Annotated in this window: 109 protein-coding genes and 4 tRNA genes (2 of these 113 running past the window's edge); 35 read left to right on the top strand and 78 right to left on the bottom strand. The window is 62.9% G+C overall.

What is annotated here, in order from left to right; genetic code table 11:
* From ABEA23_RS07545 to ABEA23_RS07490, 12 genes are all read right to left on the bottom strand, one after another.
* On the bottom strand, positions 1-538 hold the start of the coding sequence (locus ABEA23_RS07545; RefSeq protein WP_345478642.1) for a FliI/YscN family ATPase. Its footprint begins 830 nt before the window's first position; 538 of the gene's 1368 nt are visible here — the first part of the coding sequence; its start codon is at positions 536-538; its stop codon lies off the left edge, out of view.
* A gap of 8 nt (positions 539-546) precedes the next feature.
* Positions 547-1212 carry a FliH/SctL family protein gene (locus ABEA23_RS07540; protein ID WP_345477448.1) on the bottom strand — a complete coding sequence of 222 codons (666 nt, stop codon included), beginning with the start codon at positions 1210-1212 and terminating at the stop codon, positions 547-549.
* Positions 1202-2227: a flagellar motor switch protein FliG gene (gene fliG / locus ABEA23_RS07535; RefSeq protein WP_345477447.1), complete on the bottom strand. Its 1026-nt coding sequence runs from the start codon at positions 2225-2227 to the stop codon at positions 1202-1204. The genes ABEA23_RS07540 and fliG overlap by 11 nt, the downstream gene beginning before the upstream one ends.
* A complete protein-coding gene (fliF, locus tag ABEA23_RS07530) occupies positions 2224-3873 on the bottom strand; it encodes a flagellar basal-body MS-ring/collar protein FliF (protein WP_345477446.1) in 1650 nt (549 codons plus the stop codon). Before fliF ends, fliG begins: the two co-directional genes overlap by 4 nt.
* Before the next feature lie 2 nt (positions 3874-3875).
* Entirely contained in the window at positions 3876-4262 is a 387-nt protein-coding gene (fliE, locus tag ABEA23_RS07525; protein ID WP_345477445.1) for a flagellar hook-basal body complex protein FliE, read from the bottom strand.
* Positions 4259-4660, bottom strand: a complete 402-nt coding sequence (locus ABEA23_RS07520; RefSeq protein ID WP_345477444.1) for a flagellar basal body rod protein FlgC — start codon at positions 4658-4660, stop codon at positions 4259-4261. The genes fliE and ABEA23_RS07520 overlap by 4 nt, the downstream gene beginning before the upstream one ends.
* Position 4661: 1 nt before the next feature.
* The gene (locus ABEA23_RS07515) at positions 4662-5003 is read right to left on the bottom strand and encodes a flagellar basal body rod protein FlgB (RefSeq protein WP_345477443.1); all 342 of its coding nucleotides are present in this window, start codon (positions 5001-5003) and stop codon (positions 4662-4664) included.
* Between the two features lie 125 nt (positions 5004-5128).
* Positions 5129-5410 (bottom strand): hypothetical protein, encoded by a 282-nt coding sequence (locus tag ABEA23_RS07510; protein ID WP_345477442.1) that lies wholly within the window; start codon positions 5408-5410, stop codon positions 5129-5131.
* The gene (fliS, locus tag ABEA23_RS07505; protein WP_345477441.1) at positions 5410-5880 is read right to left on the bottom strand and encodes a flagellar export chaperone FliS; all 471 of its coding nucleotides are present in this window, start codon (positions 5878-5880) and stop codon (positions 5410-5412) included. Before fliS ends, ABEA23_RS07510 begins: the two co-directional genes overlap by 1 nt.
* 53 nt (positions 5881-5933) lie before the next feature.
* Positions 5934-7247: a flagellar filament capping protein FliD gene (gene fliD / locus ABEA23_RS07500; RefSeq protein WP_345477440.1), complete on the bottom strand. Its 1314-nt coding sequence runs from the start codon at positions 7245-7247 to the stop codon at positions 5934-5936.
* Positions 7248-7343: 96 nt separating this feature from the next.
* Entirely contained in the window at positions 7344-8168 is an 825-nt protein-coding gene (locus ABEA23_RS07495; protein WP_345477439.1) for a flagellin N-terminal helical domain-containing protein, read from the bottom strand.
* A gap of 116 nt (positions 8169-8284) precedes the next feature.
* Positions 8285-9115 carry a sigma-70 family RNA polymerase sigma factor gene (locus ABEA23_RS07490; RefSeq protein WP_345477438.1) on the bottom strand — a complete coding sequence of 277 codons (831 nt, stop codon included), beginning with the start codon at positions 9113-9115 and terminating at the stop codon, positions 8285-8287.
* Between the two features lie 373 nt (positions 9116-9488).
* Here ABEA23_RS07490 and ABEA23_RS07485 point away from each other — a divergent pair, with 373 nt between their 5' ends.
* Genes ABEA23_RS07485 through ABEA23_RS07470 form a run of 4 tightly spaced genes read left to right on the top strand, consistent with a single transcriptional unit; the run spans position 9489 to position 12685 of the window.
* The gene (locus ABEA23_RS07485) at positions 9489-9968 is read left to right on the top strand and encodes a flagellar protein FlgN (RefSeq protein WP_345477437.1); all 480 of its coding nucleotides are present in this window, start codon (positions 9489-9491) and stop codon (positions 9966-9968) included.
* Positions 9969-9981: 13 nt separating this feature from the next.
* Positions 9982-11397: a flagellar hook-associated protein FlgK gene (gene flgK / locus ABEA23_RS07480; RefSeq protein WP_345477436.1), complete on the top strand. Its 1416-nt coding sequence runs from the start codon at positions 9982-9984 to the stop codon at positions 11395-11397.
* A gap of 26 nt (positions 11398-11423) precedes the next feature.
* Positions 11424-12311, top strand: a complete 888-nt coding sequence (gene flgL, locus ABEA23_RS07475; RefSeq protein WP_345477435.1) for a flagellar hook-associated protein FlgL — start codon at positions 11424-11426, stop codon at positions 12309-12311.
* Complete coding sequence (locus ABEA23_RS07470) at positions 12308-12685, top strand: flagellar assembly protein FliW (RefSeq protein WP_345477434.1); 378 nt, start codon at positions 12308-12310, stop codon at positions 12683-12685. The genes flgL and ABEA23_RS07470 overlap by 4 nt, the downstream gene beginning before the upstream one ends.
* Before the next feature lie 16 nt (positions 12686-12701).
* On the opposite strand, the gene ABEA23_RS07465 is transcribed toward ABEA23_RS07470, so the two are convergent.
* Both ABEA23_RS07465 and ABEA23_RS07460 read right to left on the bottom strand, forming a co-directional pair.
* The gene (locus tag ABEA23_RS07465) at positions 12702-15647 is read right to left on the bottom strand and encodes a LuxR C-terminal-related transcriptional regulator (RefSeq protein WP_345477433.1); all 2946 of its coding nucleotides are present in this window, start codon (positions 15645-15647) and stop codon (positions 12702-12704) included.
* 234 nt (positions 15648-15881) lie between these two features.
* Entirely contained in the window at positions 15882-17171 is a 1290-nt protein-coding gene (locus tag ABEA23_RS07460) for an adenylosuccinate synthase (protein ID WP_345477432.1), read from the bottom strand.
* A 113-nt stretch (positions 17172-17284) separates the two neighbouring features.
* Between ABEA23_RS07460 and ABEA23_RS07455 the strand changes: the two genes are divergently transcribed.
* Entirely contained in the window at positions 17285-18367 is a 1083-nt protein-coding gene (locus tag ABEA23_RS07455; RefSeq protein WP_345477431.1) for an SDR family oxidoreductase, read from the top strand.
* Positions 18368-18431: 64 nt separating this feature from the next.
* Here the strand turns inward: ABEA23_RS07455 and ABEA23_RS07450 are convergent, their stop codons facing one another.
* The 13 genes from ABEA23_RS07450 to ABEA23_RS07390 form a co-directional block, all read right to left on the bottom strand.
* Positions 18432-18875 carry a hypothetical protein gene (locus tag ABEA23_RS07450; protein WP_345477430.1) on the bottom strand — a complete coding sequence of 148 codons (444 nt, stop codon included), beginning with the start codon at positions 18873-18875 and terminating at the stop codon, positions 18432-18434.
* Positions 18872-23827: a CshA/CshB family fibrillar adhesin-related protein gene (locus tag ABEA23_RS07445; RefSeq protein ID WP_345477429.1), complete on the bottom strand. Its 4956-nt coding sequence runs from the start codon at positions 23825-23827 to the stop codon at positions 18872-18874. Before ABEA23_RS07445 ends, ABEA23_RS07450 begins: the two co-directional genes overlap by 4 nt.
* Before the next feature lie 381 nt (positions 23828-24208).
* The gene (locus tag ABEA23_RS07440; protein WP_345477427.1) at positions 24209-24862 is read right to left on the bottom strand and encodes a thymidine kinase; all 654 of its coding nucleotides are present in this window, start codon (positions 24860-24862) and stop codon (positions 24209-24211) included.
* Positions 24863-24973: 111 nt separating this feature from the next.
* Positions 24974-25396 carry a DUF3151 domain-containing protein gene (locus tag ABEA23_RS07435; RefSeq protein ID WP_345477425.1) on the bottom strand — a complete coding sequence of 141 codons (423 nt, stop codon included), beginning with the start codon at positions 25394-25396 and terminating at the stop codon, positions 24974-24976.
* Positions 25397-25500: 104 nt separating this feature from the next.
* Positions 25501-26742, bottom strand: coding sequence for a phosphonate ABC transporter, permease protein PhnE (gene phnE, locus ABEA23_RS07430; protein ID WP_345477424.1), 1242 nt, complete (start codon positions 26740-26742; stop codon positions 25501-25503).
* On the bottom strand, positions 26739-27866 hold the full coding sequence (locus ABEA23_RS07425; protein WP_345477423.1) for a PhnE/PtxC family ABC transporter permease: 1128 nt from the start codon (positions 27864-27866) through the stop codon (positions 26739-26741). Before ABEA23_RS07425 ends, phnE begins: the two co-directional genes overlap by 4 nt.
* Positions 27814-28680 carry a phosphonate ABC transporter ATP-binding protein gene (phnC, locus tag ABEA23_RS07420; RefSeq protein WP_081652756.1) on the bottom strand — a complete coding sequence of 289 codons (867 nt, stop codon included), beginning with the start codon at positions 28678-28680 and terminating at the stop codon, positions 27814-27816. The genes ABEA23_RS07425 and phnC overlap by 53 nt, the downstream gene beginning before the upstream one ends.
* 112 nt (positions 28681-28792) lie before the next feature.
* The gene (phnD, locus tag ABEA23_RS07415) at positions 28793-29839 is read right to left on the bottom strand and encodes a phosphate/phosphite/phosphonate ABC transporter substrate-binding protein (RefSeq protein ID WP_345477422.1); all 1047 of its coding nucleotides are present in this window, start codon (positions 29837-29839) and stop codon (positions 28793-28795) included.
* Between the two features lie 245 nt (positions 29840-30084).
* Positions 30085-30912, bottom strand: a complete 828-nt coding sequence (locus ABEA23_RS07410; protein ID WP_345477421.1) for an HAD family hydrolase — start codon at positions 30910-30912, stop codon at positions 30085-30087.
* A 143-nt stretch (positions 30913-31055) separates the two neighbouring features.
* Entirely contained in the window at positions 31056-32078 is a 1023-nt protein-coding gene (fbaA, locus tag ABEA23_RS07405; protein ID WP_044496104.1) for a class II fructose-bisphosphate aldolase, read from the bottom strand.
* A gap of 135 nt (positions 32079-32213) precedes the next feature.
* Entirely contained in the window at positions 32214-33218 is a 1005-nt protein-coding gene (locus tag ABEA23_RS07400; protein WP_345477420.1) for a universal stress protein, read from the bottom strand.
* Positions 33219-33354: 136 nt separating this feature from the next.
* Positions 33355-34863 (bottom strand): sodium/proline symporter PutP, encoded by a 1509-nt coding sequence (putP, locus tag ABEA23_RS07395; RefSeq protein WP_345477419.1) that lies wholly within the window; start codon positions 34861-34863, stop codon positions 33355-33357.
* Between the two features lie 97 nt (positions 34864-34960).
* Positions 34961-35605, bottom strand: a complete 645-nt coding sequence (locus ABEA23_RS07390; protein WP_345477418.1) for a class I SAM-dependent methyltransferase — start codon at positions 35603-35605, stop codon at positions 34961-34963.
* Between the two features lie 221 nt (positions 35606-35826).
* Here ABEA23_RS07390 and idi point away from each other — a divergent pair, with 221 nt between their 5' ends.
* The 8 genes from idi to ABEA23_RS07350 all read left to right on the top strand — a co-directional run bounded on the left by idi (position 35827) and on the right by ABEA23_RS07350 (position 41234).
* Positions 35827-36384, top strand: coding sequence for an isopentenyl-diphosphate Delta-isomerase (idi, locus tag ABEA23_RS07385; RefSeq protein ID WP_345478641.1), 558 nt, complete (start codon positions 35827-35829; stop codon positions 36382-36384).
* A gap of 2 nt (positions 36385-36386) precedes the next feature.
* Positions 36387-37280 carry a phytoene/squalene synthase family protein gene (locus ABEA23_RS07380; protein WP_345477417.1) on the top strand — a complete coding sequence of 298 codons (894 nt, stop codon included), beginning with the start codon at positions 36387-36389 and terminating at the stop codon, positions 37278-37280.
* Positions 37277-38869: a phytoene desaturase family protein gene (crtI, locus tag ABEA23_RS07375; RefSeq protein WP_345477416.1), complete on the top strand. Its 1593-nt coding sequence runs from the start codon at positions 37277-37279 to the stop codon at positions 38867-38869. Before ABEA23_RS07380 ends, crtI begins: the two co-directional genes overlap by 4 nt.
* On the top strand, positions 38859-39197 hold the full coding sequence (locus ABEA23_RS07370) for a lycopene cyclase domain-containing protein (RefSeq protein WP_267878928.1): 339 nt from the start codon (positions 38859-38861) through the stop codon (positions 39195-39197). The genes crtI and ABEA23_RS07370 overlap by 11 nt, the downstream gene beginning before the upstream one ends.
* Positions 39194-39532, top strand: a complete 339-nt coding sequence (locus ABEA23_RS07365) for a lycopene cyclase domain-containing protein (RefSeq protein ID WP_345477415.1) — start codon at positions 39194-39196, stop codon at positions 39530-39532. The genes ABEA23_RS07370 and ABEA23_RS07365 overlap by 4 nt, the downstream gene beginning before the upstream one ends.
* Positions 39522-40382, top strand: a complete 861-nt coding sequence (locus ABEA23_RS07360; RefSeq protein ID WP_345477414.1) for a prenyltransferase — start codon at positions 39522-39524, stop codon at positions 40380-40382. The genes ABEA23_RS07365 and ABEA23_RS07360 overlap by 11 nt, the downstream gene beginning before the upstream one ends.
* A 10-nt stretch (positions 40383-40392) precedes the next feature.
* A complete protein-coding gene (locus tag ABEA23_RS07355; protein WP_345477413.1) occupies positions 40393-40839 on the top strand; it encodes a pyrimidine dimer DNA glycosylase/endonuclease V in 447 nt (148 codons plus the stop codon).
* A 101-nt stretch (positions 40840-40940) separates the two neighbouring features.
* Positions 40941-41234 carry an MGMT family protein gene (locus ABEA23_RS07350; protein WP_345477412.1) on the top strand — a complete coding sequence of 98 codons (294 nt, stop codon included), beginning with the start codon at positions 40941-40943 and terminating at the stop codon, positions 41232-41234.
* Positions 41235-41246: 12 nt separating this feature from the next.
* On the opposite strand, the gene ABEA23_RS07345 is transcribed toward ABEA23_RS07350, so the two are convergent.
* Genes ABEA23_RS07345 through ABEA23_RS07335 form a run of 3 tightly spaced genes read right to left on the bottom strand, consistent with a single transcriptional unit; the run spans position 41247 to position 43139 of the window.
* Entirely contained in the window at positions 41247-41945 is a 699-nt protein-coding gene (locus ABEA23_RS07345; RefSeq protein ID WP_345477411.1) for a TrmH family RNA methyltransferase, read from the bottom strand.
* Positions 41938-42219 carry an Lrp/AsnC family transcriptional regulator gene (locus ABEA23_RS07340; RefSeq protein ID WP_044496121.1) on the bottom strand — a complete coding sequence of 94 codons (282 nt, stop codon included), beginning with the start codon at positions 42217-42219 and terminating at the stop codon, positions 41938-41940. Before ABEA23_RS07340 ends, ABEA23_RS07345 begins: the two co-directional genes overlap by 8 nt.
* 47 nt (positions 42220-42266) lie before the next feature.
* Entirely contained in the window at positions 42267-43139 is an 873-nt protein-coding gene (locus ABEA23_RS07335; RefSeq protein WP_345477410.1) for a GAP family protein, read from the bottom strand.
* A gap of 119 nt (positions 43140-43258) precedes the next feature.
* On the opposite strand from ABEA23_RS07335, the gene ABEA23_RS07330 reads away from it, so the two are divergent.
* Together ABEA23_RS07330 and ABEA23_RS07325 are read left to right on the top strand one after the other, a co-directional pair.
* A complete protein-coding gene (locus ABEA23_RS07330; RefSeq protein WP_345477409.1) occupies positions 43259-44464 on the top strand; it encodes a sensor histidine kinase in 1206 nt (401 codons plus the stop codon).
* Positions 44457-45155: a response regulator gene (locus ABEA23_RS07325; protein WP_345477408.1), complete on the top strand. Its 699-nt coding sequence runs from the start codon at positions 44457-44459 to the stop codon at positions 45153-45155. The genes ABEA23_RS07330 and ABEA23_RS07325 overlap by 8 nt, the downstream gene beginning before the upstream one ends.
* 26 nt (positions 45156-45181) lie before the next feature.
* On the opposite strand, the gene ABEA23_RS07320 is transcribed toward ABEA23_RS07325, so the two are convergent.
* From ABEA23_RS07320 to pyrE, 3 genes are read right to left on the bottom strand one after another with little or no spacing between them, the layout of a single operon-like run.
* Positions 45182-46438: an MFS transporter gene (locus tag ABEA23_RS07320; RefSeq protein WP_345477407.1), complete on the bottom strand. Its 1257-nt coding sequence runs from the start codon at positions 46436-46438 to the stop codon at positions 45182-45184.
* Between the two features lie 38 nt (positions 46439-46476).
* Complete coding sequence (locus ABEA23_RS07315) at positions 46477-46926, bottom strand: HXXEE domain-containing protein (RefSeq protein WP_345477406.1); 450 nt, start codon at positions 46924-46926, stop codon at positions 46477-46479.
* A 17-nt stretch (positions 46927-46943) separates the two neighbouring features.
* Complete coding sequence (gene pyrE / locus ABEA23_RS07310) at positions 46944-47519, bottom strand: orotate phosphoribosyltransferase (protein WP_260072520.1); 576 nt, start codon at positions 47517-47519, stop codon at positions 46944-46946.
* A 95-nt stretch (positions 47520-47614) separates the two neighbouring features.
* On the opposite strand from pyrE, the gene nadE reads away from it, so the two are divergent.
* Both nadE and ABEA23_RS07300 read left to right on the top strand, forming a co-directional pair.
* Positions 47615-48439 (top strand): ammonia-dependent NAD(+) synthetase, encoded by an 825-nt coding sequence (gene nadE / locus ABEA23_RS07305; RefSeq protein WP_345477405.1) that lies wholly within the window; start codon positions 47615-47617, stop codon positions 48437-48439.
* Between the two features lie 62 nt (positions 48440-48501).
* Positions 48502-49305 (top strand): exodeoxyribonuclease III, encoded by an 804-nt coding sequence (locus tag ABEA23_RS07300; RefSeq protein WP_345477404.1) that lies wholly within the window; start codon positions 48502-48504, stop codon positions 49303-49305.
* Between the two features lie 729 nt (positions 49306-50034).
* Here ABEA23_RS07300 and ABEA23_RS07295 read toward each other — a convergent pair.
* The 3 genes from ABEA23_RS07295 to ABEA23_RS07285 form a co-directional block, all read right to left on the bottom strand.
* Positions 50035-50107: transfer RNA gene (locus ABEA23_RS07295), tRNA-Phe, on the bottom strand.
* A gap of 22 nt (positions 50108-50129) precedes the next feature.
* Positions 50130-50203 (bottom strand) — tRNA-Asp (locus ABEA23_RS07290).
* 90 nt (positions 50204-50293) lie between these two features.
* Positions 50294-50366, bottom strand: a tRNA-Glu gene (locus tag ABEA23_RS07285).
* 103 nt (positions 50367-50469) lie between these two features.
* Here ABEA23_RS07285 and ABEA23_RS07280 point away from each other — a divergent pair.
* On the top strand, positions 50470-50835 hold the full coding sequence (locus ABEA23_RS07280; protein WP_345477403.1) for a metallopeptidase family protein: 366 nt from the start codon (positions 50470-50472) through the stop codon (positions 50833-50835).
* 380 nt (positions 50836-51215) lie between these two features.
* On the top strand, positions 51216-53297 hold the full coding sequence (locus ABEA23_RS07275) for a C40 family peptidase (protein WP_345477402.1): 2082 nt from the start codon (positions 51216-51218) through the stop codon (positions 53295-53297).
* Positions 53298-53415: 118 nt separating this feature from the next.
* Here ABEA23_RS07275 and ABEA23_RS07270 read toward each other — a convergent pair whose 3' ends face one another.
* The 4 genes from ABEA23_RS07270 to ABEA23_RS07255 form a co-directional block, all read right to left on the bottom strand.
* Positions 53416-54504, bottom strand: coding sequence for a universal stress protein (locus tag ABEA23_RS07270; protein ID WP_345477401.1), 1089 nt, complete (start codon positions 54502-54504; stop codon positions 53416-53418).
* A 98-nt stretch (positions 54505-54602) separates the two neighbouring features.
* Positions 54603-55613, bottom strand: a complete 1011-nt coding sequence (locus tag ABEA23_RS07265) for a glycerophosphodiester phosphodiesterase (RefSeq protein ID WP_345477400.1) — start codon at positions 55611-55613, stop codon at positions 54603-54605.
* 103 nt (positions 55614-55716) lie between these two features.
* Positions 55717-56829 (bottom strand): hypothetical protein, encoded by a 1113-nt coding sequence (locus ABEA23_RS07260; RefSeq protein ID WP_345477399.1) that lies wholly within the window; start codon positions 56827-56829, stop codon positions 55717-55719.
* Positions 56830-56862: 33 nt separating this feature from the next.
* Positions 56863-58173 carry an endonuclease/exonuclease/phosphatase family protein gene (locus ABEA23_RS07255; RefSeq protein WP_345477398.1) on the bottom strand — a complete coding sequence of 437 codons (1311 nt, stop codon included), beginning with the start codon at positions 58171-58173 and terminating at the stop codon, positions 56863-56865.
* Between the two features lie 373 nt (positions 58174-58546).
* Here ABEA23_RS07255 and ABEA23_RS07250 point away from each other — a divergent pair, with 373 nt between their 5' ends.
* Entirely contained in the window at positions 58547-60628 is a 2082-nt protein-coding gene (locus tag ABEA23_RS07250) for a BCCT family transporter (RefSeq protein WP_345477396.1), read from the top strand.
* Between the two features lie 279 nt (positions 60629-60907).
* Here the strand turns inward: ABEA23_RS07250 and ABEA23_RS07245 are convergent, their stop codons facing one another.
* The 6 genes from ABEA23_RS07245 to ABEA23_RS07220 form a co-directional block, all read right to left on the bottom strand.
* Positions 60908-61741 carry an aldo/keto reductase gene (locus ABEA23_RS07245; RefSeq protein ID WP_345477395.1) on the bottom strand — a complete coding sequence of 278 codons (834 nt, stop codon included), beginning with the start codon at positions 61739-61741 and terminating at the stop codon, positions 60908-60910.
* A 119-nt stretch (positions 61742-61860) separates the two neighbouring features.
* A complete protein-coding gene (locus tag ABEA23_RS07240) occupies positions 61861-62757 on the bottom strand; it encodes a LytR/AlgR family response regulator transcription factor (RefSeq protein WP_345477394.1) in 897 nt (298 codons plus the stop codon).
* Positions 62758-62802: 45 nt separating this feature from the next.
* Complete coding sequence (locus ABEA23_RS07235) at positions 62803-64134, bottom strand: histidine kinase (RefSeq protein ID WP_345477393.1); 1332 nt, start codon at positions 64132-64134, stop codon at positions 62803-62805.
* Positions 64124-65821 carry a sodium/solute symporter gene (locus ABEA23_RS07230; RefSeq protein ID WP_345477392.1) on the bottom strand — a complete coding sequence of 566 codons (1698 nt, stop codon included), beginning with the start codon at positions 65819-65821 and terminating at the stop codon, positions 64124-64126. The genes ABEA23_RS07235 and ABEA23_RS07230 overlap by 11 nt, the downstream gene beginning before the upstream one ends.
* Entirely contained in the window at positions 65818-66207 is a 390-nt protein-coding gene (locus ABEA23_RS07225; RefSeq protein ID WP_345477391.1) for a DUF485 domain-containing protein, read from the bottom strand. The genes ABEA23_RS07230 and ABEA23_RS07225 overlap by 4 nt, the downstream gene beginning before the upstream one ends.
* A 24-nt stretch (positions 66208-66231) precedes the next feature.
* Positions 66232-66744 (bottom strand): hypothetical protein, encoded by a 513-nt coding sequence (locus ABEA23_RS07220; protein WP_345477390.1) that lies wholly within the window; start codon positions 66742-66744, stop codon positions 66232-66234.
* A gap of 291 nt (positions 66745-67035) precedes the next feature.
* Between ABEA23_RS07220 and ABEA23_RS07215 the strand changes: the two genes are divergently transcribed.
* Positions 67036-67356, top strand: a complete 321-nt coding sequence (locus ABEA23_RS07215) for a DUF4212 domain-containing protein (RefSeq protein ID WP_345477389.1) — start codon at positions 67036-67038, stop codon at positions 67354-67356.
* 5 nt (positions 67357-67361) lie between these two features.
* Complete coding sequence (locus tag ABEA23_RS07210; RefSeq protein WP_345478640.1) at positions 67362-69029, top strand: sodium:solute symporter family protein; 1668 nt, start codon at positions 67362-67364, stop codon at positions 69027-69029.
* Between the two features lie 96 nt (positions 69030-69125).
* Here ABEA23_RS07210 and cutA read toward each other — a convergent pair whose 3' ends face one another.
* From cutA to ABEA23_RS07165, 9 genes are all read right to left on the bottom strand, one after another.
* Positions 69126-69518, bottom strand: a complete 393-nt coding sequence (gene cutA, locus ABEA23_RS07205) for a divalent-cation tolerance protein CutA (protein ID WP_345477388.1) — start codon at positions 69516-69518, stop codon at positions 69126-69128.
* Between the two features lie 20 nt (positions 69519-69538).
* Entirely contained in the window at positions 69539-70825 is a 1287-nt protein-coding gene (locus ABEA23_RS07200) for an ABC transporter permease (RefSeq protein ID WP_345477387.1), read from the bottom strand.
* Positions 70822-72060 carry an ABC transporter permease gene (locus ABEA23_RS07195; RefSeq protein WP_345477386.1) on the bottom strand — a complete coding sequence of 413 codons (1239 nt, stop codon included), beginning with the start codon at positions 72058-72060 and terminating at the stop codon, positions 70822-70824. The genes ABEA23_RS07200 and ABEA23_RS07195 overlap by 4 nt, the downstream gene beginning before the upstream one ends.
* Complete coding sequence (locus tag ABEA23_RS07190) at positions 72057-73649, bottom strand: ABC transporter ATP-binding protein (protein ID WP_345477385.1); 1593 nt, start codon at positions 73647-73649, stop codon at positions 72057-72059. The genes ABEA23_RS07195 and ABEA23_RS07190 overlap by 4 nt, the downstream gene beginning before the upstream one ends.
* Before the next feature lie 38 nt (positions 73650-73687).
* A complete protein-coding gene (locus tag ABEA23_RS07185) occupies positions 73688-74773 on the bottom strand; it encodes a BMP family lipoprotein (RefSeq protein ID WP_345477384.1) in 1086 nt (361 codons plus the stop codon).
* Between the two features lie 155 nt (positions 74774-74928).
* Complete coding sequence (locus ABEA23_RS07180) at positions 74929-75735, bottom strand: spermidine synthase (RefSeq protein ID WP_345477383.1); 807 nt, start codon at positions 75733-75735, stop codon at positions 74929-74931.
* A complete protein-coding gene (locus tag ABEA23_RS07175; protein ID WP_345477382.1) occupies positions 75732-77294 on the bottom strand; it encodes a sodium:solute symporter family protein in 1563 nt (520 codons plus the stop codon). Before ABEA23_RS07175 ends, ABEA23_RS07180 begins: the two co-directional genes overlap by 4 nt.
* A 1-nt stretch (position 77295) precedes the next feature.
* Positions 77296-77535 carry a hypothetical protein gene (locus ABEA23_RS07170; RefSeq protein WP_345477381.1) on the bottom strand — a complete coding sequence of 80 codons (240 nt, stop codon included), beginning with the start codon at positions 77533-77535 and terminating at the stop codon, positions 77296-77298.
* 55 nt (positions 77536-77590) lie between these two features.
* Positions 77591-78232: a hypothetical protein gene (locus tag ABEA23_RS07165; protein ID WP_260072841.1), complete on the bottom strand. Its 642-nt coding sequence runs from the start codon at positions 78230-78232 to the stop codon at positions 77591-77593.
* Positions 78233-78588: 356 nt separating this feature from the next.
* On the opposite strand from ABEA23_RS07165, the gene ABEA23_RS07160 reads away from it, so the two are divergent.
* Positions 78589-78664: transfer RNA gene (locus ABEA23_RS07160), tRNA-Lys, on the top strand.
* 303 nt (positions 78665-78967) lie between these two features.
* Positions 78968-79183: a hypothetical protein gene (locus ABEA23_RS07155; protein ID WP_345477380.1), complete on the top strand. Its 216-nt coding sequence runs from the start codon at positions 78968-78970 to the stop codon at positions 79181-79183.
* 250 nt (positions 79184-79433) lie between these two features.
* Here the strand turns inward: ABEA23_RS07155 and ABEA23_RS07150 are convergent, their stop codons facing one another.
* Both ABEA23_RS07150 and ABEA23_RS07145 read right to left on the bottom strand, forming a co-directional pair.
* Positions 79434-80681: an ATP-binding protein gene (locus tag ABEA23_RS07150; RefSeq protein ID WP_345477379.1), complete on the bottom strand. Its 1248-nt coding sequence runs from the start codon at positions 80679-80681 to the stop codon at positions 79434-79436.
* A gap of 390 nt (positions 80682-81071) precedes the next feature.
* Entirely contained in the window at positions 81072-81605 is a 534-nt protein-coding gene (locus ABEA23_RS07145) for a DnaJ family domain-containing protein (protein ID WP_345477378.1), read from the bottom strand.
* Positions 81606-81670: 65 nt separating this feature from the next.
* Here ABEA23_RS07145 and ABEA23_RS07140 point away from each other — a divergent pair, with 65 nt between their 5' ends.
* The gene (locus ABEA23_RS07140; protein ID WP_345477377.1) at positions 81671-82288 is read left to right on the top strand and encodes a TetR/AcrR family transcriptional regulator; all 618 of its coding nucleotides are present in this window, start codon (positions 81671-81673) and stop codon (positions 82286-82288) included.
* Positions 82289-82362: 74 nt separating this feature from the next.
* On the opposite strand, the gene ABEA23_RS07135 is transcribed toward ABEA23_RS07140, so the two are convergent.
* Together ABEA23_RS07135 and ABEA23_RS07130 are read right to left on the bottom strand one after the other, a co-directional pair.
* On the bottom strand, positions 82363-82845 hold the full coding sequence (locus ABEA23_RS07135; RefSeq protein ID WP_345477376.1) for a DUF3995 domain-containing protein: 483 nt from the start codon (positions 82843-82845) through the stop codon (positions 82363-82365).
* Positions 82846-82950: 105 nt separating this feature from the next.
* On the bottom strand, positions 82951-83589 hold the full coding sequence (locus ABEA23_RS07130) for a TetR/AcrR family transcriptional regulator (RefSeq protein WP_345477375.1): 639 nt from the start codon (positions 83587-83589) through the stop codon (positions 82951-82953).
* An 83-nt stretch (positions 83590-83672) separates the two neighbouring features.
* Here ABEA23_RS07130 and ABEA23_RS07125 point away from each other — a divergent pair, with 83 nt between their 5' ends.
* A complete protein-coding gene (locus ABEA23_RS07125; protein ID WP_345477374.1) occupies positions 83673-84344 on the top strand; it encodes a hypothetical protein in 672 nt (223 codons plus the stop codon).
* Between the two features lies 1 nt (position 84345).
* Here the strand turns inward: ABEA23_RS07125 and ABEA23_RS07120 are convergent, their stop codons facing one another.
* The 7 genes from ABEA23_RS07120 to ABEA23_RS07090 form a co-directional block, all read right to left on the bottom strand.
* Positions 84346-84792 carry an SRPBCC family protein gene (locus ABEA23_RS07120; protein ID WP_345477373.1) on the bottom strand — a complete coding sequence of 149 codons (447 nt, stop codon included), beginning with the start codon at positions 84790-84792 and terminating at the stop codon, positions 84346-84348.
* Positions 84793-84802: 10 nt separating this feature from the next.
* Positions 84803-86689 (bottom strand): FtsX-like permease family protein, encoded by a 1887-nt coding sequence (locus ABEA23_RS07115; RefSeq protein WP_345477372.1) that lies wholly within the window; start codon positions 86687-86689, stop codon positions 84803-84805.
* On the bottom strand, positions 86686-87441 hold the full coding sequence (locus ABEA23_RS07110) for an ABC transporter ATP-binding protein (protein WP_345477371.1): 756 nt from the start codon (positions 87439-87441) through the stop codon (positions 86686-86688). Before ABEA23_RS07110 ends, ABEA23_RS07115 begins: the two co-directional genes overlap by 4 nt.
* 163 nt (positions 87442-87604) lie before the next feature.
* Positions 87605-88276, bottom strand: coding sequence for a response regulator (locus ABEA23_RS07105; protein WP_345477370.1), 672 nt, complete (start codon positions 88274-88276; stop codon positions 87605-87607).
* Positions 88273-89571, bottom strand: a complete 1299-nt coding sequence (locus ABEA23_RS07100) for a sensor histidine kinase (protein WP_345477369.1) — start codon at positions 89569-89571, stop codon at positions 88273-88275. The genes ABEA23_RS07105 and ABEA23_RS07100 overlap by 4 nt, the downstream gene beginning before the upstream one ends.
* Positions 89572-89605: 34 nt before the next feature.
* Positions 89606-89869: a glutaredoxin domain-containing protein gene (locus ABEA23_RS07095; RefSeq protein ID WP_345477368.1), complete on the bottom strand. Its 264-nt coding sequence runs from the start codon at positions 89867-89869 to the stop codon at positions 89606-89608.
* An 11-nt stretch (positions 89870-89880) separates the two neighbouring features.
* Entirely contained in the window at positions 89881-90519 is a 639-nt protein-coding gene (locus ABEA23_RS07090) for a DedA family protein (RefSeq protein ID WP_345477367.1), read from the bottom strand.
* A gap of 426 nt (positions 90520-90945) precedes the next feature.
* Here ABEA23_RS07090 and ABEA23_RS07085 point away from each other — a divergent pair, with 426 nt between their 5' ends.
* The 5 genes from ABEA23_RS07085 to ABEA23_RS07065 all read left to right on the top strand — a co-directional run bounded on the left by ABEA23_RS07085 (position 90946) and on the right by ABEA23_RS07065 (position 96210).
* Positions 90946-92160, top strand: a complete 1215-nt coding sequence (locus ABEA23_RS07085; protein WP_345477366.1) for a glycosyltransferase — start codon at positions 90946-90948, stop codon at positions 92158-92160.
* A 37-nt stretch (positions 92161-92197) separates the two neighbouring features.
* Positions 92198-93211 carry a DMT family transporter gene (locus tag ABEA23_RS07080; RefSeq protein ID WP_345477365.1) on the top strand — a complete coding sequence of 338 codons (1014 nt, stop codon included), beginning with the start codon at positions 92198-92200 and terminating at the stop codon, positions 93209-93211.
* Between the two features lie 86 nt (positions 93212-93297).
* Entirely contained in the window at positions 93298-94260 is a 963-nt protein-coding gene (locus ABEA23_RS07075) for an arsenic resistance protein (RefSeq protein WP_345477364.1), read from the top strand.
* A gap of 309 nt (positions 94261-94569) precedes the next feature.
* Positions 94570-95187, top strand: coding sequence for a DUF47 domain-containing protein (locus tag ABEA23_RS07070; RefSeq protein ID WP_345477363.1), 618 nt, complete (start codon positions 94570-94572; stop codon positions 95185-95187).
* A gap of 6 nt (positions 95188-95193) precedes the next feature.
* Positions 95194-96210, top strand: a complete 1017-nt coding sequence (locus tag ABEA23_RS07065; protein WP_345477362.1) for an inorganic phosphate transporter — start codon at positions 95194-95196, stop codon at positions 96208-96210.
* A 97-nt stretch (positions 96211-96307) separates the two neighbouring features.
* Here the strand turns inward: ABEA23_RS07065 and pstB are convergent, their stop codons facing one another.
* From pstB to ABEA23_RS07020, 9 genes are all read right to left on the bottom strand, one after another.
* Positions 96308-97087, bottom strand: coding sequence for a phosphate ABC transporter ATP-binding protein PstB (pstB, locus tag ABEA23_RS07060; protein WP_044495311.1), 780 nt, complete (start codon positions 97085-97087; stop codon positions 96308-96310).
* A gap of 40 nt (positions 97088-97127) precedes the next feature.
* Positions 97128-98357, bottom strand: a complete 1230-nt coding sequence (gene pstA / locus ABEA23_RS07055; RefSeq protein ID WP_345477361.1) for a phosphate ABC transporter permease PstA — start codon at positions 98355-98357, stop codon at positions 97128-97130.
* Complete coding sequence (pstC, locus tag ABEA23_RS07050; RefSeq protein ID WP_345478639.1) at positions 98357-99298, bottom strand: phosphate ABC transporter permease subunit PstC; 942 nt, start codon at positions 99296-99298, stop codon at positions 98357-98359. Before pstC ends, pstA begins: the two co-directional genes overlap by 1 nt.
* 295 nt (positions 99299-99593) lie before the next feature.
* Positions 99594-100772, bottom strand: coding sequence for a phosphate ABC transporter substrate-binding protein PstS (locus ABEA23_RS07045; protein WP_044495310.1), 1179 nt, complete (start codon positions 100770-100772; stop codon positions 99594-99596).
* A gap of 213 nt (positions 100773-100985) precedes the next feature.
* Entirely contained in the window at positions 100986-101525 is a 540-nt protein-coding gene (locus ABEA23_RS07040; RefSeq protein ID WP_345477360.1) for an amino-acid N-acetyltransferase, read from the bottom strand.
* Complete coding sequence (locus tag ABEA23_RS07035; RefSeq protein ID WP_345477359.1) at positions 101522-102166, bottom strand: hypothetical protein; 645 nt, start codon at positions 102164-102166, stop codon at positions 101522-101524. The genes ABEA23_RS07040 and ABEA23_RS07035 overlap by 4 nt, the downstream gene beginning before the upstream one ends.
* Positions 102167-102236: 70 nt before the next feature.
* Positions 102237-102551: a hypothetical protein gene (locus tag ABEA23_RS07030; RefSeq protein WP_345477358.1), complete on the bottom strand. Its 315-nt coding sequence runs from the start codon at positions 102549-102551 to the stop codon at positions 102237-102239.
* A gap of 137 nt (positions 102552-102688) precedes the next feature.
* Positions 102689-103807, bottom strand: coding sequence for a fatty acid desaturase family protein (locus tag ABEA23_RS07025; RefSeq protein ID WP_345477357.1), 1119 nt, complete (start codon positions 103805-103807; stop codon positions 102689-102691).
* Between the two features lie 61 nt (positions 103808-103868).
* Positions 103869-105782 carry a sensor histidine kinase gene (locus ABEA23_RS07020; protein ID WP_345477356.1) on the bottom strand — a complete coding sequence of 638 codons (1914 nt, stop codon included), beginning with the start codon at positions 105780-105782 and terminating at the stop codon, positions 103869-103871.
* Between the two features lie 147 nt (positions 105783-105929).
* Here ABEA23_RS07020 and ABEA23_RS07015 point away from each other — a divergent pair, with 147 nt between their 5' ends.
* Positions 105930-106637 (top strand): response regulator, encoded by a 708-nt coding sequence (locus ABEA23_RS07015; protein WP_345477355.1) that lies wholly within the window; start codon positions 105930-105932, stop codon positions 106635-106637.
* A 102-nt stretch (positions 106638-106739) separates the two neighbouring features.
* Complete coding sequence (locus ABEA23_RS07010) at positions 106740-109049, top strand: S9 family peptidase (RefSeq protein ID WP_345477354.1); 2310 nt, start codon at positions 106740-106742, stop codon at positions 109047-109049.
* Positions 109050-109127: 78 nt separating this feature from the next.
* Here the strand turns inward: ABEA23_RS07010 and ABEA23_RS07005 are convergent, their stop codons facing one another.
* Complete coding sequence (locus ABEA23_RS07005; RefSeq protein ID WP_345478638.1) at positions 109128-109607, bottom strand: inorganic diphosphatase; 480 nt, start codon at positions 109605-109607, stop codon at positions 109128-109130.
* Positions 109608-109860: 253 nt separating this feature from the next.
* Here ABEA23_RS07005 and ABEA23_RS07000 point away from each other — a divergent pair, with 253 nt between their 5' ends.
* Positions 109861-110916, top strand: a complete 1056-nt coding sequence (locus tag ABEA23_RS07000; RefSeq protein WP_345477353.1) for a hypothetical protein — start codon at positions 109861-109863, stop codon at positions 110914-110916.
* A 405-nt stretch (positions 110917-111321) separates the two neighbouring features.
* Here the strand turns inward: ABEA23_RS07000 and ABEA23_RS06995 are convergent, their stop codons facing one another.
* Positions 111322-111927 carry a GNAT family N-acetyltransferase gene (locus tag ABEA23_RS06995; RefSeq protein WP_345477352.1) on the bottom strand — a complete coding sequence of 202 codons (606 nt, stop codon included), beginning with the start codon at positions 111925-111927 and terminating at the stop codon, positions 111322-111324.
* 74 nt (positions 111928-112001) lie between these two features.
* Here ABEA23_RS06995 and ABEA23_RS06990 point away from each other — a divergent pair, with 74 nt between their 5' ends.
* A complete protein-coding gene (locus ABEA23_RS06990; RefSeq protein ID WP_345477351.1) occupies positions 112002-112550 on the top strand; it encodes a GNAT family N-acetyltransferase in 549 nt (182 codons plus the stop codon).
* On the opposite strand, the gene ABEA23_RS06985 is transcribed toward ABEA23_RS06990, so the two are convergent.
* Positions 112511-113607, bottom strand: the 3' portion of a protein-coding gene (locus ABEA23_RS06985; protein ID WP_345477350.1) for a DNA glycosylase AlkZ-like family protein. The gene runs 103 nt beyond the window's last position; the window shows 1097 of its 1200 coding nt (coding positions 104-1200); its start codon lies beyond the right edge, outside the window; its stop codon occupies positions 112511-112513. The two genes, ABEA23_RS06990 and ABEA23_RS06985, sit on opposite strands and share 40 nt — an antisense overlap.

Genomic DNA, 113607 nt, shown 5'->3' with positions numbered 1-113607 from the left:
CCACACCAGAACCGGCGAAAAGGCCGAGCCGCTGCCCTTGGCCCACAGCCGTGAGCGCATCGACGCTGCGAATGCCGAGCTGAAGCTGCTGGGCAATGCGCAGTCGACTCATCGGACGCGGCGGCGCCTGGTGAATGGGCACCAGATGGTGCTTCCCCAGGGGACGGGAGTTCGATGCTGGGCCGTCGGCGGGGCGGCCAAGGCCATCTAGTACTCGGCCGGTCAGTCCGGGCCCCACTGGCACCAGCGAGGGCCGACTGGCCAGCCGAACTTCATCACCTACGGCGGTGTGTTCCAACGGGGCCAACGGCATGCACCGCACCCGCTGACCGTGGGCGGCCACCACTTCCGCCGGCACCCGCTGCGGTCCGATTTCCACCACTGTGCCCAGCGGAACTGAGTACCCGGGGCCTAAACCGGCCTGACCCTGCAGCTCCATGTGCTGCTGCAGACCCCCGACTTCTACTCCCAGACCCAACAGCTCGGTGACTTCGCCAGCCCGGGCGGGTCTGCCGGCCTGCACAAGCGATGACAGCATCGGTGTGCTCACGCTGCGTCCCCGGAGCGAATCTTCAGTACTGCCTCCTGGCAGCGTTCCAGAGCAGCAGTAATCCGCGCATCCAGGAACCCTTCGGTCAAATCTGCCACGGCATCTCCAGGTGCCAGCCCCGGGTCGGCGTGGACGCGCACCCCAGCGTCATCCAGGGCGACCTTGTCCAGCCGCGCAGCGGTCTCCGGGTGCATCCGCACAGCGCGGATCTCTTCGGGCTCCACTTCTGCCAGTACCCGTTTCAGTGCGGCACGGGCCGCGTGGGCGCCGTCGCGAAGCTCCGTTCCCAGGATCGTCTCCGCCAGCTGAAGGACGGCTTCAATGACCTGCATCTCCAGGGTTTCCACTGCTGGCAGCGTGCGGGACTGCAGCGCGTCTGCTGCCGCGCGCAGACCCTGCAGCGCCCGCTGGTGCTCAGCGGCGTTGTCGCGTTGCTGCTGGTCAAAGCGATTCTGCAGCTGCTGCTGGTGCTGAGCTGCCTGCTGCGCGGCAGTTCGTGATCCGGCAGCGTAGCCCTCGGCGTATCCGCGGGTCCGGGCTTGAGCATGAATCCGGGCCAGCTCATGGGTGGGATCTGCGCTCAATGCAGTGAAGGCCAACGGCCGCAGAGCCGGCTGGGCTGCGCTGGAGTTGGAGGCGCTTGTCCCCCGCTCAGACCACAAGGTAGTCCTCCTCCAGGCGCTGGACGGTGATCTCGCCGCGGTTCTCCAGCTCACGGATGGACCGCACAATATCCGCGCGTGCTTCATCCACGGCCGACATCCGCACCGGCCCCAGGGATTTGAGCTCCTGGTCCAGGATGTCCCTGGTGCGCTCGGAGATGTTCTCCCGGATCGTGGTCTGCACAGATTCGCTGGCACCTTTGAGCGCCAATGCCAGGATGCCGGGATCAATGCCGCGCAGGATGAGCTGCACGTCGCGCTTCTCGAAGCGCACCAGATCGGTGAAGGTCAGCATCCGCGCCCGCACCTCCTCCGCAAGCTGTTCATCGCGCTCGGCCAGGGTCTCCAACAGTTCTTTCTCCACCGCCACCGGCGAGCGGTTGATGATGTCCACCAACTGCTGAATTCCCCCGACGGCGGCCAGCGGTTCGGTGGGAGCCACGTTGGCGCCAAGCCGCGATTTCAGCACTTCTGCCACGGTGCGCAGCGCCTCAGGGGAGGCCGGCCCCATAGTGGCCAGGCAGGCCGCGATTTCGGTCCGACGTTCGGCGTTGACTCCGGCCAGGACGGTGGAGGCGACTTCAGGTCGCAGATGCGCCAGCACCAGGGCCACGGTCTGCGGAAGTTCTTCTTCCAACAGCACCGCGATCTGCGGCGGATCCACGGTCTCGAGGAAGTCGAAGGACTTACCGGCCATCGAGGAGGCCAGCCGGTTCATCACGGTGGCGGCCTGCTCTGCACCGAAGGTGTCCTGCAGCAGACCCGCGGCGACGTCGCGTCCTCCGCGTGCTGCTGGCAGTCCAGTGGCGATGGCACCGTGGACCTCTTCCAGGACTTTCTCGATGGTCTTGCGATCGACCCGGCGCAGGCGGACGATCTCCGCGATGACCTCATCTGCTTCCAGCTCGCTGAAGTGCCGAAGCACGTCAGAGGCGTGCTGGCGGTCCATCTGCATCAGCACCAGGGCCACTTTCTGGGTGCCGGTCAGCTTTTTCGGCTCAGGGGCGGACGTCATACTGAAGCGGATTCCTCCTCCATGAGCGTACGGAGGTGTTCGGCCATCCGTTCCGGATCCTGAGCCGCCCAGGTGTTGATCTCATCGCGACGCCGCGTGGCTTCAGCTGCTGAGGAATCAGGATCGTCCTCCGGCTGCGGCGGATCAGCAGGTGCCAGCGCCGCCGGCGGAGGCAGCGGTGCGGTGATGTCAGCGGTGTGATCCGGTATAGGCAGCGCAGCAGTGTGCGTTGCCCCGGTTCCCAGCTCCGCCGCGGTCAGCGACTCCCCGAGGTCTTCGAGTTCATTTGTGCGCCTGCGCCGCCTGCGCATCAGGATGATCGCCATCACCAGAAGCAGCAGCAGGCCCAGGACCACGGCGGCGCCGATGGTCAGGATGCGCAGCAGTTCGGCTTCCTGTTCGGCGGCCGCCCGGGCTTCGGCCTCCGCCAGTGCGGCGGCTGCGGCATCGGCATCGGCTGAGCTGAATGGCACCATGGAGACGCTGACCTGGTCGCCACGGGCCTCATCCAGGCCGATGGCGGCACCGACCATCTGGGTCAGCTGCGGAACGTCAACTGCCCCTGCGGCGTCGGCGTTGACCACCACAGATACCGACTGGTTGACGAGTTCCCCGGAGGGGATGCTGCGTGTTTCGGTGATCTTGTTGACGGCGTTCTGCCGGTCGCTCTGCTCGGAGGTATAGCTGCCCTCTCCGCCGGTGCCTCCGGGGACCGCAATATTGTCGGGGCCGAGCACTCCTGCTGCACCACCGCCGGTTCCGGTGTATTCCTCGGTGATGGTGGATTCGGTCAGCGCCGTGGCTTCTTCTGGATTCTCGAAGGTCTCTTCAAGCCGTTCTGCGGACTCCATGCTCAGCTGGGCATTCACCGCCACAGTGGCGTTGCCACGGCCGACCACCTGGTCCAGCATGGTCTGAACCGACTGTGTCATCCGCTCTTCGTAGTCACTGGCCTGCCCGCTGCCGTTGGTCACTCCGAGACCCACGGCGGAGAGCAGTGTTCCCTCGGCATCGACTACTGCCACGTTTTCCGGACGCAGTCCGTCCACGGCAGCTGCTACCAGGTGGACCACGGACTGCACCTGGTTATCGGTGAAGGGCGTGCCGGAGGTGGTGCGGACGAAGATCGAGGCGGTGGGCTCTTCTTTGGTGTCTACGAACACCGTCTCTTCGGGGAGGGCCAGAGCCACTGAGGCGGCCTGGACCCCGTTGAGCGCCTCAATAGTGCCGGCCAGTTCGCCTTCGAGTGCACGCTTGTAGGTCACGGTCTGCTGGAAGTCACTGGAGGTCACCCCCATGTCATCCAGCAGGGAGTAGCCGCCGCGGTTGGCGGAGGGAAGCCCCGCTGAGGCTGCGCGGATGCGGGTCTCGTAGACCTGTTCCTCCGGCACCAGAACGGAGGTGCCACCGGCGGTGAGTTCATAGGGCACGCCGTCGGCACGCAGCTGCTCCACGATCTGGGAGGCATCCTGAGGGTCCAGGCCGGTATAGACCGGGGACATTCTCGGCTGGGACATGGCGGTGAAGAGCGCGAAGCCGCCGAGCACCAGCACCGCGATACCGATAATCGCCAGGGTGCGCTGAGCGATGCTGAATTCACTGATGCGTCCGCGCATCCGAGTCAACATGTTGGGTGCCGATGCCATGATCAGGCCTGCATCCGCATGATCTCGTTGAAGGCCTCGACCCCGCGGTTACGGAAGGTCGCGATGGTCTCCAGCGCCAGTGATGCCTGCGCGGAGGCCAGTGTGGCGTTGTGCAGATCGTTCAGGTCACCGGTAAGCGCCTGGACAGTGAGGTTCCGCGAAGTTGCTTGCAGGCCCTGGACCTCGTCCACAGCACCACCGAGAACCGAGGCGAAGCTGGTGCCCTGTGTCCCTGCTGCGCTCTGCGTCTCTGCGTTGCCCTGCGCCCCACTAATGCCCTGGGCCCCGCTAATGCCCAGTGCCCCTGGGATGGCCTGGGGCTGCTGCACATAGCCTGTCGCGGTGGTGGGCAGCACGGCGCCGATGCTGCTGATGCTGATGTCGCTCACTGCTGGGATCCGATCTGCAATGCGGCTTGGTATGTCTCGCGGGCTCGGTCGATCACGGCTGCATTCATCTGGTAGCCGCGCTGTGCCATGATCAGGCTGCCCATCTGCTCGGAGAGGTCGATATCCGGATAGCGGACATAACCGTCCTCATCGGCCAGCGGGTGGTTGGGTTCGTGCACGATCCGCCCCTCGGCATCGCCCCACTCTGTGCCAGCCACATAGACCCCGCCCTCGCCGCGCATATCGGCCTGTGCGGTGATGTAGCGGGCCTGAAATGCGGTTTCGTCTGTGGAGCGGACAGTGTTGACGTTGGCGAGGTTGTCGGAGACTGCATCTAGCCATTTGCGGTGGACCGTCAGCGCTGTGCCGGCGATTCCCAGGGCATCCATCATGGGCATATCAGGCGCTCCTCAGGGCGGTGCGGACGCTGGTGAACTGGCCGTTGAGAGCCTGCGCGGCGAACTGGTAGCGCAGCACGGTGTCTATATTCGACAGGGTCTCGGTGTCTAAGTTGACGTTGCTTCCGTTGAGCCGGGTTGGCTCCAGTGAGCGCGCCTCAGCTGGTGCGGCCGCGCCGTCGCCGGCCTGCACGGAGGCGCGCAGTGCATCTTCGAAGGACACCCTGCGGGCAGTGAAGCCCGGGGTGTTGACGTTTGCGATGTTGTCAGCGATGGCACGCTGGCGCATGGACAGACCGTCCAGGGCGCTCACAAGTGCGCGCGAAGTCACGGATTCAAACATGGCTCCCTCAAGGGCAGGGTGATGCAAGCCGGCCGATCCATGGCCTGATGTGAGGTGAGCAATCCGTGCTCACTCTGCACTGTCGGCAACAGATTCGACCCCGTTAGGAGTCCGGTACATCTTTTTCAGCCGGTGGTGTCCAGGTATCGCGAGTGGTCCGGGTCAAGTTCCGGCAGCCGGTTCAGTGCGCTGAGCTGCTGGCCGATGTCCTGCTGGGCTGCGCGGGTGCGTTCGGCGGCGTCCTCCAGCATCCCCAGCACGCGCTGGGCCTGGCTGGCTTTCTCCTGCGGCAGCGAGGTATCCGGGTGGTGCGGAAGTTGCAGATCAACCTCATGAACACCGCCGGTCTGTTCTGCCCAGTTCTGCAGTGTGGTCAGGTACGATTCCCAGTCCTGCTCGACCGACATCAGCCCACGCCCAGCAGTGAACCGGATCCAGCCGCATCGCCGGAGATGGCAGGGCTTCTCAACCCCGACGGCGGCATCGCTGCGGCAGCGTTCGGGTTTGTCTGCACCGGGGCTGCGGCTGCTTCATGCCAGGCCTGACGCAGCGGCTCCAGCAAGGTGGCGGCCTCAGCGGTGAGGGCCGCGTCATGCTCTGTATTGGCGCGGATGAGCAGACCGGTCACGAAGTTGTAGAGCGCCTGCAGCTGTTCTGCTCCGTTCCACACTTCAGGTTTTAAGGAGCTCTGCAGCTCGGTGATGATCGACTGGGCATGCAGCAGCTCCGCTGATGCGCTGGTCCAATCCTGCTGGTGCTGCGCGGCCTGTGCACGGCTGAGGTCCAGCATGAGCCGGTCATAGAGCATGGTCAGCAATCGCGCTGGGCTTGCTGCGAGGATCGCTTCACGCTGGTACTGGTTCAGGCTGTTATTCATCGATGCTCCTTTGCGGCTCTGTTGCCGTTGGTGGGCCAGATGCCGCTGCTGGTTCAGTTGTTATTGGCCCGGGGCGGCTGCGGCAGTGAGGCCAGCTGGGAGGTCAGGTACTCCATCTGGGAGTTCAGTGCCTGCATCTGCACTTCAAGGGCTGCATAAGTGCGCTCAAGGGTGGCCCGGCGGGCGGCCAGCCGGGTGTCCCATTGCAGGACCTGGTCCTCCAGCCGCCGGATGGTGGTCTCCTGGCCGGTGATTTTGCGGGTCAGGTCTCCGTCATAGCGGTCGGAGAGTCCGGTGGCCACATCGGCGACGCGAGTGGCCATGGCGGCGAACAGGTCCTGAGTGCCCTGCGGGTCCTCCTCCAGGGCTGCGGCGAATTTCTCCTCGTCAAAGGTGATCTCCCCGGTGCGGCTGATCTCAATGCCGATCTTTGACAGCGATTCACCACCCACCGGCATGATGACCGCATCGGTGATTCGGCTGCGAGCCATACGCACCGTGCTGTCGCCGGTGAGCACCGAGGCGGAGACCTCGTCGCCGTCCACATTGACTTCGCTCTGCCGCGCGATAAAGCCGAGCACGTTCTGCACATCGCTGATGAGCTTTTTTGCCTCAGCGGTACTGGCCTCGGTGTCCTGCTCCACGGTCAGAGTCACCGGCGCGGTGCTTGCCGCGCTGACGGTGACGTCCACTCCGGGCAGCAGATCGGTGAAGGTATTGGTGGAGGAGGTGATGCGGGTCTGCGCACCAGTTCCGGCCCAGAGCTCAACGACGGCGTCCTGGCCCTGTGAGGTGACAGTACTGCCGGACTGCGTGCCGGCAAGGCTGAATACACCGTCCGCGCCGGTCTCTGCAGCGCTGAGCTGCAACCGGTAGCTGCCCTCTCCCACGGCGATCTTGGCCGCAGTGACTCCACTCTCGGAGCCGTTGATCGCCGCAACGATGTCATCCAGGGAGGTAGAGGCCGCGACGATGTCTGTGGTGGTGCCATCGGCAGAGATGATCTGGAAGCTGCTGCTGTCCCATTCGGTCATGGGATCGGTGACTACCGCGTGCCGGATGGCGGTCTGCTCCACGGTAAAACTCAGACTGCCCGGGCTTGCCTGGTGGGTGGCCACTGCGGTGACCGTGTCGCTGCTGCTGAGCACTTTGTGGTGCTGCATGGCGGTGGCACCGGAGGCCGCTGTGGCAGTCTCAGCCAGTGCGGCGGTGCGGCTGTTGAGCTCCCGCAGCGCATCGGTGAAAGCGTTGGTGGTGTTGACCTGCTGAATCAGCAGCTGCTGAGGAACGGCCTCGACGCGCATGAGCTGGTCAACCAATGCAGCGGAGTCAAGACCGCTGGCCAGGCCGGGGAGTTTGATGGACATGAAGTGCTCCTGTGCGAAGGTGTCCTCACGCTCCCGACTGGGCGCGGAGCCAATGGGGGTTGGTGCCGCACCCAGTCGGTATCAGCGTGGTGGGGATCAGCCCAGCAGCTGCAGGACGCCCGAGGTGGACTGGTTGGCCTGAGCAAGCATGGCGGTGCCAGCCTGGGACAGGATGTTGGAGCGGGTGAAGTTCACCATCTCAGAAGCCATATCCACGTCGCGGATGCGGGACTCAGCAGCAGACAGGTTCTCGCGGGTGACGTTCAGGGAGTTGATGGCAGATTCCATGCGGTTCTGCTGTGCACCCAGGTCAGCGCGGGCGCCGGAAACTGCGGTGATCTGCGCGTCGATGCTACCGATGGCAGTCAGCGCGATAGCAGAATCGGTGATGTCCAGATCCTGAATGATGGTTGCCACATCAGTCAGGTTGGTCAGATCCACTGTGAGCTGGTCGTTCTCAGTGTTTCCTGCACCGATCTGGAAAGTCAGCGAAGCACTGGAGCCATCCAAAAGGTTGATGCCGTTGAAGTTGGTGTTGCCGGCGATCCGTGCGAGCTCATCGCCAAGAGCGCTGATCTCGGAGTTGATGGCCGCACGGGACTCCGCGTTGTTGGAATCGTTGCCGGCCTGGACTGCCAGGTCACGCACTCGCTGCAGGATGGAGTGAGCCTCGGTGAGCGCACCTTCGGTGGTCTGGATGACCGAGATGCCGTCCTGAGCGTTGCGAGCTGCCACTGCCATGCCGTTGACCTGGGAGCGCAGGCCCTCGGAGATGGAGAGACCGGCGGCGTCGTCGGCTGCACGGTTGATGCGCAGACCCGAGGACAGCTTCTCCAGCGAGCTGGAGAGGGCGTTCTGGGTGTTGGACAGGTTGCGGTGAGCGTTCAGTGCCGCAACGTTGGTGTTGATCTGCATGCTCATGTGAGCTTTCCTCCATGAATTTAAGGGGTATTACGCGGGTCCATCCGTGGACCTCACCCTCAGCTATCGGCACCGGAGGTCCGGTGCGTTAGCACATGGTGGAAAACTCAGCAGAATCAGCCAGCGGCTGCGATCCGCGGGTGCACTTCCGGCGGCGCAGCTGCGGCGCCGACCAGTCCTCCCCGGGCCTTCTCCCCCAGCGTGATGACGTACTGTTCGCGGCGCTTAGCCTTACTGCCCTGACCGGGTGCCGGTGCGGCTTCACTATCTCCGTAGTGCTGCTGCAGCCCGGCGCGCAGCAGCTTCATGGCCTCGGAGCGCTGCTGGGACACCGCCGAATGCGTAATGCCCAGCTCCTGAGCGATCTGGGTGACAGTGGCTCCTTCAAAGAACAGCCGGGTCACGATCATCCGCATGCGCTCCGGAAGAGCGTCCACGGCGGTGCGGAGCATCATCTGCTGCTCCTGCTCCATGAGCTCTTCTTCCGGGCACCGTCCCTCGGCCACCAGATAGTCAGACATCTCGGCTTCCAGGGCGACGACTTTGCGTCCGGCGTCCTGCAGGATCGCGGCGGCAGTTTTCTCTTCAACTCCCATGGCGGCGGCTACCTCAGCAGTTGTCGGCTGCCGTCCAAGGGCTGCGGCAAGAGTCTCTTCAGTGCTCTTGGCTTCACGAATACGTTGGCGCTGGCCGCGGCCGGCCCAGTCAGCTGAGCGCATATCGTCAGCAAAAGCTCCCATGATCCGCCGTCGGGCGTAGGCCCCGAAGGGGACGCCGTAGCTGGGATCATAGGAGTCAGCGGCAGTGATGAGCGCGATGGCGCCCACAGATGTCAGATCCTCGCGAGAGAGGTAACTGTTCCTGGCGCAGACATCAGAGACCAGGTACCCCACCAGCGGTAGGTTCTCCAGCACAAGCTGGTTCCTACTGTGCTTGTCCACAAGCATGACCCCCCAGTCATACGGGTCCCATCACGAGACCGCCATACCCAAGCCGTGCGGAAGTTGCTTCTGGCGCCTAGGCCCCCCAACAAGACAACCTGTACACGACCTTGGCGCAAGCTTATTCTTTTCTGACACTCTGGAGAGTAGACCCTTTGAGGAAAAAGTAAAAGAACCTTGTGTTGCGTGGAAGTAAACAGCGCTAACGATTCGCTGGACTGTGCCGACAGTCTTAGCTGACAGCAACAGCACTTGACGTAAGGCAGCCCGGGGAGAACGCCGCACACATAGCGCTGATTGATGACGCAGGGGCCCCACAGCCCTTATTCTCTCAACACCACTTTCAGCTCGAACCTCGCATGACCTAGGGGCCGCCGCCATGCCGATGACTTCACTCAATGCCCTGTTATGGCGTGAACGCGAAATGCTGGACCTCCTGGAGTTCAAGCTCGAAGAACAGCAGCTGCTGCTGGTGGGCGGAAAATCTCAGTGGCTCGACCGCGCCACTAAGGAAATCGATATTGTCCTGGAGAAGGTCAACGCCGCGTCGCTGGCACGCGCGGTGGAATCGGCCACAGTTGCCGCTGAACTGGGACTCGACGACGACGCCCCGTTGAGTCAGATCGTGGCAGCGACAAGCGAAGAAGCCTGGAGAGAAACGTTGGAGAGCCACCTGGGCGCTCTGCGCTCAGCCGCCGCCCGCATCGCCCAGCTGCGCGATACCAACAGCGCGTACCTGCGCAGCGCGCATCGGGCTACCCAGGAGACGCTTGCGGCACTCGACACCGACGCTTACGGCGGCCCAGGCAACTCATCATCCCCGGACGCTGACCCGCGAATACTGGACACCGAGATCTGAACGAGGACTACGCATGAGTACATTCAGCGGGCTCAATACCGCATGGACCGGCCTCACCGCCGCGAGGCGGGCCATGGAGACAGCGGGCCAGAACATGGCCAATGTCGGAACCGAAGGCTATACCCGGCAGCGTGTGGAGACCGCCGCAGCGGGAGCTCCAGCGGCGGTCGGGCGGCTTGGTGGAACACCGCAGCCCGGCCAGGGAGTGGTCCTGTTGGACGTCACTCGGCTCAGCAATCCCCAACTCGACGCCCGGGTTCGCGACACCGCGGCTCTGTCGAGTCAGACTCAGAGCATCACCGCCGGCCTGTCCGCCATCGAGGACATCTTCCGCGAACCAGGACCGGATGGTCTCTCAGCGCTGCTCGCCGAGTTCTGGTCCGGCTGGGAGGATGTCGCGTCAGCCCCCGGCAATGAAGCTCCGGCAGCAGTGCTCCTCAGTCAAGGGCAAGCCCTGGCTGACCGGCTGGCGCAGATGCACCAGGAACTGTCCTCCCAGTACCTGTCCCAGCATCAGAAGCTGGCAGAACAGGTCAATGAGGTCAACGCCACTGCTCTTGCCCTAGCTGACCTGAACCGGCAGGTCAGCACTGCCGCAGCTGCCGGAAGCAGCGTCAATGAGCTTCTGGATCAGCGCGACCGCATGACTGAGCGCTTGGCTGAGCTGACTGGAGCCGAGGTCCGCAACCAGCCTGATGGATCCGCTGAAGTGTTCATCGGCGGCACCCCCCTGGTCACCGGAGGAACTGCACGGGCCTTGCAGCTCAATGGTTCCGCAGTACTGGGCCAGGGCGGGGTGCAGCTGAGCTGGTCGCATCGGCCTGAAGGTGGAGCGGCCACTATTCAGGGCGGAGCGATCGCCAGCTCGCTGACCATGCTCGCCACGGCTGATGACGCTGGCTCCGGTGGGCCCATTGCGCAGACTGCTGCTGCCCTGGACGACCTCGCCACAGCGCTGGCTGACCAGGTCAACGCCGTGCACCGGGAAGGCCGTACCGTAGCCGGGGAACCCGGTGGCGATTTCTTCACGCTGGATCCGGATCGCCCGGCCGCAAGCCTCGCAGTGGCGATCAGCGGTGCCCGGGAGCTGGCTACCGGAGGTCCGGGCCACGGAAGTCTCGATGGTTCCAATGCCCTGAAGATCGCCGAGCTGGCCGCTTCCCCCGGCGGACCTGACGCCTTGTGGACTGCTCTGGTCACCAGCACCGGCACTGCAGTCCGCAACGCCGCCCAAGCTTCAGTCAACGCATCGGTCTCCTATGTCAGCAGCGTGGAGCAGCAGCGCAGCCATTCGGCGGTCTCGTTGGATGAGGAGAATATTTCACTGCTGACTCACCAGTACGCCTACCAGGGAGCAGCGCGAGTGATGACTGCCATAGACCAGATGCTTGATGTTCTGATTAACCGCACCGGCGTCGTCGGCCGCTAGTCTTAGGCGAGATAGGAGCCCTCACCATGCAGATCAACCGGATCCCCACTGTCTCGCTGATGTCCACCGCGGACCGCAATATCCAGGCTGCGCAGCAGCGACTGGCCGCCGCGCAGGATAAGGCCTCCAGCCTGAAGGAACTCACCCGCCCCAGCGATGACCCCACAGCCGCTGCAGAGGCCATGGCTGTCCGAGCTCAGCAGCGCGCCGCTGACCAGCACGGCCGCAATATCAATAACGCCAATGGCTGGCTCTCCACAGCTGATAATGCCCTCAGCGAGGCCACCTCGCTGATGCACCAGGCTCGCGACACCGTGCTGGCCGCTTCCAATCATGGTGCCCTGAACGAACAGGCCCGAGAGGCTTACGCCCTTCAGCTGGAGTCCATCCGGGATGGACTGCTCAGCGCCGCGAACACCCAGTTCGCCGGTCGCAGCGTCTTCGCCGGCACCTCCGATGCACCCTCAGCCTTCAGCCCGCAGGGCGAGTACCATGGAGTTGCCGGCGATACCGTCCAGCGCAACATCAGCCCCACCACCACCATCCGAGTGGATGCTGATGGTGAAGCGGCATTCGGCAGCGGCGAGAACAGTATCTTCGCTCTTCTGGATACCATCGCCGGCCAGTTGCGCGCTGGAGAGCCAGTCTCCGGTCACCTCGAACCCCTGCAGGAACGGATGGACAGCATCCTCTCCGTCCAGGCCGTGGTGGGCGCGAACCACGCCACTGCGTTGCGGACCCAGGAGTCACTGGTGAGCGAGAAAGTCGCCCTGGAAACTCGCCGCAGTGCCCTCGAAGATGCGGATCTGGCATCCGCGGCGTTGGAGCTGCAGACCCAGGAAGTTGCTTATCAGGCTGCTTTGGCATCCTCGGCAAGGATTCTGCAGACGTCACTGATGGACTACTTGCGATGACTGAACTTTCTTTCCCCGATTCGCTGCCCGGGCTGGCTCCACTGCGTACGTTCCGGCTCTCCGACGTACAAGGCGCGGTGGGACTCTACTCATTGGACTCTGCTGAGATGCCAGAAGTTCGACTGTTTCTGCTGGACCCGGGAGTGCATCTGCCCGATTACTCGCCACGGCTGGAGCGGCATCTGAAGGATCTCGGAGCCGGCGCCACGGAGGAACTGCGAACTCTGCTGGTGGTCAACAGCTCCGACGGCGCCATTCACGTCAACCTGCTGGCTCCGGTGCTGATCAATACAGTGACCAGCTCTGGAGCCCAGGTCATCCTTGAAGGGCAGGACTATCCGGTACGCCAGGAACTGGCTCTGCCCACAGCCTGAAGTCGGCGGGCCAGAATCAAGCCACCATGCCCGGGGCGGCGGAACGGATGATCTGGCGCACCTGCCGCCGGGATCCCAACCCGAGCTTGGTCAGCACATTACTGACGTGGTAATCAACGGTTCGGACCGAGACCCCGAGGCCGCGGGCGATCTCCTTATTCGTCTCGCCTGCGGCGATCCGCATGGCCACTTGGCGTTCGCGTTTGCTCAGCTCCCACAGCACAGGCCCGGTATCCGCCCTCGGGGACTCCCCGGCAGAGATGGAGACTGCGGAGGGCGGTGCCTCGTGAACCGTTGCACTGCCCTCGCGCTCCCCAGGCCGATCAGGCTCTCGACGTCGAGCGAGGGATTTCAGCTGGACCTCGGTCAACTCTGCCGCGTGAGATGCCCCTATGCTGCGATAAAGCACCAGAGCCCATTCAAGTTCGTTGACGGCGGTATCCAGATACTCACCTAGCATCTCCGGGTGGTAGGACAGCAGCATGGCTCGGTCAAGGGCCGCGTAGCCCCGCAGGACCCTGAAGCCGCCGCCGTCAGGTTGACCCGGCCTGATTCCCGGGAGGGTAGCGGTGGTATCCAGCACCTCTGTGAACGCGCTCCATGCGCGCAGGGGTTCTTGCATCGACCAATGTTCATAGGCGCATAGCCAGGCCGTCAGTAGCGCGGACATCTCTGGATCGGTGGGCACTTCTCCACGCTCGATCCGCTGGCGCAGCTGCGAAATAACTGTTCCGGCCCCGCTGTAGTGCGCCGCTCGCGCGTAGAGCAGGATCGGTTCAAGTCCGAGCTCCCAGCGACTCCCGGAAGAGTCACACATCCGTGCCAGCAGACGTAGGGCTTCTTCTTGATCTTGGGCCCAATCGGCTTTGCAGACCCGCGCCCAGTCGCTGGCGGAGCTCACTATTGCACCGTGGGCGACCTTCACCAAAGCGATCTCGTCAATCAGCGCGGCAATCCGGTCACCGAGACCTCGCTGCTGAAGGAGACTTGCGAAGGCGGCATAGAGCGTGAGAATACTCGAATCTTCTCTTCCCAGCAGTCCCCGTGACGCTGCATGCTCCATTACCTGCAGAGCTTCCTCCCAGTAGCCCGCAGCATGCAGAACCAGTGCACGCTGGAGGTCGGCATAGCGGGCAATGCCGTGTTCTGGCGGAAGTGCGTCGACCCGGCTCAGATCTGCGTAGGCAAGGTCTGCACGACCCGACTGGCGGTTTCTGCTGGCCCGGCCCACCCGCAGCTCCGCCTGAGCCAATTCAGTACCGGGGAGACCCTGAAGGCCCTCGAGCAGTTCGGTAATTCTTCCGACAGCTGCGCACATGCCCTCAGGTTCGCGGTTCTCCAGGATCTCCCACAGCCTGATTCGCGCATGGAGTCCGGCGAGCTGGCCGACGGTGACGTAATCCTCGTGAGCTGCGCTGGGCACCGCGGTCTGAGCGCCAATGTCCTGAAGGTGCGCTTGCCAGTCCTGAAGCATCTCCAGCACAACCTGCGGGGCGGTGGCCAGCCGTTGGTGATCTCCGCGCAGTCCCAGGCTCCTGCCGGCCTCGGCCACAGCCTCAGCGAAGAGCAGCGCCCCCGGAGTCCTGCGGTCAACCGCGCCGACGGCTTCTAGATGCATCACGCAGCTGTCGTAGTCGTTCTTGCCCAGAGCCAGGAACGCCAGTCCCGCTGCGCGCAGTGGGCCATCCGGGAGGTTACGAATCTGCAGTTCGAACTCCGCCAGGGCTATCAGCTGGCCCCGCGGAACGGCGGCAGTGAGAAGATCAGCCACGGCCGCTTCGTTACAGCGCAGCCGCGCCCGTGCCAGGAAGTGATCCAGGGCTTCACCGATCTCCCCGCGGCGCAGTGCATCACAGCCGGCCCGGGCACGCTCCGCGGTCAGACTTTCGACTTCATCCTCCTCAGGCATGAGCCGCACGATCTCGGTCCGGTGGAACAGGGATTCATAGGGTGCGACGACCTTGAGCAGCTCGCGGTGGATCCGCACCAACCCCTGGGAGGACAGGAACGCAGTCAATGCCTGGGCGACGACCCGGTTACGCGGTGTATAACCGAGTCTGGTGCCGTCCCAGACCACCAGCCCGGTTTCCAGCAGTTCTGCCAAGTCCACGGGGTGACCGGCTGCCTGTTCCAGTTGCACTCGGGACAACGGCGCTTGCGCCGTAGCCACTAGTTCAAGGGCATGAGCAGTGGACTGATCCACCTGGCGCAGAATCTCACGAACTGCTCTGCGCATTCGCTGCCACTCTGCACCGGCATACATGGCGCAAAACGCTTCCGGAAGGCTGCGTTGACCAAGCGGGGTGCGAGACAGGTATTCGGCCACCGCACTGATGAGCAGCGGATAGCCAGCGGTTTCCTTCAGCACGCGTTGCACCACGCTGGACCCGATCGGGGTGTTGAGCTTCTCGGCCAGCAGCTCTTTAGCCTCAGATGGACCATAGGGCTCCAGCAGCAGGTAGCTTCCGTGGAGGTTGCTGCGGGCGAAGCTGGCCAGTCTGCTCACTGAGCTGCGCGTTGTGGGCTGGGCGCTGAGGATCAGCAGCACCGGTGACTCGTGTATCGCTGCGCTGAGCCGCAACAGCCCCTCCGCGGAGGCGTCATCGAGCCAGTGCGCATTGGCGATGGTCAAAACAGTGGGAGTGCGCATGGCAGCTGCCAGACGTTGTGCTTCCACCGTCAGTTCTGGGATCGACAGGGACTCTGAGGCCACACCGAAGAGGTCCACAATCCGCTGCAGAACGTAGCCGTCATCCCGCGTGTGCTGCTGGTCGAGGATGATGCTGATCTCGCGCCAGGCCCGGCAGTCTTGAAGCCCATATCTGAGCAACCGTGTTTTTCCTACACCGGCGAAGCCTTCGAGGAAGACCACGTGGCTGCGTCCGGCCCTCACCCGTTTCACGGCTTCGGTGAGCACTTCCAGCTCTGCGTCACGGCCGATGATGGGTGAGTTGATCTGCACACGTGCCCCTTTCAGATACACCCGAAGTGTGTTCAAGAGTATCCCCGGGACAGGGGCGCCACCAGGCACGATGAGTAACAACTCGATAAATGGACCCGCCCTGTGGTCCTACCTGCCACCAACGGATGCTCAGCCGCGCTCAGCGGTCTGTGGAAGTTATAAAACCGCAGGTCACACGGAGATTCCTCGGCGTAAGCCGCGGAGACTGGGCATAGCCGATCGAGTAAAAGGGGCTCAGCCTTCGATCAGGTCGCGGACCTGGATCACCTGGTCTCGGCCGGGGCCAACGCCTACTGCAGAGAACTGGGTACCGCTGAGCTTCTCCAGCCGCAGCACATAATCTCGTGCATTGACCGGCAGATCCTCCAGCGTCCGTGCCCCAGAGATGTCCTCTGTCCAGCCGGGCAGGTACTCAAAGACCGGCTTCGCGTGGTGGAACTCCGTCTGAGTCATCGGCATCTCCTCGTACGTCACGCCGTCGATCTCATAGGCCACGCATACCGGGATCTCCTCGATACCGGTGAGCACATCCAACTTGGTCAGGAAGTAATCGGTGAAGCCATTGATGCGTGCGGCATAGCGGGCCATGACGGCGTCGTACCATCCGCAGCGGCGCGGCCGGCCGGTATTGACGCCGAACTCACCACCGGTCTTCTGCAGGTACTCGCCCCACTCGTCGAAGAGCTCAGTGGGGAACGGGCCAGCACCCACACGGGTGGTGTAGGCCTTCACAATGCCGATGGACCGGGTGATGCGGGTGGGGCCGATACCCGAGCCCACCGAGGCGCCGCCGGCGGTGGGGTTGGAGGAGGTCACAAACGGGTAGGTGCCGTGGTCGACGTCGAGGTAGGTGGCCTGTCCGCCCTCCATGAGCACCACTTTGCCCTCATCCAGCGCGTCGTTGAGCAGAATGGTGGAGTCCACCACCATGGGCTTGAGCCGCTCCGCGTAGGAGAGGAAGTGCTCAGCGATCTCATCAACGGTGATCGCGCGACGGTTGTAGAGCTTGACCAGCAGCTCGTTCTTCTGCCGCAGCGCGCCTTCGATCTTCTGCCGCAGGATGGACTCATCGAAGATGTCCTGCACTCGGATACCCAGGCGTCCCACCTTGTCCATGTAGGCCGGGCCGATGCCGCGGCCAGTAGTGCCGATGGCACGCTTACCCAGGAAGCGTTCGGTGACCTTGTCCATGGTCTGGTGGTAGGGGGCCACCAGGTGGGCGTTGGCGGAGATCTTCAGCCGCGAGGTGTCCGCGCCGCGGGCCTCAAGTCCATCGATCTCTTGGAAGAGCGCCTCTAAGTTCACGACGACGCCATTGCCGATGACCGGGGTGGCGTTCGGGGAAAGAATGCCGGCAGGAAGGAGCTTCAGCTCAAACTTCTCGCCATTGACCACCACGGTATGACCGGCGTTGTTTCCGCCGTTGGGTTTCACCACATAATCGACTCGCGATCCCAAGAGATCGGTTGCCTTGCCCTTACCTTCGTCGCCCCACTGGGCACCGACGATCACGATGGCTGGCATAAGGGTCCTCTCGAGACTGGAATCAAGGCCTTAGGGAGTCTACCAAGCTCATCTGAGCGAAAGCCGAGGAAGAGTCCAGCCACTATCCAGTACCCCTACCTAGCGTGTCCTCCATGGGTACATCACCGAAGATCAGAGGTTCTGCAGTTGTCATCACGGGAGCCTCCAGCGGCATCGGCAGGGCCACCGCACTGCGTTTTGCTGCCGCAGGGGCCAACGTGGTGCTGGCTGCCCGGCGTGAGGAGGCCCTACGCGAGGTAGCCTCCGAATGCCGCCGCCACGGGGTGCGCGCACTCGTGGTGCCGGTGGACGTCACCGAAGCAGAGTCCGTCGAGCGCGTGGCAGACCGTGCGGTGGAGACTTTCGGACGGCTCGATGTCTGGATCAATAATGCCGCAGTGACGGTCTTCGGTCCGCTGTCCCAGACACCCTTAGAGGATTTCCGGCGCGTACTGGATGTCAACATCATGGGCTATGTCCACGGCACCAGGGCGGCCCTGAAGCACTTCCGGCGCCAAGACCATGGCGTGCTCATCAATATCTCCTCGATTGTGGGTGAGGTGGCCCAGCCCTTCACCGCCGCCTACTCCCTCTCCAAAGCCGGCATTAACGCTCTCTCAGTGAGTATCCGCTCAGAGCTAGCGCTGGAGAAGCGCGACGACGTCCACGTAGTCTCGGTGCTGCCGGCCACCGTTGACACGCCGTTCTTCTCCGAAGCCGCCAACTACACCGGACGCAAGATCCTGGCGATGCCTCCTGTCTACTCACCTCAGCGGGTAGCAGACACTGTCCTGAAGGCAGCCAAGAAGCCTCGGCACGAGATTCCGGTGGGCCCCGGTGCCAAGCAGATGGTGATGCAGCACCGCGCCACGCCGGCTGCTGTGGAGAACTTCATGGCGGCCCAGGTGGATAAGAAGCACCTTTCTCGCCAAGAACCAGCACGAGCCAATAGCGGCAACCTGTACCGCTCAGCCCCACGGGAACTAGCCACCATTCAGGGCGGCTGGGGTGGCCGCAAACGGCAGGCGGGCCGCCGGGTTCTGATAGGTACGGCACTGACTGCCGGCGCCGTCGTCGTGGTTCCGGTGACGGTAGGGGTCGGCAAAGCACTGGCCGCGGCGGCGGTCCCTAGGACCGGCAAAACTGTCCTCAGCAGACTGGGCAGCACCCCAAAGAGGAAGACTGGCAGCCGGTAGGTTGCACCTCAGGTGCGACTCGACACTTAAAAGTGGCACCGTCTTCGCTCTTGGGCGCCGATGTTTATTGTGAGGCGAACCGCTCCACACGCAGGACACAGTCGAGGTCTACGCCGCTGAGTGGAAATTCAGTCCGCCACTCAGCAGCGTCACCACCGGCGACACCGGTGATGTCCACTTGGATGATGCCCATGGTTTCGTTGCCGTCCATGGCTGAGACGTAGACCCGATAGTCCTGATCGTCGGATTCAGGATTGGTCACAGTCCCCTCGACCTGCAGCACCCCGTCGTGGGACTCGCAGGCCCCCACCTCCGCGTCGTCACGGGCCCCTTCGTAGTCCTCAACGGACCCAGGCTGGTCAGGCATATTGATGACCTTCTCGTCAATTGCCGCACCACTGCCAGCGGTCCCTTCGCCAGGTTCGTCTCCGGGACCACTACAGGCCACCGCGGTGGCTGCAACTACTACTGCTGCAGCAGCTACAGCTACCCTTCGGGAGGTACTCATACCGTTGATCCTTTCCGGTTGCGTCTCGCCAGCATGAGCCCAGTACCCATCAAGAGCACCAGGCCGGCAATCAGAGCAATCCATGCCACGGAAGCGCCAGTGATGGCCAGCCCGCCGATGTTCACGGTGGTCTCATCTTCATCGGTGACTGGACTCGGTGGCTCCCCCGCGTCCGGGGCCTCCGGTGGGGTGGCGCCGATGGTGGCCACGTTGTGCACCGCACCAGCTTCCACATCTGCGGCGGTGACGGTGTAGTCAACAGATGCGATGACCACGTCACCAGGTGCCAGCACCCCAGGTTCGCCGGGCCAGCTGTAGACCAGATCACTCAGGCCTTCCAGCGGATCCTCGATTACTACATCGGCCAGGGTGACATTACCGGTATTGGTGCCGATGAAGCTGAAGGTGATCGTCTCGCCTGCAGCAGCGGCGCCGTTGAGTTCGCCGTCCTTCTCCAGTTCGAGGGCCGGGGCCGACTCGAGCGGGATGCGGACATCTGCAGGTGGAGTCAGCACGGGGCCGCCCGCTGGCGGTGTGGCCTGTGCGGTCGCGACGTTATCCAACGACCCTGCATCCACGTCAGCCTGAGTCAGAGTGTACTCAGCGGCAGCTGTTGCAGTTTCACCGGCAGCCAGGACTCCAACCTCACCAGGCCATTTGAACTCCAGCTCGCTCAACCCGTCCATCTGGTCCGTGATGTTGGCATCGGTCAGCGTCACGTTGCCGGTGTTGGTCAGGGTGAAGGAGTACTCGACGGTATCCCCTGCGTGGGCGTTGCCGGAGTAGGAACTGGACTTCTCCAGGGTCATGCTCGGGCTCGGCGGCAGTGTAATGATCTCTTCAGCGGGCGGTGGGCTGATCGGATCGCCCGGAATCGGATTCTGCGGGTCATTCGGATTAAACGACGGCGGCGGGGTCCCTTCTGCCGTCGCGACATTCACCACAGAACCGTTATCCACGTCAGCCTGAGTCAGCGTGTACTCAGCGGTTGCGGTCACCGACTCGCCAGGGGCCAGGAACCCAGCCTCACCAGGCCAGGCATACTCAATGCTGCTCACGCCTTCCAGCTCATCAGCGATGCTGACATCGGTCAGCGTCACGTTGCCGGTGTTCGTCGCGGCGAAGCGGTACTCCACCACGTCCCCAGCCACAGCATCACCCTCGTAAGAGCTGCTCTTAACCAGGTCCATGCTCGGGCTCTGCGGCAGCTCAGTGACAAACTCATCGAACGGCGGCACCAACGGCTCCTGACCCGGAGGCGTACCGTCAGCAGTCGCGGTGTTCACCACAACTCCGGCGTCAACATCAGCCTGAGTCAGCGTGTACTCAGCCACAGCGGTCACCGACTCACCAGGCGTTAACACACCAACCTCACCAGGCCAGGCATAGACCAGCTCAGAGAGTCCTTCCAGCTCATCGGTGATGACCACCTCGGTCAGCGTGACGTTGCCGGTGTTGGTCGCAGTGAAGCTGTACTCCACCACGTCCCCAGCCACAGCGTCGCCGTCATAGCTGCTGGACTTCACCAACTGCAGCGCAGGCTCCTGAGTGGTGGTGACAGTTGCCACGTCGTTGTCAGTGACCGGTTCATCATCCGGCGAGGTACCCTCAGTGACGGCTGTGTTGATGACTGCACCGGAGTTCACATCGGCCTGAGTCAGCTCATAGGGAACCTCAATGGTGATGGACTCGCCTGGTTGGAGCACACCAGGGGCATCTTCATTAGGCCACTCGACGTTGGAGAGGTCTATATCGCCACCCAGCAGTGAGTCGTTCAGGGTGACATCGGTAAGTGTGACATCGCCGTTGTTAGTGATGGTGAAGGTGTAGTCCAACACATCGCCAGCGGATACAGGTGATTCTTCAGAATCAAGTTCGCCAGTCTTCACTAGCTCGATGGAGGCGATGGTGTTCAGTTCCACCACGCTCTCTGCAGGCGGAGGACTCACTGGGTCCTGCGGGGTCGGGTTCTCCGGGTCCGCAGGGTTATAGATCGGAGGCGGCGTGCCTGCGGCGGTGGCTGTGTTGACGACTGAGCCAGCATTGATGTGCTGCTGTGTCAGCGTCAGTGTCGCGGTTGCTGTGACCCGTTCACCGGGCGCGAGGACACCAGCTTCACCAGGCCAGGCGTAGACGAGGTCGCTCAACCCATGGAGCGGATCATCGATGCTGACATTGGTCAGCGGAACATTGCCCGTGTTGGTCAAGGTGAAGGTATATTCCACCTCATCACCGAGCACGGAAGTACCATCGTCGTTGTTGGTCTTCTCCAGTGTCAGCTGCGGATCGTTCACTGGGTGTTCGGTGGTGACGTCGTCCGGATCGAACGGGTCGATACCACCGGTCGGGGTCGCTTCCCCGCTTGCGGTATTGGTCAGAGTCTCGCCCTGAGCGTCGTCATCGATCTGCACCGTGTAGGTCATCTCGACGTATTGACCAGCGACAAGTATGTCTGACCAGGAGATCTCAGCGTCATCGTTCGGAGTCAAAGATACGGGTGCATCAGCAGCCGTGCCGTCTGTATTGTAGACAGTTGCAACGGGATCTCCATCTAACGCGAATGCGGCGTTGTTCAGCACTGCACTGAGGTTGTCGGTGACCGTCACAGGACTCAGCGGAGTCCCGCCGGTGTTGGAGCCTGTCACTGTGTAGGTGATGGTGTCACCGGGGTTCACTACTTCGCCGCTGGGCGGATTGGCGGTTTTTTCCAGCTCAAAGCCGGGTTCGTTGACGGGGTTGGTCACTTCAGATGGAGGAGGTGTGATGCTCTCGCCACCGGGCGGAGTGATCAAGCCGGTGACGGTGTTGTTCAGAGTATTCCCGGCGGCATGAGCTCCGACAGTGTATTGGAATGTGATGGCCAGCGTTTCACCGCTGTCGAGAGTACCGTCCCAGGTGAGCACGCCATCGGTGTATTCAACTGCCGGAACCGCGTCCTGGTCGTTAATGGTTGCTGTGATGCTCTCCTCGTCCAGCGTGCCGAGGTCCAGCAGATTATTGATGTCGTCCTCGAGGCTGACCGCCAGCTCATCCAGGCTCGTCTCACCGGTATTGCGCGCTTCAATGGTGTATTCAAGGGTGTCACCCGGGTTGACGTTTTCACCGGCACCGGCGCTGATTGTCTTCTCAAGCTCGAAGGCGGGCTCGTTGACCGTGTGCTCGGTGGTGACAGGCTCAGGAAGTACCGGATCCGGAGTGCCTTCGGGAACCTGCGCCTGGGTGATCGAAACACTGTTTGCCAAAAAGGCGCCTTCGGGCGGAATGCCAGTGATAGCTACCTCGTAGGTTATGGTGACCGTTTGTCCGGCACCGAGGTTACCGCCCCACGTCAGCTGGGATGCCTCGGAGTCGAATACGGGGTCTTCCAAGACTGGTTCATCGTCGACCGTAGCGGTGATGCTGTCTTCGACAACATCTGCATACGAGGTGACGCCCGAAAGATCATCCACCACGGTATAAGGGTCCATGCCAAACGCGCTGTCGTTCGAAGCGCTGACTGTGTATTCGATGGTGTCACCAACGTTCACTGCGGAGCCCGATGCGGGGGCCGCTGTCTTAGTGAGTGCGACGCTGGTGACTGGGGCCTGGATGATCAGAGGATGGTCTTCGACCTCACCACTGGTGGAAATCCCGGTCGGTCCGGCAATCTGTTCGGCATCTTCAGCCATACGAAGCCGCATGAAACTCGCGACACCGTCCACCGACTGCACGACGTCGATAGGAACGTCCCACGTCAGGATGGCGGCTCCCTCGGAACAGTTCGTAGTGTTCGATCGTTCCGCATCGTCGAACGTGCCGTTGCCGTTCCAGTCGATCCAACCAGCCACGGGAGCGTTGCCGCGGCAGGTAATATCCTGTTCATAAGTCCCGCCCGGCAGGACGTTGATAGTGCCGAGGTCACCGACAGCGTCCTCGTCATTGAGGTTGTCGTTGTCATCACCGCGGGCGTCATCGCTGTAGATCGGCGCCGGCTCTGAGTCGATTGTCTCGCCCAGGGTGTTGCTGGGCAGCTGCGGAGTGGACAGCCCGGTATCAGCAGCGAAAATCGACGTAGTGCCCTGCGGCAGCTCACCACCAGTCCATGTGCTCTGGTACAGCGCACCCGCCGATCCATAGCTCTCCGGGGCATCACCGAAGTCACTTTCCAACACCACGCCCAGGGCGACTGCAGACTTTCCTCCACCCTGCACGGTCACGTTAGCGCCGGTGGCGCCTTCCATGAAGGCGATTCCCATAGGCCCACCGCCGGCGCACTCTCCTCCTTGGGGGGAAAGTCGCAGAGTGTCCCCGGTGACGATCGCATTGGCGCCCTGGTTACAGCCTGGTTGACGGAAACGCTCAATGAGGTGCCACTGCACACCGCTCTGGTGGGGCGTAGCCTCGACGTATTCGCGTTGTTGTACATTGCTGGACTCCGCGTCGGCGATCACTAGGCCGGCCATCGGGACCGGGGTCCCGTCAAGAGTGGCCCCACAGCTAAAGTCGAAGTTCACTAACTGCGCGTTGGTGCTGTTGCTCAAACCGATGATGAGCCGGTTCGCGGACCCGGTGCCGCCGATGTTGTACAGGTGCGGTAAGCCATCATTCTGCCAGTTCCCTGGGCGGTATGCCTCAAGTGGGTTGGAGATGCCGTTGATGGTGCATGTGGTGATCAGTTCCTGCCCGTCGATGATACGAGAAGTGCTAGCAGTGTCATTGTTATTGATGCGCTGCCCGTGGTTCCCCCACTCCAGCCAGTCAATCTGTCCCTGATACTGACCCGAACCCCCGGTGGCGAAGGTCGCCTCGGCTTCAGGTGCTATGGACACATCAAACGCCTGGATACCGCCGAAGACCAGCGCTGCTATGGCCAGCAGGGAGACTGGCTTAAAGAGACGACGCTTGGTGTGTACTTCAACATCCGTCGACTTCTTGCAGGCATCGCGGAGTGATCGGCGAAGGCGGGCAGTCATAAAGACTCCATCTATGTGGGTTCAACAAGGTGGTTCCGAAGACAGCGGATGCCTCGACTGAAGGAGAACGGTTCCCGTACTCACCGACTTGAAAGTCGACTTCAGTTCATCGTGAAGACCAGGGCTACTGCCCTTTAGCCACAGTGCGCACACCCGCGGAAATTCACGGTATCCGAGCGGAACCGCCGAATAGCCATAAAAACTGGTGCACCACCAAGGTTCACCCTCAATTCACCCTCACCACGTCAAGCACTACAAAGGACTCTCCGTTCGGCCTCCCTGATGGACTCGGCAGCTGAGGTAACGTGAAGTTGCCGGTAAGCAGATCGCCACTGCGGTTTCTCAAGAGGCATGTGGCGATGGGGCGGTCGGGCCCGGGTCTCAGCCGAGCCGACCGCCCGAGGCTTCCAGATAGCAAGCTGCGCAGAGTGATTCGTACCAGACATCCTCGCCGTCAATGGCGACTTGATCGCCGTCGAAGATGATCGCCCCACCCGCGCGGCGGGTGTTGAACACGGCTTTGCGTCCACAGCGGCAGATGGTCTTCAACTCCTCCAGCGAGTGCGCAAGATCCATCAGCCGGGCTGAACCAGGGAAAGATTTGGTGCGGAAATCGGTGCGGATCCCATAGGCAAGCACAGGGACGCCGTCCAGGACTGCAATGCGCAGAAGGTCATCGACCTGTGCGGGGCTCAGGAACTGCGCCTCATCCACCAGCAGGCAGGCCACCGGTTTGATGTCCCGTTGGCCAGACCCCGCGTCCTCATCGCCCAATCCCTCTAGCAGCGTGCCTTCGGAATCAACCTCGGCATGACGACGGAAAAGTTCCCGAAGGTCAGCCTGCGCAGGGACCAAGAAGTCCACTTCCCGGGTGACGCCCAACCTGGAAACGATCTCTTCAGCGCCCTTGGTGTCCAGGGCCGGCTTGGCCAGCAGCACGCGCTGCCCGCGCTCCTCATAGTTAAACGCTGCCTGCAGCAGTCCGGTGGACTTGCCGGAATTCATTGCGCCGTAGCGGAAATACAGTTTGGCCACGTGAGTACTGGTATCTCTTTTCGGTTTAAGCGGTGGGCAGCTGTTGCTTGAGGGGCATTTGTGCTGAAACACTGCGCGTGAGAAGGCCCCGATAGCGGTAGAGAGTACTGGTCAGCGAATCTTGGTGATCTCTTCAGCGGCCTGCGGGTCGCAGTCGTTGAGGAACTTCTGGATACGGACCACCTCGTCAGTTTCGCCGATAGCGGCAGCCGCCTGCCCCAGAGCAGCCAGGGCCCGCAGGAATCCACGGTTAGACTCATGGCTCCACGGCACCGGGCCGGATCCGCGCCAGCCGGCTTTGCGCAGGGAGTCTAACCCGCGGTGGTAGCCCACACGCGCGTAGGCGTAGCCCTCCACGGTGTAGCCCTGATCCAGAGCGTCCTCACCTAGCAGCGCCCACACCAGCGATGAGGTGGGGTGCTCGGCAGCCAGATCTACCGGTTCCTCACCGGCGGCCAGAGACTCAGTCACCTCCGGCTCAGCAGGCAGCAGAGTGGGTTCGGGCTCCATCAGGTTACGACCAAGAATGCTCATGCGCCTAAGCCTAAACCGTCCTATGCCTACTGAAGCGGTACGTGACGGTACATGCCACGATCTGCTCCGGGCTTATCGCTACCTGGAGCCTTTATCCAGGCTGCTCAGCGCGCCGCGGTAGCCTCAGCGCGGGCCTCGGTGAGGTTCACCCCGCCCTGCGGAGAGCCTGACCCGTCGTCGTGGCCTCCTGGACCACCCGGGTCCCTTCTCCCCCGGCCACCGAAGCCGCGGCGCTTCTGCCGCACTGTGGCCCCATGGATGACCCGGTGACGGACAAATCCGGACACCTGGTCCACCACCATGGTGATGGCAATAATGACGAACAGTGTGATGCCGATGGCTTCCCAGTCGTAGGGACGCTGCCCGAAAAGACCGTTGGGCGGGCTGATCAGACGACCGATACCACCGGCACCGAGCGCGCCAAGGATAGCGGAGGCACGGATGTTGACCTCAAAACGGTAGAGCCAGATGGCGATCACCTCAGGCATCACCTGCGGCAGCACCGCCCAGCGGATCATCTGCGCGTGGGTGGCGCCGGAGGCTCGCGATGCTTCCAATGGCCCCGGGTCCACGCCTTCGATCGTTTCGGAGATCAGCTTCGAGAGCGTACCGATGGAGCTGATGCCCAGTGCGAAGGCACCGGCCATGGCACCACCCATATGAGCTGGTCCCACACCCAGCAGCGGGATGAAGATCGCGACGGCGAACACGAGCTCCGGCACTGCGCGGATGATCGAGAGAATGAAGCGCATGGGGATGTAGATCGCCAGCGGCGTCATGTTCCGGGCCGCGAGGATGCCGCAGGGCAGTGAGAAGAGCGCGCCCACGATGGTGCCGATCCAGGCGATCGCCACCGACTCCAGCATCGCGTCGAAGGCCGAAGACCAGGCATCACGCGCCTCTTCGTCCGGAATCTGCGCCACTCCGGCCACCATCTGCGTGGTGTAGTCCCAGATCCGGGCCGGCATGTCCAGCAGGGCGCTCAGGGTCATGCCCGTACCGGCGGCAGAGGACACAAAGACCACGCCCACGAAGATGAGCGCCATGTTGTAGAGGAACTTGCTGGGCTTCACCGGACGCATATCCAACCGGTCCGGCGCGTAACCTTCCCGACCCTGCGCTACTCGCTGCGTCTCGGCACGGCGCTGCTTAGTAGTGCCCAGATACGCCAGACCAAAGATGGCAAGACCACACGCGACGACGGCGGCGCCGGCGGCACTGCCCAGCATCGCCCGGCGGAAGACATCTGAGGATTCAGCTGCCGGTGCGTAGCTCAGCAGGAAGGAGCCGGCTGCCAGCAGCACAGATCCTGCCAGGGCTGCTGCAATTTTGTATCCGGTGCTCACAGCAGCTTCCTCCGAATCCACATGGACAGCAGGTCGACAAGCAGGACCACCAGGACCAGCGCCCACAGGATGGCACCGACATTCTCATAGCCCTGCGACATGCGTCCGATCTGACGGCTGAGCTCGCCACCGATACCGGCCACCCCGACAACACCCAGGGCTGCGGAGGCACGGATATTCAGTTCAAAGACGTAGAGGCTGTAGGAGACGAAGCTCGGCATGACTGCTGGCAGGACTGCCACACGGTCGCGCTGGACCAGGTTGGCACCGGCGGCGTCGGCTGCTTCCAACGGACCGAGCGCGACGGCGTCCACCGACTCGCCCAGCAGTTTGGCCACAATGCCGATGTTGAACATGATCAGCGCCAGCACCGCAGCCAGGGCTCCGAGTCCGTAGGCGGTACCGCCGATGAATGCGGCAAAGAGCAGCGCCCAGCCCACATCCGGGATGGAGCGGACCACGGAGTTGATGGCCTTGACCGTCTGGCTGGTGGCCTTATTCGGGCTGGACACCGGTGAGGCCAGCATGGCCAGCAGCAGGCCGATGAAGCAGCCGATGAGCGTAGCCACCACGGCCATGCAGAGGGTGATCAGCCATTCTCCCCAGATGGGGCGTGAGGTGCCGGCAACATTGGAGAAGAGCAGGTAGCTCCAGTCCGGGTTGAGGTAGCCCAGCAGCTGGTCACGGGTATTGCCCGCGGTCAGGCGCTGCGGAACCTCCACGATCCGGTCCAGGAAGTAGATGCTGGCAGCGGCCCAGTAGCTCATGATCACTACGGCCAGTGCACCGAAAGCCGCCATGGCACCGGTGCGGGTGAGCCAGCAGAGAACCAGCACCGCAAGCATCACGGCGAAGCCGATAAGTGGCCATTGCGGTGCCCATAGCGTGGTGAAACCCAGCGGAATGAAGAGCACTGAGGTGTCTTCTCTTGTCCACCAGAAGAAAGCAAAGGCGGCGATGGCCACCAGGGCCAGCAGCAGATAGGACTGCAGCGGGGGCCGCGGACGCTCAGGCCGCTGCACAGCAGCCGGCGCCCCCGCGGAGGTGCTTGGCTCGACGACGGCGGTCACCTCAGGGCTTCCCGCCCGTTTCGCCACCAGCGGCGGGATCTGCTGTTGCCGCATGGAGGTCATCGTCTGCGGCCGGGGCCAGCTCATCTAGCTTCACCGGCACTTCGACTGCCGCGACGTCCTCGGCGGTCAGCGAGCGCTGGTAGACCTCTTCGATGACCGAGTCGGTAGCTTCGGCGGTGGGGCCGTCGAAGACCACTTCGCCCCCGCGCATACCGATGATCCGGTCGGCGTAGTCCCGGGCCAGGTCTAGATGGTGCATATTCACGATGCAGGTGATGCCGAGATCCTGCTGGATTCGGCGTAGGTCCCCGAGAACCTGGCGGGCGGTCGGCGGATCCAGCGAGGCTACCGGCTCGTCCGCCAGGATCACCTCGGGGTCCTGAGCGAGCACACGGGCGATGGCCACACGCTGCTGCTGGCCGCCCGAGAGCGCGGAGGCCCGGTTGTAGGCTTTGTCCACAATGCCCACCCGTTCCAGGGACTGGAAGGCGATCTCTTTGTCTTCGGCACCGTACCAGCCGATGAGGGAACGCCAGGTGGGGGTCGCGGCGGAGCGACCGATGAGCACGTTATTGAGAACGCTGATGCGGCCGACGTTGTTGAACTGCTGGAAGATCATGCCGACCCGGGCGCGCAGCTGACGCAGCTTGGACTTATTGCGCGGGTCCACCACGGTGTCACCCACGGTCAGGGTGCCGCCGGTGTAGGGAACCAGCCCATTGACAGCACGGATCAGCGTGGATTTGCCGGCACCGGAGAGACCGATGATGGCCACGAACTCGCCCTGCTTGATATCCAGGTTGACGCTGCTGAGGCCTTTGAACCCGTTGGGGTAGACCACATCGACGTTCTCAAACGTAATCATGATGAAAGTCCTGCATTACTCGCAGGTGCGGACCGTGAGCGCTGTGCCACGATCCGCACCCTGAGTATGTCAGGCGATTCCTCTCAAAAGGTGAGCTGCTAAAAGCTCAGGTTCACTGATCGCCGAAGTTGACGTAGACCTGGCGAGCCACGTCCAGCGCGTCTTCGTCAGCAGGAGCCAGGCCGTTGATCTCGTAGACATCGTAGAGCGGGTCGCCCTCGTCGAGGTCGCCGGACTCAGCGAAGCTCAGGAAGGCGTCGCTGATGACCTGCAGCTCATCCTCGTTGAATTCTGGCGATGCCACGATTCCGTCATTCGGGATGGGGCCGGCCCAGGCGAACACCACGAGCTCCTCGCCCACATCGGGGTTCTCCTCAGCGATGTTGGAGCGGGCGTCATCGAAGGAGGTGCCAATGGTGAAGTCACCGTTGTACACAGCCTGCACGGAGGCGTCGTGGCCGCCGGCGAACTGGGCGTCGACCTCCACGCCGAGCTCGTTGAGCTGGGTCTGCGGGAAGTAGAAGCCGGATGCCGAGCCCTCATCCACGTAGGCCACTGCAGTGCCGTCCTCGATCAGCTCCAGGGCGTCCTGGCCGACCGGTCCGTAGTCGGCGAATTCGCCGCTGTCTTCATCGTAGATGCCGTTGCAGAAGGAGTAACCCTCTTCGTTCTGGACAACCTCATCCAGGCAGTAGGTGTCAGGGTCATTGGTGAACCACTGAGTCACATAGGTATCAGAGCCGTAGCGGATGGACTGCAGGATCGGAGTGCCGCCAACCTCGTCCTCAGCCTGGATCATGCCGATCGGGCCGGACATCAGCAGCTGCACGTCACCGGACTGCATGCCCTGGATGACGGTCTGGTAAGAATCAGCGAAGAAGATCTCCACGTCGAAGCCGCCCAGAGCCTCGGAGAGCTGCTCGGCCAGAGCGTTGGCGTTGTCCTCCTCGGCCTCAGTGGCGGAGTCAGTGGCAGGCACCAGGCCGATGGTGATGGAGTCCACCGAAGTGATGTCTGCAGTATCACCGGCAGGGGTCTCTGCGGCCTCGGTCTCCTCGGCGTCGTTGCCGGTGACGTCTCCCTCATCGCCGGCACAGCCGGCGAGAGTCAGGGACAGAACGCCAGCCAGCGCGAAGGCGGACTTGGTCTTCATACGCATATGGGAACTTCCTTAAGTTCTATCAAGATGCAAGGTGCAGGTGCGGTGCCGAGGACCGGATTCTTGCCGAAACCCCTCATCGGCGGGGCCCGCAGCTAAAGCAGGGGCTCCATGTCAGCCTAGGACGCACTAAACCTGGTCACAAGCTGGGAAGCCCTAGTTCACCAGATGTTTACTTAACGTTCCGCTGCCGGTGATGGGCTGGTGCCCTCTGCGCCACAGCTCCTTGGCACAGGGCGCTCTCATCATTCCGCTGAGGACTGTGCCCAGGCCCGCATCGCCGAGGCAGCGGCCTCGAAGGTGGCAACCCTGTGTGTGGGCGCCCCCAGCCCGGTGCCGAATCGGTCAATGAGCACGGTGGTCCCACCCAGTTCATCAACATAGGCCAGATCATTGAGCCAGATATCCCCCACCGAGAGAATGTCCCGGGCAGCCACCGGATGCGCAGTTCCAGCGCAGGCCTGCTCAACCGCAGCAGGCATACCGAAGGGTTTGCCCGCACCGTTGATCACCGCGTCAAAGGCACCTTCCAGACCCAGTACCTGAAGCCAGGGCTCGAAGCCCTCGGCCGGTGAGTTGGAGATAAGAACGACGACGGCGGATTCGCGAAGCTCCTGGAGTAACTGATCCACGCCTTCAGGAGCGTGCACATCTGAATGCGCCAACCCCTGGCTGATCAGCCGACGACGGGCCGCACGGAATGCCAGTCCAGTTTCGGCCGCGCTCAGACCTGCTTGCTGGGCCAGCAGCTGTACCAGCTGGTAGCCGTCCTGCAGCGGCCAGGAGACGGGGTGTGGTTTCGCGGTGTCCTGCGCAGCAGTCTCCTGGGCCGCCGCCCGGTCAGCGAGCACCGCCAGCGGCACTCCGGCGTCGTCGTAGGCGATCTCCGGTACCAACAGCTGGTTGCTGACGAAGGCTTCTGCGGTGATGTCCCGGACCGAGCGCCGCAGCTGCCGGCCTAGACCCCGTTCCGCCAGCATGGCATCGGCCTCAGCAGCATAGGCCAGCACCGGGTCATCGCCGTGGCAGAGGGTTCCGTCGAAGTCGAGGATGAGCAGTTTGGTGCGTGTCACGTCAGCCTTTCGCAACATGTATTGGGCAGCAGGGAGCCGAGACAGAAGAATCCCACCGATCGTGACCGTCAGCTCCCTGTGATGGGGTTCTGGTGCAACAACCGATGGGATTCTCTGTGGTGCGGCGAAATGAACCGGGAGTCTCAGCCGATGGACTTGCCGGCGCTGCCCAGCTGCTGGGCGGCTTCGACAATGCGAGCGGCCATGTTCTCCTCGGCCTTGGCGCCCCAGACGCGCGGGTCGTAGGTCTTCTTATTGCCGACCTCGCCGTCGACCTTCAGCACGCCGTCATAGTTCTTCAGCATGTGATCTGCCACCGGGCGGGTGAAGGCGTACTGGGTGTCGGTGTCGATGTTCATCTTGATGACACCGAAGCTCACAGCATCGGCGATCTCCTGCTCAGTAGAGCCGGAGCCACCGTGGAAGACCAGATCGAAGGGGTTCTCCTTGCCGAACTTCTGGGCGGTCTGCTCCTGGATGTCCTTCAGGATCTCCGGGCGCAGCTTCACGTTGCCGGGCTTGTAGACCCCGTGCACGTTGCCGAAGGTCAACGCGGTGATGTAGCGGCCCTTATCGCCAGTGCCGAGGGCCTCAAGGGTGGCGACGGCGTCCTCCACAGTGGTGTAGAGCTTTTCATTGATCTCGTTCTCCACACCGTCCTCTTCACCGCCGACGGTGCCGATCTCCACTTCGAGGATCTGCTTGGCAGCCGCAGTGCGCTCAAGCAGCTCAGCGGCAATCCGCAGATTCTCCTCCAGGGTCTCTGCGGAGCCGTCCCACATATGGGAGTTGAAGATGGGGTCCCGGCCAGCCTTCACCTCAGCCTCGGAGGCCTCCAGCAGCGGCAGCACAAAACCGTCCAGCTTGTCCTTCGGGCAGTGATCGGTGTGCAGGGCGATATTCACGCCGTAGTTCTTGGCGACCTCCTTGGCGAAGGCGGCGAAGCCCAGCGAACCAGCCACCATGTCCTTGATGGAGGGGCCGGACCAGTAGGCGGCACCGCCGGTGGAGACCTGAATGATGCCGTCTGACTCAGCCTCGGCGAAGCCGCGGATGGCGGCGTTGAGCGTCTGGGAGCTGGTGACGTTCACCGCCGGGAAGGCGTAGCCGCCGGCCTTGGCGGCATCGATCATCTCGTTGTACTTATCCGGTGTTGCAATGGCCACGGAAGAACTCCATTCGGTTGTCCACGTCGGTAGGTGCAGCCTCGTTGATGCGGTTCTGGCCCCATCCTATCCGTGGGCGCCATGGAGCACGAGAACCAGCAGGTCTGAAGTGACTACGGCCTAGGACCATGATGTTCAACTGGTGAAATGCGGTTGATCGGCAAGACGCTCCTCCTTCAGCCGGGGCACTACCATCACCGGCCCCTTGGCGCTGAGCAGCACACCGCGGGACACTGATCCCATCAGCAGAGTTCCGACGCTGCGTCGGCCGTGCGTTCCCACCACTGTCAGCTGCGCCGATGTTGATGCCCTGGTCAGCACGGTGACCGGGTCCCCGATCTCCACGCTGGTGATGATGTCCAGGTCCGGGACATGGCCCCGGAGCCAGGTGGCTTCTGCTTCAAGGGCATTCTCCAGCTCGCGCTGGCGACGCTGGGTATACACCGCATCAGTGGGCGCCAGCTCTGGATACCAGACCAGCGCACCCTCCACCGGGGGCAGCGCCATCACCATGTGCAGAGATACCGAACGTGCTGCGGCAACATCAGCAGCTTGGAGGGCGGCCACCCGGCTATAGGCCGAGCCTTCCACGCCGACCAGCACCGGCTTGCTGGACTCTAAGGGAGCGAAAGGGTCCGCGGCGTCGTCGTTCTCCAAACGGTATCCGCGCGGGACGATCACTGTGGGGCACTTCGCGTGAGAGGGCAGAGCCGTGGCCACTGAGCCCAGCACCCGCCCGAGGAACCCTCCGCGGCCCCGGGCACCGACCACTGCTAACTGGGCGGAGCCGGAGAGTTCCACCAATACGCCTGCGGCATCACCTTCGGCTGAGCGGTAGGAGACCTCGCCAGGATAGTCCTTGAGGTATCCACGGGCTTCTTCCAGCACGCTCTCGGCCACCTCCTGCTTGAGCTTCTCCTCCGAGAACTCCGGGACCCCGACCAGCCGGGCATGAGCCATGGCGCCGATGGTGAAGGCGGTGACCACTGTCAGCCGCGTCCCGCGTCGGCGGGCAGCGCGAGCTGCGTAGTGGAGAGCGAGCACTGAGTGCTCGGAGCCGTCGAAGCCGATGAGGACCCCGAGGTCTCTGCTGCGGGCTTCGAAGGGAATGCTGCCGGTGTGCTGAACGCCGTGTTCCATGACTGCCCTTACCCAGGGGTCTGCGAAGCGACCGACGACGACGGCGACCCCCGTGATAGAGAACCGTTGCCGTCAGGTGTCATTCTACTCCCACGTTCTACACCGTGTAGAAGAAGTCTTGACCACTGGAAGAAGTCTAGGCAGCAGCCTTTTTGCGCCGCGCGGTCTCTGCTGCCAGCTGGAATTCACGCTCGATCTCAGCGTTCTCACGGTAGGTCAACCGGCTGACCACCACCGCCACCAGCACGTTGACGGCGAAGCCAGGGATGATCTCGTACAGAGTGGCCCCGAAGATCTCCGGGCCGTAGGAGGACCACAGGAACACCGTCACCGCACCGGCGACCATGCCGGAGAGCGCACCCCAGCTGCTGAGCCGGCGCCAGAAGAGCGAGAGCAGAATGGCTGGGCCGAAGGAGGCACCGAATCCGGCCCAGGCGAAGGCCACCAGCTCCAGAATGGTGCCACCGGGGTTCAGCGCCAGCAACGTCGCCACCACTGCCACTGCCAGCACACATCCTCGCCCCATCAGCAGCAGAGTCTTCTGCGAAGTAGCCCGGCCGAAGACTTGGTACAGGTCCTCCACAAAGGCCGAGGAGCTGACGATGAGCTGGCTGGAGACGGTACTCATAATGGAGGCCAGGACGGCGGCAAATACCAGCCCCACGACCAGCGGGTGCAACAGGATCTGGGAGAGCGCCAACACCACATGTTCAGGGTTGCCCAGCTCATGCTCGGTGCCGTTGAAGTAAGCAATGCCGATCAAACCGCATCCCGCAGCGCCGAGCAGCGAGAGCGCCATCCAACCGATCCCGATCCGCCGTGCGGTCGTCGCCGCAGCAGGGTTGCGCAACGCCATAAAGCGCACGATCACGTGCGGCTGACCGAAATAGCCCAGCCCCCAGGCCAGCGCAGAGACCAGTCCGATCGCCGTGGCGGCGCTCATCGCCTCTCCCCCCAATAAGGAGAGCCGTGCCGGGTCCACCTCACGGATGAGCGTGAAGGCTTCACCGACGCCGCCCAGGGAGAACAGCGCGATCACCGGGACAATCAGCAGGGCAAGCAGCATCATGGTTCCCTGCACCACATCAGTGAGTGAGGCCCCCAGGAATCCACCGATCAGCGTATAGAGCAGAGTCACCCCGGCGACAATCAGCATCCCGGTCAGGTACGGGGTGTTGAAGGCCAGCCGGAAGAACTCCCCACCGGCCACCATCATTGAGGAGACGTAGAAGGTGAAGAAGACCAGCACGATGATGCCGGAGGCCACCCGCAGCAGCCTGGTCCCGTCATGGAGCCGGTTCTCGAAGAAGCTGGGAATGGTAATCGAGTTGTTCGCGACTTCCGTATAGGAGCGCAGTCGCGGAGCTACCCAGCGCCAGTTCAGATATGCGCCGATAGTCAGGCCAATGGCGATCCAGGCCTCAATGAGACCGGCCAGGTAAATCGCACCAGGTAAGCCCATCATCAGCCAGCCGGACATATCCGAGGCTCCTGCACTGAGCGCCGCAGCCCAGGAGGGCAGCTGACGGCCGGCGAGCATGTACCCCTCGTGGTCGGTGGTGCGGCGATAGGCGAACGTGCCGATCGCGATCATCACTGCGAAGTACAGCAGCAGCGCAATGATGAGGTAGGTCTGGTCGGACACGGTGAATCCCTTCGTGGCCTGGAGCAACTTCAGTGGTGACCACCACACTGTAGTCACTTATCAGCTCAGTGTCCTTGCCGCACGGGAGGAGTTTCGCTCAGCTGCTGCTGGGCCGCACGGCGCGGACGACGACGTCGCGGAGGCTCACCTGCTTACCGTCCTGCATACTGACCGTTCGGCTGACGCAGTCTGCGGTGATCACGTCCCAGCCGGGGATGCGGGCAGTGATGTCTTGGGCGGTCACGCTGGCCTTTGCCGGGGGATGCCCGGCGTCGTCGTGCCCGTGATGGTGTTCATGCGACCCCTGTTCAGCGTGCCCCACCACCAGCAGAGTCCCGCCGGGACGGACCCATTGGGCGATGCGCTGGTAGAGGTCCAGCTGCGGAATAGTGGCATGGGCGTAGTTGGTCATCACCAGGTCGAAACTGCGGGCAGGCTGCCAGCGGGTGACATCCTGCTGCTTCCAGTCCAGCCGGGCCTGCAGCCCGGTCCGCTGTGCCCGGTTTCTCACGTGATCGAGTGCTGCAGAGGAAATATCGACCGCGGTCACATGCCAGCCCCCGGCAGCCAGCCACAGCGCTTCGGCACCGGCACCACAACCGACATCGAGGGCACTTCCGACAGGGAGTTCTGCCAGCTCGCGGGCCATATAGGGGTGCGGTGGCGCGTCGGACATGACTGGTCCAGAGTGCCCGGTTGCCCAGTGCTCTCGCCAGTACTGGTGATCAAAACTGTGGTTCATAGAAGGATCATCGCCGCTCTCCATCGGTGTGAGCTGAGGTCTTGCCAAACGCGCAAGAACCCGATGCTCCCGGCTTGCGGTCAGCAGAGTCACAGCTTGCGTCCAGCTCGCGTGAGGCTGTCAGAAATACTTTGCCCTAGTAACTGCGGGGCTCGACAAGACAATGCCGCAGATGGTTCGATTGCCTAATAATCAGAAAATTGAGCTAAACGGGGGTAGTGATGGTCGAGTCGGCGCTGCAGGTGGTTCTTCTCACAGAGGACGGCCAACCACAGGGCACAGCCCAGAAGAAGGACGTGCACACTGACCGGACTCCGCTACACCTGGCATTCTCGTGCCATGTCTTAGATTCCTCCGGACAGGTTCTGGTCACCAGACGCTCACTGCAGAAGCGCACCTGGCCCGGAGTCTGGACCAATTCCTTCTGCGGTCACCCCCAGCCCGGGGAATCGATGGAAGCCGCAATACGTCGGCATGCGCATACTGAACTGGGGCTGAGACTTCAAGACATCCAAGTCCAGCTGCCAGATTTCCGTTATCGGGCCACAGACGCCTCCGGCATCGTGGAGAACGAGATCTGCCCGGTATTCATCGCCCAGGCGGATGGCACCCCGAGCCCGAATCCAGCCGAAGTGGCCGAACTTCAATGGAGCAGCCCTGATGAGGTCGGTGGAGCACTGCGGCAGACCCCGTGGGCATTCTCGCCTTGGCTGGTGGAGCAGGCGCAGCTGATGAAGCTCTATCAGGCACCTACAGCTGAAGACAGCACAGCAGGTTGACGATGCACCCGCCGCAGCCTTCCTCGGATCTTGACCTCTACTCCCGCGCAGCTGCCGAAGCCGCCTCACGGGTGATCAGGGAGTACTCCACGTCTTTTCAGCTGGCTACGCGACTGCTGCCGGGACAGCAGCGCGCCGATATCCGCAGTGTGTACGCCTTGGTTCGCGTGGCCGATGAGATCGTGGACGGCACCGCCGAAGAAGCGGGGCTGGGCCCGGGCTCCAGGCGCGGCGTGCTCGACGCATTGGAGCAGGAAACCCTGACCGCACTGGGCAGCGGGTTCAGCGCGAATCTGATTGTTCACGCTTTCGCCACCACGGCTCGTCGCACCGGCATAGAGATTCCGTTGATCACCGCGTTCTTCACCTCAATGCGCCGGGACCTAGATCCGGTGACCTCGCTGAGTGAAGAGCAGTATCGCAGCTACGTCCACGGCTCGGCCGAAGCAGTGGGGCTGATGTGCCTGCGCGTGTTCCTCCAGGAGCAGCACACAGCGGAGGAGGATCTCGCCGAGCTGGAGAACGGAGCACGTCGGCTGGGGGCAGCCTTCCAGAAGATCAATTTTCTGCGCGATATTGCTGAGGATGCCGAGCACCTCGGCCGATGCTATTTCCCAGGAGCTTCTCGCGGTGAGCTCAGTGAGCAGCGCAAAACCGAGATCGTGGCTGATATTGATGCAGACCTGCATGCGGCGTGGAAGGTGATCCCGCAGCTGCCGTTTCCTGCCCGACGGCCTACCGCGCTGGCTGCCGCGCTATTCAGCGAGCTCAATGACCGGCTGCGTCGCACCCCGGCTCGACAGCTGCTGGAACAGCGAGTCTCGGTTCCCTCCTGGGTCAAGATTCGGCTGCTTGCCAGCACGGTGCTGACTGTGCGGTCTGGAGCTGCGCGGTGAGGCGCGGTCTGGTCAGGCGCGGTCCGGTCAGGTCGGGAGGACGCAGCGCACAGGACGCCGTCGTCATCGGCGGCGGTTTCGCGGGCCTGGCGACTGCCGCGCTGCTGGCGCGTGAGGGACATCGGGTCACGCTGCTGGAGGCCCAACCCAGTCTCGGCGGACGGGCCGGTGAGTGGAAGCAGGACGGTTTCCGCTTCGAAACTGGCCCATCCTGGTTTCTGATGCCTGAGGTCTTTGACCATTTCTTCGCGCTATGTGGCACCAGCACCGCAGAACAGCTGGACCTGGTCCGCCTGGACCCGGCCTACCGGGTGTTCTTCGAGGAAGCCGCCGAGCCCTTCGAGCTGCCCGCCACGGGTGCCGCCGCTGCTCTCACTGCCCTCAGCGGTGACCCGCATGGACTTGAGAAGTACCTGTCCTCCGCGGAGGAGACGTATCAGCTGGCCGTGCAGAAGCTGCTGTATTCCACGTATTCCTCCACGCGATCGTTCCTCGAGCCGGAGTTGCTGACCCGGCTCCCCAAGCTGCTGCGTTTGCTCGGCGAGCCGTTGGACCGCTTCATCGCCCGCCATACGTCCGATGAAAGGCTCCAGCAGATTCTGGGCTATCCAGCGGTTTTCCTCGGCACTTCTCCCCGTGATGCGCCGAGCTTGTATCACCTGATGAGCCACTTGGATATCAACCAGGGCGTGCTGTATCCCAAAGGCGGCTTCAGCGCCGTGGTCAATGCCGTGGAGCGCATTGCGCTGCGCGAAGGCGTGGAGATCCGCACCAACTGCCGGGCCCGGCACATCACCGGCGCACGTGGCCGGGCCACCGGGGTGCATTTCACTGACGAGCACGGTCAGCGCCAATTCCTCCAGGCATCTGTGGTGGTCTCCACCGCAGATATGCACACCACAGAGACCCAGTTACTCGCCCCGGATCACCGCAGCCTGAAACCTCGCCTCTGGGGTCGCCGGGACCCTGGCCCCAGTGCGGTGCTGGGGCTGCTGGGGGTCTCCGGTGAGCTTCCGCAGTTGGCTCACCATTCGCTGCTGTTCACCCGGGACTGGCAGCGTGGATTTGATGAGATCAGCGGCAAACGGCCCGACGGCGGGGCGCCGCGCTCAGTGTATGTCTGCCGCCCCAGCGCCACTGACGCGGTGGCCCCGGAAGGCAGCGAGAACCTCTTTGTCCTCATACCGGTGCGAGCTGACCCTGCCCTTGGCCATGGGGGAACTGAGGGCAATGGAGACCCCGGTGTGGAGCTGGTGCTTGATGAGGCCATCGAGCAGATTTCCCAGTGGGCGGGGATACCGGATCTGGCTCAGCGGGTCACCGTGCGGCGCAGCATCGGCCCTGCAGATTTTGCGCAGGACTTCGGGGCATTCAAAGGGGGCGCCCTGGGGCCGGCGCATACTCTGCGCCAAAGCGCGTTTATGCGTGGACCGATCAGCTCATCGAAGCTGGCCGGGCTGTTCTACGCTGGTGCCACCACGATGCCGGGAATCGGGGTGCCTATGTGCCTGATCAGCGCCGAGCTGGTGCTGAAGTCGCTGCGCTCGGACTCCACTGCCGGCCCGCTGGAGGCCCCCATTGCCCGCTGAGCTGACGGACTTCTTCTACTTGGCTGCGCTTCTGGGATCCAGTGGGTGCATGCTGCTGCTGGACTGGCGGTACCGACTCTTCCTGTTCCGGCAACCACTACGGGCCCTGCTGGTGCTGGCCCTAGGGACCGCGTTCTTCCTGCTGTGGGATGTGGCAGGAATTGCGCTGGGCATTTTCCTGCATGGGCCCGGCCCCTATATGACCGGCATCATGCTCGGGCCCGAGTTGCCTCTTGAGGAGCTGTTCTTCCTGCTGTTCCTGTGCCACCTGACCATGGTGTTGGTGTTGGGAGCCCAGCGGCTTCTGGAAAGCAGGCAGCAGCGATGACATACCTTGTTCTCTCCGCCGTGTTCCTCGGTGCCGCCGTGGTCGTCGCGCTGTGTGCGGCGGTGCTGCTGCATCGTTCCGGCAGGCCCGCCCCCTTCAGCTGGCTGGCGCTGACAGCCGCGGGGGTGCTGCTGCTGATCCTGACGGCGATCTTCGACAATCTGATGATTGCGGTTGGTCTGTTCAGCTATGCCCAGGAGCAGATCTCCGGCATTCGATTGGGTCTGGCGCCGCTGGAGGACTTCAGCTATCCACTGGCGGCGATCATCCTGCTGCCAGCCCTGTGGATACTCTTGTCCCGAGTCGGTGGAGGAAGGAGGCAGGATGATCACTGAGCTGCTCCGCTCATCCCGGCCGCTGAGCTGGATCAACACGGCTTATCCCTTTGCCGCCGCGTATCTGCTGGGTGGCGGCACCATCGACGTCGTCCTCATTGTGGGCACGCTGTTCTTCCTGGTTCCATACAACCTGGCGCTCTACGGGATCAACGATGTTTTCGACTATGCCTCCGATGTCGCGAATCCGCGCAAGGGAGGCGCCGAAGGGGCGTTGCTGGCCCCGAGGCTGCATACGCCCATGCTCATGCTCTCGGCGCTGATCTGCCTGCCCTTCATAGTTTTTCTGGCTATGCAGGGTACCGGGTTGTCCTTAGCAGTGCTGGCCGTGAGCATCTTCGCGCTGGTGGCCTACTCTGCGCCTCCGCTGCGCTTCAAAGAGGTCCCGGTGCTGGACTCGCTGACCTCGAGCCTGCACTTTGTCACCCCGGCAGCGTATGCGCTGGCCTTAGTCGGTACACCTTTAAGCGCCACCGTGGTCTGCGCTCTGGCCGCGTTCCTGCTCTGGGGCATGGCCAGCCATGCTTTTGGGGCGGTACAGGACATCATCCCGGACCGGGAAGCGGCTATCAGCTCTGTGGCCACCGCGCTGGGAGCTCGCGCCACAGTACGGCTGACTCTGGCGCTGTGGTCGGCTTCAGGTCTGATGATGCTCGGCACCGGCTGGCCCTGGGCCCTGGCGGGCTTGCTGGCGCTGCCCTATCTTGCGGCAGCTGCCCCGTATCAAGATCTCGACGACGCCGCATCCGGCCGCGCCCACGGCGGCTGGCGGCACTTCCTGTGGCTGAACTATGCCGCCGGCGCAGCACTGACCATGCTGCTGATCTGGGGCATCGGAGTCATCGGATGAGGCCTGGCAGATGAGACTGTGGTCCTTGCACCCTTCGCTGCTGGACCGGCAGGGATTGGTGGCCGGTTGGCGTGAAGCGCTGCTCGCCCAAGCAGTGCTCAAGGGCCGCACCCGTGGTTACACCCGGCACCCGCAGCTGCAGCGGTTCAGGGAGTCCGCGGACCCGGCGGGCGCCGTCGCGGACTATCTCCATGGGCTGTATGAGGAGGCTGTGGTGCGGGGATACCGTTTTGATGCCTCCAGGATCTCCGTGCAGGACACCACCACAGGCACCGCCGGGAACCGAGCACTGACCGTCACCACCGGCCAGCTTCAGTTCGAGTGGGAGCATCTCCAAAGCAAGCTCGCTCTGCGCAGCCCTGAGCGGCACCGCACTGGCCCGGTGCCGGATCCAGTGCCTGTGCATCCCCTCTTCCGAGTGGTTCCAGGGCCGGTGGCCGACTGGGAACGCCCATAGGCAGCCAGCGCCGGCGGCTAATGTACCGGGGCAGCAATAATGGACCTCGAGCTCCTGTATCGGCTGGTCTGGAGTGATTCGGCAGAGGAGGAAGGCCCGAGATGGACGAGATGGCCCACGAGCGGGTTCGCGACCTGGTGGCCTCAGTACCTGCCGGATGGGTCGCCACCTATGGTGATATCGCCGCCCTGGCGGGGCTGTCTACGCCCCGACTGGTGGGGCGAGTACTGAAAGAGGACGGCCATGACCTGCCCTGGCACCGGATAGTTCCCGCCACCGGCATCCCCGCACCCCATCTGCGCACCGAGCAGCTGGAACGGCTGAGGGCTGAAGGAGTACTGGCCGACGGCGTCCGCATCAGCCTGGCGCGCTACCGCTGGCAGGACCCGCAATAGTTCGCCGCAGGCTCAGTGCGCGATGGTGGCATGCTGGCGAATCCAGGCGTGCATGGCAATACCTGCGGCCACGCCCGCGTTGATCGACCGGGTGGAACCGAACTGTGCAATGGAGAGGGTGTCCACGGCTGCCTGCCGCACCTCCTCGCTGAGCCCCGGTCCTTCCTGGCCGAAAACCAGCACGCAGCGGCGCGGCAGGTCATAGGTCTCGATCGGCACTGAGTCCGGGAAGAGGTCCACACCCAGGATCGGCACCCCGGCGTCGTCGGCCCAGGCGACGAACTCCTGCACTGACCCGTGATGCCGCACATGCTGGTAGCGGTCGGTGACCATGGCTCCCCGACGGTTCCAGCGCTTCTTGCCGATGATGTGCACTTCTTTGGCCAGGAACGCGTTGGCGTTGCGCACCACAGTTCCGATATTGAAGTCGTGCTGCCAGTTCTCGATGGCCACGTGGAATTCATGCCGTTTAGCATCAAGGTGGGCAACAATCGCCTCGTGCCGCCAGTACCGGTATTCATCCACTACATTGCGGCGGTCGCCTTCACGCAGCAGCTCCGGGTCCCAGTGATCTCCCTCCGGCCAGGGGCCCTCCCAGGGGCCGACGCCGACTTCGCGCTGCTCGTTCACCCCAGTGTGGTCAGCAGGCGCAGTGTGGTCAGCAGGCGCAGTGTGGTCAGCCGACGCGCTGCGGTCGGCAGGGTCAGTCATCGAGGCCGAGGGAGAATCCGGCTTCCAGGTCAACACTGGAGTAGGTGCGGAAGGCCGCCATCGTCTCGGTGTCGTGGATGGTGGCGACTTTGGCGATCTTGCCCGGGATCAGGTCAGCCAAATCCTCGAAGTCAGCTGCTTTGACCATGGCCACCAGATCCCATTTGCCGGTGACTGAGTAGACAGCCTCGACCTCAGGGATATTGGCGATTTCTTGGGCTGCCTCGGGGATTCCGTGCGGGTCTGTTTTGATCAGGACGAAGACTGTGGCCATGGCGTCATTATGCCACCGGCGCCTACGCCGTACCCCAGCAATGGCACTTAGCTCAGACCCTCTAGTGCGTTGAGGCCCAGGAAGAGACCCACCAGGAAGAGGATGAGGGCCACCGTTCCGCTGGCGTGCCGACTCAGGAACTGCTCCAGCTTCTGCAGCGGCCCCTGCAGCAGACGCCCGGCCAGCACCCGGCCGGTCAGCAGCACCAGCGCGGGGGTGATCATCACCGCACAGTAATAGAGAATGAGCCCGGCTGCGGGCGCCGGTCCCGGATCCTCTGCGGCCACCAGTCCGATACCGGCCAGGTAGGGCAGCAGGGTAGCAATCTCCAATCCCACTGCCGCCAGTCCCAATCCCAGCAGCGCCAGGGTTCCTCCTCGCGACCCCTCGCCCACGGCACGCTCGCGGAACTGTTGGACGCGCCCGGCGCTGCCGCGGGCCTCCTCCCGGCGTCGTTTCTTCTCCTTGCCCTCTTTGGTCATGGGGTCCAGGCGAAAGCTATACAGGATCAGCAGAGCCGCCAACCCCGCCTGCGCCCAGAGAAACACCGGGGTCTGCTGTGCCATGCTGAGGCCTTCCAGCAGTTGGTCCCCCACCAGCAGCAGGCTGGTGAGCAGAACCAGACCGATCAGCGCATATGCCCCTGCGACGACGCCCAGATATACCAGCACCCGCCCCGCCCGGAGCCGTCCGGGAGCCATCAGCAGCCATACCGGGATCAGCAGGGTACCGAAGCTGGTGGAGTCCAGCAGCGCCAGGACAGTCAGGGCTCCCAGAAGCGCCCACAGCGGGCTGACCCCCTCAGGAATGAGCTCATCAGTGATCTGGGACAGGCCTGTAGTCCCCCACACAGAGGGCACCGCCTCATGAATCAGCCCAGGCACAACCCCGGGGGAGAGCATCAGTACATCAGCAGTCATAGGCCCAGCATGATGTTGGGTGCCCGTCGGCGCCTCGGCCAAAGGATCGAAAACTCGCAGCCACCCCCTCATTCCTCTGGATGAGGTGGACACAAGTGGCCCTATGGTCAAATACCAGCATGAGACCAGCACTGCGAGCCCACCTGCAGTCAGCGCTGACATTGAGCGTGGCCGCATTGGTGCTCCTCGTGGGATGGGCTGGTGTGGCTGAATTTCCCTGGTGGGCAGCCCTCGGTGTGGAGCCTCAGCTGTGGTGGCATGTGATCCCGTTGATCCTGATGGCAGCAGCGCTGCTGCTGCGCATCCGACGCCCAGTCCTGGCCCTGCTGCTCGGCGGTCTCATCGTCCTCGTGGATCTGAGCATCGGCGTCAATGTGGGTATCCTGCTGTGCCTCTCGGATCTGGTTTACAGTCTGGGAATTCGGGGCGGCCGGCGGGCTGTGAGCATCACCGGCGGCGTGCTGGGACTCATCACCATCGGTATTGGGGCAGGCAGCTTCCTCGCCGGTGTAGAGTGGCGCGCGGCAGTGAGCCTGTCACTGGGCGGTATGGCCGTGCTGCTGATGCCGCTGTGGTGGTCTTGGGAGGTGCGGCGCGGTTATCCGCTGTGGCAGGAGGCAGATGCCCGGGGTCAGCTGGAGGCCGAGCGTCACGCGAACGTGCTGCGCGCCCAGGCTCGCAAACGCCACGAAGCGGTGGAGGAGGAACGTCGAAGCATGGCACGGGAACTCCATGATGTGGTCTCCTCACAGGTCTCAGCAATTGCTCTGAGTTCCGGTGCCGTACTCAATGCCCCGGCCGAGTCTGCCAGGGACCGGGAGGCGCTGCGCACCATTCGCATCACCAGCGTCGAGGCCCTGGAGCAGCTGCGCGAAATGGTGCAGCTGCTCCGCGGTGAGACCGTTGATCCGGCCTCGGGTACCGCGCTGGAGGCCGCCACCTGGGATCAAGTGATAGCCCGAGCCCGCCAGCACGGACTGCAGGTCGCCATAGATGGACAGCCTCCGGATGGCCTGTCACCGGCGGTGCGGCATGTGCTGCTGCGCATCCTGCAGGAAGCACTCACCAACGCGCTGAAGCACGGCGACGGCAGCGCGAGCATAGGCGTGCGGACCCGCCGACGTCGACTGCTGCTTCAGGTGAGCTCGGGACTTCGGCAGGAGGAGGGCGACGTCGTCGCCGTCGGTTCCGGGACCGGACTGACCGCCATGCGGGAACGGGCAGAGATGCTGGGAGGCACCCTGCGCGCCGGTCCCAGCCGGGGTGATGAGAAAACATGGCTGCTGCGCGCAGAGTTGCCGCTGAAGGAGCAGAATGATGAATGAGCGACCCGTCACGGTGCTGATCGCCGATGACCACCCCAGTGTGAGGGCCGGTCTGCGCCTGCTGCTGGAGACTGCAGAGGGAGTGGAGGTGGTCGGTGAGGCTGCCGATGGCGCCACAGCGGTGCAGCAGACCCGCAGGCTGTGCCCTGATGTGGTGCTGATGGACGCCCGGATGCCCGGGATGGATGGAATCGAAGCGACCCGACAGATCACCCGCGAACAGCAGGCAGAAGTCCTTATGCTCACCACCTTCGACTTGGACGAGGTGGTCTTCGGCGCGCTGCGTGCCGGCGCCTCCGGGTTCCTGCTGAAGTCCGCTGAACCGGCGCAGCTGATCGATGCGATCCGCAGGGTGGCTGCCGGCGACGGGGTGGTGGCACCTGAAGTGACCAGGAAGCTGCTGCGCGAATTCGCCGCCGCACCGGAAGCAGACGGCGCATCGCCGTCGAACACTGCGGCACCGACATCCTCGGAGGACGCTGCGCCCAGGAAGCTCTCCCCATACCTCACACCCCGGGAACTGGATGTCCTAGCCACCCTGGGCCGCGGACTGACGAATGCGCAGATCGCCGCCGAGTTGCATGTCAGCATGGCGACGGTGAAGACACACGTCTCCAGCATTCTGGCTAAGCAGCACCTGACCTCGCGGATGCAGGCGGCGATCCTCGCACGGGAAGCCGGTCTGGCGTAGCCCTGCTGGTCTAGCAGCTCGGTTGATTAGGCGCGTTCAAGCTTCGGGACGCTGAAGGCCAGTGCCGCTACCGCCAGCACAGCGACTCCGGCCAGCAGCAGGTACATCGCCTCATAGCTGCCCATCAGCTCCGCCAGAGCCGCACCCACCGCCGGTGCCACGGCAATGGCCAGCATCACCGGGGCATTGAAGACCCCCGATAGTCGCCCATAGGCCCGTGGGCCCCACCGGTCAGTCACCGCGGTGGCCTTCAGCAGCGTGGAGATTCCGCGCGCCACACCGGCGACCATGGAAATCGCGATGAGCCACACCGCATTGGTCCAGTTCAGCGCTAGCGCCGCAGTGCTCACCGCCACCAGCAGGTAGATCCACAGGGTCCGGGACCGCACGCTCATCCCGCGTTCCATCGCCCAGTAGAAGAGCCTGCCCACGACCTGCCCCAGTCCCCCGAGCCCCAGGACCCAGGCGGCCAGCGTCGGAGACACCCCGCGGTCAATGAGCATCGGCACCAGATTGATCATTGCCGCGAACATCGCCAGTCCACCCAGCGTCAGTCCTACGGTCATCAGCAGATATGCGGGGGTGCGCATCACGCCTCGGGCGTACTCACGCTCAGAATCGACGACGACGCCCCCATCAGCCAGGCCCGCGACGTCGTCCCCATCAGCCGGAAGCGGAGTCTCATAGTCATTGCTGGGCCAGGGCCGGCGCAGCACCACCGCGTGGATGGGGATCGCCAGCACACCGATCACCACAGCCAGCACCGTGTAGACCTCCCGCCAGCTCAGCGCGGAGGCCAGGGCATCGGTCAGCGGGGCAAAAACTGTGGAGGCCAGCCCTCCGATGAGGGTGATGACGGTGAGTGCGAAAACCCTCCGGTGGCCGTACCACCGGGTCACCGCGGCGAAGGCTGGCGGATACAGCGTCCCCGCCATGGATACACCGGCCAGCAGCCAGCCGCAGAGGAAAAGCCAGAAGGTCGGCGCCCAGGCGATCAGCAGCAGTGCGATCACCCCCAGCACTGAGCCTGCAGTCATCACCAGGCGCGGACCGCGGTAGTCCAGCACTTTCCCCAGTGGGATTCCTAGCAGCGCCGACACCACAAGCCCCGCCGAATAGGCCACTGTGACGGAGGTCGGGCTCCATCCGGTATCAGTGGATATCGGTGCCGAAAGCACCGGAAAGGCGTAGTAGAGAATGCCCCAGGCAAGAATCTGGGTGATGCACAGCCCGGTGAGCACCATCGGTAGGGCCGTCAGTGGCGCCGGGCGTTCATCGTTCACCCAGACAGCCTACTGATCCTTCGCACCGGAGCGGTCTCTTAACACGGAGAAGGCGCCGTATTTCCCTGCGGGCTGCCAGCGCTGTGCCGACCCCGACTCCTGCCGCGGTACAGCCAGCCCACAGTCAGCACCGACACCGGCAGCACCAGGGCCGCGGCGGTGAGCATCCCGGGCGTATAGCTGGCGCTGACCATGCTGAAGGCCAGATGGCTCAGCGCATTGAGCAGCATCACCACTGCCACAGTAGCTAGCGCCGGGGTGCTCCACTCCGGGCGCTGACGCACTGCTATCCAGGTGACGAGAACGCCGAGAACGCTGAGCGCCACGACGGCGGCGCCAAAAAGAGCTGGATCATTGAGCAGCGGCCCGGGGATCAGCTGATGCTGCTGATTCCAGCCCGGCAGGTCACCGATCAGCTCCTCAGTGTTGTGCACCAGCACTGTGGCAAGCAGCGCCAACCAGAGCAGCTCCCGCGCCTGCAGCCTCATGGTCAAGCCTCAGTCCGTCAGTCCAGACCCAGGTCTGACTTGGAGTAGGCGTAGAGGTACGGAACCCCTGCTTCCTGCTCAATGCGTTCACGGGCACCGGTGTCTCGGTCCACGATCACGGCCACCGCCTGAATGTCCCCTCCGGCGGCGCGGACAGCCTCCACTGCGGTCAGTGCTGACCCTCCGGTGGTTGAGGTGTCCTCCAGAATCACCACTTTGCGGCCTTCCACACTGGGACCCTCCACCTGACGGCCCATGCCGTAGGTCTTGGCAGCCTTACGGACCACAAAGGAATCAATGCTGCGTCCCTGCTGGGCAGCAGCATGCAGCAGAGCCGTGCCCACCGGGTCTGCACCCATGGTCAGCCCACCGGCTGAGACGAAGTCCAGCTCGGCGTCGTCGAGCATCTGCAGCATGACCCGACCTACCAGCGGGGCGGCCTCATGGTGGAGCGTGATACGGCGCAGATCAATGTAGTAATCAGCCTCCTTGCCGCTGGAGAGAGTCACGCGGCCGCGGACCACCGCAAGCTGGTCGATGAGCTCCTGGAGCCGGCTGCGGTCAACGGATGGGTCTGTGGCGGAGGCAGTCATCATGGGCACCATCCTAGAGCCAATCGCGTGCCCTCCAGCCGAGGTCCAGGGAACTTTCACCTTTCGGAAACACTGCGCTGACTAGACTCTGGTTCATGCGTGAACTCCAGAAAGCCATTGTCGAAGAGATGGGCGTCAAGCCTGAGATCGATCCGGAGCAGGAGGTCACACGTCGCGTGGACTTCCTCGCTGATTACCTCAAGGCCACCGGGGCCAAGGGATTGGTCCTGGGCATCTCCGGGGGTGTGGATTCTTCTTTGGCGGGTAAGTTGTGCCAGCTGGCGGTGGAACAGCTGCGCGCCGAAGGTCTGGACGCGACATTCCACGCCATGCGGCTTCCCCACGGGATCCAGCATGATGAGGATGACGCCAAGCGCGCCGTCGAGTTCATCGCCCCTGATCAGACCCACACCTTTAATATCGAGAAGGCTGTCACGGGTGTGGATGTGGCATTCAACGAGAGTTTCGGCCGCAATCTGCTGGATTACCACCGCGGCAATGTGAAGGCGCGCCTGCGGATGATCGCCCAGTACGCTGTGGCCGGCGAACAGCAGGCCCTGGTGGTGGGCACCGACCATGCCGCGGAGTCCACTACGGGCTTCTTCACCAAGTACGGCGACGGTGGCGCTGATGTTCTGCCGCTGTTCACGCTCAATAAGCGGCAGGTCCGCGTTCTGCTGAAGCATCTGGGAGCTGATGAGCGGCTTTGGATGAAGGCTCCCACCGCGGATCTTCTGGATGAGACCCCAGGTCAGCTGGATGAGACTGAGCTGGGCATCACCTACGATCACATCGATGATTACCTCGAGGGCCGCGAGATTCCTGAGGCTGAGGCAGAGAAGCTGGAGAAGCGATACTTGGCCACTCGCCACAAGCGCACGGTCCCGGTGAGTATCGCTGATCAGTGGTGGCGTTCCTGAGCGGTGCATCTTAAGCGGGCTACCGACCCCTTCAAGGTGCTCACGCTGATACGGTGGTCGGCGTGAGAATCGCGACCTGGAATGTGAATTCAATGCGGGCCCGGGCCGACCGGGTGGAGGAGTTTCTGGAGCGCCAGGACATTGATGTCCTGACCATTCAGGAGACCAAATGCAAGGATGAGAACTTCCCCTGGGAGGTTTTCGAGAACAACGGATACGACGTCGCCCACTTCGGCTTCAACCAGTGGAATGGAGTGGCGATTGCCTCCCGGGTTGGGATGAAGGATGTGGAACGCACATTCCCCAACCAGCCTCCCTTCGGCAAGGGCGGCAAGAACCCGGTCCAGGAAGCACGCGCTATTGGTGCCACCTGTGACGGGGTCCGCATCTGGAGCCTCTACGTGCCTAACGGCCGTACCCGCGAGGATGAGCACATGGTCTATAAGCTCGCGTGGCTGCGTCAGCTGCGCGAGCACGCTTCAGCCTGGCTGCAGGAGAATCCGCAGGCGCAGATCGCTTTGACCGGGGACTGGAACATCGCCCCGAAGGATGATGATGTCTGGGACATCGACTTCTTCGAGCGCCATCAGATGACCCACGTGACCGAGCCTGAGCGAGCAGCTTTCCAGGAGTTCCTCGACGCCGGCTACGCAGATGTGGTGCGCCCGCACGCCCCAGGGCCCGGTGTCTACACCTACTGGGACTACACGCAGCTTCGTTTTCCGAAGAAAGAGGGCATGCGCATTGATTTTGTGCTGGCTTCTCCGAAGCTGGCCGAGCGGGTGGAACACGCCTTCATCGACCGCGAAGAGCGCAAGGGCAAGGGAGCCTCTGACCACGCCCCGGTCATCGTCGACCTTTCCTGACGTTCCGACAGAACCGTTCCGGCAGTACCGTTCCGGGCCATAGCACACCTGTACTGTTGGAGCATGATCCGTAACCTGCACGAGCGCGAGATAGTTGCGCCCGTGCGTGAGGTGGGGCTGCTCATCGATTCGCTTGCGAGCACCGATGACCGACTCTGGCCACGCGACAAGTGGCCGGCTATGCGCCTCAACGGACCCCTCGGCGTGGGCGTAGCAGGAGGACACGGGCCCGTTCGCTACTTCGTATCCGAGTACGTTCCAGGACGCTACATAGAATTCGAATTCACGCGTCCGGAAGGCTTCAACGGACGGCATAGCTTCACCGCAATCCCACATGAAGCAGACACGACCCTGCTTCGGCACGAGATTCTGATGTCTACTCACGGAACTGCACGATTCACATGGCCACTTTTCTACCGGCCCCTGCACAACGCACTCATCGAGGACTGCCTGGATCTCGCAGAGCGGGACTGCGGCAGCGCCGAGGGAAGCCCAACTTCTCGATCCCTGTGGACTAGGCTGCTCCGCGCTCCTATCTCAGCACAGCTAGCCAAGCGGCGAGCACGTTCGGTGGGCCGACCCACTGAGCACTGAGAGACATGGTCACTGGCGATGACACATAGGACCTGATCGAGGGCATCGACTTTCAAAGCCGCAAGATACACAACACTCCAGAAACACGAAAACCCCCGAATTTCTTCGGGGGCTTTCGTTCTGACACCGGTTTCGTGGCTCCGACCGGCGTCGATCCGGTGACCTTTCGATTTTCAGTCGAACGCTCTACCAACTGAGCTACAGAGCCTGGACTAAAAACCGGCGTCTTGCGACCCTGACGGGACTTGAACCCGCGACCTCCGCCGTGACAGGGCGGCGCGCTAACCAACTGCGCTACAGGGCCTTATTTGGCTTTGTGCCTCATCAGCACGAGGAGAAACTCTATCAGACTTTCTTCCCCTTGGTCCAATCAGCTCCTGCCAATCTGACCAAGTACCCCCAACGGGATTCGAACCCGTGCCGCCGCCGTGAAAGGGCGGTGTCCTAGGCCGCTAGACGATGGGGGCCCGAACCCTTGGAACATCGCTGCTCCGAGGGGAACCTGTAAGAGTTTAGGGCCAGAGACGCTGTCGCGGCAAATCGAGAGGTTCGCCCGTAGTATTTGTCCCCATGGCCTACATGATGAGCGATGAGGAGTTCGACGCCGCCGCGGCCGTTGCCCTTGAACTCATTCCACCTCGTCTAGCCGCCAGGATCGAAAATGTGGCCGTCTTCGTGGAGGATCATTACCAGCCCCAGGCCTGGGAAGACCCCGAGACCACGCTGCTTGGCCTTTACGAGGGCATCCCGCTGACCGAACGCGGCGGTGAACCCTGGGCCATGCCGGATCGCATCACTCTATATAAGGACGCAATCCTAGAGATCTGCGCGACTCGCGAAGAGGTCATCGACCAGATCGCCATTACCGTGGTCCACGAAGTAGCGCACTTCTTCGGCATCGACGATGCCACGCTTCACCGTCTCGGCTGGGGCTGACTCGCAACTATGAGGCGTCATTAGCACAGCCCCAGAAGGAAGTCACGGAACCTCAACCTTCAAGTAGCTTGAAGGTTCCGCTATACCATTTTGTAACCCTGGATGCCCGGAAACTCGCGGTTTTTCGCCTCACAGGTTCATCACAGAAACGACACGGCCTATTGCCAGCGTGACCTTTTCGCAATTATCGTGAGCCACGTAGCACCGCGAAGGATCACTCGGATCAGCGTTTCACATCTTCGTCGATTTGCGCAGGCCAGGCTTCCCATCGCTTATGGCCCGCCCAGATCGTCCGCTGACCGGGTGAACCCAGGAGCTCCTTAGTGCCGATGAGGAGTTCCTCGCAGTGCCGCACCAGTGAGGAAAAGTGAGGAACTACCGTGAAATACCGCCGCAATCTCGCGGTGGCGGCCATTACGGCCGCCGTCGTGACTACAGCGCTTGTCGGGACCACTCTGCCCGACCTGGTCGCTGATCGCGCCACCGAAGCCGTAGAGCACCGCGACACTGACCAGAACCTCTCCGACTCTGTTGTGATCACTGAGCTGCCCGAGACTCCTTCCGCGCAGGAGATCTCCGCGGCCAAGGAGTCCCAGCAGGCCCGCGAGCAGATGATCGTTGACATCGCAGGCCGCATTGACCAGGCCAGCCAGCGGGCCAATGAGCTCGAAGCCGACCTTCAGCGCCAGCAGGCGCAGGCGGTTGCCCGCTTACAGGAGGCCGAGGAAGCTGCTGCTGCCGCCGAGGAAGCCCGCAGCATCCAGGCTGCCGCAGCTTCGGAGGACTATCAGCAGCAGGACACCTCGGCTGCCGATGTACTGCTCTCCGACGGTGATGTGCTGGCCGAGGACGCCACTGATCAGCAGCTGCAGGAGCAGGCTGAGCAGGACGCTGTTGCTGCCGAGCAGGCTGAGCGCGAAGCAGAAGAGCTCGCCGCACAGGCCCAGCGCGAGGCCGAATCTGCGCAGCAGGCCGTAGCCTCCGTAGAGCAGAGCACCGACCAGACCATCGAGAACGTTGAAGAGCTCGGCCAGAACATCTACGAGCAGCTTGCTGCCTTGAAGGAACTCGAAGGCTTTGACGGAAGCCTCCAGGAGTTCTTCGAGATGATGCTGGGCGAGGCTCGAAGCGGTTCCAGCGCTTACTTCACTGAAGACGGCGACGTCGACTACCAGCAGCTGGTCTACCGAGTCCAGCAGCTGCGCGCCGAAGCCGAGCAGGCTGCTGTGGCCGAGGAGGACGCTGAGCAGTCCCCGGCCGAGGCAGAACCCGAGACTGCCGAAAGCTCCTCGGAGGGTGCGGAAGGGGAAGCCGCACCGTCCGAGGAGCCGGAGGCACCGGAGCCCACTGCCTCAGCTGAACCTACGCCTTCAGCGACCCCCACCCCCAGTGCTACGCCTACCCCCACACCCACTCCCTCCGCAACCGTTGCCAGCTTCGATTCGCTGAGCAGCGAGCGGCAGCAGTTGCTGTCCAAGGGAGCGGAGCTGGAGTCCGGCTTCAGCGGCGGCGCCCGGGACTATTACGCACTAGTGCTGACCAACTCAGCGCTGACCACCTCTGGCGGTGGAGCAGACTGGGATGCCGTCAGTGCCCATGTGCGGTACCTGGAAGCCGAGTCCACCCCTGCCCCTTCGGCGACCCCTACCCCTTCGGCCACGCCGACACCGAGCCCATCGGCGACTGCAGCACCTTCGCCTTCGGCCTCGGCAACTCCAACACCTACCCGCACGGCAACACCGACGCCGAGCCCCACCCGGACTCAGGCACCGGCGCCCACACCGTCGATCCCGGGCTACGATGCTCTGTCAAGCTCGCTGAAGGATCTGCTGCGCAAGGGCGCTGAACTGGAGCCCGGCTTCAGCGGCGGCGCCCAGGACTACTACCGTGCGGTTCTGAACAACCCGGCGCTGCGTAACGGTGACGGGACTGCCTCCCTGCAGAAGCTGACCTGGCATGTGAACTACCTGGAGCAGCAGCATCAGCCAGCTCCGGCACCGACTCGCACCCAGTCGCAGGCCCCGGCGGCACCGGCACCCACCCGGACTCAAGCTCCGGCCCCGACAGCCACTCAGTCTCAGGCACCTGCTGCAGTGCCAGCCGGTAATACCGGTTCTGCGCAGATGGCCATCAACTGGGCGATGAACGTTGCCGGCCGCTCCGGGACCTACTACCAGCTGGGCGGTAATGGGCCTGACGGCTGGGACTGCTCCAGCTTTGTGCAGGCGGCCTTCGCCACTGCAGGTATCAACCTGCCACGCACCACCTATGGGCAGATCAATGCCGGCCGGGCCGTTCCATACAGCCAGAAGCAGCCAGGTGACCTGATCTTCTGGGGTGACTACCATGTGGCGATCTACCTGGGCAATGGACGGATCGTCGACGCCGGCTCCCCCAGCAGCGGGATCAGCGTCCGCTCGATCTTCGGCAGCCCCAATGCCACCGTCCGCCGGGTCTTCTAAACCCAGGTCCAACACAGACGGCCACGGCATATAGGTGATGCCCCGCAGCAACTGCTGCGGGGCATCACCTATATGCGCACGGTTGACCCTAGAAGATCAGCAAGAAGTCAGGCCTGGCCTAGAGCACGGGTCCAAATTCGGGCCGATTCTCAATACGCTCGTCCTCGTTCTCCGGCACCACCATCAAAGGACCTTCAGCGTGCTGGAGGACGCCCTGAGAGGTGGAGCCCAGCAACATTCCGGCGAAGCCCCCACGCCCGCGGGTTCCCAGCACCGTCAGTTGCGCATGTCGGGTTTCTTCCACCAGGACATCGACAGCAGCACCGTCGATGACCTCGGCTTCAATGGGCAGCTGTGGGTAGTGGCTGTTCAGCCACCGCTTACCGGCTTCAAGCTTCTCCTGCAGATCCTGCAGTGCCTCGGAGTCGTCAATATGGGTGGGGATCCACACCAGCGTGGCACCAAGAGGCGGCAGCGCGCATACCAGGCGCAGAGTGGTCTGCCGCTCGGCGGCCTGCTGTGCGGCCATCAAGGCAGCCACGCGGCCATAGTCGGATCCGTCCACACCGGCTGCCACCGGACGCTTGTCCTTGGGGCTGATCGGATGGGCCCCCTCTTGCAGCAACGATTCCGGCGCTCCTGCTCCAGGCTGCTCAGCAGTTGCCACGATCGGGATGGCCCCGGTCGCGGTCGTGAGCGCGTTCTCTTGCTTGGAAGAGAATTTTAGGGGAACCAGCACAGTGGGGCATTTGGCATGTGCTGGCAGGGCCGATGACACTGACCCCAGCAATCGTCCCAAGAAGCCTCCCCGGCCACGGGTGCCCACCACAAGGACCTCTGCATGCCGCGAATGCTCCAGCAGCACGGAGGCGGGATCCCCTGACTCAGTCAGGTAGTTCACCTCTCCGGGATAGTCACGCAAGAACTGTCTGGCTTCATCCAGCACCTTCTCGGCTCCGGCACGCAGACTGGAGTCATCCATCATGGCGTAGCCGCCGTCCATAGATGAGGCCGCGAAAGCAGGAATGGAATAGGCAGTGACCACTGTCAGGGGGAGGCTTCGCCGGTGGGCTTCTGCGGCGGCCCAATGTGCAGCGCGCAGTGACTGCTCGGAGCCGTCGACGCCGACCACCACCCCTCGCGTGGAGTTCTGCTGGGCGGCTGCCTGCTCCGATTCTGTCTGCTGTTGGCGGTATGCATCCGTCATTGTGGACCTCCCGTAGGTAGTGTGCCCACATGGTACCGAGCAATACCCGCTGGAGCGAGAGTCTTCACCAAACCGTTGCGGAGTGCCCCTTCGGCTGTTTAGCTGACGTGCTGAAGTATGCGCGCCGGGTAGTTGGTGGTGATCTCTTGGACACCGAGTTCGAGGAGCAGCTCGGCGTCAGCGACGCGGTCTACGGTCCACACTCGCATAGTGGTTCCACGCGCGATCCAGGCCTTGACCTCTGCTTTATGATCTCGCACGTAATCTATGCCAGGTCCGGCCATCCCCACACGCTGGTTCCATACCAGTGCTTCAGAGTCCCTGACGGTACCGCGCATCACAGCGGCCACCACCGGCCTCAGCGCCGCGGAGAAACGCACATGGGCCAGCTGAACGTCCACGTCTTCCTCGGTGATGTCCGTGAAGAGCGCGCACAGTTTCTCCGCAGGAGCCATATCGGCCAGATGCAGCAGCGAGCCGGGGGCAAAGCTCATGAACGTGATCTCCACGCTGTGCTCACCGCAGGCGATACGCGAAGTTTCCGGATCCCAACCGTAGGTCAGTAGAACCTTCAGCACACGGTCTTCCAGCGCATGACCAAACGGCGAAGGGTGCTTAAGCTCCACTGCTAGGGCAATGTCCCGACCGGCGCTGATCAGCAGCTCCAGCACATCCTGCAGAGTCATCAGCTGCTGCTCGCGTGTGCCGTAGCGCGAGGGCAGCACCGGGGTCTTCCAGCTGGAGACATCGAGCTGGCGCATCTGTTCCAGAGTCGTCTCTGCCACCGCGCCAGAACCATTGCTGGTGCGGTCCAGAGTCGGGTCGTGGAAACACACCACCTCGCCATCGCGGGTGAGGTGCACGTCGATCTCCAGCCCGTCGGCGCCTTCCTCAATTGCGCGCATATAGGCGGCGCGGGTGTGTTCGGGGAAGAGGCCTGAGGCACCGCGGTGGGCGAAGATACGGGCGCGGCGGGCCGGTGCCGCTGACGCCGAATCCGCGGAGAGTTCCAGGTCCTCGGGGATGGTGTGCAGCGCTGCAGCCGGGACCCGGCTGAGCGGGCGGGCGGGAGCCATATCTGCCGCGTGGACGGGCGAGGTGATCGTCACGCCCTCAGGCTACGAGCGAGAAGTCAACGACAGGCAAAGAGCAGGCAAAATGAGGGCAGAACATCGGGTGAATTCCTGGTGAACGCCCGGCAGTCTCGGCTGGTTAGTTCTCTTCTGCGAGTTCGCCGACAATAGGCTGGTCAGTTCGCACGCTCGAGCTGGACTGCTCCGGGCGCTCTGCTGCCGGTAGTTCAGGCTGAGAATCTGCACTCTTCCCGCTTTTCAGTGCCTTTTTCTCCTTGCGCTGAGCCTTGACTGAGGTCTTGATCTGCTTCTTCTTCGCTCGGCGCTCCTTGCGGTCTGCACGCAGCTGCTCGCGCTCGAGCCCGCGCTTGAAGTCTTCCACCAGAGCTGCAGGAGTCTGCTCCGGCAGCTCGCCGAAGGTCTTATGTGCGGTGCGGATGATCTGGCCGGCTAGGGCACGGTTTCCGACGCCGCCCACCACTGCACCGATGCCGAAGGGGATGGCCCGGCCAAGCATGGTGGTGCCCTGACGAACGAAGAACCTGCGCAGAAACTGCTTCTTGATCTGATTGGCCACGAGTCCGGCCATAGTCGAGGATCCAGCACTTCCGCTGGCGAGGCTGGAGAGCGGGACAATGCTGCCAATGGGCCCGGAACCGCGACCACCTGCTTGGTCAGAGAGTTCACCAAGCAATCGCCGCCCCTCCTCCCCCAGCATGATGCCCATCACCAGGAGTTTGGCTTTCTGTGGGTCCTCGGTGGTAATACCGGAGAGTTCAGCCATCGATTGGGCGTAGAGGGCGCACATTTCCAGGAAACCGCCAGTGGAGACAGCTGAGAGGCTCAGTGAAGCCACCGTGCCGACTGCTGGCACGGCTGCGGTGGCGCCGATGAGCGCACCACCGCCAGTCATGGAACGCTTGAACTCCTTATCGAGCTCAGCAGCCAGCTGCCGGTTGGTCAGTGTCGGGTGCGCTTTGCGCAGTCGGCGCAGATTCGCCAGCACCAAGGGGCGCTGCACGGTCACCGCACGAGTCAGCCAAGTTTCAGCTCCGGGAGTCAACGAGCCGTCGTCGTTGAACGCCTGCTTTGCCACAAGGTTCATGGAGCGGCTGGCCACATACCCGGTGGCAGCAGTGCGGACAAGGGACTTCTTCCGCGGCTTACGCGTAGCGCGCGCAGAAGACTTCGATGTGCGACTGGCATCATCATTCCGGCCAGCGGAGAAGGGCACCACGTGCTGAGAAGCCATGACAGAGAGTCTAGGCGTTATCCCTGGTGCTCGTCAGCCCAGATCCTGCAGATCGACCCAGACCAGTCGATTCTGCAGACCGAAGCGGGACTGCGGGTCCACCACTTCGTAGCCGTACTCACCCTCGGCCGGCCAGAAAACGCCGGACTGGCTGACTCCTAAAGCTGCAGAAGGCAGGACGTATGAGGCCCGTACATCTCGTTCGCCGGGAACGGCGCGAGTTGCAGTGTGGTCTGTGTGCCAGGGGGTTCCTGAGCGCCCGGTCAGCGGCTGTTCGGTCACTGCGCGTGGACGGGGATCCTGCAGAGCAGCATTCTCCAGCAGGATGTCCAAGTCTTCGCTCTCAGCGGCCAGTGGCTGCGGAGCAGAATGCTGGCCGGCCACCACAAAAGGATGACCAGCAGGCAGGCCGCCGTGCGCGCCGTCGTCGTCGGTGAGGTACCAGGCGTTTCCGGCCGCATACTCGGCAAGGACCCGACGCTGGTCATCGGCACGGACAAGATCAATACCGGTGGGATCCTCCGGCAGTGGAATAGCGCTGCCGATGATGTGAACCGGTGCGCGATCTTCATCGACCTGAACCGGGATGTCCCAGAGGCTGCTCTGATAGAGCCGGATAATGGACTGCTCCAGGTCCGAGAACCGTGACTCCGGAAGCGAGTTCTCAGGAAGGTCGCGCCAGAGGAAGTTCTGGAACGTGCGTACCTGATCGGTGAGGATCGGGTGCTTGGAGAACACTACTGTGCTGTGCTGGCCGGCGAACTCTCCATAGCCGATAGCGTCCCCGGCTCCGCCGATTGTGCCATCGCCGTCGAGATCCGCACCGGATTCCAACCCAGAGTTCGTGGGGGCGGCATAAACATAGGGATAGTCGATGGCGCTTTCGCCGCGCTGACCGCTGGCCAGATATTGGGTGCGCAGCAGTTCGGGAATCTGGCCGTCGTCGTCGTAGGTGACACCGGTGAGAACCAGGACATCAGGGTCGTTGATCTGCGCAGTCTGGGCAATAGCGCGAGCTTGCGCGTGCTGACCACCGCTCAAGGAGGCGATGAGTTGCTGGATGGGACGTTCGCTGCTGCCATCGCCAGTGAGTTCGGCATGCAGGGTGGCCACGCGCAAGTCGCCTTCGGCCTTCGTCAGCGTGGAAGTGGAAGGATCTGCCGGCGAGCTGAGCTGGAACGGCTGTCCGGGCGCGGGGTAATAGCGCTGGGATCCTGCAATTGGGGTCACCGCCGATGAGTTCGCAGAAGCTGCGATCTCATCATCTGGCTGGGACGACTGCGCCCCGGCTGCTGTGGTCACCATCAGACCCAGGGCAAGAAGTACGGCACTGCCGCCCCTCATCGTTCCCCTCAACCGGCGCGCAGGCTCATTCGGGCCTGCTGGCATGACCACTACGGTAGCGGCCACTCCGGCTCACGCCAAGCCCTAGTACACATTTCCAGCAAACTTTACGAAGGTGTAATCAACCTTCAGTCCCTAGCCCCCGTACTGTGACCTGACAGTGACATCAGTCTCCGCATCCGTGCTTTCTTGGACCTTTCACATTTACCTGGGTATATGGTGAATGTCGGATACCGAGAATTCCGCGCGGGATTCTCCGACTCAGCTTGCATGACGAGAGTCGACGCAGAACTGACGAACTAACTACGTAACAGAGTGACTACAGGAGGACTTCGTGGCGTCTCAGCCAGAAGCAGAATTGAAAGATTGGTCCTTGTCAGATGCCTGGCGCGGGCTGCAGCTGTGGGTTTTTATCCCCGCAGTGATCATTATTGTCAGCGCCCTCTTTTTCGCGGCCTGGTGGGGAAATACCCGCGGCGCCCAGGCGTTCGAGGATCTCAACTCCGCCATCGTGAATAGCGTGGGCTGGTGGTACATCCTTCTGTGCACCGGCTTCGTCATCTTCGCGCTCTGGGCAGGGCTGTCCAAGGCCGGCAACATTCGGCTTGGTCGCGACGATGAGAAGCCGGAGTTCTCCTTAGGCTCGTGGTTCTGCATGCTTTTCGCCGCCGGCATGGGCATCGGGCTGGTCTTCTGGGGAGTCGCAGAGCCGCTATGGCACATGATCGCCCCTCCGGAGATCACCGGAGAGGCCGGCGTGGACGCGAACGGCAACATCATCGCAGCCACTGAGTCATCTGCAGCCGGTACCGCTATGGGTCAGGCGCTTTTCCACTGGGGTCTGCACGCCTGGGCGATCTATGTAGTGATCGGGCTCGGGCTGGCCTACATGACCTTCCGTCGTGGTCGCCCGCTGGCCATCCGTTGGCTGCTGGAGCCGATCTTCGGCCGCAAGCTCATTGAATCCTGGGTCGGACACATCATTGACGTCGTCGCCATTGTCGGCACTGTCTTCGGTGTCGTGACCTCCTTGGGCATCGGCGCCCAGCAGATCGCAGCGGGTATGGGCTTCATGGGCTGGGTAGAAGATCCCACCTCACAGCCGTTGCTCACGGGCTTGGTGGCCGTGATCATGATTGTCGCAACGCTTTCGGTGATCAGTGGTGTGCATAAGGGCCTGAAGTGGCTGTCCAACATCAATCTTCTCGCTGCGGCCGCGCTCGCTCTGTTCGTGCTCTTCGCCGGGCCGACGATGTTCCTGCTGCAGTCGATCGTTTCCAATATCGGCGAGTACGCACTGGCCTTCCCGAACTTGATGTTTGAAACCAATGCGGAATACGCCGCCGGTGCCGGTAATGAACAAGGCGGCCTGCTGGGCAATGGCTGGTCAGCCGACTGGACAATCTATTACTGGGGCTGGTGGATGAGCTGGGCCCCCTTCGTGGGCATGTTCATCGCCCGCATCTCGCGCGGCCGCACCATTCGCGAGTTCGTCCTGGGCGTGCTGCTGGCACCAACCGCAGTGGGCATTCTTTGGTTCTCCATCTTCGGCTCCTCTGGCATTTACTACCAGCTGACCGAAGGAACCATGCTCATCGATGACGGCGAAGGCGGCCAGACGGTGGGCACGGAGGCTTCGTTCTTCCAGCTGCTGGATCACCTGCCGCTGGCCTCGATCACCGCAGTGCTTGCGATCCTTGTGATCACCATCTTCTTCATCACTTCTGGCGATTCAGGTTCCCTGGTCACCGATGTGCTCGCCTATGGCGGGCGCACCACCACCCCCAAGCTGACTCGTGTGTTCTGGACTGCCCTGATCGCCGTGTCCGCCATCGTGCTGCTGGCAGCCGGTGATGATCCGAGTTCCTCACTGCGCGTGCTGCAGGTAGCGGCAATCGCTTCAGCGGCGCCGTTCTCGATTGTGATGGCACTGGCTGTCATCGCCCAGGTGCGGGTATTCATTTATGAGGGACGCACTATGAACCGCTATGTCCGCGTGCGTCGTCACGCCACCAAGGCTGCCCTGGTGGAGACCGCGCGCGAGGAAGTCGGCAAGGACGCGGGCCCAGCGGTGCAGAAGAAGGTCCTGGAGCTGCTGAACCGCCAGACCCGCTCCCTGCGGGCCATGTTCGGCGGCACCTCCGCTACTCTGTCTGGCCTACCGGCAAGCAGCGAGGCGCGCAAACTCGCCGAAGGCAAGGCCAGCGATGATCTGGTCATAGCCATCGAGGATGTGCCCGCCCACGCCACCACTGTGGATCCGCAGACAGGCGTGCTGGGCTGGGATCGCTCCAAGGGATACAGCGACCCGATCACCGATGAGGTCTTTGAGACCCCCGAGTATTCGGAGTCATATGTTGGTTGGGAACACTCCTCGGAAGAGTTCTTCGACGAGACCCTGGCCACCGGAACCATCCCCGTGGTGGCACCGGAGCTGAAGGACGACGACGCCTGATCGGCTAAAGTCACCTCGCTAAAGTGCCCCCGGTGCCAGATCCACGTGGTCTGCGCACCGGGGGCACTTTTATCCGCCAAACGCATGCCCTGGTCACGTCCAGTGGACGATTTGCTGGGCTACCGGCGCCGAAACAGCAGCAAATCGTCCACTCCAGCAGGGCAAAGGGAGTTTCCCCGGGCTCACCCGAGGGGCCAGGAAACAGAGACAGGGCCCGGCCACCAGTTCCTGGTGATCGGGCCCTGTGTCATCAGTACCAGGCATCAGCCTGGAGCAGCATCAGCCGGCGGGGAAGAACTCCGCGGGATGCTTGCCGAGGCGACCATCGCGTTCCAGCCCGTCGATGGCAGCAAGTTCCTCATCGGTGAGTTCAAAGCCGAAGACATCGAAGTTGGAGGCAATCCGCTCAGGAGTCACTGACTTCGGGAAGAGGATGCGACCCTGCTGCAGGTGCCAGCGGATGACCACCTGGGCGGGGCTCACCCCGTGCGCCTCAGCGGCAGCCTTCACCGGCTCCTCGTCGAAGACCTGGCCCTGAGCCAGCGGACTCCAGGCCTGGGTGGCGATGCCGTACTTCTCATTGGCGGCCTGAATATCGCGCTGCTGCAGAGCGGGGTGGATTTCCACCTGGTTGACCGCAGGGGTCACCGATCCGATCTCGGCCACCTTGTCCAGGTGCTCGGGCAGGAAGTTGGAGACGCCGATACTGCGGGTCAGACCCTCAGACTGCAGCTCCTCCAGGGCCTTCCACGCCTCAAGGTACTTCTCATCATTCGGGGAGGGCCAGTGGATCAGGTACAGGTCCACGTACTCCAGGCCGAGCTTCTGCAAGGAGGTCCGCAGCGCCTGCTTGGTATTACCGTCTTTGAAGTCCCCCACCCACAGCTTGGTGGTGACGAAAAGCTCCTCGCGCGGGATCCCGGACTTGGCAATTGCCGCTCCGACGCCTTCTTCGTTGCCGTAGACAGCAGCGGTGTCGATATGCCGGTATCCGACCTCGAGGGCCTTCGACACAACCTCCTCGGCGATATCGGCAGGAACCTGCCACACGCCGAAGCCGAACTGCGGGATCTCATAGCCGTCGTTGAGCTTAATAGTGGGTACTGCAGTCATGGTGACCTTTCACTGAAGTTCTGACTGATGGGCGGCCCGAAACGGACCGTCCCACTGACACGAACCTCCGCGCTCACCAGGTCATTCCCACCTGATCAGCCTAAGTTCTGACACCTTGGTTATACGCCCAACCTCTTGCGCAGTTCGCGAGCATGCCGGCGCGAGACTTCCACCCGGGAACGCTGGCGGTCATTCATCACCAGGACCAGGGTTCCGCGGAAGTCAGGTACCAGCTCACGCACATAGCGCAGGTTGACCAGGTAGGAACGGTGAACACGGAAGAAATACCCCTGAAGTCGGCGCTCCAGCTCGTTCAGGGAGAAAGACACCAGCAGCTTGTCATCTGCCAGCTTCAGTGAGGAATACCCGCGTGCGGCAGCTGCGTAGACGATCGCCTCGCCGTCCACCAGGACCGTACGGCCATCCTTCTGCACCGGAATGCGCACCAGCGGATCAAGAACAGCCGACGACGACGGCCCCTGAGCTCCATGCCCATGTGCCTGTCCCTTGCCGGTCCCGTTGGCAGCAGCTGAACTGTGAATGTCCTGTCCCTGCGGGGCAGCTGCGCCAGTTGCGCCACCCTCGGTGACCGGCTGCGCCGCGCCGTCGTCCCTGGCCCCTGGCTCCTTGCCGAGGTTCAGGGCCCGCTCCACCGCACGCCTGAGCCGCTCGGCATCAAAAGGCTTGACCAGGTAATCCGCAGCCGAGAGGTCAAACGCCTCCACTGCGTGATCCGGGTAGGCGGTGGTGAAGATGACCCGCGGTCCGCGCGGGTTCTCCCGCAGGCGCTGTGCGACCTCAAGACCGGTCAGACCCGGCATCCTAATGTCCAGGAAGACCAAGTCGTAGTTCAGCGAGTTCAGCAGCAGAAGGGCTTCTTCGCCGTTAGTGGCCTCCCCCACCACCTGGACTCGTCCGGCACCTGAGGCTTCTGTGCCGGCGGCCTCCTCCAGCAGATAGCGCAGCTCCTCCCTGGCGGGGGCTTCGTCATCGACGATCAGGGCGCGCGGCTGCATGCCGCAAGTATAAGTGGAAAGTGCGCCAGCTCACATGCGCCAGTCTCATCTCAGTGGAATGGTCAGATCCACTACCGTGCCGCCGGAACGCGGCGTGGAGATGGAGAGGTCGTAACGATCCCCGAAGAGCGAGTCCAGCCGCTCGGAGATATTCTGCAGCCCGACCCCGGCGTGATCCGGTCCGGTCAGCACTGAATCCTGGCCCGTGGCCACCTCAGTCTGCCGGGCCGTCAGCCGAGCCAGCACCTGCGGGTCCATACCTACACCATCATCGGAGACCCGAATAGAAGTGGTGCGGGTCAGCGGATCCACCCGAGCCCGAAGCCGCACGGTACCGCCTTCCTTCTTCCCGGCAATCCCGTGTTTGACCGCGTTCTCCACCAGTGGCTGGATGGTCAGCACCGGCACCCGGGACGTCAGCACCTGCGGGTCGATGTCATAGCGGATCTGCAACCGCTCCCCGAACCTGGCCTGTTCCAGGGACAGGTAGGTGCGCACAAAGAAGTACTCCTGGGCGAACTCCGCAAAGTGTCCCTCCTGGCGGACGGCGTAGCGGAAGAACTCGGAGAGCCGCAGCAGAAGCTCCCGAGCCTCCTCCGGGCGGGTCCGGGCCTTCGAAGCGATGGTGTTGAGCACATTGAACAGGAAGTGCGGATTGATCTGCGCGCGCAGCGCGTCCAGCCGGGCGTGAGTGGCCAGCTGCTTCTCGCGGTCGAGTTCAGCTAACTCCAAGTGCAGCGAGAGCATATTGGCCATATCCTCCACCAGCTGCTTCGGCGGGGTTTTGGTGGTGGCTTGGTACACACCCAGGGTGCCCACGGTGCGCGAGCCGATCCGCAGCGGAGCGATCACCGCAGACTGCAGCTGGCATTCCGGGTGCCGGCAACCAAGCCCATCGGGGGTGTGCACTACCGAAGTACGGCCCTTTTTGACGGTGCGCGGGGCCGCCGTCGTCTGCATCTGCCCGCCGGGCACGTGATGATCCGCACCGGGACCGATATAAGCCAGGATGTCTTCAGTATCGGTAATGCACACCGCGTCACCAGAGAGCATGGGCCGCAGCAGCTCACAGGTACGCCGGGCGGCATCTGGTGTCAGGCCTTTGCGCAGCGGCACCGAACGGCCCGCCAGGTCACTGACCCCGCGGGGCTTCTCTGCACGCAGTGGGGCAGCCGCGCGGCTGCCGAAAAGGCCCCGGCTGCCACGTGGGCCGCGCAGCACCGAGGGATAACCCAGCACCACCGCCAGCGTCAGCGCCAGACCGATTCCCACGGTGGGCAGTACCGGCAATGCCGGAACCACCATCAGCTGCGTGATGGCGTAGACCACCGACCAGATCACCACCACAGCAACGGCAAGAATCACGCTACCGCGCACGACGGCGCCTCCTTTCCTCCACTGTCAGAGTCGCCAGCCGTTCCGCCTGACGGTCTGCCGCGGTGCCGTGCATGATGACCCACGCCGCATCCACCGAGGCGGGTGGCCGGGTCTTTCTGGAGATCAGCACCGTCACCAGAACCGCCGCAGGTGCTGCCAACAGGGTCGGGGCCGCCATGAGTTCACGCAGCGCCGAGGGCTGCATCATCCCGGCCGTGAGGAACATCGTCACAGCCAGACACGCCCCGGTGAGCATGCCGGCAAGCGCGCCGGGCGCCGTCGTGCCTCTCCACCAGATCGCCAGTACGATCACCGGGGTCAGCGCCGAGCCGGCCACGGCGAAAGCCCAGGTGACCATGGTGGCCACTAGTGACGGCATCGCGGGGGTATAAGCATCTGGACGCAGGGCAATGGCCAGACCTGCCGCCAGTGCAGCGGCAACCAGCGTGGTAAGCCGCCCGGCCCATACCGCCTGGCGTTGGGTGGCGCGCGGATTGATGTGGCGCTCATACACATCGTGGCCCCAGGTGGCGGCAGAGGCCAGCAGCAGACCGGCCACTGTGGACATCGCCGCGATCAGGGCGGCTGCGGCCACCAGCCCCAACCCTGCCTCATCCCCATAGATCCGGCCCAGCACTGGTAAGGCATGTTCGGGCACGCGCAGGACCCCGTCCACGGTGAGTTCACGCAGCCACGGGTGTTCTTGGGCAGCGGCGGGAATGATGTCCCTGGCCGCAGTGCCCATCATGACTGCTAGGGCGTAGAAGGCGCCGATCAGGACCAGTACCCAGACGGTAGTGGAACGGGCGGCACGGCCGGTGGGCGAGGTGAAGTAGCGGTTCATCACATGCGGCAGCCCAGCTGTGCCAAGCCCGAGCGTCACCACTAGAGCCACCTGACCCAGGTGACCGTAGCGGGCCCCGGGCTCACCGAATACCGCAGGTTCTTCGGGCTGGATGAAGTTTGTCTCCTCCACCAGCTGCCAGGACTGCTGGTCCCCCGAGTCCACCAGTTCAGGGTTGGTCAGCGGCTGCTGGCTCAGCTGCTCCACAGCGTCCCCGTAGCGAAACCCGTCAGCAGTCAGGACCACGGCGAGCCAGATCAGGGCGCTGAAAAGGAGCAGAAACTGCACAGCCTGGTTCCAGGTGGTCCCGCGCATACCGCCGAAGGCCACCACCACCGCGATCACCGCCGTGGACAGCAGCACCCCGGTGGAGTAGGGGCTCAGGCCGAATATCCCGTGCCCGACCAGCAGCTCCCAGGTGATGCCGCCGCCCACTGACTGCGGCACCAGATAGCAGAGGATCACCAGCTGAACCACTCCCACCGAGGAGATCCGTACGGCGTCAGAGCCCAGTCGGCGGCCGAGGAAATCAGCCAGGGAGAATTCTCCGTAGCGCCGCAGCGGAGCGGCCACCAGCAGCAGCACCGGCACAAAACCGGCCGCGAAGCCCACCGCATACCAGGCGCCGTCGAGACCGGAGACATAGACCGCAGCAGCGACCCCCAGAAAGGACGCTGCGGAGAGGTAGTCGCCGCTGATTGCCCAGGAGTTGGTGATGACGCCCACGCGCTGACCGGCCAGGTAGAAGTCGACGGTGGATGAATGCCGTGGTCGGGTCAGCACACTGACGCCGAGCACAATCACTAATACTGCGGCCAGGGTGATGACCGCCGTCGTCGTCATCGTTCTGCCTCGTCAGCCACCCCATATTCGGGGAGGTCAAACTCTGCGCTGAAACTCTGGGGCCCCGGACTTTGATGCCCCAGCATGCGTGATTCCACAGACGAGCTCAGGGTAGCTGCGGCAATACCCAGCACCGCAAAAACCAGGTAGAGGCCCACACCGGCAAAGAGAAAACCGGGACTGAGGTTGCCCATGACGCGGGATTCAGTCCACCAGGGCAGGGTCATGGTGAGCACCGGGAAGGCTGCCACGATCACCAGGAATACCGTGAAGTAGGTGATGGCGATTCGACGCAGCGTGCGGAAGGCCGCATCAGCTTCAGCCGGGGTGTCCCGGACTTCATCCTGTACCGGACTCTCAGCCGAGGGGACGTCGTCGTACCTCATGAAGTGAGTCTAGAGCCACCAGCCTTAGGCGGCGGGCCAGCGCTTCCACATACTCCACGCGGCACGGATCAGCAGCACTGCGCCACCGCCGGCAAGCACAAGCCCCATGCCGGGCATAAAGGAGCCCCACTGGGTGGAGGCATTGGCGACGATCAGGTTCCACCCCTGCAGGAGGGCGATCGCGGCAACCACCAGTCCCGGAATGGCGGCGTGAGCAATAGCCAGCCGACGCCGCGGCACAAAACCTCCGGCGAATGCCAGGCACCCCACGGAAAGGGTCAGCACCCCGGGGCCATCGGTGCCTCGCAGGACGAATGATTCGCCGATGAGTCCCTGAGTGAGGGAAACGTAGACCCAGGGCAGGAACGCGGAGATGATCATCATCATTCCGCCGATCAGCATGGGCCAACTTCCCAGATGGAAGACACCGTATCCGTGTTTGCGGCCTTCCTTCAGACGGGCAAAGACCCCTGCGAGTCCGCGGTCTTCCACACCCGCCGTGGAGCGTGCTGGCTTCTTCTGCGCGGTAGCGGTCATAGCAGCATCCTAGGGGTGATTCAGGTCACAATCATCGCCTCGAAGGTGTCGACCTGCCCAGAGGTGCCACCTGACCTATAAACGGCGGTTTTCTCTCGATGAGCGGCACCTGGCCCCTCGCCGCCCGCTCGCGGCCGCAGAAAGGCCGTCCGGAAACACAGACCGGCCGTCCGATATATAAGTCCTTGTGATCCACCTCACACTAGAGTGTGGTAGTGGCAAGCATCCAACCGGGTGCGGCCTGCCCCTGATGCGGGCCATTCGCACTGAAGCACATGAAGGGAGCCTCCCGTGTCCGATGTGACGCAAGAGAGCACTTCCGGCCCGCCAGCGGAGGATTCAAGCTGGCGCCAGCGCTACTGGAAGAAAAACGTCCGCGTCCTGGTGGTGCTGCTGGCCATCTGGGCCTTCGTCTCGCTGGGCCTCAGCGTGATCTTCATCGAACCGCTGAACACCATCGAGATTCTCGGATTCCCCTTGGGCCTATGGTTCGCCCAGCAGGGATCGATCTACACCTTCGTGATCCTGATCCTGGTCTACGCGCTGTGGATGGACCGTATCGATGATGAGTTCGGGGTCTCCGAGCGCAATGAGGAAGGGAAGCGACTGTGAGCGATATGCAGTTTTGGACATTCTTCTTCCTGATCCTGACCTTCGGGATCTACATCTTCATCGCCTGGCGATCCCGGGTGAAGGAGACCAAAGAGTTCTACGTCGCCTCCCAGGGCGTCCCCACGCTCTATAACGGCATGGCGGTGGCCGCGGACTGGATGAGTGCGGCCTCCTTCATCGGTATGGCCGGCATGATCGCCTTCCTCGGCTCCGATGGTTCGGTCTACCTGATGGGCTGGACAGGCGGCTACGTCCTGCTGGCTCTGCTGCTGGCTCCCTACCTGCGCAAATGGGGCAAGTTCACCGTTCCGGAGTTCGTCGGTGACCGCTACAGCGATACGGTGCGCGTAGTGGCCGCGATCTGCGCCATCGTCATCTCCTTCACCTATGTGGTGGGCCAGATGACCGGTGGCGGTGTGGTCTTCGCACGCTTCCTCGGGCTCTCTGCCGAGTGGGCCGTCGTCGTGGCAGCCGCAGTGATCTTCTTCTACGCGGTGCTCGGTGGCATGAAGGGCATCACCTACACCCAGGTGGCTCAGTACATTGTGCTGATCATCGCCTACCTGATCCCCGCGGTGGCGGTCTCACAGGCCATCGGCGGCTTCCCGGTCCCGCAGGTCACCTACGGCACTATCCTGGCTGAACTGGATGCCCTGCGCGTGCAGTTCGGTCTCCATGAGTTCACCGACGCTTTCGCCGGACGTCCCGGTGGGCAGCTGGATGTGTTCCTGGTGACTGCCTCGCTGATGCTGGGTACAGCAGGCCTTCCGCACGTGATCATCAGGTTCTACACCACCAAGACGGTGCGCGGCGCGCGGTTCTCCGCCTTCTGGGCGCTGTTCTTTATCTCGCTGCTCTACCTCACAGCTCCGGCAGTGGGCGCTTTCACCAACCTGAACCTGCTGCGCACCGCCCAGAACGCCACTGCTGATGACCTTCCGGGCTGGATCCAACCATGGGCCGACGCCGGCTATGTCACCTTGAACTCCACTGACGGTGTGATTCAGACGGTGTCCAACAGCGCGGCCTCCGGAGCTGACCTGATTGTCTCCAACGACATTCTGGTGCTGGCCTCCCCGGAGATCAGCGGACTGCCCGCACCTATTGTGGGTCTGATGGCCGCAGGCGGTATGGCGGCGGCACTGTCCACGGCCGCTGGTCTGCTGCTGGTGATCTCCTCGGCTGCTTCCCACGACATCTACTACCGGATGATCTCCAAGGAGAAGGCTTCGGAGAAGACCCAGATGCTGGTGGGCCGCCTGGCGATGACCGGTGCGGTGATCGTGGCGATCTTCGCCGGGCTGAACCCACCGGCCTTCGTGGCCCAGGTGGTGGCCTTCGCCTTCGGCCTGGCGGCGTCGACCTTCTTCCCGATCCTGATACTGGGCATCTTCTGGAAGAAAGCCAATGCCAAGGGCGCCGCGGCGGGTATGCTCACGGGTCTGATCTTCAGCGCAAGCTACATGATCTACACCCTGGAGATCTTCGGCACCAGCGCCAATGAGCACATCTTCAATGTCTCCCCGGAGGGCATCGGCACTATCGGTGCAATGGTGAACTTCGCGGTGACCATGATCGTCTCCAGCCTGACCCGTCCGCCCAGTGCGGAGGTCCAGGAGATGGTGGAAGAGATTCGCTACCCGCAGACCCGCAAGGTCACGACCGGCGTCTAGCTTCCCTTATTCGATCTACCTTCAACGGTGGCCCTGCTCCAGTTCCGGAGCGGGGCCACCTGCGTATCGGCGCAGGTCAGGACGCGGGAGTGCGGCTCAGGCAGTGCCTGGCCGGGTACTTTCCTCAAGCCACCGCAAGTAGCCGTCGCTGCCGTCGATGATAGGCAGCACCACCACTTCGGGCTCCTCGTAGCTGTGCTCGCGCTGCAGCAGAGAACAGAGCTCGACGGCGGCGTCCCTGGTGGTCTTGAAGCTCACCAGTTGTTCTGCCTCATCTTGAATCTCACCCGCCCAGCGGTACAGGCTGCGGATCTGGCTGACCTGGGCGCAGGCTGCTAGTCGGGCCTCTAGAGCGCGACCGGCCAGCTCCCTGGCCTCGGTTTCGGAGCCCACCGTGGTCTGCACGATGACGGCGAGTGCCGCAGCCGAATCTGCTGCGTCACTGGCACCAATCCTGGATGATTCTCCTGGTGCGGGTGTCTGCTGCACGGCCCTTCCTGTCTAGATACCTACTTGACGTAGGGTTCACCGTTGGCTGCGGGGGGCCGCACTCGGCCCACAAAACCAGCCACCGCGAAGATCGTGATGACATAGGGCAGCATCAGTAGTGCTTCGGAAGGCACCGGGGTTCCCATGGTGGACAGCGTATTGCCCAAGCTGGTGGAGAAGCCGAAAAGCAGTGCGGCCAGCATGGCACCTGTGGGGTGCCAGCGCCCCAGGATCATGGCAGCCAACGCGATGAAGCCCTGCCCGGCGGACATTTCCTTGCCGAAGGCCAGTCCCTGGCCAATGGTGAAGAAGGCCCCACCGAGCCCGGCGATAGCGCCGGCCAGGATGACGTTGATCACTCGAGTGCGGTTGACCTTGATACCCACGGTATCTGCGGCCTTGGGGTGCTCACCGACTGCGCGGGTGCGCAGACCCCAGCGGGAACGGAAGAGGAACACGTTGAGGACAGCGACGATGGCATACATCAGGTAGACCAGGATGGTCTGGTTGAACAACACCGGGCCGATGACCGGGATCTGCGAGAGCACTGGGATGGGCAGTCGCGGCAGCTGTTGGCGTGCGTTCCACAGCTCGGGGTTCTGGGTCAGCACGGTGGAGAACAGGAACCCGGTCAGACCGAGGACCAGCACATTGAGCACCACACCCACGATGATCTGATTGACCTGGTACTTCACGGCGAAGAAGACCAGCAGGGCACCCACCAAAGCACCGGCAATCGGCGCGAAGAGCAGGCCCAGGTAGGCGCTTGTGAAGAAAGAGGCGGCGACGGCGGCCAGGAAGGCGCCAGCCAGCAGCTGAGCTTCGATGGCGATATTGATCACGCCGGAGCGCTCGCCCACCAGGCCGCACATGGCACCGAAGATCAGCGGCACTGAGAGCGCCAAGGCACCGGTGAGCATGGTGACCAGCGGGATCACCGCACCACGATCAGCACCGGCCCATACGAGGAACGCCAGGACAAAGAACACCCCGACCAGGATGGGCAGCCACATGCCGGTGCGGATCCGCTGAACAGCCTGGTGGACAGCCAAGGCAGCAAGAGCGGCAATCAGCAGGGCGAAGACCCAGCCGGCCGGCCGGGACGGCAGCTCCACCAGCGGAATCTCGAAGAAGTCCCCACCGGAGGAGAGCCGGAAGTTGGTGCGGGCTCCGGCCGGTGTTGCGATGGCGAAGATGACCGAAAGCCCCGCGAGGATCACATAGGTGACCGGGTACTTCCACGCGATGGGCCGAGTGTGCGCCTCGGCCTCCTGAAGCGGTTCAGCCTGGACAGCGGGGGCGCTCATACGGTCACCTCCTGTGTGGTGGTGGTCTTCTTCTTAGTGCGGCGGGCGGGCTTGCCGTCAGTGGGCAGCAGGAAGATGGTGCGCACTAATGGGGGTGCGGCGATCATCAGCACGATCACCGCCTGCAGCACCAGCACAATATCGATGGGGGTTCCGGTCTGGGCTTGCATGAGCACGCCGCCGGCACGCAGACCGCCCAGCAGCAGGCCTGCGAGGAATGTTCCCAAGGGTTTGGAGCGACCCAGCAATGCCACAGTAATGGCATCGAAGCCCAGGGTTCCGGCCACACCGGAGCCGATCCGGTATTCGGTGCCCAGCACATGCATCGCACCGCCGAGTCCGGCCAGGCCACCGGCGATGACCAGCACCAGTGCGGTGGCTTTGGGCACGTTGATGCCGGCAGTGCGCGCGGCGTCGGGGTTCTCCCCGATGGCACGGAACTCATAACCCAGGGTGGAGCGTTCGAGCAGCCACCACACGGCGAAGGTTGCCAGGATGGCCACCAGGAAGCCGGCGTGCAGGCGGAAACCAGGACCCAGGAGTCCGGCCAGACGGGCGGAGTTATCTACTGCTGTCGACAGCGGCTGGTTGGAGCCTGTCTGGATGAACCACTGCTGCTTCAGCAGCCAGGCCAGCAGGTAGATGGCGATGTGGTTGAGCATGATCGTCACGATCACCTCATTAGCGCCGGTACGGGCCTTGAGCACACCGGCGATGCCGCCCCAGATGGCTCCGCCGAGTACGCCGCCGGCTACGGCCAGCAGCAGGTGCAGACCGGTGGGCAGCGAGACGGCGTAGCCCAGGAATCCTGCGGAGGTAGCACCGAGGATGATCTGGCCCTGGCCACCGATATTCAGCATGCCCGAGCGGAATCCGATGGCGATGCCGAGTCCGGCCAGGATCAGCGGCACCGAGTAGACCATGGTCTCAGTGATCGGACGGAAGGAGCGCTGAGCGCTGGGAGCCTGCCAGTCAAAGACCGCACCGCGGAACAGCGCGGAATAGGCATCCCGCAGCGTGTTGAACGCTATCTCGAAGAAGTCACCGGGGCGGGAGAAGAAATAGCTCAAGGTGGCTTGGACGTCGCGGTCAGCGGCCAGGATTAGTACGCCACCGACTACCAGGGCGACGACGACGGCCAGCAGCGTCACCAGCCAGGAGCTCTGGGTCATCTCCCGCAGAGCCCGGGAGAGCCGTCCTTCGGCGTCAGCGAAGGGCGTTTTCTGCTCGCTCACTGCTGTTCCTCCTCTGCCTCGGCGATGTCATCGGCCTCGGCGAGCACGGTGTGGTGTTCTGCTGCCTGCTTCTCAGCCTCTTCCGCGGGAACCCCAGCCATCATCAGACCCAGGACATCCCGGCTGGTACCGGCGGGCACGATACCGACGATCCGCCCGCGGTACATCACCGCGATCCGGTCAGCGAGGTTGAGCACCTCATCAAGTTCAGTGGAGACAATGACACAGGGCGTGCCCTTATCGCGCTCTTCAATGATGGTGCGGTGGACGAATTCGATCGATCCGACATCGAGACCGCGCGTGGGCTGGCTGGCCACGAAGAGCCGCAGGTCACGGCTCATCTCACGGGCCAGCACCACTTTCTGCTGGTTACCTCCGGAGAGGCTGGAGATGGGGTCGTCTACGGTGCCCATGCGCACGTCAAAACGTTCGGCCTGAGTCTGGGCGGCCTCGCGCATCGCGGCGGGCTTCAGGGCGATATTGCCGGGTCCTGCGGCGTAGGGAGTCTGGTCATACATGTCCAGGACGTAGTTCTCCGTGATGGAGAAGCCTGCGATGACGCCGTCGGTGGAGCGGTCTTCGGGAACGAAGCCGAGACCTGCGCGCAGGCGCTGCTTCACGTTCAGGGCTGCCAGATCTTGACCATCCAGGGTGATGGTTCCGGTGACCGGAGTGCGGGTGCCGAGGATGGCCTCTGCCAGCTCGGATTGGCCGTTGCCGTCCACACCGGCGATGGCCAGGATCTCCCCGCGGTGGACATCGATGCTGACGTCGTCGAGGACCACTTTGTCAGCGGCGTCGAGGACGGTGAGATCTTTCACGCTGAAGCTGATTTCCCCTGGATCCGCGGGAGCTTTTTCGGTGGTGAGGCTGACCTCACGGCCCACCATGAGGCTGGCCAGCTCTGTTTCGGTGGATTCCGGCTTGGCGTCTCCGACCACTTTGCCGCGCCGGATGACGGTGATTCGGTCCGCGATGGCGCGGACTTCACGCAGTTTGTGGGTGATGAAGACGATGCTGGTGCCGGCTTCTTTGAGCTGACGCATGATCGCGATCAGCTCATCGGTCTCCTGTGGGGTGAGCACTGCCGTGGGCTCGTCGAGAATGAGGATCTTGGCATCGCGTGAGAGTGCCTTGATGATCTCCACCCGCTGCTGAGCGCCCACGGGAAGATCTTCAATGCGGGCATCAGGGTCCACATCGAAACCGAAGCGCGCGGAGATCTCCAGGACCTTCTGTCGGGCCTGAGCGAAGTCGAGGATTCCGGCGGTTTTAGTGGGCTCATAGCCCAGGGCCACTGATTCGGTGACGGTGAACACCGGGATCAGCATGAAGTGCTGGTGCACCATGCCGATCCCGGCGGCCACGGCGTCGCCTGGACCGTTGAAGCTGACCGGCTGCTCATCGAGCAGAATCTCACCCTCGTCCGGGCTGTAGAGCCCGTAGATGGTGTTCATCAGCGTGGACTTGCCGGCACCGTTCTCGCCGAGCAGGGCATGAATCTCCCCGGGCTCGACGGTCAGGCTGATCCGGTCATTGGCGGTGAAGGAGCCGAACCGTTTGGTGACTCCCCTCAGCTCAAGCTTCATCAATCAGGCTTCGGCATTCAGTGGTGGGGGTGTGCGGATCAGGAAGGTGCGTTCTCGGACTCAACAACGGTCTCGCCGTCGATGATTTCCTGGCGGATCTGCTCTACGGCTTCCTTCACGTCATCGGGGACTTCAGAGTCGAAGTCGTGGAAGGGGGCCAGGCCCACGCCCTCGTTCTCGAGGGTACCGATGTAGGGCTCGGTGGTGAACTCGCCGTTGACGCCCTCTTCGATGGTGGCGTAGACGGCGGCACTGATCTCCTTGAGCACGGAGGTCAGGATGACGTTGCCGTAGTCAGTGGACTCGAAGCCATCAGAGTCCACCCAGATCATCTTGGCTTCAGCCTCTTCGATGGCCGGGCCTGCGCCCACACCGGCATTGCCGGCCACGGGCATGATGATGTCAGCGTCCTGGCTCAGCAGCTGCTCAGTCACAGCACGGCCCTGAGTCTGGTTGGAGAAGTCTCCGGAGAAGGAGCCCTGCTGGGAGTCCTTGTCCCAGCCGACCACGCGGACATCGGCGTCGTTGTCAGTGTTGTAGCGCTCCACACCATCAGCGAAGCCATCCATGAAGACAGTCACCGAGGGGATCTGGATGCCGCCCCAGGTGCCCACCACGCCCGTCTCGGACACGGCTGCAGCCACGTAGCCGGCCAAGTAGGCAGCTTCACCGGTGTTGAAGACCAGCGGCTTGCCGTTCTCCAGCTCCTCCTGGAAGTAGGAGTCAATCAGCGCGAAGGTGGTATCAGGGTTGTCCTGGGCGGCCAGCGTCAGGCCTTCCTCCAGCATGAAACCCACGCCGAAGACCAGGTCACAGCCCTGCTGGACCATGGTGTCCACGTTGGGCGCGTAGTCAGACTCGGCGGTGGACTGCGCCTCAGCGTGATCGATGCCCAGATCAGCGATGGCGTCCTCAAGCCCTTCGTGTGCGGACTGGTTGAAGGAACGGTCGTCCCAACCGCCTTCGTCAGAGACCAGGCAGGCCTTGAAATCAACTTCTTCAGCTGCCGGTGCGGACTCGTCTGTCTCGGGGGCCTCATCTGGGGCCTCTCCGCAGGCGGAAAGGATCAGCGCGGCGGCTGCGGTGGCGGCAAGCGCGCCACTGGTCTTGAAAGACCTCTTCATGGGGTGCTCCTCAGGTGTGCGAGTGAGTGAGGTGATGACGGAATATTACGCCAGTTTCCTGCATCAATATTGCGCCGGTGTTTCACGGCTTCTTTGCCGTTCAGCATTGATGAGTGTAGTGGAGACCACATCATGCCCGCCTCGCGCAGGAAAAGCTACCGGCACCACTGCTGCAGTTCCGAGCCGGTGAGCACCTCACCCGGATGCGGCCCGGCTGCCCAGATGCGCGAGAGCTCAGCATCGGTGAATGCGCGCTCGGCGGCCACGGCGAAGACCAGATTGCCTTCTTCAGCGGCACCCAGCACGGCATCGGGCGCGTTCAGCAGCGCCTGCTCAGAGGAGAATCCGCCCATCTCAACCGCCTGCATAAGTCTGCCCACCAGCCCGCGGACAAAGCTCATATCTGCTTCATCGCCGAAGTTCATCAGCATCTTTCCAGCAGGGGTCAGCAGCTGCATCACCTGCGCAAAGAACTCCGCGGAGGTGATGGGCTCCGGCGCCTGAGCGGAATTGAACAGGTCAACGACGACGACGTCGAAGCGGCGTCCACTAAGTACTCCATCAGGGGCGGTGGCCGCTGCAGCATCGGCCACAATGTTCTCCGGCCTGGGCTCCAGGGGTAGGTGCTCAAGGACGAAGTCCACCAGTTCCGGCTCGATGTCCAGCACCGTCTGAGCGATCTCCGGCCAGCGCTGCTGCAGCCAGCGCGGCAGGGTCATAGCCCCTGCTCCCAAGTGCAGGGCGGTGGCTGGGGCGGCGGTCAGCGTGTTGCTCAGCACTGCGCGCATGCGGCGGATGTAGTCATGGAGCAGGAAGCTGGGATCAGCGACCTCCACATGGGACTGTTCGGCACCGCCGATGCTTAAGACCACACCGGAATCGGTCAAGGTGTCCCGGGTCAGTTCGGCGGTTTTCCCGGAGAAGCTCAGCCGGGTGCTCTGCGGAAGTGACGGGTTGGTCACCGTTGTGACCCCGTGGCGATGGCCGGGGCGGCGGGAGTCGGCTCTGCAGACCCGGCCTTGCGGCGTCGTCGTGAGGTCTTGATGAAGTCTTCAGCGTGTTCAGCCGGTGCTCGGGTGGCCAGGCTGACCAGGATGAAGACGCTGGTGGCCGCCAGGATTCCCCAGACGCCGCTGCCCTGGCCCAGGAACCGGGTGCTGGTGGCTTCGAGGTAGAGCACGATGGCGCCGGCGACCAGCACGGAGGTGATCACACCTGCTGCTGTGCCGCGCTTCCAGAAGAACGCACCGATGATGGGCGGGACCATCACCAGCAGGCCTGCCGACGCAGAGACTGAGAGCACTGCGATCAGGTCTAGCTGCAGATGCGCGAAACCGTAGGCCAGGACGGCGATGACCGGGATGACAAGTTTGCCCACCAGCAGTTGGCGTCCCTCGGCGGAGTGTCCCGCTGAGGTGTGTTCGGCTGAGGTGTGTTCGTCACTGCCGAGGCGACGGGCGGCCGGGGCGTAGACATCGCGGCTGACCATGGAGGACAGCGTGAGCATGATCGAGTCGATGGTGGAGATGGCTGCAGCCATGATGCCCACCATCACAATGATGCCCAACGGAAGCGGAACCAGCCCTGAGGCCAGCAGCGTGGGGGTGGCCTGATCGCCGGAGGCAAGGTCCTGGAACTCGAGCCGAGCGGTGAGCCCCCAGACCACGGTGATCATGGTGTAAATGAAGCCGAAGGCCATAAAGCCCAGCATCATCCGGCGCAGATCGCGCAGGGAACCGGGGGTATAGAGCCGCTGGCTGACCTGCGGGTTGGAGATCATGAAGAAGATCCACGGCAAGGTCAAGGCCAGGAACGTGCTGAAGGTGAAGTACCCGGTGCCCGGGACGCTGAGCGCGCCGGGATCAGCGGCGAGGCGGTCAAAGAAGGTCCCGAGCCCGCCGAGCTGCCTGATCACCAAGATCACCACAAGGGAAGCGCTGACGATCATCACGACCGCCTGCAGGGAGTCGGTCCAGGCCACAGAGCGAAGCCCGGCGACCATGGCGAAGATGATGGCCAGCACTGTGGCCACAGTGGTGCCCTGGGTGAAAGTGATGGCACCGCCGGACATGCCCGAGAGCAAGTAGCCGACACCGGCCAGCTGAACGGCGGCATAGGGAATCAGGAAGAGGCAGGAGGCAAGCGCCGTCGTCGCACCTGCGGCTTTGCTGCGGTAGCGATGCCCGATCATCTCAGTGGGGGTGACGTAGCCATAGGCCTGGCCCACCCGCCAGAAACGCGGACCAAAGATGAGCATCAGCGTGACACCGCATAGATACAGCAGCTCAAAGCCCAGTGCCCCTACTCCCCCGGCGTAGGTCAGCCCGGCCAGGCCGATCATCATGAAGGCCGAATAGGTGGTGGCCGAGTAGCTCATGGCGGAGACGAAGCCGCCCATCCGCCGGCTGCCCAAGAAGTAGTCGGACATCGTGCGGGAGGTACCGCGGCGGGAGAGTACTGCGGCTGCCAGTGCGATGACCACGTAAATGGCCACGCCGAGCCAGATCCAGGAGGCGTCCATCTCAGTCCTCCCAGCCGAAGGCCAACACGGCGTTGATGATCAGCACTGCCAGGGTGGTCAGCGTCCAGAAAAGGAAGCTGCCGTACCAGGCGTTGATATCGCTGAGCAGGGTGTAGGGCACCAGATACATCAGCACGATGATGACCGCTACTGCCGCCAGCAGCCAACGCCGGATCCGGCGAGGCGTGGTGGCACTGGGCTCAACTGAGGGCGCCTGAGTGGAGGATGAGAAATGGCTCACAGGTGGCGAGTCTAGTCGCTGCTGGCAGTGCACCCTGTGATGCGCGACATACGCATCAGTCCAGAGTGCCGGCCCGGTAGGCCCGCGCACTGGACTCCAGTTCCTCTGCGGTGGTGACCAGTTGCGAGGCCCGGGCAGTCAGCCGACGCGCGTCCTGGGGGCTGACATCTGCGTGCCTATCCGCCCACAGCGCCTGACCGCGGGCGATGACGCGGCAGAAGGCGCTTGCCCGGTCAAAGGCCACATCCACCTCACCGGAGTACATCCCGGCCAGCACCTGGTCTGCCAGGCGGGTCATTTCCTCCGCAGTAGGGGGCTCGGGTACACCGGCGATGGCCGCCGGGGCTGAGTGGGAGCGACCCAGCCGGTAGTAATCGCTCATGCGCTGCGGGTTCTTCTGCACCGCTGAGCGCAGCGCGTAGATCCGCCAGAGCGAGCCGGCCAGTGAGCGGGGTGGTGAATGGGACCACAGTTCAGCGATGGCTTCCAGGCCCTCAGTCTCAGCCAGCCGGACGAACCGCGCGGTTGCCTCCGGGTCTGCGGCATTGCGGCCGCGGGTCACCAGCGCGTGGGCGGTGTCATGGGCGGCCTGCGAGATATCGGCCGGGTCGGCTCCGCCTTCACGACGGTCGAAGGTAGCTGGATCGCTGTAGGCCGGACGGCGGTAGCGAGGGGATCCTGCAGATCTGGCGCTCATAAGTTCAGGCCTCCTTTCGGGCAGCCCATTATGCCGGGGTCGACGCTGAGGTGCCAGGCTTGCCGCTGTCGTCGTATTCCTCCAGGAACTCTGCAGGAAGTATCCAGCTGAGCGTTTTTAGAGTGTTTGCCGACACATCAGCCTGAGCAGCAAATAGAGCGCAAGGACGGAACATGACGGAAACGACGACGACGGCGGCAGATACCTCACACCTGCTGGCTCCAGTCTTCGCCTCCTCCGCTGCCCTGGCGCTGCTGCTGAGCACTCAGATCACCGATGACGAGGACGAATAGTCTGCGGCTGAGCCGGTGCGCTACGATGGAGTCTGGCCTTTTTGGCCACATTCCTTAAGACCAGGGCCTTTAGCTCAGTTGGTAGAGCATCGGACTTTTAATCCGCTGGTCGCGGGTTCGAGCCCCGCAGGGCCCACCATTAGATCCCGGTCAGGGACGTTCCGCGGCCTCTAGCCTGCGGTTTCCGCCTGCCCCTGGTGGCAGTTTTGGTGGCGCTTCCTGCACCACAGCAGCGGCGCGGGATGCCTTAGATCAACGGCGCTACGCTTACATCCTCAGCACTCTGCGGTGATGTTGCAGCTCCTATATCGCGGCGCTAAGTCGAGCATCGATGCCACGCGCTTCCCTCATGCCACGACGGGGCACCCGACTCCGTGACCTACGTCTGCGCACAAGGTCACTATCTCGCGAGGACATAAGCAGGGTCGATGGCCTGCCGGTCATGAGAGCTGAGCGCATGATCGCTGATCTAGTGGAGGCTAACCAGGATCTCTCACTTGTAGGGGATGTGCTCAGCGATGCACACAGGGCTGGACTGATCGCCTCGCCCACGAAGCTGGCCCAGTACCTCGAACCTCTAGCTCGGCGGAATCAACAGCCCTCCGGCCCAAAGCTCCGCAACCATCTCTACGAAGTGGCAGGCATTTCGCATGAGTAATGAGCAGTACAGCAGCTGGAATGCAATCTCCGTTGCCTACAAGGCAGTCGCGAAGTCCGATCAGCGGACAACAGTCGATGGCCATCTGCGAAGTTGCCCAGAAGGTAGATCCTGAAGGTGACTACAACGATGTTCTGGCGCGTGCCTACGACCTGGGATTCGTCAATAACTCGGACGGTTATTGAAGGGTGCCGCACCTAGAAGATTCTAGGCCAGAACTGTGCCCGGGAGCGTATCCGTGTGCATTTACTCAAGGCCCGAGGAGGGCCAGAGGCACGACGGCGATGCCGTCAGCGCGCCGGTAGGCTCTTTCGCCTGTTGATATGACCATGAGGTCGACTACGTCATCAGGCATGCGTTCACGAAGCCACTTCAGGTGCCTGAGGTCGTGGTCTCGGAAATCAGGCGAGAGCTTGACTTCAATGCCTATGAGCTGGCCCTCATCGCCTTCGACGATGAGGTCAACCTCCTCCCGATTGTCATAGGAGCGAAGATGGCCCACTGAGGCGCCGTCGGTCTCCGCAATCACCCTCACGGTCAGTGCAGCAAGGGATTCAAAGAGTTTCCCGGCCTTGTCTGCGGCGGCAGGAGTTGCAAGACGACGAGAGGTCAGACCCATCAACCGTGCCGCCAAAGCGGGGTCGGCAAGCTGGTGCTTCTGCACCGTCTGAAGCTGCTTGAAGGGATTGGATTCGTTGCTCCACGCCTCAATGGGATCAAGCAGCCACAGCTTGGTCAGGAACTCCCGGTAAGTATTGGCTGTGGTCCGGGCCGGTCGCTCACCGTCTTCGCCGGCCACATCGAGAATCTTCTGCTGGGCGGAGGTGGTGGAAGATGCGGCAGCATACGCCTTCAACCACCGCATCAAAGTACCGGGACGGCGGACAGCGTGGCCCTGTTCCGGAAGGTCTCGGTCGATGACTCTCTGCAGATACGAGTCGAGGTAGCTCTTCTGCATCCGAGGAGATTTGTTGTGGATCGCAGGGAAACCGCTGGCCACGATCGCGTCGTAATAGTCACTAATAGAAAAGTCGGTCGAGCCCGCGATTTCAGGGGTTGCCCCAGAGAGCATCTGCCCCAAGCTCACGCTGGGGGTTACGAGTCCTCGCTCATGCAGGCCCATGGGGCGCATCCGGACCGAAAGGATCCGGCCAGCGCCACTGTGGGTTCCACTGCCCGGTCGAGGTGTGGCACTTCCGGCCAGAACGAAGCGTCCGGGCTCGGCGCCGTTGTCCACGGCCCGGCGCACAGCATTCCAGGAATCGGGATAGTTCTGCCACTCATCGATGAACAAGGTCCCCGGTGGAAGGTTCTCCAGTGTTCGATCGGCCATAATGTGCTCCCGGTGCTCAGGGATCTCCATGTTCCAGACATGCTGAGCGCGACGGGACGCGGTCGCAGTCTTCCCGACACCCTTAGGCCCATCGAGTGCGACAGCGGGGGCTTCTTGCAGCAGATCATCCAGGAGAGTGTCAACACTGCGAGGCGAGTAGGACATGTCCCTACGCTACATTCCCTGCATCATTTACGCTACATTCTCTGCAGGTTCAGCACTACATCCTCTGCATGAGGGCGACGGGCCTCTGGCGAGTAAGAGGGTATGACTGGCTCCAAACGTGGAGCAAAAGTTCCTCCAGTGTTCGGGACGGTGGAGTTCCGCAAGCTTGCACGCGAGGTTCACCTCGTCGACCCCGAAGGCCTACAGACGTGTTCAAGGTCGTAGGCCTGATGCCGTGGTGGCACCACGGCAATTTTGCAAGGACCTCTTGCAACATTTGTTGATCCTGCCCGATTCGCGAGGACCGACAGCCCCTCCGGCACAAAGTTCCGCGACCACCTCTACAAGGTGGCAGGCGTCCCGCGTGAGCAGCACTGGGATTACCCCTGATCAACCGCGCGTGAACCACCGCCGAAACCATGAAGGCCGCACTTCCCTCTGCGCCTGTTCAGCCCGCTCGCGCGCCTCAGATTTGGCTTTCTGGATCCGCTCCGCCCTCCGGGAGGCCCATGCCGCTACGGTCGCATCAACATCTCGCGGCATGGTGAGCAGCGGCGGCCCCTCCGGCGGCTCATAACGAGCGCGGATCACACGCTGATTGAAGCCCTCCACCTCGTGCCGCACGGCCTGTTCATCCAGCAGCCGGTCAAGTGCAACTTCCAGCTGGGCGTCTTCTCTGCGGAGCTCCACCGAAAGCGGGAGGAGCGCGAGCTTCTCACGCTTGACCAAGCTCTTGAACCACCAGTCAGGATCATAGTGATCTGAAAGCTCAAGCGGTTCGCCGCTGCCTGGAAGATCGTCGAACTCGCCGCGCTCAGTGGCCTTGCGGATCTGATAGTCGGCCATGAGTGCAATAGTCACCTCGATGTCGACGACGAAAGCTGCTGGGTCACAGAAGCGTGCGGATGAATCCCACTGCTGCATGGTTCCTCCTCCCTTTTCAAGTCAACTGTATTATGTCATGCGTATGAAAAACAGAGGAGGACAGAATGCCCAAGCAGGTAGACCACCGGGACCGACAGGAACACATCTCACGCGCTCTCTGGCACGTCGTCGACAAGCATGGCTGGGCCAAGGCAACAATGCGCGAGGTGGCCCGCGAGGCCGGGGTCTCACTCGGACAGGTGCAGCACTACTTCTCCTCCCGCACGGCGATGCTGACTTTTGCCATGGACCACGCCTCAGCCCAGACGTCCTCGCGCATCAGCGATCGACTGCAGGACCTCGACCCGGCAGGACACCCCAGGGAAGTCCTGCGCATTGTCCTCACCGAGATGCTCCCGCTGCACTCCGACAGCCGAGTGACCAGCCGCATGAGCGCCGCCTATGTCCTCGAAGCTCTGCACGACGAGGAGCTCAGGGCACAGGCCCGGATCGGAATGCAGGCCGGCCGCGCCATGGTCGAGCGCCTCATCCGACAGGCAATCACCGATGGGCACATTGACGACGACCGCGACCCGGTGGTGGAGACCGATCTACTCCTCGCCCTCACGGGCTTCACACCGCTGCTGGAACTTGGCGTCATCGACGCAGATGCCGCACTGAAGTCCATCGACACCTACCTCGACCGACTCTTCACTTCAGCCGGAGACCCTGCGAAATTGTGAGTTGAGGCTGGCCCTCTGCGCTGCATCCTCTGCCTCCACTCAGGTTCCCAACGGTTCAGGGGCAACTCCCGACATCACTTCAGAGGTTCACGAGAGCGACTGCTGCATATGAGAGCCCAGGTCAGCGCCGCACCCCAGGCGAAGAATAGCGGCTCCCAAAGCAGGAGACGGCTCCATAGGGCCGTGTGGTCAGCACCGGCGACGTCAACCCATCCTGCGAGACTGATGACGGCGCCGATCATATTCAACGCGGCGTAGAGCACCAATATCGGCCCACCGACCCAGGAAATGCCGCGCCACAAACCTTCCAGCGGGAGGAGCTGTTGATCCGCCAGCAAGGGAATAAGCGCAGCTGCGAGCTTCACTCCACCCACCACGAGCAGTCCGAAGGTGACCAATTCGGGCTGGTCTCGGCTCGCAGAAACCGCCCACTGACCGACTGTCTCCAGCAGCAGCGTGCCGCCGAACGCCCAATAGAAGCTGGGGATTGCGTGAGCTATACCGAAGGCGGCCGCAATCCAGAACCACACAGTTGCGCGGGTGCGGCGAGGAACCATGGGCTCATGCTACTGCCAGGGGAATCCGCAAATGCCCGACCGACGGCGATGACGCTTGGCTGCACAGTCGCCGGTACAGGTCGTCGCATCGCTGTCGCCTACGTGCTAGCCAGCCAGGCGCCGAGACTGCGCGGTGAGAATGTGGTCCCAGAGGTGATCGGCGGGGTCCGCGGTGCCGACGAAATGACCCCCAAGTTCCAGAATGAGTGCGCCCACCAGCTGGGAGACATCAGCCAAGGCATGGGCCAAACGCTCCGCCGAAACCCCGAACTCCGCTGCCGGAGCTGCCAATTGTTCGCGCAGTGCTGAGTCGATAGGCAGCTCCAAGGAGTCCGGGGTGCTGGAAATGAACACAGCTGCCACCCGGGCCGCTGCGGCAGTCGTCACGTCCGGTGCGCGATACCCGGGAACCGGGGTGCCGTAGATCAGCAGGAACTCATGCTGGTTTCGCAACGCCCAGGTGCGCAAGGCCTGTGCCGCACTACGCCAGGAAGCCGGACTCCTACTACCGGACGCAGCCTCCTCCACAGACTCCGCCAACCCCGTGTAGGCGTCCAGGATCAACTGAGTCAACAAAGCGTCACGGGACTCAAAATGCCGGTAAATCGCCGAGGGCACCACGCCGGCTCGCCGGGCAACATCTCGCAGCGACAATGCCGCCGAGCCCTGACCAGCTACAGCTTCCCTCGCCGCTTGCAGCAGCAACTGTCGGGTGTTCTCTTTGGATTCACTGCGGGTTGCCATCTGCCCATCTTAATTCAGTGAACGCTGTTCACCAGCGTGCTACTCTCATTGAGTGATCAGTGTTCACTGAGATAGGAGTCGACATGCGCCCACACACTGCGGGCCCTTCGAGCCAGGACGGTCGGCTCGCGGCCAGTTTCGCAATTCTTGCGGGTCTGGCCTTCGCGGCCTTCCCGCTCCTGCGCCCCTGGGGCGATAAAGAGGCCGACGGCGACGGCACCGTTAATACCGAGGCCATGGCCGAAGCCTTCGCCGACCCCCTCTGGGTCATCTCGCATGTCAGCGGAATGGCAGGCTGGGCACTGCTTGCCGCAGCAGTGATCGCAGCACATACCGTGCACCTGTCGACCAAGCTGCTATTCACCCTGGGGATTGCCGCGCTACTGCCCTTCTACGGTGCAGAGACTTTCGGCCTCCACATTCTGGGGGCAGCAGCACAAGAACGCGATGACCTCACCCTGGTCACCCTGGAAGGATCTCTCCGGGCGGAGCCCACCGCATTAGCGCTTTTCGGCACCGGGTTGCTCGTCGCTGCTGTAGCAACGATCCTCCTGGCTCGTGATACCTGGGCATCAGCGTCTATCCGCTGGACCGGCCTGCCACTGGCGGTACTCATCGCCCTCTATCTGCCACAGTTCTTCGCCCCGGAAAACCTCCGCATCACGCACGGCATCATGCTCGGGGCGGCCTGTGCCCTGTGGGGCATCCGGCAGGCGAGCGACACAAGAATCGACAGCAACCCCACTGCGGGATGAGCTAGACCGCCTCCGCCACCTTCTTCAATCGCAGGATGGACGCTTCAAGCTTCTCCGAGGTGGTGTTCCGCGCCCGCTCCAGTCGATCGGGATCGTCGAGCTGGGTCCAATCGTAGGTGTGGACCACCTCTGTACGGTTCGCATCCAGGGCCTTGAGCTCCCAGCGCCACAGATGCCCCGGTTGAGGCTTGCCGATGGGCGACGGCTTCCAGGCGATGAGCTGGCCCTCTGCGAACTCGACCACATGGTTCTCGCGGGTCTTGCCGCTGGTCAGCGTCATAAGGAACTTCTCCCCCACGGCTCCCACACGTTGTCCCGGGTTGGCGCTAGTGAGATTGTCGTTGCCGTCCCATTCGGGCTGTCGGGCCGGATCTGCGATGAGTTCGAAGATCACATCTGCCGGCGCCTCGATCACACCGCTGGCGGTCACCACCTGCTGCTCTGTCATATCACTCAGACTATCCGAGGCGCTGCCACACTGTGGCCGGGACCATGGAACAGACCGCAACCACCAGCACCGTCATGGCCAGAAGGCCAAAGGTGAGAAGACTGAACCCCACGGCTACGCTTCCCAATAGTCCCCACGAGATTCCCAGGAGTGCAGGCAGTGCGCAAGCGGTGCCGAGGATAATCGCGGTGGCACCTACGAACAGGGACTCCGCCATGGACATGGTCAACAACTGGCCCGACGTCGTCCCCAGACGGCGCAAGAGCCGAAACTCTCCGCGACGTGACGCGGTCACCATGACCAGCGTGTTAGCAGCGGCAAGACCGATGAACACAAGAAGTATGAGGGTGGCGCCCGTTGACAGGAGCTGCTCGCCGGCGGCTGCCTCCACCGTGTGCTGAATATAGGCCTGGCCGCTCATGGTCTCGACTCCAAGTGAACGAAGCCGATTTTGCACCTCGAAGGTCACACCATCGTCGGTGAGGATGAACAAGTCCCTGACCTCGGGTGAGTCTGCCCCAGGAAAACTCGGGCCGACCAGGTAGTCCCCGAACGCGAAGCTGCCGTCGTACACCGCCACGATCCTGGCGTCGATCGACTCACCGCCAGCGAGCTCCATCTCGATGGTGCCGCCAACCGGAGCGAACAGCATCGTTGCCATGTCTGTGCTCATGGCCACCGCGTGCCTATCGGCAAGGTCATCCAGGGAACCCCGCGTCACCTCAGGAGCCACGAACTCCTCACCCGGGAACACCGTGAGAGCCGAGGCCTCCCAGGACAGGGCATCCAGGAAACCGATACCGGTGGGCTCGTCCCGGTCGGTCCGGACCGATGCCGGAATGGATGTGTTAGCTCCCACCGACTCCACCCCAGAGGCCCCCTTGACCAGCTCCAAGGTCTCCAGGTCAGCCTCCTCCACCACAAGGTCCGCCCGCATTGCGGTCTCCAACTGCTTTTCTCCAGCCTGAGCTGCGAGGCCTCCTGAACCGGTCTGAACCAGTCCCAGCGCCACCAGCAGCGCAAGCGGAATGATGACGCCCGTCAACCGTCGGGAGTAGCCACGTGCCGCCCTGACCGCCAAATCCAGTGACACATTCATGCGTCCAAGCACAACGCGTTCAAGCCACCGCGCACAGGTACTGATCACGACAGACCCTCCCACCGCTGCTGCGATCACCAGCAGGATCGCCGAGCTTGCTGCGCTGGCCGTCCCTACGAACCCGCTCACGACGAAAGGAACGCAGGCACTCCCCACCCCCAGCACCGTCAGCGTGATGGGAGTAATAGCCCGGCCTCTCCCCAGCGAGGGAGCGTCCACCACGTTCTCCCGCGTAGCCTGCATGGCGCTTGATCGCGTCACCGAGCGAACTGCGAGGAAAGCGGAGAAAAGAACCGTTGGGCCGATCAGCAGGACCGTGCCAAAAATGGCTGACGGAGACACTGCGGGGGTGAACCCTACCGGCACTGCTCCTGCGGCCGAAAGCGTTCCGCTGAGCACTGGAGCTACTAAAGAGCCGGCCAGAATTCCCAGCGGAGATGACAGCGCAAAGAGCAGGAACATTTCCGCAGCGACGAGCCGGCGGATCTGTCCCGCAGTACCCCCTATAGTTCTCAGCAGTGCCAGTTGCTGAGCACGCGGGCGCAGGGCCTGCGTAAAGACCGATGCCACGATGAACAGTGTGATGACCACCGTGGTACCCGCGAAAGAACTGGCTAGTGCCAGCAGCTCGCCACTCTGGTGGGAGTTTCCAGCGCCGCTGAGTTCCACGCCAGCCTGCAGCCATGTTCCCGTCACCGTGATGAGCAGAGTCGAGAGCAGGATGATGGCGAACCCTCCGGCGAGTGCGGCACGATGGGTCCGTACGGAGGACCGGGCGTAAGCAAAGGTACCTGTCATGTCCCCAGCTCCATCACGTAAGAGGTGATCTCCTCCGGCGTGGGCGCCACCAGATGCCCGGCCCATGATCCGTCGGCCAGGAAAAGTACCTGTTCTGCAGCGCTGGCGATGCGGGCATCGTGGGTGACTAGCACTACAGTCTGACCCACCGATGCCGCCGTCTTGCGGAGTAGCTCCAGGATCTCTTGGCCGGTGTGAGAATCAAGCGCACCGGTTGGTTCGTCAGCGAAAATCACGCTGGGGCGGGTGATCATGGCCCTGGCAATAGCGACTCGTTGAGCCTGACCACCGGAGAGTCCACTGGGTAACCGATGCTCTTTACCATTCAAGTGGACTGCGTGGATCAGTGCCTTTTCCCATTCGGGATCTGCTTTTCTTCCAGCGAGCATGAGCGGAAGGCGTATGTTCTCGACCACCGTCAGGTGATCAATGAGGTTATAGGACTGGAAGATGAAACCTACGTGATCTCTGCGGAACCGGGTCAGTGCGTCCCCTGATAACCGAGTTACCTCCACGTCACCAATGAGGATCCTGCCCGAATCCGGAGTCTCTAGGCCTGCGATGCAGTTGAGCAGGGTTGACTTTCCCGATCCAGAAGGACCCATCACCGCGGTGAAGGATCCGGATCGCAGCCCCAGGGAGACCTGATTCAGTGCACGAACTGTCACGGGACCATCAGGGTAGGTCTTCGTCACTTCGCTCAGATGTACGGCTGTGGCCGGTGCATGGGCCACAGCTGGGGCGGAATGCATAGGGTCTCCTCAGGCTGGATGTGGGCGGGAATCCGCTGTTTCCAACGCTACGGAGAGGCAACGCTGCGTCTCTAGATGCCTGAGGAGGAACCTGCCGGGTTGCAACTTTCGATGCAGAACCTGCGGCGGCGGACCTGCGAATGTAGATATTGCGTTGAGCGAATCACGGAGCTTGGGGGACTGTCACGATCCGGTTCTGGTAGGCCCAGACAACCGCCTGCAGACGTGAGCGAACGCCCAGCTTCGGAAGCATCCGTGCGAGATGGGATTTCACGGTTGAGACCTCGACGATGAGTTCGGCGGCGATTTCTTCATTGGACATCCCCTCTGCCAACAACAGCAGGATGTCACGCTCACGACCGGTCAGCAGATCGGCGCCTCGGTCTCCGGTGACCGGTTGCAACTTCCGGCGGTTTACGAACTCACGGATCACTCGGCGGGTCAGGCTCGTGTCAAGGGTCCCCTCTCCCGAGGCGAGCCTTCGAATTGCGTGGATGATCTGCCCAGGCGGTGAATCTTTCAAGAGGAACCCTGAAGCACCGGCTTCCAGCGCACCGAACACGTAGTCGTCGAGATCAAAGGTCGTCAGAATCAGCACAGTCACTGGGGACTCCCGATGTGTGCCGCAGAGTTCGCGCGTCACGCTGATCCCGTCACGTTCTGGCATCCGGATATCCACGCATGCCACATCAGGTTGCAATTCGTTGGACAGCGCAATGGCTTCTTGCCCGTCAGAAGCAACTCCGACGACATCAATGTCATCCTCTGCACCTAGTAACGCCGCCAGGCCCGCCCGCACCAAGTATTGGTCATCTGCGATGAGCACCCTGATCATGCTATTTCTGCCTCCTGCGGTCTATTGTGAAGCGTCACGCCTGGTTCACGCGGAATGCGGAGCTCTACTTCCCAACCACCTTCAACGGTGGCGCCGTAGATCAGGGTGGCGCCGACCAGTTCAGCGCGCTCCTGCATTCCGGTCAGTCCCAACCCGGGGGCTGTGCGATGTCCTGAGGTAGGGGCCGGGGCATTCTTGACTCGCAGCACGAGTGCCTCGGAGGCTCGGTCATCCACTGCGACCACGCAGGATGCTCCAGCAGCATGCTGGGCCGCGTTACTCAGGGCCTCCTGAACCATGCGGTACGCCACCAGCTGCCCTAACGGGCCAATGCCATGACCGAGTTCCGCCACCCCGTCGGAATGCACGAGCAGCTCGACATCATCAGCAGGACTTTCGGCGACCAGCTCTTTGATGGAAGACACAGTGTGGACCGATCGTTCAGCACCGCTGCTTTCGCGCAGCAGACTCACGAGGCGGCGTAGATCATCGAGTACCAGCCGGCTCTGATCGCGGATCGCGCGGGCCCCTTCTTTGGCCTGATCAGGCGCGGTGTCCACGTGTAGTTCGATGGCAGAAGCCATCACCGCCATCCCCGACATATGGTGGGCGGCAATGTCATGAAGTTCGCGAGCCAGTGCGGTCCGCTCCCGAGCCAGCGCCGATTCCACTCGCGCCTCCTGTTCGCGGATGAGCGCGTCCTGCTCATTCTTGCGGGCGCTGTGGACCTCACGCCTGGAACGCACCATCGAAGCGATACCCGCCGGTGCCGCAACGAGCCCCACAGCCTGACCCAACGCCTGACCCAGCACAAGACCCAGAGCGCCCGGATCGTCTGAATAGCCCGCCACCGCATAACCAGTCACCACAGCGGCCGCGCAGCAGGCCAGCGCCAGACGCGCATGGAAGAAGCCGGCAGCTGACACCGCGGCATAGACCGTGACGAGGATGGGCACAGCTGTGAGGCTGTAAGAATCCCAAGAACCAGCGATCGCCAATGGCAGCGCCAGGAGGGCTACGAGTATGATCGCCACCGCCGGAGCCCGGCTCACCAGGAGAACCGTCGCTGCTTGAGCCGTGATTACCGCCAGGGCAACCCACCAGTGAGGTGACCACGTTGAGGGCCAAAGAATGGGCGCGACAGGATCTGAGGAAACCAGCACCGGGAGGAACAGCAGGGCTCCTAGGCAGAGCAGCCACACCACGAGTGCAGCCGGGACCAGTCTGCGTACTCCCACCAGCGATAGCCTCGGCATCCAGTCCATGGCGTCATCATCCCACGAGCCCAAACCCACACACAGCGGCCGTGTATGGCCACACCGATACCGGTTAGATCACCTTCAGCTCGCGCAGCTTAGTCTCGACGTCGGCATTGCTGGGCTCCACCTGGTGTGTGGCATCCGGGTAGAGCACCACGGGGATGTTGGTCCGGCCGGAGATATCCCGGGCCACATCGGCGGCGTCGGGCTCTGCCACCAGGTCAATATAGGTGTAGGCAACGCCCAGTTCATCCAGCTGTGCCTTGGTGCGGCGGCAGTCTCGGCACCAGTCGGCGCCGAACATCTTGATGGTCTGGTCTGCGAGCTCAGTCATGGCACCAGAGTCTATTCCTGCCGCCGGGACGTCTGCACCCGCCTCAGGATGAACCAGAGGATCCCGAGGGCAAGAGCCACCAGCACCACGTATTGCAGGATGCTCGCATAGCGTTCGACGACGTGCCAATTCTCCCCCAGGAAGTATCCGGCCAGGATGAAGATGGTGTTCCATAAAAAGCTCCCGGCCATGGTCATCAGTCCGAATTGCCACAGCGGCATCCGCGAAACCCCGGCGGGAATAGAAATCAGGCTGCGGAAGACCGGGAGCATCCGCCCGAAGAAGACCGCCAACCGTCCATGGCGGTGAAACCATGCCACGGTGCGGTCCACATCGGCTGCGTGGAGCAGCGGCACACGCTCGGCGATACGTCTAAGCCGGCCAGCCCCCAGTAGCGCTCCCAGCGCATAGAGCAGATAAGCACCCACCACCGAGCCCACGGTGGTCCACAGCAGGGCCTCAGCAAGGGTGAAGCTGCCCCGGCTGGCGGCAAGCCCAGCAAGGGGCAGGATGACTTCGCTGGGAATCGGCGGAAACAGGTTTTCCAACGCTACTGCGAGCCCGGCACCGGGTGCCCCGATAAGGTCCATCAGCGAAACAGCCCAGTCAGCTATCTGCGTCAGTATGGATTCAGATTCAGTCGCGCGCATCGCAGGTCTCTTTCTCCCTGCTGCGGCACTGCACGGAACAAGCGGCGGTACCAGCAGGGGTGTTGAAGCTACCGGGTTGAGCTCTCCGGTACCGGTGGGCTCACTGTCGAGTCTCCCGTTTCAGCCTATGACCCCACCGCAGTCCTGGGGAGGGGTCAGTCCCCCTGGCTCGGGCAGCAGCGGCGGTGAAAGGGACTCACCATAGCGCCTCATCGATGCCGAGGCATTCCCCGGAACTCATCCTGGGGTATGAGTCCTGGCCCCGCGGGCTACTCCCCAGGGGTCCGGCCAGGGGCTGTTTCGACACCTTTTGACACCCAGTTGTTCGCATAGTGATACCCCAGAGGGAGTACCAAAAGACTCCTTGAGGGCGATGTGGACTATAGGTCCTGACTGTCAGGCTGAGAGCAAGCAGAAAGGACCCACGTGCACACGCTCTCTCCTTCAGACAGGACCGCAGACCCACACGAACCCGGTAGCGGCAGGCGAATCCTCATCGGCGCCGACACGTTCCCTCCGAATATCAACGGTGCGGCCCGGTTCGCCCGAGACCATGCTGTTCGTCTGGCCCGACGCGGGCACACCGTGCACGTGGTGGCCCCTGCGAGTTCAACGCGAGCCTCCTCGGGATACGAACACTTCGACGACGTAACGCTGTTCGTCCACCGGCTTCCGAGCCTGAGATGGCCGCTACATGACTGGCTGCGCTTCGTACCGCCCTGGGAAGCGCGCTCTCTGGTACGAAAGGTACTGAACATCGCTGAACCCGACGTCGTGCATACTCAGTCCTTCTTGGGCATCGGCCGAGCGTTGGCGATCGAAAGCCACAGCCGCGGGATACCTACTGTGGCGACCAATCACATCATGCCCGAAAACGTCCTGGATTACAGCGGGTTGCCAAAGGCTGTTCAGCCCGCGCTGGTCCGGTACGGATGGAATCTTGCGAAGTCGACCTACGCGAGGGTCGGAGCAGTCACCAGTCCCACTCCTATCGCGGCAAGCTATCTGCAGCAGCACACCGGACTTGACCGTGTTGAACCGATCTCCTGTGGCATCGACACCCAACGCTTCCTCCCCAAGAGTGCCAAGCCCGCTCGCAACAGCGTGCTTTACGTGGGTCGCCTGGACCGCGAGAAGAACCTCCACACTCTTCTGAATTCCTTCGCTCAGCTCCGCAATGGACACGCCGCAACGCTGAATATCGTGGGACACGGTTCAGAGCGTGAGGCTCTGGAGCACCGTGCACAACAACTGGGCATCGCCGCTGACGTCACTTTTCATGGTTTGGTCTCGGATGAAGACCTCGTACGACTTCACCATGAAGCCACGGTGTTCGTCATGCCCTCGGCTGCCGAACTGCAGAGCCTGGCCACCCTTGAGGCGCTGGCATCGGCAACACCAGCAGTTGTAGCCAATGCCATGGCCCTCCCCCATCTGGTCAGCGATGGCCTCGAGGGATATCGGGCTGAGGTGGAGAACCCCACGAGCTTCACGGTAGGAATCTCTCGCATCCTTGAGGCGTCAGCGGCTGAGTATCAACAGCACATGCGTGCCGCCCTGGGCCGCGCAGCACAACACGACTCACATCATGTCGTGGCCAGGTACGAGGACCTCTACGACCATGCCGCCAACCTCATCTGAACCACGCAGTGCTGAAGAATGGGAGCACTGAGCACTGATGTCATCTCTGCTAGACCTCAGCACTGTTCAGGACCTGTCCCTCATGGGCGGGATCGCACTTGCGATTGCAGGTGCTGCCCTCATGTCCTTCGGAGCGCATTACCAGCACAGAGGCGTGGTCTTCGCCACCGCTAGTGGTGCCCACGTTCACAGCGACTCACTGTCCGGACTGTCATTCCGAAAACTCCTCCAAAGCCAAGTGTGGTGCATCGGCACCGCGCTTTTGGGCTGCGCAGTGATCGCCCAGATTGCTGCCATTGCGCTGGCCCCGATCGCCGTGGTCCAGCCACTAGGCGTGCTGGCACTCGTGATCTCGACATTGCTTCACTCACATGCGCACCGTGTCCGGATCTCCGGGACCACCCTCGGTGCCCTTACGCTATGCGTTGCCGGTGTCGGGGTTTTTGTCACCGTGGCAGCGGCTTTCGCGTCGACCAAACCTGCTGCTGGACAGCATTCGCTTGCGCTATCCGCCATGCTGGCAACGGTGCTCACTCTTGCATTGTTGACCTCGCGACTGCTGCGCCGGAAAGCTGGCAAACCGAGCGTGCTGTACTTCATCGCCGCTGCGGGTGTGATCTATGGAATCGTCGTCACGCTGGCGAAGTCGATCATCAGCACCTTCCAGAATGGGTCAGTCGACGGCAGCACAGCGCTTCATCTGGCAGTGCTGCTGGCAGGAACGATCACCGGCGGCTACTTCGTCCAGGCCGCCTACGCCGTGGGACGCCCTCATGTCGTCGTGGCGGGCCTGACTGTCATTGACCCAGCCGTGGCTGTTGCCATCGGCCTGTATCTCTTAGGTGAAGGCAGTGGCCTTCCGCTGTGGGCATCAGGTGTCTTCCTCACCTCGGGAGCTTGCGCCGTCTACGGCGTCGTACTGCTCTCCCGGCATCGGCACGCTCCCATCCCTGCGGATCAGTCGCAGCTGGGGGCCGGTACAGAGGCGTTGCAACTGTCCGTTGACTCGCCACCGCTGGTACGACGGGAGCTTGGGCAGCATCACCGATAGCACCGCGACCCGTCCCGCATAGGCTAGTTCCATGCGCAGTTGTCGAACATCTTCAGTATGCGGCGAACCACCATGGGGCAGCGCGAATGTCCTGGGCTGAACGCTTACAGACTGTGCTGGTTGCCCTAGCAGCTCTGGCCGGACTCGCCGCCGGTGCCGCCGGGGATTTCGGCCGCTTCGCCGAGCCAGTGGTCTTGCCCGCTCTGCTGATGATGATCACCGCCGTCTTTGTGCAGCTGAACCTCACACAGGTACGGCAAGTACGTGGAGCAGGTTCCCTGGTGATATGCAGCCTGGTGCTGAACTACCTGGTCACCCCCTTGCTGGCATGGGGACTCGGTGCAGGTCTGCTGGCTGATCAACCGGATTTGCGCATCGGGCTGCTTCTGCTGCTGGTGACCCCCTGCACCGACTGGTACTTGGTATTCATCGCCCTTGCACGGGGGCATACCGGAATTGCCACCGCCCTGCTGCCGGTTAACCTGATTCTCCAGCTGATGCTTCTCCCGGTCTATGTCTTGCTGCTCGGTGGAAACGCCGCCAGTGTGTCCTTGGACTCTCTGGTGGAGGCGATCGTCGTCGTGCTGCTCATCCCGCTGACGCTGGCGACGACGCTGCGCTGGGTCAGCCGCAGAGCTGATCTGCCTGCGCTGGACAGCGCCAGATTGGACCGCTGGGCATCCGCCGTCGTCATTCCCATGCTGTGCGTGGCGGTATTCGCGATGTTCCTGTGGCAGGCTCCCACAGTGCTTGGTCACACCGCCGAGCTGCTGTATCTTCTGCTGCCGCTGGGGGTGTTTTTCCTCGTCTTACCGGTCTTAGCCACCCTCAGCGCTCGGGCCTTGAAGCTGCCCGGGCCACAGCGGGTGACACTGACCATGGTGACGGTGGCCCGCAATTCTCCGATTGCTCTGGGCATCGCCGTCGTGGCGTTTCCGGATCGTCCGCTCATCGCCCTCGCCCTGGTGCTGGGCCCTCTGGTGGAGCTCCCGGTGCTGGCGGTGCTTTCCCAGGTGCTCCGCCACCGAGAGGGGCGGACTCTGGATTGAGCCGGTATTCCCGTTAGCGGTGTTGAGATATCTCACGCAGTCATCCCTTTGACCGCGACGGGTCTCAGGCCCCACACTGGAATGCAGGTGCCGGGCTGCAGGTAACCCCCGGGCTCCAACCTTCAGCCGCTACGAGCGGCCACGCGCCGTGAGGCGTTCCCAGCCCGGCACCACCTTCTTTCCTGATCCCGCGCCCCTCACCTGGGGTTTTCACATGCGGCGAACTGTTCACTTAGTGGCTATAGACTCTGCATCTGTACGTCACTTTCTGTTCACCTTCGCCGCACCGCTTAAGGGAATCAGTACTGCATGATCGCGCTTCACCGTCAGCGTCACACCCAATCGACGGACCTGCTCACTGAGATCGCACAGCAGGTCCGCGCGGGTGCAGGCCTGCTCGCACAGCTGCTGGGCACACCCGGCGGCGAACGTGCAGCTCACCGAGAGGAGCTGCTGAGCCTGGAGGGCCGGACTATGGACCTCCACTTCGCCCTGATGACTCATATCCGCAGCGTGTTCCTGACTCCGCTGCCGAGGGAGGACATCTATAACCTCTCCCAGCAGCTGAACCGCACCATGGAACATGTCACCGCCGCCGGTGACTTCATCCTGACCCGGCATCATCTGCAGCTTCCTCCACAGAGCCACGCCCAGCTGGAGACGCTGTCGCGGCAGGTGGACTTGACGACCACAGCTATGAGCCGCCTGGAGGACTTCGATCATTTGGAGGACTACTGGGCGCAGATGCAGCGCCTGTCCAAGCAGGCCAATCGCACCCATCGGGAATGGGTGACTTCTACTGACTCAGCTTTCCAGCCCAATATCGCCTTGCAACAGTCTGACCTGGCCAAAGAGATCCTCGCCGCGGTGCATGCCCAACGGGCCGTCGCCGTGATCTGCGGTTCCATCATTGTCCGGGAGTCGTAGAACCCGGTGGAACTGCTTCTTATGATTCTCGTCGGCGTCGTGATGATGCCGACGCTTTATGTGGCGGGGCTCCATGATGTGCCCAACTCCATTGCCATCCCTGTGCGCACCCGAGCGCTGACGCCTAAGCTGGCGACCCGAGTAGCTGCCCTGTTCAACACCCTGGGTGTGCTCCTGGCGCTGCCGCTGGGCCTGTACATGTACTCGTGGTTCGATTTTCCTGCTATGGACCCGGGGCTGACCCTCGCGGTGATCCTCAGTGCGCTGATCAGTCTGCTGGGTTGGAACCTCTTCACGTATTTCCAAGGCGTACCCACATCGACGACCCACGCGCTGCTGGCAGCGCTGCTGGGCGGTTCCCTTGCGGCGGTGCAGGTGGCTGATATTGCCACTGAAGAAGTACTTGCTCTGCCCTGGCTGACCCCGTTGTTTACTCTTCTGCTTTCCCCACTGGTGGCCTTTGGTGCAGCGTATCTCCTGGTGTTCCTCGCCGTGCGATTAGCCCGCGGTGAGGACCCCAATGAGGTGAATCGAATCTCTCGCGGAGTTCAGTCGGTCAGCGTGGGCTTAACCAGTATGGGGACCGGGCTGCAGCAAGGTCAGCGCTTCGCCTTTGTTCTGATGCTCGCCCTGGCCGCCGCCGGGGCCACCGATCCAGAGACGTGGATCGCCTGGTCGTATGTGCTTTTCGCTCTGCTGATCGGTGCGGGGTGTCTGCATGGCGGATGGCGTATCGGCCACGTGCTCGGACACCGCTTGGTGGCTATCGATCCGCTGCGCGGCATGGTGGCCACCACCGCCACTTCCGGGCTGCTCTTTGCCGGCTCCTTAGGACTTGCTCTGCCGCTGTCCACCTCGCTGACCTCGGCCAGTGCCATTATCGGCGCAGGTTCGAATCAGCGCTTCGCCACCATCAACTGGCGGCAGTTCCGACGCATCATCATCTTCTGGACGGCCACCCCGCTGGCATCCGGTCTCAGCACTGCAGTGCTGACTCTAGTGATGGCACCGCTGGTGCTTTAACGCCAGCGCCCGACGCTCTGCACGCAAGACGAAACGCCCCGCCGCAGCACTGGCGAAGGTGCCGCAACGGGGCGTCGTCGTTAGTGGTTCCTCCGGTTTATCCGAACTTGCCCGAGACGTAGCGCTCGGTCTGCTCGTTGGAGGGGTTGTTGAAGATGGTGGTGGTATCGGCGTACTCGATCATCTTGCCGGGCTTGCCGGTGCCGGCGATGTTGAAGAAGGCAGTCTTCTCGGAAACGCGGGCTGCCTGCTGCATATTGTGGGTCACGATCACGATCGTGTACTCCTTCTTCAGCTCGGAGATCAGATCCTCGATCGCCAGAGTGGAGATGGGGTCAAGTGCCGAGCAGGGCTCATCCATCAGGATCACATCGGGCTTCACCGCAACGGTGCGTGCGATGCACAGGCGCTGCTGCTGACCACCGGAGAGGCCTGATCCGGGCTTATCCAAGCGATCCTTGACCTCGTTCCAGAGGTTGGCACCACGCAGCGCGGTCTCCACGATCTCATCAGCCTTGGAACGACTCATGCGCGCGCCGTTGAGCTTGTAGCCCGCCAGCACGTTCTCGCGGATGCTCATGGTGGGGAACGGGTTGGGGCGCTGGAAGACCATGCCCACCATGGTGCGTACTGTCACCGGATCCACACCGGATCCATAGATGTTGTCATCATCGAGCAGCAGCTCGCCTTCTACGCGAGCGCCGGGCAGCACCTCGTGCATCCGGTTCAGGGTGCGCAGGAAGGTGGTCTTGCCGCAGCCGGAGGGCCCGATGAAGGCGGTGACCGACTTAGCCGCGATCTCGATGTTAACGCCTTCCACGGCCAGGAAGTCGCCGTAGTAGACGTTGAGATTCTTAGCGGTAATGCTCTTGGACATGTCTGTTATCTCACTCTTTCTTCAGCTGCTTCGGCGGGCTCTAGCGGCCGGTTTTCTTCGGCGCGAAGATCGTGGCGATGATGCGGGCAATAAGGTTCAAGCCCATCACGATCAGGATCAGGATCAGTGCCGCCGCCCAGGCACGCTGGAAGGACGGATCGTGGAAGGTCGGATGCATCGGTCGGGTGAACTGCTGATAGATGAACACCGGAAGGGTGGTCATCCATCCCTCGAAGGGGTTCCAGTTCACGCGGGTAGCGAAGCCGGCGGTGAGCAGGATCGGTGCGGTTTCACCGATCACGCGTGCAATCGACAGCGTCACGCCCGCAGCAATACCGGAGATCGCCGTCGGAATGACAACTTTCAGGATGGTCCGCCACTTACGCACGCCCAGCGCGTAGGAGGCTTCGCGCAGCTCGTTGGGCACCACCCGCAGCATCTCCTCGGTTGTGCGTACGACGACGGGGATCATCAGCACGCTCAGCGCAATGGCGGCAGTGACACCCATGGTGGAGCGGCCCGGGACCGGGATCCCCAGTGAGTCGGCGAAGGAGAGGAAGCTCGCCATCGCAGCAGCGCCGAAGAGGCCGGCCACGATGGAGGGAATACCGGTCATCACATCCACGAAGAACGTAATGGCACGGGAGAGCGGCCCGCCCTGGGAGTACTCCACGAGGTAGATGGAGGTCAGCAGACCAATAGGCACCGACACCAGGGTGGCCATGAGGGTGATGACCAGTGAGCCGATGATGGCATGCCGGATACCGCCAAGGACTCCGTGCTCACCCTCCTGGGTGCCGGCATCTGTGCTGGCGTTGATGCCCTGCATATCCGAGGTCAGGAATCCAGCGTTGGTCAGACCTTGGAAGCCCACGATGGCGACCGACATGATCACCGAGACCAGCGGCAGAAGGGCCAGGGTAAAGGCTACATAGATCAGGTTTCGCCAGAACATGTCCTTGGCTTTGCGCCGGTTGATGCGCACTAGCGTGATCACATAGGCCAGGACCAGGTGGATGACTGCTGCGAAGACGAACCAGAGTGCCCAGTTGATACTGAACTCTTCGGCGTCGCCTAACAGCACTACCAAGGCAAAGCTGAGGAGAAGGCTCACTGCAGCGCAGGCGGGCAGGAACCAGCGGGGCTGGATATTTCCGGTGAGGCTGTTGGGCCGCAGCATAGCGGCCGGCTCGTGGGGCGGCTCGTGCCCGCCGGCCGGTCCCTGGACTGATGCCGGGGTGGGATTCTTCGTCTGTGTGCTCTCGGTCATCAGTTGGCTCCTGAGAATTCCTTATGGCGGGAGACGATCCAGCGCGCAAGCATGTTCACCAGCAGGGTGATGACGAAGAGCACCAGGCCGATGGCGATGAGTTCATGCCAGTGCACGGAGCCTTCGCGCGACTCCGGGAAGTTCGAGGCGATATTTGAGGGGATCGTGTCATGGCGGCCGGATTGGATGATGGACCAGGCGATGGGGCCGGAGGAGAGCACCAGCACCACTGCCATGGTCTCGCCCAGTGCGCGGCCCAGACCCAGCATGATGCCCGAGATGATGCCGCCTCGAGCGAACGGCAGAACCGTCATAGTGATCATTTCCCACCGGGTGGCACCTAGTGCCAGGGCCGCTTCTTCGTGCAGCTTCGGAGTCTGGATGAAGATCTCGCGGCAGACGGAGGTAATGATGGGCAGGACCATCACCGAGAGCACCACTCCAGCGGTGATGATGGTGCGTCCGGTGGGTGAGGGGGATCCGCCGAAGATCGGGATCCATCCCAGATACTCGTTGAGCCAGTTGTACAGGGGCACCAACTGCGGGGCCAGGAATGTCATGCCCCAGGCGCCGTAGACCACAGAGGGGATGGCAGCCAGCAGATCGATGACGTAGCCGATGCTCCGTGAAGCACGTGGCGGTGCGTAGTGGGAGATGTAAAGGGCGACGCCGATGGCTACCGGAGCCGCAATCAGGAGCGCGATCACCGAAACAATGAGCGTACCGATGACCAGTGGCCAGGCGTGGCTGATGAATTCGCCGATATGGAAGCTTGCGCTATCCGCCTGGCCGTCCTGATCGTGGTAGACCGCGCCCCAGGAGTTGTAGACCAGGAAGAACGCTACGAAGGCGAGGATGATGAGAATACCGATACCGGCGAATCTCGCCAGCCCAGCAAAGCCTCGATCCAGGCCGGCACCAGCCCGGTCACCGCTGGCCAGCGAGTTCCCGGTCGCTTCGCTGCTTCGGGTACGACGGCCGCTACGGGTCTGGAGCGTCTGTCCTGATGACTGTGACTCGTCCGAGCTCACGTGCTCTCCCTTACGAAGATGCAATGGGTTCAAAGAATATTCTGGTGCCCAGTGATTCCCCTGAGCAGGGCACGGACGCCGGGGTCATGCCTTCCGGGATTAGCCCGGAAGCACTGACCCCGGCGTCCGCTTCACTCGCACCATTTGAGGATGGCTTGACGAATCAAGCCAGCTTAATCGGGGGACTTAGATAAGTCCCGTTGAATCAGCCAGCGGAGATCTGACCGATTGCCTCGAGGGCTTCCTCGCGCAGTTCCTCCGAGATCGGGGCAGAGCCGGCGACATCAGCTGCAAGCTGCTGAGCTTCCTCGGAGACGATGTAGGCAGCGAAGGCCTGAGCGAAGTCAGCATCGTCCTGGCTGGGGTACTCGTTGCACCAGATGGTGTAGGCGATCTGGATGATCGGGTAGGTGCCGGCCTCTTCGGTATCGCGGGCGATCTCGAAGGCCATGTCGTTGGGTGCGCCACCGCCAGCAGGCTCGGAGGCGCTCACCACTGCCGCTGCAGCCTCGGAGGAGATCTCGGTGTAATCGCCGCCGACCTCAACGTTGACGGTGACGAAGTTGTCGTCGATACGGCCAGCGTCAGCGTAGGTGATGGCTCCGTCGATCTCAGATGCCAGACCGATCACGCCACCGGTGCCCTCAGCGGACTCAGCAGTGGCCTCAGATGGCCACTCGCCGTCTGCGTCCCACTCCCAGGTGGAGGATGCCGCAGCGAGGTACTCGGTGAAGTTCTCGGTGGTGCCGGAAGTGTCCTGGCGGTGCACCACGGTGATGTTCGTGGAAGGCAGGTCCAGATCCGGGTTGTGCTCGGCGATGGCCTCATCATCCCAGCTGGTGATCTCACCGGAGAAGATGGAGCCCAGGGTGTCGGCGTCGAGGTTGACGTTCTCGTCAACGCCTTCGAGGTTGATGGCTACGCCGATGGGTGCGATGTAAGTGGGCAGGTGGAACGCGCCGTCGGGACCGCACTGGTTAGTGGAGTCCTCGTACTCGCCCTCGTCCATTGCAGCGTCGGAGCCAGCGAACTGGTACTCGCCGGAGAGGAAGCCGGAGCGACCGTTGCCGGATCCCACGGAGGCGTACTCAACAGCTGCGCCGCCGGACTGGCCCTCGAACTCGGAGATCCACTCGAGCATTGCAGTCTCGTGGGAGGATGCGCCGCCGCCGTAGAAGTTGCCGGAAATGTCAGCGGCAGAGGGAAGATCGCCGGAAGCTTCTTCCTCCGCACCGCCTTCGGTGCCGTTGTCGGTGGCCTCGGTGGTGGCCTCGTCGGTGGTGGTGTCCTCACCGTCGTTGCCGTTGTCACCGCCGCATGCCACCAGTGCCAGCGATGCCACGGACAGAATGGCCGCTGCGCGACCGAAGCTTGCTACCTTCACAATGTCCCTCTCTGAGGTTTGACCTGGGCGTTGATTTTTCGCCCGATGCCTATGGTGCTTGCAATTGGTTCGCGCCCGATAGAAGCCGGAGCCGTGATGTGCAAGATGTGCACACTGCAGCGCTGAGCGAACCGGATGCCACGCTAGGCACATCAAGTGACAGAAAGTCACCGTGGAGGTAAACGCAAAGTGAACAGATAGGGGCTAAACAGTTTAGCTATCGAGGTGCAGAATCATCCGGGTGTTGCCCAGGGTGTTGGGCTTCACCCGAGCCAGATCAAGGAACTCGGCCACACCCTCATCGGGAGAGCGCAGCAGCTCAGCGTAAACATCTGGATCGACCGGACGTTGGTCCTCCATCACTGCAAAACCGTGACGGCGGAAGAACTCCACCTCGAAGGTCAGACAGAAGACTCGTTGCACACCCAAGAACCGGGCCCGCTGCAGCAGCCCCTCCAGCAGCGCCGAACCGATACCGCGTCCACGGTGGCTGGCATCAGATGCCAGGGTGCGCACTTCAGCCAGGTCCTCCCACATCACGTGCAGTGCCCCGAAACCCAGCAGCTGTCCGTCGTGATCCTGCGCAATGAGGAATTCCTGGATGGATTCGTAGTAGGCCACCGCCTCCTTGGCGACCAGCACGCGCTTGTCCACCAGCGGTGAGGCCATCTCCATAATGGGCCTGACATCACGGGTGCGCGCCGGGCGCACGGTGAATGGGCGGGTGTCGGCTGGATGCTCTTGTGCGGTCACGGGGTCACCCCTGCTAGCTCAAAGGCATGTGGTTCTGAGCTGATGCCAGAGACTGAGACCCGCAGCTGGTACTCCCCGCCGGTGAGTTCAGCAGGCTTAGCGCAGTCCACCGCGGAATCTGAGCGCGGCCACACCATCTGGGCACGTTCGATCTGCCCGGGTGCAAATTCCATCTCCAAAGAACTACCGCGCAGCTCGCACTGGGTAGTGGTGAAGATCTCGCGACCCTCCCGGGAGACCCGGAACGCCTGCTGCGTTGTCCCCACGTCAAGGGTGCAGGCTTCGTTTCCGGTATGCGTGATCTGCATGACCAGCAGTGGTGCCTCATCCGTGGAATAGGCCTCTTTATCGGTGGAGGCGACCACCTCAATATCGGCAGGCGCGCATTGGCCCTCCGGCACTTCCTCCGCCTCGGTTTCCGGCTCCGCTTCACCTTGTGGGGAAGGCGCGGCCACGGCGTCGTCGTCCTGCGTCTGGGAGGTCCCTTGCTGGTGCTGGGAGGGATCCTCCTCCTGGGCGAAAAGTCCCACCAGCCCGGTGACACCCCAGATGATCAGGGCGAGCAGGAAAACCGCCACTAGTGCCGCTACCAGCTGACGTCTGCGATAGACGGCAGGAGACGGTCGACGGCGCTGGTTCATAGTTCAAGCCTATGACGTGGGGCTGCTATTGCCGCGACGCAACTCCGGGCAGACCAACGCCGGAGGTTCCTCAGAAGCTGGGGTCGTGACCATAGCGGCTGGCGTAGTGGGCATCGAGAATTTCGTTGTATCGACGACGCCGACGGTGCACCCTCATCAGCCAGGCGAAGAGCACCATCGTCACCACCATCATCACCACAACAAAACCCATACCGGTGACGGCCTGCCCGATATCGTCCTTCAGAATGGACTCCAGGAAGACACCCGCCGAAGCCATAGTGAAGATCATGCCAAACGCTGCAGCGGCCCACAGGACGACCACTTTCCATGTGCTGAGATGACCTCGGGGTGGCGGTGGTGCCGACTCACGGAAATCGCGGTCCATTGCCGCTTGTTCAGCAGCCGTTCCCGGTCTTTGCATCCTGCATCCCCCATACACTTCGCTCAGCACGAGCACTTCTGCTCCGCTGGGTTTAAGTGTATGAGTTGGACCATGCCCAGCGTTGCCGGACGGCCACGGGGTCAGCGCGCGCGGTACTGGGCGGTGAGCGGGCACTCCATGGGGTCAGCGTGACCCAGCCCCACCTCGTTGAGGTAACGGATGACGATTCCGTAGGACTCCACCAAGCCAGCCTCGGTATAAGGGATGCCGCGCTCAGCGCAGAACTGCTTCACCATGGGCTGGACCTTGTGCAGATTCGGGCTGGCCATGCGCGGGAACACATGGTGTTCAATCTGATAGTTCAGCCCGCCCATAGCCCAGTCCATCAGCCGTCCGCCCCGGATATTGCGGGAGGTCAGCACCTGGCGACGCAGGAAGTCCACTTCGGCGTCCTTGGGGATCACCGGCATGCCTTTGTGGTTGGGGGCGAAGCTGGCCCCCATGTAGACACCGAAAACCACCAGCTGAACGGCTAGGAATGCTGCCCCGAGCCCGGGACCCAGCAGCAGGATGACCAGCAGCGGGAAGCCGATGACTCGCACGATCAGCATCGCCGCTTCGGCCTTACGGTGCTTGAGCTTCTTTGCCCTGATGATGGTCTCAGCCGCACTGTAGTGCAGTACCAGTGCGAACAGTGTCAGCAGTGGGAAGAAGAGCCAGCCCTGACGTTTGGCCAGCCAGCGCATGAATCCCGTACGCTCTGCGGCGTCTTCGGGGACGAACACCAGCGCACCGGGAGCGATGTCTCCATCCTTGCCGATGGTGTTCGGATGCGCGTGGTGTTTGCCGTGCTTTTTTGTCCACCAGCCGTAGGAAAGCCCGACGATGAGGTTTCCGGTGATCCGGGCGAACCACTCGTTGTGACGGCCCGAGGCGAAGACCTGCTGATGGGCGCCGTCGTGAGAGAGAAACGCGGCCTGGGTGAAGAGAACCCCGAAGAGCGCTGCCACGGCCAGCTGCCACCAGCTCTGGCCCAGAGTGGCCAGCAGGGTTCCTGCCAGAGCGAAGGCAGCCACCAGGACAATACAGCGGCCGATGTAAACGCCCGGACGGGCGTCCATGAGGCCCGCTTCCTTAGCTTGCTGGGAAAGTTCAAAGAACTCGTTAGTCTGCCGGTTGCGTGCCCTGGCCGGCGCTGCGGAAGCCGCTGAGCTGGACGGGGCACCCGTAGTCGATTCGGTGCGCTGTGTCATCGTCATGGCTTCACGCTAAGGACCAAGTCAGCCCCGCCGCGTCCCCCGGCGGAGCCAACCTTGCCCCCTACTCCAGTAGGGGGTCCAGAGGAAGGCTGGCGCGCACGCTGAATCCGCCGCCCTCAACGGGTCCGGTCGCGGCATGTCCGCCCACCGCTGAGGCCCGTTCGCGGATTCCTTCAAGCCCCAGACCCGCTCCCGGTGCCGGGATGGCATTGGACTCCGGAGGGGCACTGTTGCTGACCGTGATCATCAGCTGCGGCCCCGCAGTGCTGTGCAGAATCTCAAGCTCCACCTCCACCACCGCGCCAGGAGAATGACGCAGCGCGTTGCTCAGCGCCTCTTGGATGATCCGGTATGCGGCAAGCCCCACGGCAGAGCTGGCGCGCGGGACTTGATTCTCCCCAGAGTCGCCCAGTCCCCGGTAGCGAATAGTGGTTCCTGAGGCCCGGGTGGCCTCAATGAGCGAGTCAAGGTCCTCCAGGCCAGGCTCCGGTGCGGTGGGAACGTCATCGTCACCGCGCAGAATGCTCAGCAGCATCCGCATCTCAGCCAAGGCCTGCCGGGATGAGCTGGCGATTTCGCGGAACTCCTGACGCGCGGCGTCGTTGATATCCGGGTTTCGATACTGCGCGGTGGCGGCCTGCACGCTGATGACAGACATGCTGTGGGCCACCACATCATGGAGCTCCCGGGCGATCCGGTTGCGCTCTTCCAGCTCCTTACGACGGCGATCCTGCTCGGCACTGCTGCGCTGGGCAGCTTCCAGGCGCCCGGCGTTGAGGATCCACAGACGAGCCAGCACCCCCAGCAGGACCACTCCGGCACTCACGGAGACAAAAACGATGCCGGTGCTCAAGGCTCCCGGCGGGATCTCCGTAGAGGACAGCAGCAGCGCGCCCAGGGTCACCAGCGCCCCGGCGCACCAGCCGGAAGCCGCGCAGTACCAGGGTGCGGCCAGGGCAGCCACGGCCAGTACCGCGCATTGGGTGATCATCACGGTCACCGGCCAGGGCCATACGGCAACTTCTGCCCCGGCTGTGACCATCATCAGTCCGGCAGACGCAGCCAGGGAGACCCCCAGGCCCGGCCAGACCCAGCGCAACGTCAGAACCACGGACGCACAGTGCAGTCCCACCAGGGCCATGGCCACCGCGGCGTTCACCGAATACACCGCGGAGGTCACCGGCCAGCCCACCGCCAGCAGCACGACGGCGGCGAAACTTGCCCCGATCCAGGACCAGGCGGCGGCACTGAAGGAGACCACCTCAGGGGAGGCCGCGCCGTCGCCTGCCCTTGCGGCACGTGGACGGGAGGATGACTCTGCTGCAATGATGCCGGTGCCGAGCAGGGCGGTGGTCAGTGTGGCATCCAGGATCGCCAGTGCGCGCATCACCGGCGGAATGGTGATGAAGAAGATCAGGCCCACGGCAAAGTGTGCACCGGCGTCGAGCAGGTATTGCCCGGAGGCGCTGTCCGGAACCAGGTCGGCGTCGATGAGCTCCAGCAGCTGCAGGAGGGAACGCTCATCGGGCAGGAAGAGGGACCAGAAGAAATAGGTCAGGCCGGCAGGTGCTGCCGCTAGCCAGACCACCGCCACCACGAAGGTGATCAGCCTCAAGGGGAAGGCGATCAGCATCTCAAACACCAGATCAAGCCAGCGCCGCGGATCTGCCACCAACCGAAGCTTGCCCATCAGCCCGGGTCCTGCGGTCCGGTAGGTGACGACGCCGGGCTCCGTGCCCCAATGCCGCAGTCGGCTGCGTGAAAGCGCGGCGAATGCCGAGGCGATGACCAAGGTCAGCGGCAGCAGCAGAGCACCCAGCCAGACCACTACGGTGGCCAGTGACGTAGAGAGCAGCACCAGCAACAGGCTGAAACTGAAGATAGCTATCGGAAGGCCCGGCAGCACATACGCGGTGTCGCGGCCCACCCGGCGCCAGCTATCGCCCACACGTGTCAGTAGAACGGAAGCGGTCATAACGCCCAGACTAGGCAGCCCAGTTCTTCGCGCACGTCACACCGCAGAGCCAACCCCGGTCTCGGCCGATAGTACTTCCGGGTGAACCTGCGGTCCGGCGCGGGCGCAGAGGACGGTGCCACCAGCGCACTGGGGTAGCTTTGAACCGTGTCCATCACCGATTCAGTCTCCCCCACCGGTTCTGCCTCCTCCCCCGCAGTGCGGGTCCTGATTGTGGATGACCAGTCCATGATCCGCGCTGGTTTCGCAGCGCTGCTGGATGCCCAGCCAGGGATCCAGGTGGTGGGTACCGCGGAGGACGGGGCCGGGATCACCGACATCGTCCGGCGCACCCGCCCAGATGTGGTGCTGATGGACATCCGTATGCCGCGGGTCAACGGACTGGACGCCGCTCGGTCTGTGCTCAGTATGCCTGGTGAACCGCCTCGGATCTTGATGCTCACTACCTTCGACGCCGACGAGTACGTCTTCTCCGCCCTGCGCGCCGGTGCCAGCGGTTTCCTGCTGAAGGATGCCGCCCCGGAGGAACTGATCCACGCAGTTCGGGTGGTCGCCCGCGGGGAGGCGCTGCTGTCACCGAAGGTGACCCGGACGCTTATCGCCGATTACGCGGCCCGACCCGCAGCACCGGCGGCCAGCCGCAACCTGCTGTCCGGGCTTACTGAGCGCGAGATGGACGTGGTACGCCTGGTAGCCCGGGGGCTCTCCAATGCAGAGATCGCTGCAGATCTGTTCCTGGCAGAGCAGACGGTGAAGACCCATGTCTCGCGCATTCTGGCCAAACTTGATCTGCGCGACCGGACCCAGATCGTCGTCGCCGCCTATGAGTCCGGTGTGGTGCGCGCCGGGGAATAGCGCTAAGCCCGCGACGTCGTGAAGTGGTCAGTGATTGAATGAGAGCAACTGTGCTTGACAGCACGGCACCCACAGCCCATCTGACGACGACGGGAAGCGAAGATGACGACGACGCCGGACTCCAGCACCGCGCAGACCCCACAGGCGCCTCGCGCCAAGCAGGTCCCCACTGAACGGACTCACCACGGTGAGACTTTCATCGACCCCTATGAGTGGCTGCGGGAGAAGGAATCGCCTGAGGTGATCAGTCACCTGGAGTCCGAGAATTCCTATACCGAGACGGTCACTGCCGAGCAGCAGCCGCTGCGTGAGGCGATCTTCGCTGAGATCAAGCACCGCACGGTCGAGACCGATCTTTCCGTGCCGGAGCGCCGCGGGCAGTGGTGGTATTTCGCCCGGACTATTGAGGGTGAGCAGCATCCGGTGTTCTGCCGGGTGCCGGTCCAGGAAGCCGTGGCTGGCCTGGATACTGGCGCGGGTGGACTAGGAGCTGGTGGGCACGGTGCTGGTGGACTCGGTGCTGAGGAGATTGTCCCCTCCGAGTTGTCCGCCTGGACTCCCCCGCAGGTGGAGCCGGGTGTCCCGCTGGAGGGAGAGCAGACCTACTTCGATACCAATGCTGAAGCCTCCCAGCACCCGTTCTACTCCCTGGGTGGGATGAGCATCAACGATGCCGGGACTCTGCTGGCCTATTCGGAGGACACCAGCGGGGATGAGCACTACACGCTGCGGTTCCGGGACTTAGAGAGCGGGGAGAATCTCGCTGAAGTGGTGGAGAACGTTCACGGCGGGCCCACATTGGATCCCACCGGTGAGCGCGCCTACTACTTGGTGGCAGATGCGTCCTGGCGTCCGTACCGGCTCTACGAGCACATCGTGGGGACCTCCGCGCAGGAGGATCGGCTGCTGCTGGAGGTGGAGGATGAACAGCTCTGGAGCGCCATATGGCTAGCGGCCGACAAGCGCGAGCTGATCATCTACTCGGGCAACTCCGAGTACAACGAGACCCGCATTCTGGACCTCTCCGAGCCAGGCGCCCAGCCGGTGCTGCTGATCGGCAAGGACCGCGGCCTGGAGCACAATATTGAGCCATTTGAACTCGACGGCGAGCGGCTGCTGCTCATTACTCATAACCAGCACGGGCCGAATAAATCCGTCTCACTGACCACGGCTGGCGCGCTGCTGGATCAGGCCGATAGCGAATCGCTGGACCTGGGACGCACAGTGCTGGAGCACGAGGACACCGTCAAGCTGGATGATTCGGTGACGATCACCGCCGCCCAGATTCTGGTGGCAGCGCGGGTGAACACCATCCAGTCGGTGTACCTGCTGCCGTTGGACACGGTCCGTCAGGTCCGCGATGGCGGCGCTGCAGTGAAGACCTCCTCGCTGGCCGGTCCGCAGTTTGATGAGGAACTGTTCACCTGTTCTGTCTCTCAGGCCGAATACGACGCTCCACTGTTCCGGGTCTCCTATACCTCCTGGCTGACGCCTCCTCGGGTGTACGACATCCCGCATGAACCCGCCGGCGGTTCCGGAGTGGAGCCGTTGCTGCGCCGGGAGACTCCGGTCAATGATGTGGACTTAGATGCATACCGGGCCACCCGGGTGTGGGCCCCAGCTCCGGACGGGGAACACGTGCCGGTGACCGTGCTGCACCACCGCGACGTCGCCCCCGGCGAGGGTGGTCACCCGACGCTGGTCTACGGCTATGGCTCGTATGAGATCAGCATGGACCCGCAGTTCGGAATTGCCCGCCTGAGCCTGCTGGACCGTGGCGTCGTGTTCGCGGTGGCGCATATCCGCGGTGGCGGTGAACTGGGCCGTAAATGGTACGACGACGGTAAGAAGCTGAAGAAGATCAACACCTTCACCGATTTCATTGCCGCTACGGACTACCTGGTGGACACCGGATGGGCAGACCCGGCCCGGGTGGCTGCCCTGGGTGGATCTGCCGGTGGCCTGCTAATGGGCGCGGTGGCCAATATGGCCCCGGAGAAGTACGTGGCGATCCTGGCGCAGGTGCCGTTTGTGGACAACCTGACCTCGATCCTGGACCCCGACCTGCCGCTGTCGGCTCTGGAATGGGAGGAGTGGGGTAACCCGATCACCGACCCCGAGGTCTACCAGTACATGAAGTCCTACTCGCCGTATGAGAATGTCCGGGATACCGAGTACCCGGCCATTGCGGCGGTCACCTCACTGCATGACACCCGCGTGCTGTATGTGGAGCCGGCGAAGTGGGTGCAGAAGCTGCGTGAGCACCAGCAGGCTCAGGAGCCCATTGTGCTGAAGATTGAGATGGACGGTGGCCACGGCGGAGCCTCGGGTCGTTATGAGCAGTGGAAGGACCGTGCGTGGGACTACGCTTTTGCAGCCCACTGGCTAGGAGCCACTGAGCGCAGGTTCTAGCCCCTAGAAAGACTTGTGGCCCCTCACCCGGACATCATCCGGCGAGGGGCCACAAGTTGTGAGCGTGGAAGGGGTAGCTCAGCCCTTGAAGCGCTCGATGGAGCGCTGCAGCTCGGCCTCAGCCTCTTCGCGGCCGGCCCAACCCTCGATCTTGACCCACTTACCGGGCTCCAGATCCTTGTAACGGGTGAAGAAGTGCTCGATCTCCTGCACCAGGAAGTCGTTGAGATCGGAGATGTCCTGGATGTCCTCGAAACGCTTGTCGTCGGGGACGCAGACAAGCTTGGCGTCTCCGCCGCCGTCGTCGGTCATGTTCAGCACACCGATGGGGCGGGCCTCCACCACAACGCCGGGGAAGAGATCCACATCCGGGATGTACACCAGGGCGTCCAGCGGGTCGCCGTCCTCACCGAGGGTGTCATCAAAGTAGCCGTAGTGGGTGGGGTACTGCATGGGAGTGAAGAGCACGCGGTCCAGACGCAGGCGGTGCGTCTCGTGGTCGATCTCGTACTTCACGCGGGATCCGGCGGGGATCTCGATGGTCACATCGCGGACAATTGCCACGCTTCCTCCTTGATCTAGTGGTCAATGACTCACCGCTCAGCGTATAACGCCTGGGCCTAAGTGCGCTTGTTGCCGCTCTCACGCCGCCTGCCGGTTACTGCGTTTTGCTCGGGGTTATTCGCTTTACTCGGGCGAATCCGGACCTGCAAAGTGAACAGTCACGAACAAAGCGGTGACCAGAGTCGGGTTATCCACAGATTTGATGATCCCGTCCCGCTGAAGCGGTAAACGGCGAATACTTCAAACCATGAGTTCACTCCAGAACCGGCCGCCGGCACAGGCTAACGATGGCCCGGCGCGCCTCATCCTCGCAACGCTGCGCGACGACGGCGTCCATACCAGCCGCCAGCTCAGCGACTACGCTCAATCGGGACGGGCTCTTCGGCTACGGCGCGGTGTCTACATCAGCAGGAGGCGATGGCAGGAGGCTCCGCCCTGGACCCGGTACCGTATGGCCACCGCCGCAACAGCACTGGCGCCAAGTCCACCGGTCTTCTGCCACGAGACAGCCCTGATGCTGCACGGGCTACCGCTGCTGAATCTTCCGCCGGCGGTGCTGGTCCGGTCTTCCGGCCCGTGGACAGACGGTACGCGTCGGGTCCCAGCTCTGACTGACACCTGGCCGAATATCCCCACAAAACTGGTGGAAGCTGCGCTGCCCTCGGGCAAGACTCGCCCCCAGATGCGAGCCGAAATAGCCGACGGCAGCACCGAACCACCCTGGATGACACTCCCCGCCAGCGCACTTAGTAGCGTGGAAGGACCGGAAATCTACCGCGTCGAGCCGATGGAGCTTGTGCTGGTGGACACGGTGAGTCGTATGCCGTTCCCTGATGCGGTGGTGGTACTTGATGCGGTGAAACGGCAGGGGAAGGTGAACATTCAGCCTTGGCGGGCGTACTTGCGGTCAGCCCGGCGCAGTGCGTTTTGGGATCGGGTCTGGGACTTCGCCGATGCTCGTTCGGAGTCCGTGTTGGAGTCTGAGTCTCGGGCTGTGCTTCACAGTCTCGGCTTTCCTGCTCCTGATCTGCAGACCGAAGTGCTGACCCATCTGGGCACGTTCCGTCTGGACATGTGCTGGCCTGGGGCGCGCATCGCGGGTGAGGTGGACGGGCGTGTCAAATATGCCGACGAGGCCCTGCGTCTGGGCCGCAGCGCCGAAGAGGTGCATTTCCAGGAAAAACTCCGGCGCGAGGCAATAGAGGAACTGGGCTGGAGGGTGGTGCGATGGGGCAAAGCGGAGTTGCGGGAACCGGAGCGCCTGCGACGCCGTCTGCTCCGGGCCGGGCTGTCTCTTAAGTGACGGGCCTGCCGGCGTCGTCCCGCCGTCTCTCGTTTTACTCGTGGCTGTTCGCATTACTCGCACGAATCCAGGCCTGCAAAGTAAACAGCCACGAGTAAAACGGTCCTGGGAGGGGCGTGCGCTCCTTCCAGAGCGTCCGCAGGTAGAACACCTCTATTCAGCGCAGACCAGCCCTAGCATTGCCGTACGGATGAGGCCCGGGGTGCCGCAGAGCGCCGTGCACAGGCGGTACGCCATTCGCTTCCGACCACACGGGCAGCCACACGTCGCATATGGACCTGTGCAGATTGGCTGGTGCTGCTCACCATCCCGGTTATTTTCCTGGTGGGCTATGGAACTTCCGCGGTCTTCGGTGAAGGCACGCTGCCGGCTGTGCTTGATTACCTTTTCGGCTGCGTCAACGAGTCAGGTGCACAGGCCGAGCCGGTACTCCAGGTTGACCTTGGCCGCGGGCCAATCACTGTTGATCAGGGAGAAGATGACAGTGTCCCGGACTGTGCCGTTGGGGAGGACCTGATGGTTGCGCAGCACGGCTTCCTGTTTGGCGCCCAGTTTGGCGATAGCGGCCCGGGACTGGTGGTTGAACCAGTGGGTGCGGAACTCCACCCGCAGACAGTCCAGGTCCTCGAACGCACGCTGGAGCAACAGCAGCTTGGCTGCAGGATTCACCGCGGTCCCCTGGACGCTGCGTCCCAGCCAGGTTGAGCCGATTTCCAGTCCGCGGTTGGGTGCACTGATATTCATGAAGGTGGTCATGCCCACTGCCTTGTTTGTCTGCGGGTTGATCACCGACCATGGAGCCATCGTCCCTTGACGCTGCAGGTCCAGGCGGCGATCAATCTCTGCGGCCATGGACTCCGGTGCGGGCACCCGGGCGTACCAGGTGCGCCAGAGGTCTCCCTCGGAGACCGCCGCAATAAGGTCATCAAGGTGCTGGTGGCCCAACGGTTCCAAGCGGACATACTGATTGCTGAGCACTTCAGTGGCGGCGAACTCCAAGTCATTCTGCATCGCTTCAGCCTACTGGGGACGCCACCACCTAGAGTGGGGTGAAGCTCAGATTGTTAGCGGGAAAGTAGGCAGGCGTGGCAGCTGAACCGGGTCCGAACTTCACCACCCCACGGCTGCGACTGCGCCCACCTGTGACAACTGACTCAGACTTCGTCCAGGACATGTACTCTCGCGCTGCCGTGATGCGCTTCATCGGCACAGGTCAGATCCAACCGACTAGGGATCAAGCTCTGGATCGGATACAGCGATACCGCCGACTATTCGGTCCGGGGACCGGTGCCTGGCTGCTGGAGGGCATCACCGATGGAGCTCCGCTGGGCTTCGCGCTGTTGAAGCACATCCCCTTCTCAGCTGACATCAGCGAGGCAGACCCCAGCGCCGCCCCAGATGTGGAAATTGGTTGGCATCTGCATCCGGATGCCTGGGGTCGGGGCTACGCGGCTGAAGCCGCCACCGAACTCATTGCCCATGCTCGCCATTGCGGCCATCAAGATCTGGTGGCGGTGACGCATCCGGATAATCACCCCTCTCAGGCGGTGGCCCGCCGCATTGGGATGACCTCAGCAGGTCTGACACAGCGCTATTACGACACCGTCTGTGAGCTGTTCACCCTCACGCTCTGACCCGACTCACCAGGCAGCTGAACGGCTGTACCTAGCTGCCGGGCCAGAGTAGAGGCTGCTGCTTTAGTCCGCGCGGTGACGCTGCGCGCCGGCCGCCCCGACTCAGGGAAGACGGCATTGAGCTGCAGCACATCCCCCATGCGTTGTAAGTCGGTACGCCCGATCAGCTCTGCACCTGAGAGAACGGCCATCACGTAGTGTCCGTATAGACGCTTATCTCGGGGCACATAGGCCTCGAAGGTGTAGTCAAAATCGAAGATCCGACGTGCTCGCCCACGGTCACGAAGCAGCGGGTCGAAGGGGCCGATGAGGCGAGCTTGCCTGACCTCCCCCAGTCCGGCGTCGTCGTAGTCCTCCTCCAGCAGCTGCGGCAGACAGTAGGCGGTCTCCCTCCAGCCCTCTACGGCAACCGGAACAAGACCAGCCAAATCGATGCCATGTGCCGCATCTGTCTTGCTCAGGTGGTAGTGGTGGGCGAAATCAGCCACGGTCATCACCGCCAGACTTCCTGCCGCACGGCGCGCCAGACCAGCGCGCAACTCATCCGGGGGTAGCTGATCAGCCTCCCGCAGCTGCTGCGGCAGAGCGCGCTCAGGCAGATCAAAGAGCCGCACCACGCCCTGCCTGGAGGTGATCACCAGGTCACCCATGCGCACCATGAGTTCTGCTGCCTGCTTGATCTCAGACCAGTTCCACCCGGTGGTGCGCGCTGAGCCCAGAGCCGTTTCGATAGTGCCGATCTGAACACCACGTGGCTGTGAGCCCACGACCTCAATAATCTGAGCGCGGATGGACTCCCCCAGAGTTGGCGCATATCTCTCCCGGAACTTTTGCCGGCGCAGATGCAGCAGCGGCCAATCCTGCAGCGGGAAGACACAGGCCACTTTGGTGAAGGATTCGAAAGAAACAGGTGCTTCTGCAGGCCACAGGGCAGCATCTACTGACTCCGCCCGATATTTCCGGGGCAGCCGGGTCAGACTGGTCAACCGCTGGGCGGTGGAGACCCTGGTGAGCGGATCCAGCTGTATCAGCCCGATACCGCGCAGGACCTCCGCAG

It is taken from the genome of Nesterenkonia rhizosphaerae, from assembly GCF_039544555.1.
GTDB classification, from domain to species: Bacteria; Actinomycetota; Actinomycetes; order Actinomycetales; family Micrococcaceae; genus Nesterenkonia; species Nesterenkonia rhizosphaerae.
The sequence above is the reverse complement of the archived record's forward strand: the minus strand, read 5'-3'. Positions and strand labels throughout refer to the sequence as shown.

What these genes read in the sequence shown, in the direction of transcription:
- ABEA23_RS07255 (WP_345477398.1), bottom strand. Translation starts at nt 58,173, where the DNA reads ATGAGGGGCGGCAGTGCCGTACTTCTTGCCCTGGGTCTGATGGTGACC.
- ABEA23_RS07340 (WP_044496121.1), bottom strand. Translation starts at nt 42,219, where the DNA reads ATGGCCACAGTCTTCGTCCTGATCAAAACAGACCCGCACGGAATCCCC.
- pstA (WP_345477361.1), bottom strand. Translation starts at nt 98,357, where the DNA reads ATGACCGAGAGCACACAGACGAAGAATCCCACCCCGGCATCAGTCCAG.
- ABEA23_RS07075 (WP_345477364.1), top strand. Translation starts at nt 93,298, where the DNA reads ATGTCCTGGGCTGAACGCTTACAGACTGTGCTGGTTGCCCTAGCAGCT.
- ABEA23_RS07360 (WP_345477414.1), top strand. Translation starts at nt 39,522, where the DNA reads ATGATCACTGAGCTGCTCCGCTCATCCCGGCCGCTGAGCTGGATCAAC.
- pyrE (WP_260072520.1), bottom strand. Translation starts at nt 47,519, where the DNA reads ATGACTGCCTCCGCCACAGACCCATCCGTTGACCGCAGCCGGCTCCAG.
- ABEA23_RS07220 (WP_345477390.1), bottom strand. Translation starts at nt 66,744, where the DNA reads ATGACCGCTACCGCGCAGAAGAAGCCAGCACGCTCCACGGCGGGTGTG.
- fliD (WP_345477440.1), bottom strand. Translation starts at nt 7,247, where the DNA reads ATGTCCATCAAACTCCCCGGCCTGGCCAGCGGTCTTGACTCCGCTGCA.
- ABEA23_RS07150 (WP_345477379.1), bottom strand. Translation starts at nt 80,681, where the DNA reads ATGTCCTACTCGCCTCGCAGTGTTGACACTCTCCTGGATGATCTGCTG.
- ABEA23_RS07365 (WP_345477415.1), top strand. Translation starts at nt 39,194, where the DNA reads ATGACATACCTTGTTCTCTCCGCCGTGTTCCTCGGTGCCGCCGTGGTC.
- idi (WP_345478641.1), top strand. Translation starts at nt 35,827, where the DNA reads ATGGTCGAGTCGGCGCTGCAGGTGGTTCTTCTCACAGAGGACGGCCAA.
- ABEA23_RS07030 (WP_345477358.1), bottom strand. Translation starts at nt 102,551, where the DNA reads ATGGACCGCGATTTCCGTGAGTCGGCACCACCGCCACCCCGAGGTCAT.
- ABEA23_RS07000 (WP_345477353.1), top strand. Translation starts at nt 109,861, where the DNA reads ATGAGTTCACTCCAGAACCGGCCGCCGGCACAGGCTAACGATGGCCCG.
- ABEA23_RS07025 (WP_345477357.1), bottom strand. Translation starts at nt 103,807, where the DNA reads ATGACGATGACACAGCGCACCGAATCGACTACGGGTGCCCCGTCCAGC.
- flgL (WP_345477435.1), top strand. Translation starts at nt 11,424, where the DNA reads ATGCAGATCAACCGGATCCCCACTGTCTCGCTGATGTCCACCGCGGAC.
- ABEA23_RS07145 (WP_345477378.1), bottom strand. Translation starts at nt 81,605, where the DNA reads ATGCAGCAGTGGGATTCATCCGCACGCTTCTGTGACCCAGCAGCTTTC.
- ABEA23_RS07120 (WP_345477373.1), bottom strand. Translation starts at nt 84,792, where the DNA reads ATGACAGAGCAGCAGGTGGTGACCGCCAGCGGTGTGATCGAGGCGCCG.
- ABEA23_RS07400 (WP_345477420.1), bottom strand. Translation starts at nt 33,218, where the DNA reads ATGGAACACGGCGTTCAGCACACCGGCAGCATTCCCTTCGAAGCCCGC.
- ABEA23_RS07445 (WP_345477429.1), bottom strand. Translation starts at nt 23,827, where the DNA reads ATGACTGCCCGCCTTCGCCGATCACTCCGCGATGCCTGCAAGAAGTCG.
- ABEA23_RS07035 (WP_345477359.1), bottom strand. Translation starts at nt 102,166, where the DNA reads ATGAACCAGCGCCGTCGACCGTCTCCTGCCGTCTATCGCAGACGTCAG.
- ABEA23_RS07155 (WP_345477380.1), top strand. Translation starts at nt 78,968, where the DNA reads ATGAGAGCTGAGCGCATGATCGCTGATCTAGTGGAGGCTAACCAGGAT.
- nadE (WP_345477405.1), top strand. Translation starts at nt 47,615, where the DNA reads ATGCGTGAACTCCAGAAAGCCATTGTCGAAGAGATGGGCGTCAAGCCT.
- ABEA23_RS07315 (WP_345477406.1), bottom strand. Translation starts at nt 46,926, where the DNA reads ATGAGGCTGCAGGCGCGGGAGCTGCTCTGGTTGGCGCTGCTTGCCACA.
- ABEA23_RS07245 (WP_345477395.1), bottom strand. Translation starts at nt 61,741, where the DNA reads ATGACTGCAGTACCCACTATTAAGCTCAACGACGGCTATGAGATCCCG.
- ABEA23_RS07380 (WP_345477417.1), top strand. Translation starts at nt 36,387, where the DNA reads ATGCACCCGCCGCAGCCTTCCTCGGATCTTGACCTCTACTCCCGCGCA.
- ABEA23_RS07485 (WP_345477437.1), top strand. Translation starts at nt 9,489, where the DNA reads ATGCCGATGACTTCACTCAATGCCCTGTTATGGCGTGAACGCGAAATG.
- ABEA23_RS07335 (WP_345477410.1), bottom strand. Translation starts at nt 43,139, where the DNA reads ATGACTGCTGATGTACTGATGCTCTCCCCCGGGGTTGTGCCTGGGCTG.
- ABEA23_RS07020 (WP_345477356.1), bottom strand. Translation starts at nt 105,782, where the DNA reads ATGACCGCTTCCGTTCTACTGACACGTGTGGGCGATAGCTGGCGCCGG.
- ABEA23_RS06995 (WP_345477352.1), bottom strand. Translation starts at nt 111,927, where the DNA reads ATGCAGAATGACTTGGAGTTCGCCGCCACTGAAGTGCTCAGCAATCAG.
- ABEA23_RS07210 (WP_345478640.1), top strand. Translation starts at nt 67,362, where the DNA reads ATGCAGTTTTGGACATTCTTCTTCCTGATCCTGACCTTCGGGATCTAC.
- ABEA23_RS07080 (WP_345477365.1), top strand. Translation starts at nt 92,198, where the DNA reads ATGTCATCTCTGCTAGACCTCAGCACTGTTCAGGACCTGTCCCTCATG.
- ABEA23_RS07460 (WP_345477432.1), bottom strand. Translation starts at nt 17,171, where the DNA reads ATGCCAGCCATCGTGATCGTCGGTGCCCAGTGGGGCGACGAAGGTAAG.
- ABEA23_RS07345 (WP_345477411.1), bottom strand. Translation starts at nt 41,945, where the DNA reads ATGACTGACCCTGCCGACCGCAGCGCGTCGGCTGACCACACTGCGCCT.
- phnD (WP_345477422.1), bottom strand. Translation starts at nt 29,839, where the DNA reads ATGCGTATGAAGACCAAGTCCGCCTTCGCGCTGGCTGGCGTTCTGTCC.
- ABEA23_RS07520 (WP_345477444.1), bottom strand. Translation starts at nt 4,660, where the DNA reads ATGCCCATGATGGATGCCCTGGGAATCGCCGGCACAGCGCTGACGGTC.
- pstB (WP_044495311.1), bottom strand. Translation starts at nt 97,087, where the DNA reads ATGTCCAAGAGCATTACCGCTAAGAATCTCAACGTCTACTACGGCGAC.
- ABEA23_RS07010 (WP_345477354.1), top strand. Translation starts at nt 106,740, where the DNA reads ATGACGACGACGCCGGACTCCAGCACCGCGCAGACCCCACAGGCGCCT.
- fliS (WP_345477441.1), bottom strand. Translation starts at nt 5,880, where the DNA reads ATGAATAACAGCCTGAACCAGTACCAGCGTGAAGCGATCCTCGCAGCA.
- ABEA23_RS07425 (WP_345477423.1), bottom strand. Translation starts at nt 27,866, where the DNA reads ATGCGGCAACAGCAGATCCCGCCGCTGGTGGCGAAACGGGCGGGAAGC.
- ABEA23_RS07325 (WP_345477408.1), top strand. Translation starts at nt 44,457, where the DNA reads ATGAATGAGCGACCCGTCACGGTGCTGATCGCCGATGACCACCCCAGT.
- phnC (WP_081652756.1), bottom strand. Translation starts at nt 28,680, where the DNA reads ATGATTACGTTTGAGAACGTCGATGTGGTCTACCCCAACGGGTTCAAA.
- ABEA23_RS07470 (WP_345477434.1), top strand. Translation starts at nt 12,308, where the DNA reads ATGACTGAACTTTCTTTCCCCGATTCGCTGCCCGGGCTGGCTCCACTG.
- ABEA23_RS07355 (WP_345477413.1), top strand. Translation starts at nt 40,393, where the DNA reads ATGAGACTGTGGTCCTTGCACCCTTCGCTGCTGGACCGGCAGGGATTG.
- ABEA23_RS07455 (WP_345477431.1), top strand. Translation starts at nt 17,285, where the DNA reads ATGGGTACATCACCGAAGATCAGAGGTTCTGCAGTTGTCATCACGGGA.
- ABEA23_RS07225 (WP_345477391.1), bottom strand. Translation starts at nt 66,207, where the DNA reads ATGAGGTACGACGACGTCCCCTCGGCTGAGAGTCCGGTACAGGATGAA.
- ABEA23_RS07510 (WP_345477442.1), bottom strand. Translation starts at nt 5,410, where the DNA reads ATGTCGGTCGAGCAGGACTGGGAATCGTACCTGACCACACTGCAGAAC.
- ABEA23_RS07185 (WP_345477384.1), bottom strand. Translation starts at nt 74,773, where the DNA reads ATGAAGAGGTCTTTCAAGACCAGTGGCGCGCTTGCCGCCACCGCAGCC.
- ABEA23_RS07240 (WP_345477394.1), bottom strand. Translation starts at nt 62,757, where the DNA reads ATGCAGCCGCGCGCCCTGATCGTCGATGACGAAGCCCCCGCCAGGGAG.
- ABEA23_RS07350 (WP_345477412.1), top strand. Translation starts at nt 40,941, where the DNA reads ATGGACGAGATGGCCCACGAGCGGGTTCGCGACCTGGTGGCCTCAGTA.
- ABEA23_RS07090 (WP_345477367.1), bottom strand. Translation starts at nt 90,519, where the DNA reads ATGCGCGCGACTGAATCTGAATCCATACTGACGCAGATAGCTGACTGG.
- ABEA23_RS07175 (WP_345477382.1), bottom strand. Translation starts at nt 77,294, where the DNA reads ATGGACGCCTCCTGGATCTGGCTCGGCGTGGCCATTTACGTGGTCATC.
- ABEA23_RS07330 (WP_345477409.1), top strand. Translation starts at nt 43,259, where the DNA reads ATGAGACCAGCACTGCGAGCCCACCTGCAGTCAGCGCTGACATTGAGC.
- ABEA23_RS07270 (WP_345477401.1), bottom strand. Translation starts at nt 54,504, where the DNA reads ATGACGGATGCATACCGCCAACAGCAGACAGAATCGGAGCAGGCAGCC.
- fliG (WP_345477447.1), bottom strand. Translation starts at nt 2,227, where the DNA reads ATGACGTCCGCCCCTGAGCCGAAAAAGCTGACCGGCACCCAGAAAGTG.
- ABEA23_RS07515 (WP_345477443.1), bottom strand. Translation starts at nt 5,003, where the DNA reads ATGTTTGAATCCGTGACTTCGCGCGCACTTGTGAGCGCCCTGGACGGT.
- flgK (WP_345477436.1), top strand. Translation starts at nt 9,982, where the DNA reads ATGAGTACATTCAGCGGGCTCAATACCGCATGGACCGGCCTCACCGCC.
- ABEA23_RS07450 (WP_345477430.1), bottom strand. Translation starts at nt 18,875, where the DNA reads ATGAGTACCTCCCGAAGGGTAGCTGTAGCTGCTGCAGCAGTAGTAGTT.
- ABEA23_RS07105 (WP_345477370.1), bottom strand. Translation starts at nt 88,276, where the DNA reads ATGATCAGGGTGCTCATCGCAGATGACCAATACTTGGTGCGGGCGGGC.
- ABEA23_RS07280 (WP_345477403.1), top strand. Translation starts at nt 50,470, where the DNA reads ATGGCCTACATGATGAGCGATGAGGAGTTCGACGCCGCCGCGGCCGTT.
- ABEA23_RS07260 (WP_345477399.1), bottom strand. Translation starts at nt 56,829, where the DNA reads ATGGCTTCTCAGCACGTGGTGCCCTTCTCCGCTGGCCGGAATGATGAT.
- ABEA23_RS07390 (WP_345477418.1), bottom strand. Translation starts at nt 35,605, where the DNA reads ATGAACCACAGTTTTGATCACCAGTACTGGCGAGAGCACTGGGCAACC.
- ABEA23_RS07135 (WP_345477376.1), bottom strand. Translation starts at nt 82,845, where the DNA reads ATGGTTCCTCGCCGCACCCGCGCAACTGTGTGGTTCTGGATTGCGGCC.
- ABEA23_RS07125 (WP_345477374.1), top strand. Translation starts at nt 83,673, where the DNA reads ATGCGCCCACACACTGCGGGCCCTTCGAGCCAGGACGGTCGGCTCGCG.
- ABEA23_RS07490 (WP_345477438.1), bottom strand. Translation starts at nt 9,115, where the DNA reads ATGCTTGTGGACAAGCACAGTAGGAACCAGCTTGTGCTGGAGAACCTA.
- ABEA23_RS07095 (WP_345477368.1), bottom strand. Translation starts at nt 89,869, where the DNA reads ATGACTGAGCTCGCAGACCAGACCATCAAGATGTTCGGCGCCGACTGG.
- ABEA23_RS07495 (WP_345477439.1), bottom strand. Translation starts at nt 8,168, where the DNA reads ATGAGCATGCAGATCAACACCAACGTTGCGGCACTGAACGCTCACCGC.
- ABEA23_RS07200 (WP_345477387.1), bottom strand. Translation starts at nt 70,825, where the DNA reads ATGAGCGCCCCCGCTGTCCAGGCTGAACCGCTTCAGGAGGCCGAGGCG.
- ABEA23_RS07230 (WP_345477392.1), bottom strand. Translation starts at nt 65,821, where the DNA reads ATGACGACGACGGCGGTCATCACCCTGGCCGCAGTATTAGTGATTGTG.
- ABEA23_RS07435 (WP_345477425.1), bottom strand. Translation starts at nt 25,396, where the DNA reads ATGAGCATTCTTGGTCGTAACCTGATGGAGCCCGAACCCACTCTGCTG.
- ABEA23_RS07165 (WP_260072841.1), bottom strand. Translation starts at nt 78,232, where the DNA reads ATGAGCGCCAGATCTGCAGGATCCCCTCGCTACCGCCGTCCGGCCTAC.
- ABEA23_RS07190 (WP_345477385.1), bottom strand. Translation starts at nt 73,649, where the DNA reads ATGAAGCTTGAGCTGAGGGGAGTCACCAAACGGTTCGGCTCCTTCACC.
- ABEA23_RS07070 (WP_345477363.1), top strand. Translation starts at nt 94,570, where the DNA reads ATGATCGCGCTTCACCGTCAGCGTCACACCCAATCGACGGACCTGCTC.
- ABEA23_RS07140 (WP_345477377.1), top strand. Translation starts at nt 81,671, where the DNA reads ATGCCCAAGCAGGTAGACCACCGGGACCGACAGGAACACATCTCACGC.
- ABEA23_RS07110 (WP_345477371.1), bottom strand. Translation starts at nt 87,441, where the DNA reads ATGCATTCCGCCCCAGCTGTGGCCCATGCACCGGCCACAGCCGTACAT.
- ABEA23_RS07130 (WP_345477375.1), bottom strand. Translation starts at nt 83,589, where the DNA reads ATGGCAACCCGCAGTGAATCCAAAGAGAACACCCGACAGTTGCTGCTG.
- fliF (WP_345477446.1), bottom strand. Translation starts at nt 3,873, where the DNA reads ATGGCATCGGCACCCAACATGTTGACTCGGATGCGCGGACGCATCAGT.
- ABEA23_RS07115 (WP_345477372.1), bottom strand. Translation starts at nt 86,689, where the DNA reads ATGACAGGTACCTTTGCTTACGCCCGGTCCTCCGTACGGACCCATCGT.